This window comes from Neorhizobium sp. 05N33 (assembly GCF_056397445.1).
Window position 1 is genome coordinate 1 of sequence record NZ_JBFTNK010000017.1, and the last position, 102534, is coordinate 102534.

The 102534-nt window shown below is 61.7% G+C and carries 106 protein-coding genes; 43 read left to right on the forward strand and 63 right to left on the reverse strand.

Annotation, left to right across the window (positions count from 1 at the left end; translation table 11 throughout):
- Positions 1 to 229 precede the first annotated feature (229 nt).
- Positions 230 to 1105 (reverse strand): DUF2076 domain-containing protein, encoded by an 876-nt coding sequence (locus AC1DLT_RS26820; protein WP_477488765.1) that lies wholly within the window; start codon positions 1103 to 1105, stop codon positions 230 to 232.
- Between the two features lie 108 nt (positions 1106 to 1213).
- Positions 1214 to 1798 carry a HupE/UreJ family protein gene (locus AC1DLT_RS26825; RefSeq protein WP_477488766.1) on the reverse strand — a complete coding sequence of 195 codons (585 nt, stop codon included), beginning with the start codon at positions 1796 to 1798 and terminating at the stop codon, positions 1214 to 1216.
- 214 nt (positions 1799 to 2012) lie between these two features.
- Here AC1DLT_RS26825 and AC1DLT_RS26830 point away from each other — a divergent pair, with 214 nt between their 5' ends.
- A complete protein-coding gene (locus tag AC1DLT_RS26830; RefSeq protein ID WP_244446555.1) occupies positions 2013 to 2603 on the forward strand; it encodes an ATP-dependent Clp protease proteolytic subunit in 591 nt (196 codons plus the stop codon).
- A 99-nt stretch (positions 2604 to 2702) separates the two neighbouring features.
- Here the strand turns inward: AC1DLT_RS26830 and AC1DLT_RS26835 are convergent, their stop codons facing one another.
- The 3 genes from AC1DLT_RS26835 to AC1DLT_RS26845 all read right to left on the reverse strand — a co-directional run bounded on the left by AC1DLT_RS26835 (position 2703) and on the right by AC1DLT_RS26845 (position 7623).
- Positions 2703 to 3737: a MerR family transcriptional regulator gene (locus tag AC1DLT_RS26835; protein WP_477488767.1), complete on the reverse strand. Its 1035-nt coding sequence runs from the start codon at positions 3735 to 3737 to the stop codon at positions 2703 to 2705.
- A 108-nt stretch (positions 3738 to 3845) separates the two neighbouring features.
- Positions 3846 to 6542 carry a bifunctional diguanylate cyclase/phosphodiesterase gene (locus AC1DLT_RS26840; protein WP_477488768.1) on the reverse strand — a complete coding sequence of 899 codons (2697 nt, stop codon included), beginning with the start codon at positions 6540 to 6542 and terminating at the stop codon, positions 3846 to 3848.
- Positions 6543 to 6678: 136 nt separating this feature from the next.
- Positions 6679 to 7623: a GGDEF domain-containing protein gene (locus tag AC1DLT_RS26845; RefSeq protein WP_477488769.1), complete on the reverse strand. Its 945-nt coding sequence runs from the start codon at positions 7621 to 7623 to the stop codon at positions 6679 to 6681.
- A gap of 287 nt (positions 7624 to 7910) precedes the next feature.
- Here AC1DLT_RS26845 and AC1DLT_RS26850 point away from each other — a divergent pair, with 287 nt between their 5' ends.
- The 4 genes from AC1DLT_RS26850 to leuA all read left to right on the forward strand — a co-directional run bounded on the left by AC1DLT_RS26850 (position 7911) and on the right by leuA (position 11668).
- The gene (locus AC1DLT_RS26850) at positions 7911 to 9089 is read left to right on the forward strand and encodes a benzoate/H(+) symporter BenE family transporter (protein ID WP_477488770.1); all 1179 of its coding nucleotides are present in this window, start codon (positions 7911 to 7913) and stop codon (positions 9087 to 9089) included.
- A 38-nt stretch (positions 9090 to 9127) separates the two neighbouring features.
- A complete protein-coding gene (locus AC1DLT_RS26855; protein WP_477488771.1) occupies positions 9128 to 9397 on the forward strand; it encodes a BrnT family toxin in 270 nt (89 codons plus the stop codon).
- The gene (gene brnA / locus AC1DLT_RS26860; RefSeq protein WP_477488772.1) at positions 9378 to 9620 is read left to right on the forward strand and encodes a type II toxin-antitoxin system BrnA family antitoxin; all 243 of its coding nucleotides are present in this window, start codon (positions 9378 to 9380) and stop codon (positions 9618 to 9620) included. Before AC1DLT_RS26855 ends, brnA begins: the two co-directional genes overlap by 20 nt.
- A gap of 326 nt (positions 9621 to 9946) precedes the next feature.
- A complete protein-coding gene (gene leuA / locus AC1DLT_RS26865) occupies positions 9947 to 11668 on the forward strand; it encodes a 2-isopropylmalate synthase (protein WP_477488773.1) in 1722 nt (573 codons plus the stop codon).
- Positions 11669 to 12066: 398 nt separating this feature from the next.
- On the opposite strand, the gene AC1DLT_RS26870 is transcribed toward leuA, so the two are convergent.
- The 3 genes from AC1DLT_RS26870 to AC1DLT_RS26880 form a co-directional block, all read right to left on the reverse strand.
- Positions 12067 to 12912, reverse strand: a complete 846-nt coding sequence (locus AC1DLT_RS26870) for an anti-sigma factor family protein (RefSeq protein ID WP_038544288.1) — start codon at positions 12910 to 12912, stop codon at positions 12067 to 12069.
- A gap of 2 nt (positions 12913 to 12914) precedes the next feature.
- Positions 12915 to 13394 (reverse strand): RNA polymerase sigma factor, encoded by a 480-nt coding sequence (locus AC1DLT_RS26875; RefSeq protein ID WP_247038730.1) that lies wholly within the window; start codon positions 13392 to 13394, stop codon positions 12915 to 12917.
- An 85-nt stretch (positions 13395 to 13479) separates the two neighbouring features.
- Positions 13480 to 14433, reverse strand: a complete 954-nt coding sequence (locus AC1DLT_RS26880) for a metallophosphoesterase family protein (RefSeq protein ID WP_477488774.1) — start codon at positions 14431 to 14433, stop codon at positions 13480 to 13482.
- A gap of 65 nt (positions 14434 to 14498) precedes the next feature.
- Between AC1DLT_RS26880 and AC1DLT_RS26885 the strand changes: the two genes are divergently transcribed.
- Complete coding sequence (locus AC1DLT_RS26885) at positions 14499 to 14987, forward strand: NUDIX domain-containing protein (protein WP_247038732.1); 489 nt, start codon at positions 14499 to 14501, stop codon at positions 14985 to 14987.
- A 196-nt stretch (positions 14988 to 15183) separates the two neighbouring features.
- Here the strand turns inward: AC1DLT_RS26885 and AC1DLT_RS26890 are convergent, their stop codons facing one another.
- A complete protein-coding gene (locus AC1DLT_RS26890) occupies positions 15184 to 16173 on the reverse strand; it encodes a glutathione S-transferase family protein (RefSeq protein ID WP_477488775.1) in 990 nt (329 codons plus the stop codon).
- 262 nt (positions 16174 to 16435) lie between these two features.
- Between AC1DLT_RS26890 and AC1DLT_RS26895 the strand changes: the two genes are divergently transcribed.
- Together AC1DLT_RS26895 and AC1DLT_RS26900 are read left to right on the forward strand one after the other, a co-directional pair.
- The gene (locus AC1DLT_RS26895; protein WP_477488776.1) at positions 16436 to 16954 is read left to right on the forward strand and encodes a GNAT family N-acetyltransferase; all 519 of its coding nucleotides are present in this window, start codon (positions 16436 to 16438) and stop codon (positions 16952 to 16954) included.
- A 76-nt stretch (positions 16955 to 17030) separates the two neighbouring features.
- Positions 17031 to 18344 (forward strand): MFS transporter, encoded by a 1314-nt coding sequence (locus AC1DLT_RS26900; protein WP_477488777.1) that lies wholly within the window; start codon positions 17031 to 17033, stop codon positions 18342 to 18344.
- Between the two features lie 13 nt (positions 18345 to 18357).
- Here AC1DLT_RS26900 and AC1DLT_RS26905 read toward each other — a convergent pair whose 3' ends face one another.
- From AC1DLT_RS26905 to AC1DLT_RS26930, 6 genes are all read right to left on the reverse strand, one after another.
- Positions 18358 to 18777, reverse strand: a complete 420-nt coding sequence (locus AC1DLT_RS26905) for a GNAT family N-acetyltransferase (RefSeq protein ID WP_080719186.1) — start codon at positions 18775 to 18777, stop codon at positions 18358 to 18360.
- Positions 18778 to 18819: 42 nt separating this feature from the next.
- Positions 18820 to 19236 carry a GNAT family N-acetyltransferase gene (locus tag AC1DLT_RS26910; RefSeq protein ID WP_477482973.1) on the reverse strand — a complete coding sequence of 139 codons (417 nt, stop codon included), beginning with the start codon at positions 19234 to 19236 and terminating at the stop codon, positions 18820 to 18822.
- Positions 19237 to 19239: 3 nt separating this feature from the next.
- Positions 19240 to 21306: a hypothetical protein gene (locus AC1DLT_RS26915; RefSeq protein ID WP_477488778.1), complete on the reverse strand. Its 2067-nt coding sequence runs from the start codon at positions 21304 to 21306 to the stop codon at positions 19240 to 19242.
- 196 nt (positions 21307 to 21502) lie between these two features.
- Positions 21503 to 24343 carry a DUF4159 domain-containing protein gene (locus tag AC1DLT_RS26920; RefSeq protein ID WP_477488779.1) on the reverse strand — a complete coding sequence of 947 codons (2841 nt, stop codon included), beginning with the start codon at positions 24341 to 24343 and terminating at the stop codon, positions 21503 to 21505.
- A complete protein-coding gene (locus tag AC1DLT_RS26925) occupies positions 24340 to 25263 on the reverse strand; it encodes a DUF58 domain-containing protein (protein WP_477488780.1) in 924 nt (307 codons plus the stop codon). The genes AC1DLT_RS26920 and AC1DLT_RS26925 overlap by 4 nt, the downstream gene beginning before the upstream one ends.
- A gap of 25 nt (positions 25264 to 25288) precedes the next feature.
- Positions 25289 to 26302 carry an AAA family ATPase gene (locus AC1DLT_RS26930; protein ID WP_038544267.1) on the reverse strand — a complete coding sequence of 338 codons (1014 nt, stop codon included), beginning with the start codon at positions 26300 to 26302 and terminating at the stop codon, positions 25289 to 25291.
- Between the two features lie 250 nt (positions 26303 to 26552).
- On the opposite strand from AC1DLT_RS26930, the gene AC1DLT_RS26935 reads away from it, so the two are divergent.
- From AC1DLT_RS26935 to AC1DLT_RS26945, 3 genes are read left to right on the forward strand one after another with little or no spacing between them, the layout of a single operon-like run.
- A complete protein-coding gene (locus tag AC1DLT_RS26935) occupies positions 26553 to 27176 on the forward strand; it encodes a DUF1285 domain-containing protein (RefSeq protein WP_477488781.1) in 624 nt (207 codons plus the stop codon).
- On the forward strand, positions 27173 to 27808 hold the full coding sequence (locus AC1DLT_RS26940; protein WP_247136928.1) for a CoA pyrophosphatase: 636 nt from the start codon (positions 27173 to 27175) through the stop codon (positions 27806 to 27808). Before AC1DLT_RS26935 ends, AC1DLT_RS26940 begins: the two co-directional genes overlap by 4 nt.
- Entirely contained in the window at positions 27805 to 29067 is a 1263-nt protein-coding gene (locus tag AC1DLT_RS26945) for a CCA tRNA nucleotidyltransferase (RefSeq protein WP_477488782.1), read from the forward strand. Before AC1DLT_RS26940 ends, AC1DLT_RS26945 begins: the two co-directional genes overlap by 4 nt.
- Positions 29068 to 29157: 90 nt before the next feature.
- Here AC1DLT_RS26945 and AC1DLT_RS26950 read toward each other — a convergent pair whose 3' ends face one another.
- The 3 genes from AC1DLT_RS26950 to hemF all read right to left on the reverse strand — a co-directional run bounded on the left by AC1DLT_RS26950 (position 29158) and on the right by hemF (position 30762).
- Positions 29158 to 29349, reverse strand: a complete 192-nt coding sequence (locus AC1DLT_RS26950; RefSeq protein ID WP_037076377.1) for a DUF1059 domain-containing protein — start codon at positions 29347 to 29349, stop codon at positions 29158 to 29160.
- A 104-nt stretch (positions 29350 to 29453) separates the two neighbouring features.
- Positions 29454 to 29720: a hypothetical protein gene (locus tag AC1DLT_RS26955; RefSeq protein WP_247036642.1), complete on the reverse strand. Its 267-nt coding sequence runs from the start codon at positions 29718 to 29720 to the stop codon at positions 29454 to 29456.
- Positions 29721 to 29847: 127 nt separating this feature from the next.
- A complete protein-coding gene (hemF, locus tag AC1DLT_RS26960; protein ID WP_477488783.1) occupies positions 29848 to 30762 on the reverse strand; it encodes an oxygen-dependent coproporphyrinogen oxidase in 915 nt (304 codons plus the stop codon).
- 175 nt (positions 30763 to 30937) lie between these two features.
- On the opposite strand from hemF, the gene AC1DLT_RS26965 reads away from it, so the two are divergent.
- Positions 30938 to 31195: a hypothetical protein gene (locus AC1DLT_RS26965; protein ID WP_037076370.1), complete on the forward strand. Its 258-nt coding sequence runs from the start codon at positions 30938 to 30940 to the stop codon at positions 31193 to 31195.
- 9 nt (positions 31196 to 31204) lie between these two features.
- Here AC1DLT_RS26965 and AC1DLT_RS26970 read toward each other — a convergent pair whose 3' ends face one another.
- The 4 genes from AC1DLT_RS26970 to AC1DLT_RS26985 all read right to left on the reverse strand — a co-directional run bounded on the left by AC1DLT_RS26970 (position 31205) and on the right by AC1DLT_RS26985 (position 33200).
- The gene (locus AC1DLT_RS26970; protein WP_477488784.1) at positions 31205 to 31633 is read right to left on the reverse strand and encodes a hypothetical protein; all 429 of its coding nucleotides are present in this window, start codon (positions 31631 to 31633) and stop codon (positions 31205 to 31207) included.
- A 157-nt stretch (positions 31634 to 31790) separates the two neighbouring features.
- On the reverse strand, positions 31791 to 32093 hold the full coding sequence (locus AC1DLT_RS26975) for an addiction module antidote protein (protein ID WP_477488785.1): 303 nt from the start codon (positions 32091 to 32093) through the stop codon (positions 31791 to 31793).
- Positions 32094 to 32168: 75 nt separating this feature from the next.
- Positions 32169 to 32648: a redox-sensitive transcriptional activator SoxR gene (soxR, locus tag AC1DLT_RS26980; RefSeq protein ID WP_477488820.1), complete on the reverse strand. Its 480-nt coding sequence runs from the start codon at positions 32646 to 32648 to the stop codon at positions 32169 to 32171.
- 66 nt (positions 32649 to 32714) lie between these two features.
- Positions 32715 to 33200 (reverse strand): tRNA (cytidine(34)-2'-O)-methyltransferase, encoded by a 486-nt coding sequence (locus tag AC1DLT_RS26985; protein WP_477488786.1) that lies wholly within the window; start codon positions 33198 to 33200, stop codon positions 32715 to 32717.
- 387 nt (positions 33201 to 33587) lie between these two features.
- Here AC1DLT_RS26985 and AC1DLT_RS26990 point away from each other — a divergent pair, with 387 nt between their 5' ends.
- The gene (locus AC1DLT_RS26990; RefSeq protein WP_477488787.1) at positions 33588 to 35444 is read left to right on the forward strand and encodes an ABC transporter ATP-binding protein; all 1857 of its coding nucleotides are present in this window, start codon (positions 33588 to 33590) and stop codon (positions 35442 to 35444) included.
- 59 nt (positions 35445 to 35503) lie between these two features.
- Here AC1DLT_RS26990 and AC1DLT_RS26995 read toward each other — a convergent pair whose 3' ends face one another.
- Positions 35504 to 35782, reverse strand: coding sequence for a type II toxin-antitoxin system RelE/ParE family toxin (locus AC1DLT_RS26995; RefSeq protein WP_247036628.1), 279 nt, complete (start codon positions 35780 to 35782; stop codon positions 35504 to 35506).
- Positions 35782 to 36042 (reverse strand): CopG family ribbon-helix-helix protein, encoded by a 261-nt coding sequence (locus tag AC1DLT_RS27000; RefSeq protein WP_247036626.1) that lies wholly within the window; start codon positions 36040 to 36042, stop codon positions 35782 to 35784. Before AC1DLT_RS27000 ends, AC1DLT_RS26995 begins: the two co-directional genes overlap by 1 nt.
- A gap of 154 nt (positions 36043 to 36196) precedes the next feature.
- Here AC1DLT_RS27000 and AC1DLT_RS27005 point away from each other — a divergent pair, with 154 nt between their 5' ends.
- Positions 36197 to 38059 (forward strand): ABC transporter ATP-binding protein, encoded by a 1863-nt coding sequence (locus tag AC1DLT_RS27005; RefSeq protein WP_477488788.1) that lies wholly within the window; start codon positions 36197 to 36199, stop codon positions 38057 to 38059.
- Between the two features lie 5 nt (positions 38060 to 38064).
- Here the strand turns inward: AC1DLT_RS27005 and AC1DLT_RS27010 are convergent, their stop codons facing one another.
- Positions 38065 to 39003, reverse strand: coding sequence for an endonuclease/exonuclease/phosphatase family protein (locus AC1DLT_RS27010; protein WP_477488789.1), 939 nt, complete (start codon positions 39001 to 39003; stop codon positions 38065 to 38067).
- Positions 39004 to 39394: 391 nt separating this feature from the next.
- Here AC1DLT_RS27010 and petA point away from each other — a divergent pair, with 391 nt between their 5' ends.
- The 4 genes from petA (at position 39395) to AC1DLT_RS27030 (ending at position 42815) form a co-directional block, all read left to right on the forward strand.
- Positions 39395 to 39973: a ubiquinol-cytochrome c reductase iron-sulfur subunit gene (petA, locus tag AC1DLT_RS27015; RefSeq protein WP_038544239.1), complete on the forward strand. Its 579-nt coding sequence runs from the start codon at positions 39395 to 39397 to the stop codon at positions 39971 to 39973.
- Between the two features lie 14 nt (positions 39974 to 39987).
- Positions 39988 to 41259, forward strand: a complete 1272-nt coding sequence (locus AC1DLT_RS27020; protein ID WP_038544238.1) for a cytochrome b — start codon at positions 39988 to 39990, stop codon at positions 41257 to 41259.
- A gap of 27 nt (positions 41260 to 41286) precedes the next feature.
- A complete protein-coding gene (locus AC1DLT_RS27025; RefSeq protein ID WP_038544236.1) occupies positions 41287 to 42162 on the forward strand; it encodes a cytochrome c1 in 876 nt (291 codons plus the stop codon).
- A gap of 113 nt (positions 42163 to 42275) precedes the next feature.
- On the forward strand, positions 42276 to 42815 hold the full coding sequence (locus tag AC1DLT_RS27030; RefSeq protein ID WP_477488790.1) for an adenine phosphoribosyltransferase: 540 nt from the start codon (positions 42276 to 42278) through the stop codon (positions 42813 to 42815).
- A gap of 84 nt (positions 42816 to 42899) precedes the next feature.
- Here the strand turns inward: AC1DLT_RS27030 and AC1DLT_RS27035 are convergent, their stop codons facing one another.
- Both AC1DLT_RS27035 and AC1DLT_RS27040 read right to left on the reverse strand, forming a co-directional pair.
- Positions 42900 to 43367, reverse strand: coding sequence for a MaoC family dehydratase (locus AC1DLT_RS27035; RefSeq protein WP_477488791.1), 468 nt, complete (start codon positions 43365 to 43367; stop codon positions 42900 to 42902).
- Positions 43364 to 43822: a MaoC family dehydratase gene (locus AC1DLT_RS27040; RefSeq protein WP_247136917.1), complete on the reverse strand. Its 459-nt coding sequence runs from the start codon at positions 43820 to 43822 to the stop codon at positions 43364 to 43366. The genes AC1DLT_RS27035 and AC1DLT_RS27040 overlap by 4 nt, the downstream gene beginning before the upstream one ends.
- Before the next feature lie 173 nt (positions 43823 to 43995).
- On the opposite strand from AC1DLT_RS27040, the gene AC1DLT_RS27045 reads away from it, so the two are divergent.
- On the forward strand, positions 43996 to 45087 hold the full coding sequence (locus tag AC1DLT_RS27045) for a hypothetical protein (RefSeq protein ID WP_477488792.1): 1092 nt from the start codon (positions 43996 to 43998) through the stop codon (positions 45085 to 45087).
- Positions 45088 to 45124: 37 nt separating this feature from the next.
- Here AC1DLT_RS27045 and ychF read toward each other — a convergent pair whose 3' ends face one another.
- On the reverse strand, positions 45125 to 46228 hold the full coding sequence (ychF, locus tag AC1DLT_RS27050) for a redox-regulated ATPase YchF (RefSeq protein ID WP_038544226.1): 1104 nt from the start codon (positions 46226 to 46228) through the stop codon (positions 45125 to 45127).
- A 146-nt stretch (positions 46229 to 46374) separates the two neighbouring features.
- Between ychF and AC1DLT_RS27055 the strand changes: the two genes are divergently transcribed.
- The 3 genes from AC1DLT_RS27055 to clpS all read left to right on the forward strand — a co-directional run bounded on the left by AC1DLT_RS27055 (position 46375) and on the right by clpS (position 47439).
- The gene (locus tag AC1DLT_RS27055; protein ID WP_247036614.1) at positions 46375 to 46641 is read left to right on the forward strand and encodes an AbrB/MazE/SpoVT family DNA-binding domain-containing protein; all 267 of its coding nucleotides are present in this window, start codon (positions 46375 to 46377) and stop codon (positions 46639 to 46641) included.
- A complete protein-coding gene (locus tag AC1DLT_RS27060) occupies positions 46631 to 47029 on the forward strand; it encodes a type II toxin-antitoxin system VapC family toxin (RefSeq protein WP_247036612.1) in 399 nt (132 codons plus the stop codon). The genes AC1DLT_RS27055 and AC1DLT_RS27060 overlap by 11 nt, the downstream gene beginning before the upstream one ends.
- Positions 47030 to 47130: 101 nt before the next feature.
- Positions 47131 to 47439 carry an ATP-dependent Clp protease adapter ClpS gene (clpS, locus tag AC1DLT_RS27065; RefSeq protein ID WP_247136914.1) on the forward strand — a complete coding sequence of 103 codons (309 nt, stop codon included), beginning with the start codon at positions 47131 to 47133 and terminating at the stop codon, positions 47437 to 47439.
- Positions 47440 to 47445: 6 nt separating this feature from the next.
- Here clpS and prmB read toward each other — a convergent pair whose 3' ends face one another.
- The 6 genes from prmB to AC1DLT_RS27095 all read right to left on the reverse strand — a co-directional run bounded on the left by prmB (position 47446) and on the right by AC1DLT_RS27095 (position 53726).
- Positions 47446 to 48390 (reverse strand): 50S ribosomal protein L3 N(5)-glutamine methyltransferase, encoded by a 945-nt coding sequence (gene prmB, locus AC1DLT_RS27070; protein WP_477488793.1) that lies wholly within the window; start codon positions 48388 to 48390, stop codon positions 47446 to 47448.
- A gap of 81 nt (positions 48391 to 48471) precedes the next feature.
- The gene (locus AC1DLT_RS27075) at positions 48472 to 48921 is read right to left on the reverse strand and encodes an N-acetyltransferase family protein (RefSeq protein ID WP_477488794.1); all 450 of its coding nucleotides are present in this window, start codon (positions 48919 to 48921) and stop codon (positions 48472 to 48474) included.
- Positions 48922 to 48926: 5 nt separating this feature from the next.
- Positions 48927 to 49655 (reverse strand): aminoacyl-tRNA hydrolase, encoded by a 729-nt coding sequence (gene pth / locus AC1DLT_RS27080; RefSeq protein WP_477488795.1) that lies wholly within the window; start codon positions 49653 to 49655, stop codon positions 48927 to 48929.
- Between the two features lie 79 nt (positions 49656 to 49734).
- On the reverse strand, positions 49735 to 50460 hold the full coding sequence (locus AC1DLT_RS27085) for a substrate-binding periplasmic protein (protein ID WP_477488796.1): 726 nt from the start codon (positions 50458 to 50460) through the stop codon (positions 49735 to 49737).
- A gap of 67 nt (positions 50461 to 50527) precedes the next feature.
- A complete protein-coding gene (locus tag AC1DLT_RS27090; protein WP_247136909.1) occupies positions 50528 to 52906 on the reverse strand; it encodes an EAL domain-containing protein in 2379 nt (792 codons plus the stop codon).
- A gap of 214 nt (positions 52907 to 53120) precedes the next feature.
- On the reverse strand, positions 53121 to 53726 hold the full coding sequence (locus AC1DLT_RS27095; RefSeq protein ID WP_038544217.1) for a 50S ribosomal protein L25/general stress protein Ctc: 606 nt from the start codon (positions 53724 to 53726) through the stop codon (positions 53121 to 53123).
- Between the two features lie 245 nt (positions 53727 to 53971).
- Between AC1DLT_RS27095 and AC1DLT_RS27100 the strand changes: the two genes are divergently transcribed.
- Both AC1DLT_RS27100 and AC1DLT_RS27105 read left to right on the forward strand, forming a co-directional pair.
- A complete protein-coding gene (locus tag AC1DLT_RS27100; protein ID WP_477488797.1) occupies positions 53972 to 55417 on the forward strand; it encodes a hypothetical protein in 1446 nt (481 codons plus the stop codon).
- A 138-nt stretch (positions 55418 to 55555) separates the two neighbouring features.
- Positions 55556 to 57619 carry a putative bifunctional diguanylate cyclase/phosphodiesterase gene (locus AC1DLT_RS27105; protein ID WP_477488798.1) on the forward strand — a complete coding sequence of 688 codons (2064 nt, stop codon included), beginning with the start codon at positions 55556 to 55558 and terminating at the stop codon, positions 57617 to 57619.
- 6 nt (positions 57620 to 57625) lie between these two features.
- Here AC1DLT_RS27105 and AC1DLT_RS27110 read toward each other — a convergent pair whose 3' ends face one another.
- The 8 genes from AC1DLT_RS27110 to lgt form a co-directional block, all read right to left on the reverse strand.
- Positions 57626 to 57883 (reverse strand): hypothetical protein, encoded by a 258-nt coding sequence (locus AC1DLT_RS27110; protein ID WP_247136906.1) that lies wholly within the window; start codon positions 57881 to 57883, stop codon positions 57626 to 57628.
- 115 nt (positions 57884 to 57998) lie between these two features.
- The gene (locus tag AC1DLT_RS27115; protein ID WP_080719184.1) at positions 57999 to 58427 is read right to left on the reverse strand and encodes a Kazal-type serine protease inhibitor family protein; all 429 of its coding nucleotides are present in this window, start codon (positions 58425 to 58427) and stop codon (positions 57999 to 58001) included.
- Between the two features lie 63 nt (positions 58428 to 58490).
- Positions 58491 to 59423, reverse strand: coding sequence for a ribose-phosphate pyrophosphokinase (locus AC1DLT_RS27120; RefSeq protein WP_038544209.1), 933 nt, complete (start codon positions 59421 to 59423; stop codon positions 58491 to 58493).
- Between the two features lie 174 nt (positions 59424 to 59597).
- Complete coding sequence (locus tag AC1DLT_RS27125; protein ID WP_477488799.1) at positions 59598 to 60377, reverse strand: hypothetical protein; 780 nt, start codon at positions 60375 to 60377, stop codon at positions 59598 to 59600.
- An 81-nt stretch (positions 60378 to 60458) separates the two neighbouring features.
- A complete protein-coding gene (locus AC1DLT_RS27130) occupies positions 60459 to 61610 on the reverse strand; it encodes a M24 family metallopeptidase (protein WP_477488800.1) in 1152 nt (383 codons plus the stop codon).
- A 1-nt stretch (position 61611) separates the two neighbouring features.
- The gene (pgeF, locus tag AC1DLT_RS27135) at positions 61612 to 62406 is read right to left on the reverse strand and encodes a peptidoglycan editing factor PgeF (RefSeq protein WP_477488801.1); all 795 of its coding nucleotides are present in this window, start codon (positions 62404 to 62406) and stop codon (positions 61612 to 61614) included.
- Between the two features lie 131 nt (positions 62407 to 62537).
- Positions 62538 to 63638: a class I SAM-dependent methyltransferase gene (locus AC1DLT_RS27140; RefSeq protein ID WP_038544202.1), complete on the reverse strand. Its 1101-nt coding sequence runs from the start codon at positions 63636 to 63638 to the stop codon at positions 62538 to 62540.
- Between the two features lie 14 nt (positions 63639 to 63652).
- Positions 63653 to 64510 carry a prolipoprotein diacylglyceryl transferase gene (lgt, locus tag AC1DLT_RS27145; RefSeq protein WP_477488821.1) on the reverse strand — a complete coding sequence of 286 codons (858 nt, stop codon included), beginning with the start codon at positions 64508 to 64510 and terminating at the stop codon, positions 63653 to 63655.
- Between the two features lie 219 nt (positions 64511 to 64729).
- Between lgt and AC1DLT_RS27150 the strand changes: the two genes are divergently transcribed.
- The 4 genes from AC1DLT_RS27150 to AC1DLT_RS27165 all read left to right on the forward strand — a co-directional run bounded on the left by AC1DLT_RS27150 (position 64730) and on the right by AC1DLT_RS27165 (position 67520).
- On the forward strand, positions 64730 to 64984 hold the full coding sequence (locus tag AC1DLT_RS27150; protein ID WP_007758074.1) for an accessory factor UbiK family protein: 255 nt from the start codon (positions 64730 to 64732) through the stop codon (positions 64982 to 64984).
- A gap of 865 nt (positions 64985 to 65849) precedes the next feature.
- Complete coding sequence (locus AC1DLT_RS27155; RefSeq protein ID WP_038544200.1) at positions 65850 to 66350, forward strand: type III secretion system chaperone family protein; 501 nt, start codon at positions 65850 to 65852, stop codon at positions 66348 to 66350.
- Complete coding sequence (proC, locus tag AC1DLT_RS27160) at positions 66350 to 67168, forward strand: pyrroline-5-carboxylate reductase (protein WP_477488802.1); 819 nt, start codon at positions 66350 to 66352, stop codon at positions 67166 to 67168. Before AC1DLT_RS27155 ends, proC begins: the two co-directional genes overlap by 1 nt.
- Positions 67169 to 67178: 10 nt before the next feature.
- Complete coding sequence (locus AC1DLT_RS27165) at positions 67179 to 67520, forward strand: tRNA-binding protein (RefSeq protein WP_477488803.1); 342 nt, start codon at positions 67179 to 67181, stop codon at positions 67518 to 67520.
- Between the two features lie 28 nt (positions 67521 to 67548).
- Here the strand turns inward: AC1DLT_RS27165 and AC1DLT_RS27170 are convergent, their stop codons facing one another.
- From AC1DLT_RS27170 to AC1DLT_RS27190, 5 genes are all read right to left on the reverse strand, one after another.
- Positions 67549 to 68130, reverse strand: a complete 582-nt coding sequence (locus AC1DLT_RS27170) for a DUF1349 domain-containing protein (protein ID WP_477488804.1) — start codon at positions 68128 to 68130, stop codon at positions 67549 to 67551.
- A 17-nt stretch (positions 68131 to 68147) separates the two neighbouring features.
- Entirely contained in the window at positions 68148 to 69527 is a 1380-nt protein-coding gene (locus AC1DLT_RS27175) for an ATP-binding protein (protein ID WP_477488805.1), read from the reverse strand.
- A gap of 31 nt (positions 69528 to 69558) precedes the next feature.
- Positions 69559 to 70257, reverse strand: coding sequence for a response regulator (locus AC1DLT_RS27180; RefSeq protein WP_247036380.1), 699 nt, complete (start codon positions 70255 to 70257; stop codon positions 69559 to 69561).
- Positions 70258 to 70271: 14 nt separating this feature from the next.
- Positions 70272 to 70739 carry a MarR family winged helix-turn-helix transcriptional regulator gene (locus tag AC1DLT_RS27185; RefSeq protein ID WP_157885245.1) on the reverse strand — a complete coding sequence of 156 codons (468 nt, stop codon included), beginning with the start codon at positions 70737 to 70739 and terminating at the stop codon, positions 70272 to 70274.
- Between the two features lie 255 nt (positions 70740 to 70994).
- Positions 70995 to 71666 carry a DUF1236 domain-containing protein gene (locus AC1DLT_RS27190; protein ID WP_477488806.1) on the reverse strand — a complete coding sequence of 224 codons (672 nt, stop codon included), beginning with the start codon at positions 71664 to 71666 and terminating at the stop codon, positions 70995 to 70997.
- A 169-nt stretch (positions 71667 to 71835) separates the two neighbouring features.
- Here AC1DLT_RS27190 and AC1DLT_RS27195 point away from each other — a divergent pair, with 169 nt between their 5' ends.
- Positions 71836 to 72042 carry a hypothetical protein gene (locus AC1DLT_RS27195; protein WP_247036384.1) on the forward strand — a complete coding sequence of 69 codons (207 nt, stop codon included), beginning with the start codon at positions 71836 to 71838 and terminating at the stop codon, positions 72040 to 72042.
- 72 nt (positions 72043 to 72114) lie between these two features.
- On the forward strand, positions 72115 to 72792 hold the full coding sequence (locus AC1DLT_RS27200) for an MBL fold metallo-hydrolase (protein WP_038544184.1): 678 nt from the start codon (positions 72115 to 72117) through the stop codon (positions 72790 to 72792).
- 56 nt (positions 72793 to 72848) lie between these two features.
- Here the strand turns inward: AC1DLT_RS27200 and AC1DLT_RS27205 are convergent, their stop codons facing one another.
- Both AC1DLT_RS27205 and AC1DLT_RS27210 read right to left on the reverse strand, forming a co-directional pair.
- Positions 72849 to 73064 (reverse strand): cold-shock protein, encoded by a 216-nt coding sequence (locus AC1DLT_RS27205; RefSeq protein WP_003494703.1) that lies wholly within the window; start codon positions 73062 to 73064, stop codon positions 72849 to 72851.
- Between the two features lie 529 nt (positions 73065 to 73593).
- Positions 73594 to 74544 carry an EAL domain-containing protein gene (locus AC1DLT_RS27210; RefSeq protein ID WP_477488807.1) on the reverse strand — a complete coding sequence of 317 codons (951 nt, stop codon included), beginning with the start codon at positions 74542 to 74544 and terminating at the stop codon, positions 73594 to 73596.
- A 217-nt stretch (positions 74545 to 74761) separates the two neighbouring features.
- Between AC1DLT_RS27210 and AC1DLT_RS27215 the strand changes: the two genes are divergently transcribed.
- From AC1DLT_RS27215 to AC1DLT_RS27225, 3 genes are all read left to right on the forward strand, one after another.
- Positions 74762 to 75964 carry a pyridoxal phosphate-dependent aminotransferase gene (locus AC1DLT_RS27215; protein WP_247138082.1) on the forward strand — a complete coding sequence of 401 codons (1203 nt, stop codon included), beginning with the start codon at positions 74762 to 74764 and terminating at the stop codon, positions 75962 to 75964.
- 98 nt (positions 75965 to 76062) lie between these two features.
- The gene (locus tag AC1DLT_RS27220) at positions 76063 to 76341 is read left to right on the forward strand and encodes a type II toxin-antitoxin system Phd/YefM family antitoxin (protein ID WP_477488808.1); all 279 of its coding nucleotides are present in this window, start codon (positions 76063 to 76065) and stop codon (positions 76339 to 76341) included.
- On the forward strand, positions 76338 to 76724 hold the full coding sequence (locus AC1DLT_RS27225; protein ID WP_477488809.1) for a type II toxin-antitoxin system VapC family toxin: 387 nt from the start codon (positions 76338 to 76340) through the stop codon (positions 76722 to 76724). Before AC1DLT_RS27220 ends, AC1DLT_RS27225 begins: the two co-directional genes overlap by 4 nt.
- A gap of 42 nt (positions 76725 to 76766) precedes the next feature.
- On the opposite strand, the gene AC1DLT_RS27230 is transcribed toward AC1DLT_RS27225, so the two are convergent.
- The 4 genes from AC1DLT_RS27230 to AC1DLT_RS27245 all read right to left on the reverse strand — a co-directional run bounded on the left by AC1DLT_RS27230 (position 76767) and on the right by AC1DLT_RS27245 (position 81133).
- The gene (locus AC1DLT_RS27230) at positions 76767 to 77993 is read right to left on the reverse strand and encodes a PQQ-dependent sugar dehydrogenase (RefSeq protein WP_477488810.1); all 1227 of its coding nucleotides are present in this window, start codon (positions 77991 to 77993) and stop codon (positions 76767 to 76769) included.
- A 205-nt stretch (positions 77994 to 78198) separates the two neighbouring features.
- Positions 78199 to 78633 carry a DUF3597 domain-containing protein gene (locus tag AC1DLT_RS27235; protein ID WP_038544173.1) on the reverse strand — a complete coding sequence of 145 codons (435 nt, stop codon included), beginning with the start codon at positions 78631 to 78633 and terminating at the stop codon, positions 78199 to 78201.
- 105 nt (positions 78634 to 78738) lie between these two features.
- Positions 78739 to 79857: a 5-methyltetrahydropteroyltriglutamate--homocysteine S-methyltransferase gene (locus tag AC1DLT_RS27240; protein ID WP_247036399.1), complete on the reverse strand. Its 1119-nt coding sequence runs from the start codon at positions 79855 to 79857 to the stop codon at positions 78739 to 78741.
- A gap of 169 nt (positions 79858 to 80026) precedes the next feature.
- Complete coding sequence (locus AC1DLT_RS27245; protein WP_038544169.1) at positions 80027 to 81133, reverse strand: calcium:cation antiporter; 1107 nt, start codon at positions 81131 to 81133, stop codon at positions 80027 to 80029.
- Between the two features lie 232 nt (positions 81134 to 81365).
- Here AC1DLT_RS27245 and AC1DLT_RS27250 point away from each other — a divergent pair, with 232 nt between their 5' ends.
- Positions 81366 to 81629 carry a DUF2188 domain-containing protein gene (locus tag AC1DLT_RS27250; protein ID WP_038544166.1) on the forward strand — a complete coding sequence of 88 codons (264 nt, stop codon included), beginning with the start codon at positions 81366 to 81368 and terminating at the stop codon, positions 81627 to 81629.
- A 5-nt stretch (positions 81630 to 81634) separates the two neighbouring features.
- On the opposite strand, the gene AC1DLT_RS27255 is transcribed toward AC1DLT_RS27250, so the two are convergent.
- On the reverse strand, positions 81635 to 82543 hold the full coding sequence (locus tag AC1DLT_RS27255) for a LysR family transcriptional regulator (protein WP_477488811.1): 909 nt from the start codon (positions 82541 to 82543) through the stop codon (positions 81635 to 81637).
- 99 nt (positions 82544 to 82642) lie between these two features.
- Here AC1DLT_RS27255 and AC1DLT_RS27260 point away from each other — a divergent pair, with 99 nt between their 5' ends.
- On the forward strand, positions 82643 to 83662 hold the full coding sequence (locus AC1DLT_RS27260) for an SDR family oxidoreductase (RefSeq protein ID WP_477488812.1): 1020 nt from the start codon (positions 82643 to 82645) through the stop codon (positions 83660 to 83662).
- A gap of 54 nt (positions 83663 to 83716) precedes the next feature.
- On the opposite strand, the gene AC1DLT_RS27265 is transcribed toward AC1DLT_RS27260, so the two are convergent.
- The 4 genes from AC1DLT_RS27265 to trxB form a co-directional block, all read right to left on the reverse strand.
- Complete coding sequence (locus AC1DLT_RS27265) at positions 83717 to 84838, reverse strand: alkene reductase (protein WP_477488813.1); 1122 nt, start codon at positions 84836 to 84838, stop codon at positions 83717 to 83719.
- A 39-nt stretch (positions 84839 to 84877) separates the two neighbouring features.
- On the reverse strand, positions 84878 to 85174 hold the full coding sequence (locus AC1DLT_RS27270; protein ID WP_038588257.1) for an ArsR/SmtB family transcription factor: 297 nt from the start codon (positions 85172 to 85174) through the stop codon (positions 84878 to 84880).
- Positions 85175 to 85792: 618 nt separating this feature from the next.
- The gene (locus AC1DLT_RS27275) at positions 85793 to 86689 is read right to left on the reverse strand and encodes a LysR family transcriptional regulator VtlR (protein WP_038549439.1); all 897 of its coding nucleotides are present in this window, start codon (positions 86687 to 86689) and stop codon (positions 85793 to 85795) included.
- 15 nt (positions 86690 to 86704) lie between these two features.
- Entirely contained in the window at positions 86705 to 87679 is a 975-nt protein-coding gene (gene trxB, locus AC1DLT_RS27280) for a thioredoxin-disulfide reductase (RefSeq protein ID WP_247137114.1), read from the reverse strand.
- A 235-nt stretch (positions 87680 to 87914) separates the two neighbouring features.
- Between trxB and AC1DLT_RS27285 the strand changes: the two genes are divergently transcribed.
- A complete protein-coding gene (locus AC1DLT_RS27285) occupies positions 87915 to 88382 on the forward strand; it encodes an Lrp/AsnC family transcriptional regulator (RefSeq protein WP_038544156.1) in 468 nt (155 codons plus the stop codon).
- Positions 88383 to 88409: 27 nt separating this feature from the next.
- Here the strand turns inward: AC1DLT_RS27285 and AC1DLT_RS27290 are convergent, their stop codons facing one another.
- A complete protein-coding gene (locus AC1DLT_RS27290; RefSeq protein WP_477488814.1) occupies positions 88410 to 89189 on the reverse strand; it encodes a glycosyltransferase family 25 protein in 780 nt (259 codons plus the stop codon).
- Positions 89190 to 89534: 345 nt separating this feature from the next.
- Between AC1DLT_RS27290 and AC1DLT_RS27295 the strand changes: the two genes are divergently transcribed.
- The gene (locus AC1DLT_RS27295; RefSeq protein ID WP_477488815.1) at positions 89535 to 90560 is read left to right on the forward strand and encodes a glycosyltransferase; all 1026 of its coding nucleotides are present in this window, start codon (positions 89535 to 89537) and stop codon (positions 90558 to 90560) included.
- On the opposite strand, the gene AC1DLT_RS27300 is transcribed toward AC1DLT_RS27295, so the two are convergent.
- Both AC1DLT_RS27300 and greA read right to left on the reverse strand, forming a co-directional pair.
- Positions 90544 to 91602, reverse strand: a complete 1059-nt coding sequence (locus AC1DLT_RS27300) for a glycosyltransferase family 4 protein (RefSeq protein WP_477488822.1) — start codon at positions 91600 to 91602, stop codon at positions 90544 to 90546. The genes AC1DLT_RS27295 and AC1DLT_RS27300 overlap by 17 nt on opposite strands.
- A gap of 31 nt (positions 91603 to 91633) precedes the next feature.
- Positions 91634 to 92110, reverse strand: coding sequence for a transcription elongation factor GreA (greA, locus tag AC1DLT_RS27305; RefSeq protein WP_038544152.1), 477 nt, complete (start codon positions 92108 to 92110; stop codon positions 91634 to 91636).
- A gap of 318 nt (positions 92111 to 92428) precedes the next feature.
- Here greA and AC1DLT_RS27310 point away from each other — a divergent pair, with 318 nt between their 5' ends.
- Entirely contained in the window at positions 92429 to 92554 is a 126-nt protein-coding gene (locus tag AC1DLT_RS27310) for a hypothetical protein (RefSeq protein WP_258718898.1), read from the forward strand.
- A gap of 147 nt (positions 92555 to 92701) precedes the next feature.
- Positions 92702 to 93736, forward strand: coding sequence for an alpha/beta hydrolase (locus AC1DLT_RS27315; RefSeq protein ID WP_247137117.1), 1035 nt, complete (start codon positions 92702 to 92704; stop codon positions 93734 to 93736).
- A 6-nt stretch (positions 93737 to 93742) separates the two neighbouring features.
- Here the strand turns inward: AC1DLT_RS27315 and carB are convergent, their stop codons facing one another.
- Positions 93743 to 97228, reverse strand: coding sequence for a carbamoyl-phosphate synthase large subunit (carB, locus tag AC1DLT_RS27320; RefSeq protein WP_477488816.1), 3486 nt, complete (start codon positions 97226 to 97228; stop codon positions 93743 to 93745).
- A gap of 280 nt (positions 97229 to 97508) precedes the next feature.
- On the opposite strand from carB, the gene AC1DLT_RS27325 reads away from it, so the two are divergent.
- A complete protein-coding gene (locus tag AC1DLT_RS27325) occupies positions 97509 to 98582 on the forward strand; it encodes a phosphatase PAP2 family protein (protein ID WP_477488817.1) in 1074 nt (357 codons plus the stop codon).
- Positions 98583 to 98597: 15 nt separating this feature from the next.
- Here the strand turns inward: AC1DLT_RS27325 and AC1DLT_RS27330 are convergent, their stop codons facing one another.
- Positions 98598 to 99398: a LytTR family DNA-binding domain-containing protein gene (locus AC1DLT_RS27330; RefSeq protein ID WP_038544147.1), complete on the reverse strand. Its 801-nt coding sequence runs from the start codon at positions 99396 to 99398 to the stop codon at positions 98598 to 98600.
- Positions 99399 to 99509: 111 nt separating this feature from the next.
- Between AC1DLT_RS27330 and AC1DLT_RS27335 the strand changes: the two genes are divergently transcribed.
- From AC1DLT_RS27335 to ypfJ, 3 genes are all read left to right on the forward strand, one after another.
- Entirely contained in the window at positions 99510 to 99992 is a 483-nt protein-coding gene (locus AC1DLT_RS27335; RefSeq protein WP_477488818.1) for a DUF2306 domain-containing protein, read from the forward strand.
- 145 nt (positions 99993 to 100137) lie between these two features.
- Complete coding sequence (locus AC1DLT_RS27340) at positions 100138 to 101349, forward strand: MFS transporter (protein ID WP_477488819.1); 1212 nt, start codon at positions 100138 to 100140, stop codon at positions 101347 to 101349.
- A 94-nt stretch (positions 101350 to 101443) separates the two neighbouring features.
- Positions 101444 to 102352 carry a KPN_02809 family neutral zinc metallopeptidase gene (gene ypfJ / locus AC1DLT_RS27345; protein WP_151043290.1) on the forward strand — a complete coding sequence of 303 codons (909 nt, stop codon included), beginning with the start codon at positions 101444 to 101446 and terminating at the stop codon, positions 102350 to 102352.
- Positions 102353 to 102534 lie beyond the last annotated feature (182 nt).

Here is a 102534-nt window from a genome sequence, read left to right on the forward strand (position 1 = left end):
TGGCGACTGTTCGGGTTCGATGGAACGGCGGATGAAGACCCAGGCTCTGCCACGGGCTTGGTGTCCCAAGGGAGGTTCGGTCTCCCATCCGCCACCGCATCTGGCAGTAAATCGCCAAAAGCGGATAAAGGGAAGTTACAAGGGGGGCGGACGCACTCCAACGTCGAAGGTAGGCCTTCCGTCCTTACATCAAGGGACCCGGCGCTTCAGCCACCGCAGAGCCTCTCACTCACACATCCATCGAATCGTCGCTGCCCATGTCGCTGTTGTCGAAATCGGCCTGGTCGTCGGAAAAGTCGTCGTTGCCGTAATCGGCCTGCTGGAAGCCGGCATTCGAGCCGGAATTGTCGGCCACGTCGTTGGTGTTGGCGGCAGTGCCGTCGTTGCCCGAGGCCTGGCGGACCGCGTCATCCCCGAAATAGTTGTTGTTGATAACGGTTTCCTCGACGGGACCGTTGCCGCCGCCGAACGGGTTGCTGCCGGCGAGCGGCGAGCCCCAGCCGAGGGAGTTCATGTGGCTGCCGAAGATGCCGGAGAGCGAATTGGCGAGCAGCATGCCGCCCGCGACGCCGGCTGCGGTGCCGAGCGCGCCGCGCAGGAAGCTGCCACCGGCTGAGGGAACCGATGTCTGGCCGCTCCAGGGTGCGGCAGGCGGAGGCGCACGATAACCGTCATCATAGTCGCTGCCGGTGCGGTAGTTCTGGCGTGGGGTGCTGCCCCATGGGCCCGACTGAGGGCCTGCCTGGGGCGCTTGCAGCGGACCGGGGCCGGTTCGAAGACCGGGCTGCGGGGCAGGGGACTGCTGGGCCTGGCCGGTGCCGAAGATCGAGCTCAAGAACCCGCCGCTCTGTTCGGCACGGTGATGATCGCTCGTCTCCGCTTCGAGCTGGCGGACGCGGTCTTCCAGTTCCTTGATGTGGTTGGCGGCGGCTTCGAGGCCCTTTTCCTGCACGATCACGGCCTGTGCCAGGTAGTAGGTGGCGTAGGGTTGTTCGCGGGTGGCCTGGTCGATGAGGGTTTCGGCGTCGCGGTCGCGCGGGGTGGCTGCGGCGGTGCGGACGCGGTCGAAAAGGGCGGTGAGGAGCTGGCGTTCTTCGGGTGACATGCTTGCCTCCTTGGGGGCGTTTGCCGTGGACAACAAGGTAGGCAGGGATTCCGGCATTTCAAAGCCGGGATCCCTTACATTTCGGTAATCTTGGCTCGTGACCGGGGGTCAGGCGAAGGCCAGCGACAGGCCGAGAAGCGCGGTCGCGGCGCCGAGGATACGGGCGATGTAAGGGCTGAGCCGGGCAATGCCGAGGCCGAGCGCGATGCCGGCGGCATGCAGGAGGGCGGTGGCGATCATGAAGCCGATGCCGAACTGCAAGGCACCCGCCGAGCCGAGTTCGCCGCCATGGGCGTGACCGTGGAACAGCGCGAAGATGCCGACGACGGCAGCTGCCGCCGGAACCGGCAGTTTCACCGCCGTTGCGACAAGCAGCCCAAGCCCGATGACCGAGGCGAGGATCGCCGGTTCGACGAAGGGGAGGCCGATGCCGCCGAGTGCGAGCAGGAAGCCGGCAGCCATGGTGCCGACGAAAGCTGCGGGGACGATCCACAGCGCATTGCGGTTGCTGCCGGTTCCGATCTGCGCCGCCCAGAGGCCGACTGCGACCATGACCAGGATATGGTCGGCGCCGAACAGCGGATGGGAGAAACCGGCGAGGAGCGATCCGTGTTCTGCGGGGTTGAGATGCGCGAAGGCAGGTGCGGTGGCGGCGGCAAGAATGGCAGCGGCGAGCGAAAGGCGTTTCAGCATTTGGGTCCCCTGGAAATTATGTGCATGCGGAATGACTGCGAAGATAGGCAAGCGCTTTGTGACTGTCCATCGGCAATTGCCGCGGCGGAAGGCTCGGTACTACGTCATTCACCTTAGTCCGTGGAAGGTGCCGTCTTAGACTCTACGCTCCATTGTTTTACGGCGGCGAACACATTATGTCCGGTATATGAATCTGATGCAGGAGACTCTCAGCGTGCTCGACGACGAAGACGACAAGGACGACAAGACCAAGGAACTGCCGCTCGGCAAGGAAACGGAAGCGAATCTTTTCAAGTCGCGTTCGATCTTCATCTATGGAACGATTACCCAGGAACTGGCGCAGAAGGTCAACACGCAGCTCGTGGCGCTTGCCGCCGCCAGCGACGAAGACATCCGCGTCTATGTGAGCTCGCCCGGCGGCCACGTGGAATCGGGCGATTCGATCCATGACATGATCAAGTTCATCAAGCCGAAGGTCTGGATGATCGGTACGGGCTGGGTCGCATCGGCCGGCGCGCTGATCTATGTGTCCGTTCCGAAGGAGCGCCGCATCTGCTTGCCGAACACCCGCTTCCTGCTTCATCAACCGTCCGGCGGCACCCGCGGCATGGCATCCGATATCGAGATCCAGGCCCGCGAAATCATCAAGATGAACGAGCGGCTGAACAGGATCATGGCCGAAGCCACTGGCCAGTCGGTCGAGAAGATCGCCGCCGACACGGACCGCGATTATTGGCTGTCAGCCGAAGAGGCCAAGGTCTACGGCCTGGTTTCGAGGATCGTGACGTCGCAGAGCGAAATCTGATCGCTCTCTGCCATTTGAATTTGAAAAGCCCCGCCGGCTGCCGCCGCGGGGCTTTTTGTTGTTTGCGGCTCGCATTGCCCGCGGATGGGCCCATGCGGTTCAGGCGACCTGCGGACGCCAGGCAATGACGCCTTCGGTGCGGGCGCGGACGTCGGGCGTGGCAAGGCAGGTGGCGACGGCCTCGTAACCCGGCGCGCCCGGAATGGGTGCAACGCGGCTCGGCGGGCTGTGGTTGGCGGGGCAAAGGATGATTGCCTCGTCCGGTCCGACGGCGCCGAGATCGAGGATCGCCGAGGAACGGGTCATGATGAAGAGCGGGCAGACGCCGGGACCGCGGTTGCGCAGATAGACGGAGACTGCTTCCTGCGATGTCTGGTCCAGACCCTGCTCGATCATGTCGATGACCGGGATGCGGGCCGCGTCGGCTTCGATCGCGACAAGGAGGGCGGTGAGGGCAGGCGTCACGGCTGCACCTTCCTCCTCAAGCCAGGCGAGCGCCTGCTCTACGCGCTGCTTCAGCGCTGGATCGGTTTCCATCCGTGCCCGGGCCTCGGCGGCATCGTTGGCGGCGCGATCGAGGTCGACAAAGACCGCGCCCGGCAGATGTCCGGCGATCGCCTTGGCGAACCGGGTCTTGCCGCTGCCGAGCGGGCCGATGATGTAGTTGAGCGGTCTTATATCTCTGAGTTCGAAGCGTTCGCCGCCCCAGGGCCAGGGAAGGTCGAAAGCAGTGACGATCTCGGCCGCCGGCCGCGCTAGCCGCGTCAACTCGTGCAGCCCCGGCGGTTCGCCGCCGGCAAGGCCCGCGCGCAGATTGCGGACTTTTTCGACCGTTTCGGCGATCCTTCGGGCCTCCGCTTCGAGCTTCGCCTGATGGGCGGCAAGTGCTGGAGCGAGTTCCTGTGCCTCGCCTTTCAGCACGCGCGCCACCTGCGCGAGGCTGAGGCCGAGGGCTCGCAATGCGGCGATCTCGCCGGCGCGGGCCATTTCAGCCGGGCCGTAGGTCCGCCATCCGGCGGCGGTGCGGACAGGGGCGATCAGGCCCCGCTGTTCATAAAGGCGCAGCGCCTTTGGCGATATGCCGAGCCGTTCGGCGGCGTCGGACGGGCTCAGGTAATGTGCGGAAGAACTCAAGGAATCACCTCGTCGGTTGTTGACCGCTCCTCCTATCGGGGCAGCCCCAGGGGCCGGGTCAACAGGTGTTTTGCGAGGTTTCGATTTTTTTTCCGGCGGCCGCCCCGCTCAGTCGACCAGCGCCGTCGATGACGCGAACCGTGAATGGTTGCCGGCCTCCCAATCGATCGCGAATGTGATGAACTCGTTGGCCGGCATCGGCTTTGCGAAGACGTATCCCTGCAGGGTCTGGCAGCCGAGGCTGCGCAGGATGTCCACATGGGCTGCCGTCTCCACCCCTTCGGCAACGATCTCAATGCCCTGTGAGCGACCTATCTCGATAATCGAGGCGACCAGCCGGCGTTGAGAGCCGGCAGCTTCGAGCGGGGCAATCAGCTTGCGGTCGATTTTCAGCCGCTTGGGCCCGAGTTCGATAAGGCTGACGATCGAAGCGTGGCCGGTGCCGAAATCGTCGATCTCGATATCGATGCCGAGCGCCTTGAGGCTGAGGATCGCGGACCTCAGTTCCTTGTCCTGATCTTCGAAGGAAATCGATTCGAGAAGTTCGAACGACAGGGTCCCGGGGAGGATCGGCAGTTCAGCCAGTCGTTTGAACAGCCTTTCGTCTTTCAGGCGCTGCGCCGAGATGTTGACGGAGAGATGCGGGATGTCGAGCCCGAGTGCACGCCATCTCACCGACTGGAAGAGCGCCTTTTCAAGGATGATCGCATCGATATCGGCCGACCGGTGCAAGCTCTCGGCGATCGCCAGGAAACTGTCCGGCGCCAGCAGGCCGCGTTTGGGATGCTGCCAGCGCGCCAGCGCCTCGACACCGACGATAGCGAGCGAATGCGCGTCGAATTGCGGCTGGAAGAAAGGGATGATCTGGTCGCCTTCGAGCGCCGTCAAGAATTCGTCGGACATGCGCTTGCGCAGCACCACTGCCGAGCGCAGTTCCTTGGAGAACAGCTCGACGCGGTTGCGGCCGCGCTTCTTGGCCTCATAGAGCGCGATATCGGCATTGATCAGCAATTGGCTCAGTTCTTCGCCGGCTGCGGTCTGGCAGGCGATGCCGGCGCTGCAGCCGATGCGACATTGATGCCCGTCGATATCGATGGGGCGGGCAAGCGTGCTGACGATCGACTGAGCGAGATATTCGGCCCGGCGTTGCGGCTCAGCGCCCCCGGTTACGACGACGAATTCGTCACCGCCGATGCGCGAGGCGAACTCGTCGTGGTCAATCAGTTCGAGCAGGCGGGACGTGGTGGCCTTCAGGACCGCGTCGCCCGCCGCATGGCCGAGCGTATCGTTGACTTCCTTGAAGCGATCGAGATCGATGTGGATGAATGCCAGCCGGTGACCTGCAGCCTGTTTCTCCCCGGCAGTCATGAACTGGTCGAGGAAGCGCCGGTTCGGCAGGCCCGTCAAGGCGTCGTGCAGCGACTGATGTTCGAGCGTGCGCCTTGCCGAACGCAATTCGTCGTTCTGCAGCTCGGCCTTCGTTTGCGCCTGCCGCAGTTCGGAATGCAGCGTGACGTCCCTGGTAACGTCCCAATTGGCGCCGACGACCCGCTTGACGCCGCTCGCAGTCCGGTAGGTGGCGCCGTGTGCACGGATGTGACGGATCTCGCCGTTGCCGGACACGACGCGGAACTCGGTGCGGTAGCTCGTTTCGTTCTTAAGCGCATCGCGGAAGTATGCTTCGGCGGCTTCCACGTCGTCGGGATGCAGCGCATTGCGCCAGTCCGCGTATTCGCGAACCGTGCGGTCCGGGGAAGAGTCGTAGAGCTCGCGCATACGCCGATCCCAGATCAGCGTATCGGTCGAAGGTTCATATTCCCAGACGCCGACGCCCGAGGCCTGGAGCGCTAGTTCGAGGCGCTGGGACAGCGTTTCCAGCTGTTCCTCGCGCTGCTGCAGGGTGAGGATGTTGCCGTGGCGTTGCTTCATCAAGAGGCCCGCCCAGAGGAGCGGCGCGGCGATGCAGAAGGCGATTAGAAGGGCGGTGACCCGGAAGCCGAACATGTCCAGCGGCGCGCCCTCCCATCCGCCCTTCGGGACTGCTGCGAGATACCAGGTGTCGTAACCGAGCTCGATCCTTGATTTGACCGGATCTTGCGAAAATATCGCACCGTTTCCGAGGAAGATGTCGCGCTCGGCGGGGATGGGCCGCTGCGAGATTGCGATGTTCAGCGTCTGCCGCTGGGTATTGACGTTGCTGTCCGTATAGAGCCGATCGAGATCGATGACCGCCGAAACGACACCCCAGAACCGGCCGTTGGCAAGCGAGAAGACCGGATAGCGCGCAATCAGCCCCTGGCCGCCCTGCACCAGATTGACCGGGCCGGTGATGACGAGCGTCCGCCGCTCGACCGCTCTCATCACGGCATCCCGCTGCAGCTCGTTGGTGCGGTAGTCGAGGCCGAGGGCCTTCTTGTTCGCCTCTTCGGGATAGACCAGGCCGACTACCAGGTCCTTGGCGGCGACAACATTGCGCAGCTGTGACGGAACGTCGAAAACCCGCTCCGAAAGCGCCGTGAATTGGGGTTGGTTGATGTTCGGATTGGCGGCAATGGCGGCGACCAGTCCGTAGATCAGATTGACGTTGCCATGAATATTGGTCTCGAGACTTGCGGCCACTCTGGCGAGCTGTTCAGCCGCCTTGACCTGCTGTGCCACATGGTACTGCTCGCGCTTCTCGATATCGGCGCGGACCACGCCGACCAGCAGGCCGGCGACCGCAAGGATGGCCGGGAAAAAATAGCCGAGGCCGAAGAACTGAAGACGAGACGATTTCGATTTCGAGAGAAATGGCAGCGAGGTCATGGAGATTTCCGATGGTGTCCCCCACTGTCGCCGACAAAATTTAAGATTGTCTAATTTACCTGCGTATCAACTACGCAACTATGTGCGGAAGAGGCACAAATTTTTCGTTTGTACGGAAATGGGACCTCGGCCGTGCCTATGCGGGGCTGATCCGGTTCCTGCCGGCACGCTTGGAACGGTAGAGGCCATCGTCGGCCCGCTTCAGAATGTCCTCGGAGGAGGCATCCGCCGACAGAAATTCGCTCAAGCCGCCGCTGATCGTGGCGTGGTGGCCGAGCGTCTCCCGGACCTCGGTTGCGACGCGCTGGCACAGCCGGTTGGCGATGACGATGCCATGCTCCTGCCGGGTGGCGGGCATGACCACGACGAACTCGTCGCCGCCGAGGCGGGCGAGAAAGTCGGTCTTGCGCAATTCCAGACGACAGACGCCGGCAATTGCTTTCAGAACCGCATCGCCCATCGCATGTCCAAGCTCGTCGTTGACGGTCTTGAAGTGGTCGATGTCGAACATGAAAACGGATGTCGGGATATGCTCGTCCCGGAAAAGCTCGAACTTCAAGGCGAGCACGTCCATCAGCTTGCGGCGGTTGAAGAAACCGGTCAGCGCGTCGGTCTCGCTCTGATGACGCAACTGGTTTTCGACGGCGTTCTTTTCCGTGATGTTGCTGGCGACCCAGACGATCGCATCCTCGCCGTCGACCTGGAAATCAAGCGCCTGCAGGCGCCCCTCGAACCAGATCGGATGTTCGGGACCGTCGTTCTGCAGCCCCTTCACGTCGCTGCCGGAGAGGCTGTATTCGATGATATGCAGGGCGCGCGAGGCCAGCGCCTTTTCGATCTCCCGCACAAACCGTTCCGCCTTCTCGAAGGCGAGGACGTCATAGAGGCTCTTGCCAACGAGATAGCTGCCCTCATGATAATAGCGCGTGTCCTTGCCGCCGAAGAGCGCGGCATAACGGCCGCTGCGGGTGAGGACGAAACAGGGGTCCGGGAGCGCCGACAGAATGAAATACAGCTGATCGCGGGAAAAGGCGGTTTCCCGTCCGATCTCGATCTCTGGCGCAAGGTGAGCTGCCGTCATTGCTTTTCCCGGGGCGTTGATGCAATCCGGGCTGCATGGCCGGACCGACCGGAAGCAACGGGCGCACGGTCCGGAGACTACCGCCAAACTCCTTCCAAATTATCAACAGATGCGAATATTCGCAGACACGAACAAAGGGCGGTTGCTCGCGACCCGGCAAAGCCGAATGGCTGGCTGCAGCCATGGCTTTCCATCTCGGCCGTACCCTTTTGCGGCAAACGCACCTTGCCTTTGCCGGCGGGCCTATGTTCGATTGCGGACTTTCAAATTCATGAGTCCCCGCCCGCATGTTCAAGGATTTTTCCGTTTCAGCCCTGATGATGGGGTTGCTCACTGCCTTTGTCGGGTTCATCAGCTCGTTTGCGGTCATCATGCAGGGGCTGCAGACGATGGGTGCGACCGCACCGGAAATCGCCTCGGCGCTCTTGGCGCAATCGATCTCGATGGGCTTGCTGGCGATCGTGTTCTCGAGCTGGTACCGGATGCCGATCAGCATCGCCTGGTCGACACCGGGGGCGGCGCTTCTATCCGGCATCAGCGTGATCGAAGGCGGATTTCCGGCCGTTGTCGGCGCCTTCGTGGTCTGCGGCGTACTGATCATTCTCTCCGGCCTGTTCCGGCCGCTCAGCCGGGCGATCCGGCTGATCCCGGCGCCGCTCGCCAATGCCATGCTGGCCGGCATTCTCCTCAGCCTTTGCCTCGCGCCGGTGAAAGCTGTCGCCTTCAATGCGGCGCTCGGCCTGCCGATCGTGCTGACCTGGATGGTCGTGGTTTCGAGATGGCGTCTCTGGGCGGTGCCGGCCTCGCTCGGCGCGCTGATCCTGGTGCTGATCTTCGGTGTCGACCTTCCCTCGGACGCGATGGCGCAGATCGGTCAGGCGATCCATCCGAGTCTCACCTTCGTCACGCCGGTCTTCACCCTGCATGGGGTGATCTCGGTGGCGCTGCCTCTGTTCATCGTCACCATGGCCTCGCAGAACATTCCCGGCATGGCGATCCTGAAAGTGCATCACTACGAGCCACCGGCGGGCGTGATGTTTGTCGGCACCGGCATCTTCTCAATCCTCGGCGGGCTGGTCGGCGGCGTGCCGGTCAACATGGCGGCGATCACGGCGGCGATGTGCGCCAGCGAGGATGCCCACCCCGACCCCGCCAAACGCTACTGGGCGGCGATCCTTGCCGGCTTCGGTTACATCGTGTTCGGCCTGATCGCCGGCGGCATCATCGCCTTCGTGTCGCTGGCGCCGCCGATCCTGCTGCAGGCGGTGGCAGGTCTCGGACTGATCGGCGCCTTTGCCAATGCGGCCTTTGCGGCCTATCGCGACCCGGAAACGCGCGAAGCCGCGGCGATCACCTTCCTCGTGACGGCGTCGGGTCTTTCGTTTGCGGGGATTTCCGGGCCTTTCTGGGGGCTCGTCGCCGGCGGCGTGATGATGGGATTGCAGAGCCTCGTCAAGCGTGCTTGAATGACTGGAAATGGTATAATTTCTATATTATATTGGTCATGAAGTTCGAATTCGATCCTGACAAGAGCGCCACGAACAAGGATAAGCACGGAATCGATTTCGTGGAGGCGCAGGCGTTGTGGGCAGATGAGAGGCGGACCGTCGCTCCGGTCCTGTCGGATACGGAGTCGCGATATATCCTTACGGGAAAGATTGCGGAGAAGCATTGGACCGCGGTCTATACATGGCGAGGAGACTGGCTACAAATTATATCGGTCAGGCGCGCACGTGACAAAGAGAAGCAGACCTATGAAGACAATAACCGCTGAAGAGTTTGACAAGAAATTCGACGATGGCGAGGACATCAGCGAATATGTGGACTGGTCTAAGGTCACACGCCCCAATCTCGAACCCAAGCGCGTCAATATCGATTTTCCGACCTGGGTCGTGAACGGGCTGGATCAGGAGGCGCAGCGTCTTGGTGTTACGCGGCAGTCGCTGGTGAAACTCTGGATCGCCGAACGGCTTGAGGCAAGACGCCAAGGCAAGTGAAAGCCCACTTGCCTCTCTTCCACTCTGAGGTTATACACTTCGCCCATGACCATGACAGGCGCAATCATGTCCGACCGTTCGTCTACCCGCCGCATCGCGGCCGGGACGACGGTATTTGCGCTTTCCTCGCTTCTTAGCCTCGACCTTACGCGCTGTTGCCGGGTCCGTTGAGGAGCGCCCGGCGGCCGAAGGCCCGCCCGGCATAAGAGCTCCTCTCACGAACATTCAAGACCGAGCCACAAAAGACCGCTAAAGGTCCGCATCGACGACGGCCAATTCCCCAGACGGATGCCGAGCGACGCGTGAAGCGAGAAGAGACGACGACAATGGACGCCAAGACCAATTCCCCTGTTTCCGGCCCGAAATCCGGCATGCCCGACGCGGCAGTGAAATATCGCGCCTACCCGACCATCAACATTCCCGACCGCACCTGGCCTTCGAAGGTCATCGACAAGGCGCCAATCTGGTGTTCGGTCGACCTGCGCGATGGCAACCAGTCGCTGGTCAACCCGATGGGCCATGACCGCAAGGCCCGCATGTTCCGCATGCTGCTCGACATGGGCTTCAAGGAAATCGAGATCGGCTTCCCGTCCGCCTCGCAGACCGATTTCGATTTTGCCCGCTGGTGCGTGGAAGAGGCCGGCGTGCCGGAAGATGTGTCCATGCAGGTGCTGGTCCAGTGCCGGCCGGAGCTGATCACCCGCACCTTCGAATCTCTGGAGGGCGCCCACAAACCGATCATCCACTTCTACAACTCGACCTCCGAACTGCAGCGCCGCGTGGTGTTCGCCAAGGACGTCGCCGGTATCAAGCAGATCGCCGTCGATGCGGCGAAGATGATCACCGACATGGCAGCGAAGGCGGGTGGCGGTTTTCGTTTCCAGTATTCGCCGGAAAGCTTTACCGGCACCGAACTGGAAGTGGCGCTGGAAATCTGCAATGCGGTTACCGAGGTGATCAGGCCGACCGCCGAAGACAAGCTGATCCTCAACCTGCCCTCGACGGTCGAGATGGCGACCCCGAACATCTATGCGGACCAGATCGAATGGATGTGCCGAAATCTCGACAACCGCGAGAACATCATCATCTCGCTGCACCCGCATAACGACCGCGGCACCGGCATTGCCGCGACCGAACTCGGCCTGATGGCGGGCGCGGACCGTGTTGAAGGCACGTTGTTCGGCAATGGCGAACGCACCGGCAATGTCGACGTGGTGACGCTCGCCCTGAACATGTACACGCAGGGTATCGATCCGGAACTCGATTGCTCCGATATCGAGCGGATCAAGGCGGTCTACGAATATTCCAACCAGATGGTCATTCCCGAAAGGCATCCTTATGTCGGCGAATTGGTCTACACGGCCTTTTCCGGCTCGCACCAGGATGCGATCAACAAGGGCATGAAGGCGATCAAGGTCGCCAATCACCCCGTCTGGGAAGTGCCCTACCTGCCGATCGACCCGCGCGATGTCGGCCGTTCCTACGAGGCGATCATTCGCATCAACTCGCAATCGGGCAAGGGCGGCATCGCCTATATCCTCTCGGAGGATTACGGCTTGAACCTGCCGCGCAACCTGCAGGTCGAGTTTCGCGAGGAAATCCAGCGGATCACCGACGAAGAGGGCGTGGAGCTTCCCGCCAAGCGCATCTACGAGAGCTTCATCGAGCGCTACGTGGAACAACCCGGCGCGCGGCTGAAATTCGTCGACCACCACACCTATCCGGCAGGCACCGACCATAAAGGCATCCGCGTCGTCGCAGCCGAGATCATCGACGGCGGCGAGGTGAAGCGGATCGAAGGCAAGGGCACGGGGCCGATCGACGGGTTCATCAACGCACTCTCGACCTATCTCGGCATCGAGTTGTCGGTCGCCGACTATTCCGAACATTCGCTGCAGCACGGCTCGAATGCGTCCGCTATCGCCTATGTGGAGATGGAACATCCGAACGGAAAACTGTTCGGCGCCGGCATCAACAAGAACATCGTCGCGGCTTCGCTGGAGGCGATCGTCTCGGCGGCGAATAGGGTGCTGGCGGCCAGGGGGTGATACGTCAAACTCGCTGAATGCCGAATAGCATGAAAAGCCGCCCGGAATTTCGGGCGGCTTTTTCGATCGTGCGAGACGGTGGATGGCGCGCAGCAAAAGGCCGCAGGACCGCTTGATGGCCGTTTTGGTTCAGATTGTTCTGTTGCAGTTTACTTGCCGGACGTCGCGCTTGCGAAGGCGAGAGCGACCGCAAATACGCCGAAGGCTGCGACGACAAGGCTGACGACGATGATGGTATCGGTTGGCATGATGAACCTCCGTTGGTTTGATGGGAGGTTACGTCGCATCCATCCACTTGCGTTTGAGCAATATCAACCCGTTACCCGCCTACGCAGGTCTGCACGGCAAATTCTGTCGTAGGAGGCCTGACGATCCGCGACAGGATTTAGGCTACGCCCCTAAATCAGCCCCGCCGCCTTTGCCGCGATATCATCCAGATCCGCTGCAGACGAGGGGCCGACGACCATGTAGGTGGCGAGTGGCGTGACCCAGGAGACGAGGCCGGTGTCGTTGCGGATTTCCTCGATCGAGCGGTTGCCCTCGGGCCGGGCCTTGGTGAAGGAAATGGCGATCACGTCGCCGTCACCATCGCCGTCGGTGCGCCGGTAGAGAAGCTGGCCGACCGGCGCGCCGCCGGCAGCAAACAGGCGGGCACCCTGGAAGGTCAGGCCGCTGTCGCTGAGATCGGGGATACGAAAACCGACGCCGGTGTTGGTGGTCAGCCATTCGAGGATATCGGCTGGCCTTTCGGCGGGGATTTCGGCGAGATGATTGGTCTGGCGCGCATAGAGGCGGTAGTGGGCGATGATATCGTCCAGCCAGTCGCGGCTGCTGGTGCCGGGAATGGAAATCATCGAAAACTGCGGAGCCGCCGGGTTGCCGCCGATCATATAGCCGATACCGCCGCCGAGCACGAAAAGCAGGGCACAGGCGGCGACCGCCTGCAGGCCGGACGGCTTGAAGGAAAGCGTCGGGCGCGGCCCCTGCGGCAGGCGTATGGCCCGGCGCGGCAACGGCGCATTCTTGATGGTGCGCACCAGATTGAGCGGCACCGGTTCTTTCAGCATGTCGTCAAACGCGCGCCGGCCGAGATCGGCGCCGCGCTTCAGGGCATCTTGCAGGGACCGTGCCTGCGGATCGTTGACCAGCAGTTCCTCGACATCGTGCCGGTCCTGCTCGTCGATCTGGCCATCGATATGGGCGGAAAGCCGCAGTTCGAGCGACGACGGATGGGGGATGTTCATCCTCACGCTCTCCGCTCGCTCGTCTGGGCGGCGGCGGTGGCCAGGCTGAGACGTGCAGCGCAAAGACGGGCGGCGAAGAGATCCGGCTGGATGCCGAGGATGGCGGCCGCCTCGGCATAGGCGAACCCCTCCACGTCGGCGAGCAGGAAAACGCTTGCCAAGCCGTCCGGCAGGCAGACGAGGGCAGTCGACGGACGGGAGTTTTCGGCCGGGGAGGCATCGTCGGCAGCATGGATATCGGCGCGCCGGCGCTTCTTGGCCTCGTCGACGAAGGTGCTGCGGATCATGCTGAAAAGCCAGCTTTCCAGCCGGCCTTCGCCCTTCCAGTGATGGCTTTTCTGGATCGCCCGGCCAGCCGCTTCGCGCACCAGGTCATCGGCCTCGACAGCACTTCCCGTCAGCGTCAGCGCAAAACGGCGCAGGCGCGGCAGGAGCGCTACGAGATCGCGCCGAATGTCGGTCGATGGGCTCGGTTGGGTCATGGATAGGAGCGGCTTACCTGTAATCTACTGCAATAAATAGCTATGACGAGATTGTGGCGATTCCGCAACAATCGCGCCATTGATTCTACAACATTCTCGCGACTTGCGGAATCGACATCGTCGCCGGCTCTTCGCCATAGAGGAGGCGGCTGTTGTCGAGCGCGACGCCGTCGCCCCATTCCGTCAGGCCGTAACGTTCGCAGAGCAGGTTCCAGGCGCCGGCTTCACCGGAAAGCGTGAAGAGGTTGTAGGCGGCGCGCGGCTTATGTCCGCCGGGGCCTTGGGATGCCGATGCGATGCCGACCACCGGCACGTTGCCGCTATGGCTTCGCAGCCAGTAGAGCGTGTTGAGATGCGTATGCCCGTGCAGTACCAGTTCGGCGCCGCCGGTGGAGATCGCTGCCGCGAAACGGCGGATGCCGAGCATGCGTTTGTGCGAAGAGGCGGCGCCGCGGATCGGGGGGTGGTGGATCAGCACGACCCTGAAGAGACCCTCGTCTCCCGCTTTCTTCAACAGGTTGACCGTTTCGCGCGCCTGCCGCGAGCCGTAATAACCGGACGCCGAAAAGGGCAGGGTGGCATTGGAGGTCGAGCAGCCGATGATGGCAAGCGGACCGCGCCGGCGCAGCGTCGGGAAGATATGATCCTCCTCCGGCCATTCGGCCGGGTCGTCGTCGCTCTTGATGAACGGATACCATTCGTTGACCGACTTGTCGTGCGCGCCGGGTACATAGGCGTCGTGGTTGCCGGGCACCACAGTCGTATCATGGGGGTCGCCGATGGTGCGCAGCCACTCGCCGGCAAGCCGCGTCTCGATCTTCGTCGCCAGGTTGACGAGATCGCCGGTGATGACCAACTGGTCCGGTTCGCGCGTCTTCAAATCGCTCAAAAGCAGGTCGAGCGTGTTGACGAAAAGGTGCTTGCGCCGATTGCGGTGCCAGTTCACAAAACCGGTGATCCGCTTCGAGAAAAGCTCGCGAAGCGTCAGGTTTGGAAGCGGCCCCAGATGGATGTCGGAAATATGCGCGAATTTGAACATGGCGCACACATAACGCATGAGCGCAGAAATCGTTATCGATTTTCTGGGCGCTCCCGGAGTTATGAATGAGCAGCGAAGGGGTGCCGGAAATCCGCAGTTGGCGCACCCGGATCGTGGTCTGGCTGCTGCACCGCGTCTTCATGCTGACGCGCGGCATGACGCTCGGCGTACGCGCCGCCTGTTTCGACGCAGAAGGCCGTATATTCCTCGTCCGTCATACCTATGTGCCCGGCTGGTACATGCCGGGCGGCGGCGTCGAGCGCGGAGAGACGGTGCTCGATGCGCTGCGCAAGGAGTTGCGCGAGGAGGGCAATCTGGAAATCCGCGGAGAGATCACGCTTTTCCACGCCTACTACAACCGCAATGCCAGCAGGCGCGACCATGTGCTGTTCTATCGGGTGACCGTGGAGCAGACGAAGCCGCGTGCGCCGGATCGGGAGATTGCCGAGAGCGGCTTCTTTACGCTCGATGCGCTGCCGGAGGAGACGACCGCCGCGACACTGCGGCGGTTGCGGGAATTGAAGGGCGAGGTGGAGCGGGCGGATTATTGGTGAGGTATCCCAGTTTGCCCCTCATCCGCCTGCCGGCACCTTCTCCCCGTTCTGACGGGGAGAAGGACAGATGCCGCACCGTCTCGCCCTATCCGCAACGCGTTGGTTTAAAGAGGAACGGAAGCTTACCGCTTGCGTCCTTCGCCCCGCTTGCGGGGAGAAGGTTTCGGCAGGCGGATGAGGGGCGGGTGCGTCTCGATCAAGCCGCCCGCGTCACCTTCTCCCGCCCATGCGGCGCGTCGAGGTCCACTACCGGGCCGACGGGGACGATGCCGGTCGGGTTGATGGTCTTGTGGCTCTCATAATAGTGGTGCTTGATGTGGAACAGGTTGCAGGTCTCGGCGATGCCCGGTTGCTGATAGAGATCAGCGAGATAGCCGGACAGGTTCGGGTAGTCCGCGATGCGGCGGATGTTGCACTTGAAGTGCCCGACATAGACCGGATCGAAGCGTAAGAGCGTGGTGAACAGGCGCCAATCGGCTTCGGTCGTCGTCTCGCCGAACAGGTAACGGCTGCCCGAGAGGCGCTTTTCCAGCATGTCGAGCGTCTCGAACAGGCGGGTGACGGCACCCTCATAGGCGTCCTGGGCAGTTGCGAAACCGGCCTTGTAGACACCGTTGTTGACGGTGTCGTAGATGACCGCATTGAGTTCATCGATCTCGCCGCGCAGCGCCTGCGGATAGAAATCCGCCGTCGAGCCGGTCAGGCCGTCGAAGGCGCCGTTGAACATGCGGATGATTTCCGAACTCTCGTTCGAGACGATGGTGTTCTCAAGCTTGTCCCAGAGGACGGGCACGGTGACGCGGCCGGAATAGTTCGGATCGGCCTTCAGGTAGACCTGGTAGAGATAGTCCGAGCCGAACAGGTCGTCGCCGGTGGCGCCATCGCGTTTCTTGAACTCCCAGCCGTTCTCCAGCATCAGGTAGTCGACGACCGAGACCGAGATCAGGTCTTCGAGCTTCTTCAGCTTGCGGAAGATCAGGGTGCGGTGCGCCCAGGGACAGGCATAGGAGACGTATAGGTGATAGCGCCCGGCTTCAGCCTTGAAGCCTTGCTTGCCGGTAGGGCCGGCGGAACCATCGGCGGTCACCCAGTTGCGGAACTGCGATTCGGCGCGCTTGAAATGGCCCTTGTTTTCCTTGGTGTCGTACCAGACGTCCTGCCATTTTCCTTCGACGAGCCTGCCCATGATTATCTCCTTGGATTTTCCTTGAGGTGATAGATACGGCACCGGCTGCCGAATACGAGACAGGATTTTATGAACGGTGTGTTTTTGCGTTGGACGCGGGAAATTTTTCCTGCTAATTCGCTTTCCGGATTTTAAGGATACTTTCCTCTATGACCGAAGTGCGGACACTGCGACGACGCTGATCATCGACCATGACGCTTGAACAAGCGTCATCGATATCCCTTGTCCTGTCCGCTCTTTATCCTACGGCTTCGGTCCATCCATGTCTCAGCATAACGTTCTCTACAAGCACGACCTCGTTTACCTCACGGAAGATACGTCTCACGATGAGGTCATCGAACTCATCAACGCGGAAGCCTTCGGCCCCGGCCGGCATACCCGCGCCGCCGCCCGCATCCGCGAGCAGGGGCCGCATGACCGGACCCTCTCCTTCGTTTGCGCCGACGACGGTGAAACGATCGCTTCGGTCAGGATGACGCCGGTCCATGCGGGTTCGGTGAAGGGCCACCTGCTCGGGCCGCTCGCGGTCCGGCCGTCGCACAAGAACCGGGGCATCGGCCGCGAGCTGGTGCGGATCGCCATCGAGGCGGCGAAACGCAAGGGTTCGGAGGCGGTGATCCTGGTCGGCGACCCGCCCTATTACGGTCCGCTCGGGTTCGAGAAGGTCGCCTGTGGCGCGTTGGAATTCCCGGGACCTGTCGATCCCGGCCGGGTTCTGGTCGTGCCGATCGCAGCCGACGTGCATGCCCGGCTCAAGGGCGTCATCGGCTGGCGCGGATAGGCCATTTCCTTTAAGCAGATGATGGATCGGTCGGTGAAAGCCGGCTGGAGGTGTCGTCGAAGCGAGGGACAGGCGGATGGCTGCAATCACCATGGACGAGGCGCTCGACCGCGCCGGAGCGGGGACCTATCAGCGGCGATTGATGGGCATTTTCGGGCTCGTCTGGGCGGCCGATGCCATGCAGGTTCTGGCGGTCGGTTTCACCGCTGCCTCGATCGCGGCAAGTTTCGGGCTGACCGTGCCGCAGGCGCTGCAGACCGGTACCGCCTTCTTCCTCGGCATGCTGCTCGGCGCGCTCGGTTTCGGCAGGCTCGCCGACCGGATCGGCCGCCGCCGGGTGCTGATCGTCACGGTTGGCTGCGACGCGCTGTTCGGCACGCTCTCCATCTTTGCCCCGGATTTCACCATCCTGCTTCTGCTGCGCTTCCTGACCGGCGCTGCCGTCGGCGGCACGCTGCCGGTCGACTACGCGATGATGGCGGAATTCTTGCCTGCCAGGAACCGCGGTCGCTGGCTGGTCCTGCTCGAAGGGTTCTGGGCGATTGGAACGCTGATCGTGGCGCTGGCTGCCTGGGCCGCAAGCCTTGCCGGCGTCGCGGATGCCTGGCGCTACATATTCGCGGTCACCGCCATTCCGGCGATCGCCGGCATCGGCCTGCGCTTCCTGGTGCCGGAATCGCCGCTCTATCTGATGCGCTCCGGGCGCCACGACGAAGCGAGGGTAATCGTCGACCGGATGCTCGCTGTCAACGGACACACGCCCCTCGGGGCAGGCACCAGCCTGGTCTCGCCGCCGCCGGTCAAGACGACCGGCATCTTTTCCGGCGAGCTTCGCCAGCGCAGCGTCATGATCCTGGCGATCTGGTTCCTTGTCTCCGTCTCCTATTACGGCGTCTTCACCTGGATGCCCGCGAAGCTTGCCGGCGAGGGTTTCGGTTTCGTGCGCGGTTACGGCTTTCTGGTACTGGTCGCACTTGCCCAGCTTCCGGGTTATGCGCTTGCCGCCTATGGTGTGGAAAAATGGGGCCGCAAGCCGACGCTGATCGGCTTCTGCCTGCTCTCGGCGATTGGCTGCCTGATGTTTGTCGTCGCACCAAGTGCCCTCCTGGTCGGGGCCGCGCTGCTGATCATGAGCTTTGCGCTGCTTGGCACCTGGGGTGCGCTCTACGCCTATACGCCGGAACTTTACCCGACCGCGTCGCGGGCGACCGGCATGGGGGCAGCCGGTGCCATGGCGCGTCTCGGTGGCCTGCTGGCGCCGTCGCTGGTGGGTTATGTCGTGGTCCAGGGTCTCGGCCTGACGATCGGTATTTTCGCCGGCCTGCTGGTGATCGCGGCGATTGCCGCCACGATGATCAATGCGGAGACGCGACAGGCCTCTCTCGCCTGAACACAGGGAAAGCTCAGAACCGCTTTTGCAGCCACGTCACCGAATGGCCTCCTTCGAGGCCTTTCAGCGTGCCGATCTCGGTATAACCCTGTTTCAGGTATAGCTTGAGCGCTTCCGGGTTCATCGTGTCGATATAGGCGCCGATCGCGCCGCGAGCTTTGGCTTCGGCTTCGGCCATGTCGAGCATGCGGGCGCCGAGGCCCTGGCCGCGCAACTCGTCCGGCACATAGAGCATCGAGATATAAAGCCAGCCGCGGCCGGTATAACCTGTCAGCCCGCCGATCAGATTGCCGTCCCCGTCATGCAGCGGCACCGCCAGTTCGCGGCGGTTGCTGGGGCCGAACGTTGCGGCATTGTGGGTCATCAGCCGTTCGAGGATGAAATCCTCCTCGTCGGCGTTCATGCCTTCGGTGAGTTTCAGGTCGATATCCATGCGGCGCTTCTTCGTCCCCATTTTTCGGAGCGAATGGATAACCTACAGAGCTTTCCTGAGGAAGGTGCGGGTGCGGCCCTTCGGAAATTCCGGCAGTTCCCCGAAGACTTCGTAGCCCTGGCGCATATAGGCCTTGCGGGCGAGCGGGCTGAACGTGTCGATCCAAGCGCCGTGGCAACCGCGGGCGCGGGCTTCCTCTTCGGCTTGGCTCAGCAGCTTGCCGGCCATGCCTTCACCCCGCAATGTTTCCGGGACGAAAAGCCATTGGGTGAAGAGCCAGCCCCAGGCGGTGTAACCGGAAAGCCCGCCGATCACCTTTTCCTCCACATCGCGGATCAGCACGGCGAGCGGCTTGCGCTCGGATGGGCCGACATCGGCGTCGTTGAAGGCGGTCAGTCCTTCGCCGATCACGGCCAGTTCCTCGGGCGAGGGCGAGGCGGTCACATCAAGCTGCGTCATATGTCAGCGACCCTCGCGCCACCACATCGCCGCGACCGCGAAGAGCAGGGCGGAGAGGCCCGCGAAACCTGCAAACAGCGGCAGCGTGTTGATGCCGCGCAGCACCGTCTCGTCGGTCATGCGGATGACCATGCGGTTGGGATCGTTGACGCGCACTTCGCCGCGAACCGGAAGGATGTCCGGCAGCGAGATGCCATCGCCTGAGGCGACGCGGGTCACGAGGCCACGGGTCTTGTCGGCATAGGGTTTCAGCGTGCTCTCGGTCGAGATCATCGCCTTGAATTCCGGCGCATCCACCGTGCCGACATGCACGAGCGTCGAGAACTGGCCGTTGGTGACCTCGAACAGGCCGGTCTCTTCCATGCGGCGTTCCAGCCGGTACTGGCCGGGCCCGGCGGCCGTCATCGGCACGGTCTCGGTGCGGCCGGATGGATATTTGATCGTTGCGGGGCCTGGATCGTCGCCGATCGTCTGGCGGGTCGCCTCGAGCGTGCGGCCGACGGCGCGGGCGGTCAACGCTTCTTCTTCCAGCTCCGGTTCCTTCATCAGCCAATGGGCGATGCGGCGATAGAGCGACACATGCGGGCCACCGCCTTCGAAACCGCGAGCCCAGAGCCAGCCCTGGTCGGAGAGCAGCATGGCGACGCGGCCTTCGCCCTGGCGGTTGAGGACGAGCAACGGGCGGTCGCCGTCGCCTTCCATGACGGTCTGGCCGTGCGGCGTGTCGACGTCGATGGTGCGGAACCAGCGGCCCCAGGCAGGCGGGTTCGAGTTGGAGCCGTCGAGGCCGCGGGTCACGGGGTGCTTTTCACCCTCCGGCGACAGATGCGGATAGAAGGCGGCGCTGTGGATTTCGCCGGTCGGGGCCGCCGGCAGGACCTGTTCGAGCGGCGTGGACGCGATCGAATCCTCGCCGGCATGTTCGGGGCCAGCGGCGATCAGCAGCGCGCCACCATTGTTCACGTACTGGGCGATGTAATCGTAATAGAGGATCGGCAGCACGCCGCGATGCTTGTAGCGGTCGAAGATGATCAGGTCGAAATCCTTGATCTTCTCGACGAACAGTTCGCGGGTCGGGAAGGCGATCAGTGACAATTCGTTGATCGGCGTGCCGTCCTGCTTTTCCGGCGGGCGCAGAATAGTGAAGTGGACGAGGTCGACCGAGGCATCGGACTTCAACAGGTTACGCCAAGCGCGCTCGCCGGCGTGCGGTTCGCCGGAGACGAGCAGGACGCGAAGGTTCTGGCGGATACCGTCGATCACGTGGACGGCGCGGTTGTTGGCGGTCGTCACCTCGCCCGGAAGCTCGGCGACCGAAAATTCCATGACGTTGTTGCCGCCGCGCGGAACCGTGAAGGAGAAGGGCGTCTCCTGGCCGGGCGTGGCGCGCAGCGTCGCCGTCTGCTGGCCGTTCATGCGCACGGTCACCTGCGCCGGTCCGCCGCCGGTGCGACCGTCGTCGAAGACCCGCAGCGTCAGTTCCTGTTCCTCGCCCACAATGCCGAAGCGCGGCGCGCGGACCACCTCGACGCGACGGTCGAACTCGTCCGGCTTGCCGGTGATCAGGCCGTGGACGGGGGCGTTGAAGCCGAGGTCCTGGTTGATGCCCGGCAGGTCATGGATCTGGCCATCGGTCAGGAAAACCGCCCCGCCGATACGGGCCGGCGGCACGTCTGATATCGCCGAACGCAGGGCAGTGAAGAGCTTTGTCGAGGGCGTGTCGGTATCGCCGTCGTCGTCGACCTCGACGATACGCGTCTCGATGCGCGGGTAACGGGAGAAGCGGTCCTTGAGGCTTGCGAGCGCCTCGTCGGTCTGTTGCTTGCGCTGGGCGGTATCCTGGCTCTGCGAGCGGTCGACGATGACTGGCACGACGGTCGAAAGCTGGTCGCGGTCCTCCTGCAGCAGCGTCGGGTTGGCGAGCGCCAGGAGCAGGGCGGCGAGCGCCAGCGTGCGCAAGGCGGCGCCGCGAATGCCGCGCCAGAAGGAGAGGCCCGCGAGGATCAGCGCGAAGACGCCGAGTGCGGCCAGGATCGGCCAGGAGAAGAAGGGGGCGAATTCGATGGTCATGAGGATTTCCCTCTATGGGCCAGAAGCGTTGCGCAAGGTTCGCCCCTCACCCCGCCTCCGCTTCGCTCGGCGCACCCTCTCCCCGCAGGCGGGGCGAGGGGGAACGGCGACCGTGCGGCATATCCCTTCTCCCCGCATGCGGGGAGAAGGTGGCGGCAGCCGGATGAGGGGCTAAGGACCATGGCGACGTTTTCCCTCACTGCCCAAGCCGCTCAAGCAGCGCCGGGACATGCACCTGGTCGGCTTTGTAATTGCCGGTCAGCATGTACATCATGATGTTGACGCCGGAGCGATAGGCATATTCGCGCTGCATCTCGTCCGGGGGCACTGTCGGCAGAACCGGCGCACCCTGGCTGTCGACAGCCCAGGCGCCGGCGAAATCATTTCCGGTGATCAGCAACGGGGTCACGCCGTCGCCGCTGGAGGAGAGCTGGGCGCCGGTGTTTTTCGCTTCCTGCCTTGCCTCGACCCAAAGCGGGCTGCCGGTATAACGGCCGGGGAAGTTGGTGAGCAGGTAGAAGGAGCGGGTCAGCACGTGATCGGTCGGCGTCGGCTCCAGCGGCGGGATGTCGATATTGGCGAGGATCGCCTGCAGGCGCTCGCCATTCGGCGTGGTACCACCTCCGCCGAGCGACGAATATTGATCGCGGGTGTCGAAGAGGACAGTGCCGCCATTGCGCATATAGGCGTCGATGCGGGAGATCGCCGCTTGGCTTGGCATCGGTGCCGTGGCGGAGATCGGCCAGTAGATGATCGGGTAGAAGGCAAGCTCGTCCTTGGTGATATCAAGGCCGACCGGGGCGCCGGGTTCCAGCGTCGTGCGGTAGGTGAGGAACTGGCTGAGACCTTCGAGACCCTGTTCGGAAATGCTGTCGACATCCCGTTCGCCTGTCACGACATAGGCGAGGTGGGTCGTGTCGAGCCGTTCGAGGATCTGCTCGTCACCGGGCTTGGCGCCGGCACCGGGTTCCATTTTCTGTGCCTGCGATTGACCGGGCGTTAAGGCGAAGAGGCCGAAAGCGAGGGCGGCGATCGCTGCTGCGGCAGCACCGCTCGGCCTGCGGCGTCCGCCGGAACCACGCGAGAAGGCGCCGTTCATGAAGAGTACCACAAGGCTGTCGAGGATCAGCAGCGCGAAGGCGGCGGCGAAAAGGGCGGGGCGCAGCGACACGGCTTCGCCGCCAGCCAAGCCTTCGCGTACCAGCGGCCTGCCTGCCGTGGTCGGGTCGAAGCGGGCGATGACGGTTTTCGGCGCCAGCAGGTTGACGGCGGTGAAACCGTCCTCGGTACCGTAAAGGCCCGGTGGATGGTCGAAACTCGCGACCGGCACCTGGTTCGCGGCGATCGCGATCGGACGGGCCGTGCCGGTTTCGGTGGTGAGGACGCCGTCCGCGGTCAAAAGCCGGTAGGGAGCAAGTGTCGCAGCGGCTCCCTCTGCTGCCGCGCCGGACGCGGCACCTCCTGCGCGGGCGAGTTGGACCAGGCGGCGGAGCATCTCGACGAAATTGCCTGACAGCGGCAGGTTCGACCAGGTCGCCTCGGCGCTCGTATGGAACAGCACGATGCGGCCGGCCTCGACTTCCTTTTCGGTGACGAGAGGCGTGCCGTCTGAGAGGCTTGCCCAGGTGCGTTCGGCAAGGTCCGGCGTCGGTTCGGCAAGAACCTGGCGGGTGACGGTGATGTCTGTGGCGCGCGGCATACCGGCGAAGGGGCCGAAGCTCGGGAAATCGGCGAGCGACTGCGGCTCCGACCAGGACATGGCGCCGCCGAGCGCGCGTTCACCCTGGCGCAGGATCACCGGCACCAGCGGATCGTCGGCGGGGGCGGCGGCAAGCCGCGGGCCGGCGAAGCGGATCAGCGTCCCGCCTTGAGCGATCCATCGCTGCAGCGGTGCGTAGGTCTCGGCCGGCAGGCGGCCGACATCGGCAAGGATGATTGCGGAGGGGTTGCCCTGCAGGATCTGCGGGATGGCAACCGAAAGATCGGCGGTGTTCGGCTGGATGACGTCGGCATAAGGCAGGAGCGCGCGGCTGATGTAATAGAGCGGCTGCAGCAGCGGCTGGAAGTCGCTGCCGCTTTCGCCGGCGAGAAGCGCGATGCGGCGGCGCTTGAAGCCATCGTCGAGCAGGTGTGCCGCGCCGGCGGTGGCCAGCCCGTCGATGCTGAGGCGCGCGAAATCGTTGCGAAGCTCGAACGGCGAGGTGATCTCGGCCGTGGCCGTCGCAGCACCGGCTGCAAACTGCAGCGTGCCGGAGGCGAGTGCGCGGCCCTGTGCGTCGAGCGCGTTGACGTTCATCTGCTGTGCCGCCGCGGTCGAAAGGCGTGTCGCGGTCACCGACATGGCGGCGGCGTTATTGACCGCGTCGGTCAGCGCCACGGCGCTATGGCCGTCGCCTTCGATCAGGCGCATTTCTGCGGGCGACAGGGCGGCGAATGTCGACATGGCCTCGTTGTCGCTGGCGGCCGCCATGCCGTCGGAAAGGATGGCGAGCGTGCCGGGACGGGTGGTGTTCATGGCCTCCCTGACCGCCTGGGCAGCGCGGGCGCGATCGGGAACCAGCGGCTTGGGGTTGGCCGCCGTCAGCTTGTCGCGGGCGGCGGCGGCGGTTCCGGGTACTGCCTCATGGCTGGCATCGGCGGTAAACGTGATTGAGACCGGCACGTCGGCGCTTTCGGCGTCGTCGATCAAAAGGTTGGCGGTCTGGACGCGGCGTTCCCAGTCGGCAGCGGTCGCCCAGCCGTTGTCGACGACGAGCACCAGCGGGCCGCCTGCATTCAGGGAATTGGCGCGCGGGTTCATCACCGGATCGGCGATCGCCAGGATCACGGCGGCGGCGAGAAGCATGCGCAGCAGCGTCAGCCACCAGGGGCTCTTCGAGGGCGTTTCCTCGCGCTTCAGGACCGTCGCAAGGATCCGGAGCGGCGGAAAGACTTCCGCCTTCGGGCGCGGCGGGGTGAGCCGCAGCAGCCACCAGATAACCGGCAACGCGATCAGACCGAAGAGAATGGCGGGATTGGCGAAAATCAGCGCGCTCATGACCTGTCTCCGACCGGTTTCGGTGACGGCATGCCGGAAAGATAGCTATGCACGGCGACCAGCGCCTCGGAGGCGAGATGATCGGTCCGATGGAAAACGAAGCTCCAGCCGAGGCGGCGCAGTGATTCACCCAGCGCATCGCGACGGGCGAAATAGGCGCGCTGATAATCCTCGCGGATCATCTCGGCGCGGCCGGAGACGAGCTTTTCGCCGGTTTCGGGATCGGTAAACTCGGTGCGGCCGGTATAGGGAAAAATTTCCTCGGCCGGATCGGCGATCTCGACCACGTGGCCGCGCAGGCCGCGGCGGCCGAGCGGGGCGATGCGCTCCATCACCCGATCGGCGTCGTCGAGGAAATCGCCGATCAGCACGATGTCGCTATGGCCGCGGATCATCGCGGTTTCCGGCAAGCCAGTTGTCAGCGGCGCGTGCATGATCGCGGCGGCGAGCCGCTCGGCGGCGTTGCGGGCCGATACCGGTTCCATGATGCCGGGGCAGCCGATGCGCTCGCCGGACCGGGCAAGGATTTCGGCCAGCGCCAGCATCAGCACCAGCGCCCGGCTTTCCTTGGAAGCGATGGCAAGCGTCGACTTGTACATCATCGACGGCGACATGTCGGCCCAGAGCCAGACGGTGTGGGCGGCTTCCCATTCGCGCTCGCGGACATAGGTATGGTCGTCGCGGGCGGAGCGGCGCCAGTCGATGCGAGACAGGCTTTCACCCTCGGCATAAGGGCGGAACTGCCAGAAATTTTCGCCGACGCCGCGCTTGCGGCGACCATGCCAACCGGCGATCACCGTGTTGGCGATGCGCTTTGCTTCCACCATGCAATCCGGCACAAGCGTCGCGCGGGCCTGGGCTCGGGAGAGGAGTTCGCTACTCGGTGTCTGCTCTACGATCTGGCCAATGGTGGAAGCCACGCATTATCCTTTCTAGCCGGCGGACTTAGCCGCGGGCCTGCTTCACCAGGCCGGCGATGACGTCGCGCACCGACATGCCTTCGGCGCGGGCCGCAAACGTCAGCGCCATGCGGTGTTCAAGCACCGGTTCGGCAAGCGCGTAAACGTCGTCGAGCGACGGGGCCAGACGGCCTTCGTAAAGGGCGCGGGCGCGGGCCGTCAGCATCAGCGACTGGCCGGCGCGCGGGCCGGGACCCCAGGCGACGTGTTTGTCCGTATGAGCATTACCGTGGCCGGGGCGGGCGGAGCGCACCAGCGACAGGATCGCATCGACCACCTTGTCGCTGACCGGCATTTGGCGGATCAGCACCTGGATTTCCTGGAGCCGCGCAGCATCAATGACGCCCCGCGCCTTGGCTTCCGAAAGGCCAGTGGTTTCGAGCAGGATCTGCCGCTCGGCGGCGAGTTCCGGATAAAGCACGTCGACCTGCAGCAGGAAGCGGTCGAGCTGGGCTTCCGGCAGCGGATAGGTGCCTTCCTGCTCCAGCGGGTTCTGGGTCGCGAGCACGTGGAAGGGGGCGGGCAGATCGTAGCGCTGGCCGGCCACCGTGATGTGGTATTCCTGCATGGACTGCAGCAGTGCTGACTGGGTGCGCGGCGAGGCGCGGTTGATTTCGTCAGCCATCAGCAGCTGAGCGAACACCGGCCCCTTGATGAAGCGGAAGGAGCGGCGGCCGCTATCGTCGGTATCCATGACTTCGGAGCCGAGAATATCCGAAGGCATCAGGTCGGGCGTGAACTGGATGCGGTTGCCGCCGAGGCCGAGCACGGTGCCGAGTGTGGTGACGAGCTTGGTCTTGGCGAGGCCAGGGACGCCGACGAGCAGCGCATGGCCGCCGGACAGGACCGCCAGCAGCGTGTTCTCGACCACCTTTTCCTGACCGAAGATCACCTTGGCGACTTCGGCGCGAATGGCGGCGATGTCGGAAAGGGCCATTTCCGCGGAGGCGATGATGGCTTTCTCATCGAGGACGGTATCGGTGGAATTCATCAGGCCCATGTCGCTCTCCATCATCCAAACTGGCGGCATCCAAACTGGCTGGCATCCAGAACCTGCTGGCACTTAGAAACCGGCTGGCTTTTCCAGGCCGGGCTCATCGATATCCCGGCGGCGAATCGCTGCGTCGCAGCATCCGGCTTATCCGATCAAACTTATTCCCCGAAATATGGCTGACAAGCACGTATTGAATGACTATCTCGTGAGGAACAATTGCTTTGATGGATGCTTACGGTCGAACCGGGACTGAAAGATGGCAGCGCAAACGATAAATTCGGCATCCGATGCCGCAGGGCTTGCGGCGCTGATCTCGCGTGCTTCCGAGCAGAGCGGCGACGGAAAGCGTGGTTTACCGCCTGTCGAGCGGTGGAATCCGCCCTTTTGCGGCGACATCGACATGGAAATCCGTGCCGACGGGACATGGTTCTATATGGGCACACCGATCGGCCGCGCACCGCTCGTGAGGCTGTTTTCGACGGTGCTGCGCAAGGATGAGGACGGTCGGACCTATCTCGTAACACCTGTGGAAAAGGTCGGCATCCGCATCGCCGACGCTCCCTTCCTTGCGGTCGAGATGCAGGTCACGCAGCGTGAGGGCCAACAGGTGCTCACGTTCAGGACAAATGTCGGTGATGTGGTGGAGGCGGGGTCGGAACATCCCTTGCGCTTCGAGATTTCGGGCGAAAACCGCGAGCTTAAACCCTATCTCCTGGTGCGCGGCCGGTTGGAGGCCCTGGTCTCCCGTGCTGTCATGTACGATCTCGTGGAACTCGGCGAGGCGATCGTGATAGACGGAGTGCCGATGTTCTCCGTCCGCTCCGGAACGGAAATCTTTCCCGTGATGCCCGAGGCCGAATTGGACGCCTTATCCCAATGAGTGAATTTCCCCTTTTTTCGGCCGGCGATTTTCGCCGCCGGGCACTGAACCAGAATGGCGGGCCGGTCGATCACGCCTGGCGCGACCATGGCGATCATCTGCTCAATCCGACGCTCGTCGATCTCGCCGCGGGACTGAAGCTCAAGGATGCGGCCGTGCTGGTGCCTGTGGTCGACGACGGCGACGAAGCCAAGGTAATCCTGACGCAGCGGACATCGACGATGCGAAAACATTCCGGCCAGATCGCCTTCCCGGGCGGCGGGATCGATCCGGAGGACCGCTCGCCGGAACAGGCGGCGTTGCGCGAGGCGGAAGAGGAAATCGGCCTCGACCGTTCCTTCGTCGAAACGCTGTCGCGACTGCCGACCTATTATGCCGCGACCGGTTTTCGGATCACGCCGGTGCTCTCGGTGGTCAGGCGCGGCTTCGAGATCACGCCCAATCCGGCCGAGGTGGACGACGTCTTCGAGGTGCCGCTGTCCTTCCTGATGAACGCGGCCAACCACCAGCGCGGCAGCAGGGAATGGGACGGCACGGAGCGGCATTTCTATGTGATGCCCTACGAGGAACGAAACATCTGGGGCATTACCGCGGGCATCCTGCGCACGCTCTACGAAAGGCTTTATGCATGACGAGTGTAGCCGACGAGGCCTGGTTCCGGGACCCGGCGCTGCAGCGCATCCTGACCCTGCTCAATGCCGACGGCGGTGAGGCGCGGGTGGCGGGCGGCGCGGTGCGTAATGCACTGATGGGGCTTCCCGTCGCCGATGTCGACGTCGCCACCACGCTTGTCCCGGAAAAGGTGGTCGAGCGGGCGGTGACGGCCGGTATCAAAGCCGTGCCGACCGGTTTCGAGCACGGCACGGTGACGCTGGTCATCGGAGGCCACGGGTTCGAGGTCACCACGTTGCGCCGCGACGTCGAGACTGACGGCCGGCGGGCCAAGGTCGCCTTCGGCACCGATTGGCAGACGGATGCCGAACGACGGGACCTGACGATCAACGCACTTTATGCGGACGCTCAAGGTGCGGTGATCGACCTCGTGAAGGGGCTGCCGGATATCGAGACCCGCACCGTGCGCTTCATCGGCGATGCGGCCGAACGGATCGCCGAGGACTATTTGCGCATCCTGCGCTTCTTCCGCTTCTTCGCCCATTACGGTTCCGGCCGGCCGGATGCGGATGGCCTGAGGGCCTGCGCCCGCGCCAAGGACAAGCTTTCGACGCTTTCGGCCGAGCGCATCTGGGCGGAAACCAAGAAGCTGCTGTCGGCTGCCGATCCTTCCCGCGCGTTGCTGTGGATGCGGCAGGCGGGCGTGCTCACCGAAATCCTGCCGGAGACGGAAAAGTGGGGTATCGACGGCATCCACGGCCTCGTGGCGGCCGAGAAGTCGCTCGGCTGGACGGCCGATCCGATCCTGCGGCTGGCGGCGATCGTGCCGCCGGATGCCGAGAGGCTGGATGCGCTTGCTAAGCGGCTGAAGATGTCGAATGCAGAGGCTGCCAAGCTTGCGGCCTGGGCAAATGCGCCGGTGCTGCCGGACGAAGTGACGGATGTCGGGTTTGACCGGCTGCTCTACCGCCATGGTGCGGAGGGGCTGGTCATCCGGCTGAGGCTGGCCCTGGCGTCGGCGCGAACTGCGGCCGAAGGCGATCCGGCGGCGATGCGCAGATCCGCGCGGCTGTCGGTCTTGCTGAAGAGGGCTGAGGACTACGAGAAGCCGGTCTTTCCGCTCAGTGGTGCCGATATCGTCGCAGCCGGCGTGCCGGCCGGAAAACGGGTCGGCGAAATCCTGAAGGAATTGGAAGATTTCTGGGTCGAGCGCAATTTCGCTCCCGACCGGGCGGCGCTGACCGCCCGGCTGGAGGATATGATCCGCAGATCACTCTGACATCAGGCGTATCGCCGCTCTGACATCGGGTGTTTCGAAATCAGATACAGCCACTCCGATGCGGATGACCGACTTTGGTCGCGCCGGGCGTCAGGCCGCCGCCGCTCCGTTTTCGTCGCGAATGCGTGCCTTGATGTTCTCGACCATGTTTTCGCGGATGATCTCTTCGCCATGGACAGTGCGAAGATGTTCCACGGCGCGGCGAACCACTTCGGCGTCTTCATCGGCCCGGGTATGCCATTGGCAACCGGGGACGAGCGTACCGCATTCGAACAGTCGCATGATACTTCCTCCTATTGTCGTCGGACTGGAGGCGGGCGGACAGCTCCTCATATCCGCCGGCCCCAATCCCGATAACTCGAAAGCGACGACGCTGTTCCCGATGCTTATTCGGAAAACGCCCAGGCGTGGAAAACGGAAGCCTCTTCCTTACCCTTTTCCCGCGCCGTCTCGGTGTTGGCGGCCGACATGGCAACCGACTTGCCGGCAAGCTGGCGCCTTACCTGGTCCACATAAAAGGAATGGGGGAGTTCTCCGCCAGTTCTCGCGCGCATTTCCGTCGCGAGGCGGTCGATCATTTCAGCGGTATCAAGGGAACGGGAGTCCCTGTCCTTAGACGCTTCCGGCATGGGCATGCTATTCGGTGCCATCATGGCGATCCTCCTCCGGTACAACCAAAGGGACGCTACCACCATCGCACTGATTCCGATATCGCATTTGTTAAGGATGAGATATTAGGGCCGGTTTATACCCGATATCGTTAACTTTGTGGTTCTCGATCTAAGGCCACCTTACAACCGGAGGCAGTGACGAGAGGATGGACTCGACATTGCCGCCGGTCTTCAACCCGAAAATAGTGCCACGGTCGTAGAGCAGGTTGAACTCGACATAGCGGCCGCGACGGATCAGCTGTTCGTCGCGATCATGTTCCGTCCAGGGCTTGTTGAAGTTGGCCCGGACGATCCGCGGATAGACGAGGTTGAAGGCGCGTCCGACATCCTGCACAAACGCGAAATCCGCCTCCCAGCCGCCTTTTTCCGCGACCGGATGCAGCCAGTCGAAGAAAATGCCGCCGACGCCGCGCGGTTCATTGCGATGCTTCAGGAAAAAATAATCGTCGCACCAAGCCTTGTAGCGATCGTAGTCGGCGACCGCCTCGTGGCGTTTGCAGGTGATTTCCATGACCCGGTGGAAGAGGGTGGTGTCCGGATCTTCCTGGGTGCGGCGCCGGTCGAGGACCGGGGTAAGATCCGCGCCGCCGCCGAACCACTGGCTCGACGTCACCACCATGCGGGTATTCATGTGGACGGTCGGCACGTTGGGATTGACCGGATGGGCGATCAGCGAAATGCCCGACGCCCAGAAGCGTGGGTCTTCCTCGGCACCCGGCATCTGGCTGCGGAAATCGGCGGAAAACTCGCCGTGGACGGTCGATGTGTGGACGCCGACCTTCTCGAAGACGCGGCCTTCCATCATCGACATTCGTCCGCCTCCGCCCGCGCCACCATCGCGCAGCCAGTCCTTGGGTTTGAAGCGGCCGGGCTCCTGATCGGAGAGGGGGCCGGTCAGCTCGGCCTCGAGGCCTTCCAACGACGCGCAGATCGTGTCGCGCAGGCTCTCGAACCAGGTCCTCGCAGCCACCTTCTTGTCTTCGATGTCCTCGGGCAGCCCCTTGGGCAGTACCGGCCGTTCCATATCTCTATTCCTCTCGCCATCCCCTTGGCGCGACTCGCATTTTTCCGATCGGGAATTAGCATTTCTGGCTTTCGCGAACCATTCCATCGATTGTCGCGGGTGGAAAATGAGACTCGCAAAGCGTGTCGCCTGGCACTATCTTTAGCGCATAAACAGGTGCTGATCAGGGGCTTTCATGGCAAAGTTCACACCCCCGCCGCTCGACGGGCTGAAGCGCAGGATCGACCGCCACCGGCAGGAAAAAGCCGGCGAGCGCCAGGGCATGTTCGTGCGGCAGACATTTCAGCTCTCACGTGAAGAAGCGCGCGAGAAGGCGCGCGAGTGGTTTCACGAATTTCCGAAGGCCGCCTATTGGACCGAAGTGGAAAGCTGGCGCCAGCTCGAAGGCGACCAGATCGAATTCACGATGCGACGGCTGCCGACCGCGGATTGATCCGATCCATTATTGCGGATCTTCGTAGGTGTAGAGCGCGCACATTTCGGCGCTGCTCTTCGGTGGATTTCGCCCCGTAAACACGGCGATCGCCGACATTCCCTTGCCGGACGCCCAGTTGGCGACATAGGTGACGTCGCCCGATCCGCAGAGCTGATTACCGTTTTCAAGTTCCGGATCGGCCGGTTTCGCGACGCGATAGACCGATGCCGGCACACGTCTGCCATCCACCCGGAAATTATCGGCAACGAGGTCGGAGAATTCGAGGGATTCTTCGTTCTCGAAGGTGATGCTGAAATCGTCCAGCCAGACATCGCCGGTGACGCTCATCGCCGTCTTGCTGACCGCGGTATAATGCTCGGCTTCCTGGGCGTGGACGGACGAAGCCATCAGGACAAGGGCAGCAATGGTCATCTTGTAGCAAAGCAGATTGCGCATCTCGGTCCTTGATGGCTTGGGCTGGGAAGAAGAAGCTCGATTGCGGAAACATATGCGATCCCCGATGTTTGGCCCATGGGCTTCGATCGATTTGACATGTGTTTTTCAAAAGATGCTAAACGGGGGGGGCGGACCATCCGTCAGATGCCGATAGCGCTTAGGCGGCATCCTCCGCCTTGACGAGAACCGGGGTGAGTTCGAGGCCGAGGGCTTTCATCACCTTCAGGATCGTCGCGAATTCCGGATTTCCTTCGCCGCTCAGGGCAGTATAGAGCGCCTTTCGGTTCACTCCGACATTGCGGGCGAGTTTGGTCATGCCCCGCGCCCGCGCGACGATGCCGAGAGATCTCGCGATGAAGGCGGCGTCGCCCTCTTCGAATGCTGCCTTCATGAACTCTTCGATGCCCTCTTCGGTATCCAAATGTTCAGCGATGTCGAACGGATGCGTTTCCAAAGCCATCGGTCGTCCTTCCATTTCCGGAGGCGTTGTTCAGCAGGGTGTGACCCTCAGTTTAGAATAGGCCTATACGTGCAATCAATCCGTATCCACCTGCTCTTCCGCCTCCAGCAAAATCGGTCCCGCACCCTTTTCGCCAAGCATGTCGAGCGGATTCCTGAGCGGGCAGTCCTCCATCGACAGGCAGCCGCAGCCGATGCAGCCGGTCAGGTGGTCGCGGAGCGCCGTGAGGCTGGCGATCCTGTCGTCGAGCTGGCGTTTCCAGGTTTCCGATAGACGCTGCCAGTCCTTTGCCGTCAGCGGCCGGTCGTGCGGCAGGACAGAGAGCGCTTCGGCGATATCGGCAAGCGGTATGCCGGTCTTCTGGGCCACCTTGATGACTGCGACCCGGCGCAGCACGACGCGTGGATAACGGCGCTGGTTGCCACGGTTGCGGCGGCTCTGGATCAGTCCCTTGGTCTCGTAGAAATGCAGGGTCGAGACCGCCACGCCGCTGCGTGTCGCCACTTCGCCCACCGTCAGTTCCAGCTCCAGCCTGGCGCCCGGATTTTTCTTCATCATTGCTGTTGACCTCAATATTACTTGAGGTTTTATAGCAGAGGCTTCCTGAAAGAAAACCGGAGCCTAGGTCAATGAAGAAGAAAAACCCGTCTGCCGCAGCGCCTCGCCTGATATCATCGCCGCCGACATGGCGACGTTGATGGAGCGCTGGCCTTCGACCATGGGGATGAGGATACGGGCGTCGGCCGCCTCATGCACATGATCAGGCACGCCGGCGCTTTCGCGGCCGAAGAGCAGGATGTCGTCCGGCCGGAATTCGAAGCGGGTATAGGGCAGGGCGGCCTTGGTGGAAGCAAGCACGACACGCCGGCCGTTCTCCCTGCGCCATTCGTCGAAGCGCTGCCAGTTGACGTGGCGGGCAAGCGTGACGTCCGCCAGATAGTCCATGCCGGAGCGCTTCAGGTTCCGGTCGGAAATGTCGAAGCCGGCCGGCTCGATGATATCGACCGACAGGCCGAGGCAGGCGGCGAGCCGGAGGATCGTGCCGGTATTGCCGGGGATGTCCGGCTGGTAAAGGGCGATGCGAAGGCCAGGGAAGATGTCGCTCATATATCGTCCTTAAGCGAAGCCGGTGCCTGATCTCAAGCCCCATTCGGTGCAAGGCAGGGCTGTGACGATCTCGCAACAGGAAATTCCGGGATGAGTGGCCGGCATCGATTTGCCCTTTTCAATTCCTGCGCGAGCGGCTAAAAGGCGAGCGTAACTCAACGCCAACACAAGGAGGCCCACATGGATATGACCGTGCTCACGCGCCTCCGCTGCCGGATTTCCATTTTTCTGGCCTAGGCGTTTCGCGGTTTCACGCAAACCTTTCCCTCTCTGATCCGTTACGCGGCCGGCATGCGGCCGCGCCATACTGAATTTTCGCCGTCAGGCCCTTGGCTCGCACCATGCGCGGCAAAGGGGACGGCAAATCCGACTTGCGGAGCTATTTTCATGTTCTCGTGGTTCGAACGGCGTGTTGATCCTTATCCGGACGAAGCGCCCTCACTGCCGCCCGCCGGCCTTGCGGCCTTCCTGTGGCACTATACCAAGCCGGTCTGGCCGTGGGTCGTCATCATGTCGACCTGCACGATGCTGATTGCCGTCGGCGAAGTGGCGCTGTTCCAGTTCCTCGGTGATATCGTCGATTGGCTGACCAATGCCGATCGGGCGACCTTCCTTGAAAGCGAGGGGCCGAAACTGTTCTTCATGGCCTTCGTGGTGCTGATCGGATTGCCGGCGGTCGCGACGCTCAATTCGCTGATCATGCATCAGATCCTGATGGGTAATTTCCCGATGATCGCCCGCTGGCAGATGCATCGGTTCCTGCTCAGGCACTCGATGACGTTCTTCGCCAACGAGTTTGCCGGCCGCGTCTCGACCAAGGTGATGCAGACCTCGCTCGCCATCCGTGAAACGGTGATGAAGGTGCTCGACGTGTTCGTCTACGTCTTCACCTATTTCATCTCGATGATCGCCATCGTCGCGGCGGCGGATCTGCGCCTTGCGGTGCCGCTCGTCCTCTGGATCGTCTGCTACTCGATGACAGTCGCCTATTACGTGCCGCGTCTGAGGAAGATTTCGGCGGAACAGGCGGATGCGCGTTCGATGATGACCGGTCGCGTGGTGGACAGCTATACGAACATCGCTACCGTCAAGCTTTTCTCGCATGCGGGAAGGGAAGAGGCCTATGCGCAGGACGCGATGGATATCTTCCTGAAAACCGTCCATGCGCAGATGCGCAAGGTGACGGGTTTCCAGGCGCTGGTCTATTTCTACAACTGTGCCGCCCTCTTTACCGTCGGCACGTTGTCGATCTGGTTCTGGCTGGACAGCGCTATCTCGATCGGGGCGATCGCGATCGCCATCGGCCTTGCGATGCGTATCAACGGCATGTCGCAATGGGTGATGTGGGAAGTCTCTGCGCTCTTTGAAAACATCGGCACGGTCTATGACGGCATGTCGATGATGACAAAGGCGCATGACGTGGTGGACCGGAATGGCGCTTCGGCGCTGACGGCGAAAAAAGGCCATATCCGCTACGACAACGTCCACTTCCACTATGGCAAGGGCAAGGGCGTTATCGAAGGCCTGACGCTCGATATCCCGGCCGGGCAGAAGATCGGTCTGGTCGGCCGCTCCGGCGCCGGCAAGACGACGCTGATGAACCTGCTGTTGCGCTTCTACGATCTGGAGGGCGGCCGCATCACCATCGATGGCCAGGACATATCGACCGTGACGCAGGACAGCCTGCGTTCGCTGATCGGCGTGGTCACCCAGGATACCTCGCTGCTGCACCGCTCGATCCGCGACAACATCGCCTACGGCAAGCCGGACGCGACCGATGCGGACATCATCGAGGCGGCAAAGCGGGCAAACGCCTGGGAGTTCATCGACGGACTTGCCGACATGCAGGGACGCAAGGGTCTCGACGCGCATGTGGGCGAACGCGGCGTGAAGCTTTCCGGCGGGCAGCGGCAGCGCATCGCGATCGCCCGCGTCTTCCTGAAGGACGCGCCGATCCTGGTGCTCGACGAGGCGACTTCGGCGCTCGATAGTGAAGTCGAAGCGGCGATCCAGGAGAACCTGTTCGCGCTGATGGAGGGCAAGACAGTGATTGCGATTGCGCACCGCCTGTCGACGCTCACCGAAATGGACCGGCTGATCGTGCTCGATCGCGGCCGGATCGTCGAGGCCGGCACCCATCGCGAACTCGCCCGGAGCGGCGGCATCTATGCCGACCTCTGGAACCGCCAGTCCGGCGGCTTCATCGGCCATGACGACGTGATCGAGGAAGAGGCGGCGGAGTAATCTCCGCCGTCGCCCCTTCTCGCTCTAAGGTCGTATTCCAGGGCATGCTTCCGCAGAATTCAGATTCGGTTTTCGCGGGTGTGCCAGATACGGAGGAGAAAGATCGTCTCGCCCTGGATCTCGTATCTCAACTCGTAACCACCAATCAAAAGTCGTCGGATTTCACGCGGTGCGAACTCATCCAGCTTTTCACCTAGCCGCGGATGCTGGATGAGTTTCTTGGGTGCTGCAGCCAGGTTTTGAGCCGTGCGCGCCGCCGCGGGTGCGTTCACCGCAGCCAGAAAATCATGAAGGCGGTTGAGATCGGACACCGCTTTTGACGACCACTTCAGTTCCATTAAAGGGGACGGGGCAGGGGCTTGTCAGCACCCAGGCTGGCAACCCACTTTTCGACCTCTTCCTGATCGACCACGTTTCCCGCATCGACGTCCGCCATTGCCTCCAGCGTCAGCCGCCGCCGCTCCTCTTCGAGCTCGATCCAGCTGGCGAGTGCCTGCTTGACGATCCAGCCCCTTGAACGTTCCAGGCGGGTTGCCAGTTCGTCCACTTTCTCAGCCAGCTGAACCGGCACATGTGTCGTCAGAACGCGGGTTTCCATAGGAACTCCTTTGGGACAAATCATAATGATTGATTCTGATTATGTCCAATGGGCGCGAAGGTCCGCCCGGCAGGCCTTCCACATTAAGAAAATGTAAGCCGCGGCCCGGCCGCTTTCGCTTTGCCGGCGATCAGAATCCGCCTATATCCGGTCCATGTTGAAACCGGTCTTCCGCATCTTCGAAAGCTTTATCAAGCCGTTTGCGAGGCGGGACGACCTGAAACCGCCTGTGGGCCTGATCGGCTTCGTCTGGTTCTATGTCAGCCAGGCCAAGCTTCCCTTCTTCGCCATGCTGGTGCTTGGCGGTCTTGCCGCCGGCGTCGAGGCGGCGATGTTCTGGTATGTCGGTCGCCTGGTCGATATCCTCGACACGACGAAGCCCGCCGACGGATGGTCGGGACTTTTGGCCAACCATGGCACCGAACTGGTGGTCATGGCGCTGGTGGTCGGCATCGGCCGCTTCCTGATCGGGCTGATGACGGCGCTGGTCGACCAGCAGATCATCACGCCCGGTTTCTACAACCTGGTGCGCTGGCAGTCGTACATCCATGTGTCGCGCCAGTCGCTATCCTTTTTCCAGAACGATTTCTCCGGCCGTATCGTTACGAAAGTCTGGTCGGCGGGGCAGGCGACTGGTGACGTGCTGACTTCCTTCATGGAAAGCGTCTGGTTCGTCGGCATCTATTCCGTCTCGACCATTGCGCTGGTCGCGGGGCTCGACTGGCGGCTCGCCGTCGTTGTCGTCGCATGGCTTGCAATCTTCGCGCTGCTCGCCCGCCATTACGTGCCGCGCATCCGCGAGCACTCCAAGGCCTCGGCGGAGGCCGGGTCGATGATCAGTGGCCGCATGGTCGACGCCTATTCGAACATCCAGACGCTCCGGCTGTTCGGCCGCGACGAGGCCAACGACCGCTATATGCTCTCCGGTTTCGAGAGCTTCCAGGCGACGATCATCGCGTTCACCCGACTGCTCACCAGCGTGCGCGCCTCGATGGCCTTCCTCTCCGGCACGATGATCGTCACCATGGCGGCGATGAGCGTGCATCTCTGGCTCTCCGGCCTGATCTCATCGGGTGCGGTCGCCTTCACCATGGCGCTGATGCTGCGGCTGAATTTCCTGCTCGGCAGGCTGATGACGCAGCTCAACGGTATCATGCGCAATATCGGCACGATCCAGAATTCGGCCGAGCTGATCTCGCAGCCGATCGGGCTGGTGGATACGCCGGATGCAACACAGCTGGTGGTAAAACGCCCGGAAATCCGTTTCGAGAATGTCAGCTTCCATTATGGCAAGGCGAAGGGCGTCATCGACAACCTGTCGCTCACCATCCGGCCGGGCGAGAAGCTTGGCATCGTCGGGCGCTCCGGCGCCGGCAAGTCAACCCTCGTCAACCTGCTCCTGCGGTTTTACGATCTCGAAGGCGGCCGGATCCTGATCGATGGGCAGGATATCGCCAAGGCGACGCAGGAATCATTGCGGGGCCAGATCGGCATGGTGACCCAGGATACCTCGCTGCTGCACCGGTCGATCCGCGACAATATCCTGTTCGGCCGGCCGGATGCGACCGAGGCACAGCTTGTCGAGGCGGCGCGCAAGGCTGAAGCCGACATGTTCATCGCGGCTCTCGAAGACCAGCGCGGCCGCAAGGGTTTCGACGCGCATGTGGGTGAACGCGGCGTCAAGCTTTCCGGCGGCCAGCGCCAGCGTGTCGCGATCGCCCGCGTGATGATCAAGGATGCGCCGATCCTGGTGCTCGACGAGGCGACCTCGGCGCTTGATTCTGAGGTCGAAGCGGCGATCCAGTCGAACCTGGAGCGGCTGATGCAGGGCAAGACCGTGCTCGCCATCGCCCACCGGCTTTCGACCATCGCAGCCCTCGACCGCCTCATCGTCATGGACCAGGGCCGGATCATCGAGGACGGCACGCACAACGAACTGATCGCGCGGCGAGGGCTCTATTCGGAGCTCTGGGCGCGCCAATCCGGCGGTTTCCTGGCGGCGGATGCTGCCCAGTAACAGGCTCACTGTCCGGTGATGGCGATCTCGGCGATCAGTCCGTAGTGGTTCGAGCCGTGTGCATCGGCAATGCGGGTCAGGGACTTTATCTTGAGCGGCGCCCGCGCATAGACATGGTCGATCGGCAGGCCGAATGCGCCCGCCCGGATCGGCCAGGTGGCGGGCTCGAATGGGGCGGTGGCCAGATCGGTATTGTTCAGGAACCGGCGCATGTTGGGCGCCAGACTCGAGGCATTGAAATCGCCGGAGAGGAGCAGGGGGCCGCTCGTTTCTGAGATCGCCAGTGCGGCGCGGTCGAGTTCCAGCGAGTGGAAATTGTCGAAATAGGGCTTGGTCGTATGCATGCCGACGAAATTGATCGGCCGGCCGGCGACGGTCACTTTCGCAAGGATGAAGCGATCCGGGAAGATGTCGCTCAGAGACTGGACCATCGGCGCCTCGATCGGCACCTTGGAAAGCATCAGCTGGTCGCAATCTTCGATCAGCACCCCACAGCCGACCCGGTAGGGATAGGTCTTCGCGAGCTCGTCCATATAGACCCTGAGCGGTGCTGCTTCCATGATGTTGACGAGGTCGGCGCCGGAAGATCGGACGGTCTCGACAATGTCTTCGGCTTGGTCGAAGTTGTCGTTGAGGATGTTGAAGGACATCAGCTTGAAGGTCGGCGCATTGGCATCCGCCGACGTCATCGGGGCCGCGAAACCGCGGCTCATCAGCACGGCGTGGCCGGTGAAGAGCAGCGAGACTGCGAACAGCAGCCAAACGACGAAATGGCGCTTGATGAGCAGCGCAACGGCCACGGCCGCCACGCAGACCGCCGCCGCGTGCAGCTGCAGGCTGTAAAGCGTTCCCAAAATCCAGTGAGGGTGTACGTAACGCGTCCCGATCGCCATCAGTACGAGCGACACGATGACGCAGATGGCAACCGATAGTGTTTGTCTCATTCGGGTATGTCCGGGACGGCCGCCTTCTGTCGTGCGGTTGGACTAACATGAGGCCGGTTTTGTTGCAATGCGGCACGCGGCAAGGGAGTTAACGGGAAGCGCGCATCTTCCGCCATTCTCTTGAAAAAGGCCTGATTTTTCCGGGCCGAGCAGGCCTTGCCGCGCCATGTTCGGCGGCCCTGTGTTCTGCCCGACACGCCGCCCCGGAACCCTTCGGGTTTTCCCGCGACAAACTGGTCGCAGCCCCTTGCCAAGGCTGGACATATTTTGCGATCAAGCATAGAACGCGCCGGATTGCTGGGGAATCTATGGTCGAATTGTGTTCAACCGAGATTCGCCGGGACGGGGGCAGGGCGGTTTCCGCGAATTGCGTGAGAAGGATGATTGAGCCGTGAGCGAGCACGACACACATAGCGAAATACCGGGCGAGCCCACTCGCCGTGATTTCCTTTACCTGACGACCGGTATGGCCGGCGCCGTCGGCGCTGTTTCCGTTGCATGGCCCTTCATCGACCAGATGCGTCCGGATGCTTCGACGCTGGCGCTCGCCTCGATCGAGGTCAATGTCGCCGCTCTCCAGCCGGGCATGTCGCTGACCGTCAAGTGGCGCGGCAAGCCGGTGTTCATCCGCAACCGCACCCCGGAAGAAATCAAGGCTGCCGCAGACGTGCCGATGGCCGCGCTCAAGGATCCGGTCGCCCGCAACGCCAACCTGGCGCCAGATGCGAAGGCGACCGGCATCGACCGCTCGGGCGGCGCCGGCAAGGAAAACTGGATCGTGATGATCGGCTCCTGCACCCATCTCGGCTGCGTGCCGCTCGGCCAGTCCGGCGAATACAATGGATGGTTCTGTCCGTGCCACGGGTCGGTCTACGATACGGCTGGCCGTATCCGCAAAGGTCCGGCTCCGGAGAACCTCGCCATTCCGACTTTCAGTTTTAAGTCCGATACAGTTATCCAGATCGGGTGAGGGGATAAATACCTATGAGCGGTCATTCCACATACCAGCCATCGACCGGCATCGAGAAGTGGATCGATTCGCGGCTTCCGCTGCCGCGCATGATCCATGACAGCTTCATCTCCTACCCCGTTCCGCGCAATCTGAACTATGCCTATACCTTCGGCGCCATGCTGGCGGTGATGCTGATCGTCCAGATCATCACCGGCGTCGTGCTCGCCATGCACTATGTGGCGTCGACCGGCGCTGCCTTCGACTCGGTCGAAAAGATCATGCGCGACGTCAACCACGGCTGGCTGCTGCGCTACATGCATGCCAACGGCGCGTCGTTCTTCTTCGTTGCCGTCTATCTCCACATCGCGCGCGGCCTCTATTACGGGTCGTACAAGGCGCCCCGCGAAATCCTCTGGATCCTCGGCGTGGTGATCTACCTCCTGATGATGGCGACCGGCTTCATGGGCTACGTCCTGCCCTGGGGTCAGATGTCCTTCTGGGGCGCGACCGTCATCACCGGCTTCTTCTCGGCCTTCCCGCTGGTCGGCGAATGGATCCAGCAGTTCCTGCTCGGTGGTTTTGCCGTCGATCAGCCGACGCTGAACCGCTTCTTCTCGCTGCACTACCTGCTGCCCTTCATGATCGCCGGCGTCGTCGTGCTGCACATCTGGGCGCTGCATGTCACCGGCCAGACCAATCCGACCGGCGTCGAAGTCAAGACCAAGACCGATACCGTCGCCTTCACGCCCTATGCGACGATGAAGGATGCGCTCGGCGTTTCCGTGTTCCTGATCGTCTACGCATGGTTCATCTTCTACATGCCGAACTTCCTCGGCCATCCGGACAACTACATTCCGGCTGACGCCCTGAAGACGCCGGCTCACATCGTTCCGGAATGGTATTATCTGCCCTTCTACGCAATGCTGCGCGCCATCACCTTCAATGTCGGTCCGATCGACTCCAAGCTCGGCGGCGTTCTGGTGATGTTCGGTTCGATCATCATCCTGTTCTTCCTGCCCTGGCTCGACACCTCGAAGGTTCGCTCCGCCGTCTACCGTCCCTGGTACCAGGTGTTCTTCTGGCTGTTCGTCGCCAATGCCATCATGCTCGGCTGGCTTGGCTCGCAGCCGGCGGAAGGCATCTTCACGACGCTCTCGCAGCTCGGCACGGTCTACTACTTCGGCTTCTTCCTCGTGATCATGCCGCTGCTCGGCCTGTTCGAAACGCCGAGGCGCATTCCGAACTCCATCACGGAAGCAGTTCTTGAAAAAAAGAACGGCAAATCCGCCGAAGCCCGCGCCTGACGCCTGCGACCGAGAGGGATTAGAATTATGAAAAAGCTTGTTACGAGCCTCGTCTCGCTGGCCTTCCTGGCGGGAATGGGCGTTGCCTCGGCCGTGGCGCAGGAAAATCACGCTGCGGCCCCGGCCGCAGAACATTCGGAAACGCCGCATTTTCCGATCAACCATCCCAAGGAAACCGATTGGAGCTTTGCCGGTCCTTTCGGTCACTACGACAAGGGCCAGTTGCAGCGCGGCCTGAAGATCTACACGGAAGTCTGTTCCGCCTGCCATTCGATGCGCCTCGTTTCCTTCCGCACGCTGGAAGGTCTCGGTTACTCGGAAGCGCAGGTGAAGGCGTTCGCGGCCAACTACAAGGTCCAGGACGGCCCGAACGACGAGGGCGAGATGTTCGAACGCACCGCCGTTCCGTCCGACTACTTTCCGTCGCCATTCCCGAACACCCAGGCTGCTGCTGCCGCCAACAACGGCGCCGCACCGCCGGACATGTCGCTGCTCGCCAAGGCGCGCGGCGTGACCCGCGGCTTCCCGCAGTTCATCTGGGACATGTTCACTCAGTACCAGCAGGGCGGCCCTGACTATATCCATTCGCTGCTGACCGGTTACCAGGAGCCGCCGGCCGGCGTCCAGGTTCCTCCGGGCGGCCACTACAATCCGTATTTCTCCGCCGCGGCTTCGCTCGCCATGGCGCCGCCGCTCAGCGCCGACCAGGTGACCTACGAGGACGGTACGCCGCAGACGGTCGACCAGTATGCCAAGGATGTCGCCGCCTTCCTGATGTGGGCCGCCGAGCCGCACCTCGAAGAGCGCAAGCGCACCGGCTTCATGGTGATGATCTTCCTTCTGATCTTCACCGGCCTGATCTACCTGACCAAGAAGTCGGTCTATGCCAGCAAGGAACACTGAGGTTTTCACCTCGTGATCTGAAAAAAGGCGGCCTCCGGGCTGCCTTTTTTGTTGGGAGGAGAGCCATCCGTTGATAGGCTCGTCCTCCTCCTGCCGCCAAACATGTGGGTCATATGTCCTCCAAAAACGCTCTCTCCGCTGCCATCCGCTCCATCCCGGATTATCCGAAACCGGGCATCATCTTCCGCGACATCACCACGCTGCTCGGCGATGCCGTCGCCTTCAGGCAGGCAGTGGATGAGCTGGTGGCGCCCTATACGGGCCTTGGCATCGACAAGATCGCCGGCATCGAGGCCCGCGGCTTCATCCTCGGCGGCGCGCTGGCGCATCAGCTGAAGGCCGGTTTCGTGCCGATCCGCAAGAAGGGCAAGCTGCCGCACCAGACGGTGCGCATGGCCTACAGCCTCGAATACGGCACCGACGAGATGGAGATCCACGTGGATGCGGTAAAGGCCGGCGAGAAAGTGATCCTCACCGACGACCTGATTGCGACAGGCGGCACCGCGGAAGGTGCCGTGAAGCTGCTGCGCCAGCTTGGGGCAGAGATCGTCTCGGCCTGCTTCGTTATCGACCTGCCGGATCTCGGCGGACGCAGGAAGCTTGAAGAACTCGGTGTGGAAGTCAGAACGCTGGTGGAATTCGCCGGGCATTGAGAGGAGCCGCCTCTGTCTCCACCTCATCCCTGTAACAAGCAGGGGGATGAGGGGTGCAAGGACACAGCGCCAGCATTCGATCCCTCACGCGAATTCCAGCACCGTGCCTTCGTAGCGCATGACCACCTGGCCATGCTGGTTCACGCCGTCACAGACGGTCATGTTGATCCAGGTGCCGGGACGCGAGGCGAGCGAGCGGCTCTCGGTCAGCGCGACGGAATAGGTGATGCTGTCGCCGGCATAGACCGGTTTCAGCCATTGCAGCTTCCTGAAGCCGGCCGAAGGCCCGAGCTTCGGGGCTGTGATGCCCTCGCTTTCGAGCCGCGCTACTTCCGCTTTCCAATAGGCGACATAAGTCTTCATCCAGCCGGCGCAGGTGTGCCAGCCGGAAGCGCAGAGAGCGCCGAAAACGTAGTTCTTGGCGGCCTCCGCATCCACGTGAAATGGCTGCGGATCGAATTTACGGGCGTAGCGGACGATGTCCTCGGCGGTGAAGAGAAGCGTTCCGGTGATGACCTTCCTGCCGGGCGGGGAAAGTTCGATCAGCCTCATGCGGCATTCTCCTCGGCGTCGCGCAGCCGCATCATGATCGGGTTCTCGCCGCGCATGACGATCTCGCCGCGCTGGTTCTCCACCTCGTGCAGGAATTTCACCATGCCGATGCCCGGGCGGGAGCGAAGGGTGCGGGATTCGAGCACGGTCGAGCGGCCGGACAGCATGTCGCCGGCCAGAACCGGCCGTTTCCATTCCATGAACTCGATGCCGGGTGAACCCTCCGACGACGAGCTTGACAGCCAGCCGTCGTACATCATCCGCATGAACATGCTCGCCGTATGCCAGCCTGACGCAGACAAGCCGCCGAGGATGCTCGCCTTGCCGGCTTCTTCGTCGATATGCATTGGCTGCGGATCGAACTCCGCGGCGAATTCGACGATCTCGTCAGCCGTCACCAGCTTGGAGGCCAGGGGCAAGGATCGGCCCGGAGGAAAGTCCTCGAAATAAAGCATTGGCACTGCCTTTGGTCGTTCTGAAAGCGGCGCCACATTAGAAAATGATGGGCGGTGTAACAATCTCTTTTCAGCATGATTTTTAAGGCCGGCAAAACGGCGAAACGCTACTGTGTTTTCAGGGAAATCATGCTCATGTGCCGGAGTGATGGACGCTTAATCGGGACGGATGCATGGCCACTCTCAGGCAGATATTGGACAAGGCCGCCGCCGCGGGCCTGATCGCGGCGAGCCAGGTGCGCGGCCTCGAGGCTCATCTCGCGCAGCATGGCGTGCGGGCGGATATCGCTGTCCCGGAGCCACAAGGTGTCATCGAGAGCGATATCGTCGATACGGAGGTGCCGCGTTTCATCCGCGGTTTTCACGACGTGCTGATCACCATCGGCGTGCTGATCGTCATGGCCGGCATCTGGGGGATCGGCTCGGTCCTCGCGCTGCTGCCGCTGATCATCGTGCTGGCGGAAATCCTGGTGGTGCGCCAGCGGCTGGCGCTGCCGGCGGTGGTGCTGAGCCTTGCCACAGTTGTCTGGACCGTGTTCACGACGATGGCGGTGCTCGACGGGCTGGATATTCACCCGACCGGCGTCGGCTCGATCCTGCTGGTCCTGTTGCCCCTTCCGGCGGTCATGGGCCTGTTCTACTGGCGCTACCGCATTCCGATCGCCCTTGCGGCTCTGCTGCTTTCGGCCTTTGCCCTCGCTCTGACTGTTGTCATCTATCTTCTCGGCCGGGCCTCCGGCACCGGCGACTTTGTCGAGAGCTTCCCGCTGCTATCGTCGGCCATCTTCTTCCTGTCGGCGGTCGGGCTGTTTTCGGTGGCGATGGGCTACGACCTTTCCGATCCGTTGCGGGTGACGCGGCGGTCGGATATCGCGTTCTGGATCCATCTCGCCGCGGCGCCGGCGCTGCTTTACGCGATGCTCTCCTTCGTTTTTCTGCGGAAGGGAACCGGGCTTCTATCGCCCGACCGCTTCGGCGGCTATGACAATGCCGGGCAGGTTCTGGTGATCGTCATCTTGCTGATGACGATCGGTCTGATCATCGACCGCCGCGCTTTCGTGACCTCGGGTCTGGTCTCGCTGATCGCCGCGGTTGTCAGCATTCTTGCAAAGGGCGATCTCGGCGGCGGCAGCGCCGTCTTCGTCGCGCTGCTGGTGGTCGGCTCGGTGGTGCTGGTGATCGGTGTCGGCTGGCCGCAATTGCGGCGGCTGGCGGTCGGCATTCTTCCGGACACGCTGAAAACAAAACTGCCGCCACTCAGGTGAGGGCGGCAGCTAAAGGTTCCGCAAGCGGGCGCTGCGATCAGGTGTTGAAGCGGAAGTGGATCACGTCGCCGTCCTGGACGACATATTCCTTGCCTTCGTCGCGGCCCTTGCCGGCTTCCTTGGCGCCGACTTCGCCCTTGAAGGCGATGTAGTCGTCATAGGCGATGGTGAAGGCACGGATGAAGCCGCGCTCGAAATCCGTATGGATGACGCCGGCGGCTGCCGGTGCCTTGGTGCCGCGCACGATCGTCCAGGCGCGGGTTTCCTTCGGGCCGACGGTGAAATAGGTGATCAGGTCGAGGAGGTGGTAACCGGCGCGGATCAACCGGTCGAGACCGGCTTCCTCTAGGCCGAGGGCCGACAGGAATTCCTTGGACTCTTCCTCGGGAAGCTGCGCCACTTCGGACTCGATCGCGGCCGAGATGATCACGCATTCGGCGCCTTGTTCCTTGGCCATGGCGGCGACGGCTTTTGTGTGCTCGTTGCCGGTCGAGGCATCGGCTTCCGCGACGTTGCAGACATAAAGAACCGGGTGCGACGTCAGAAGGTTGAGGTCCTTCAGGATTTCGATCTCTTCGGGCGCCAGCGTCTTCAGGAGCAGACGTGCCGGCTTGCCGTCGTTCAGGAGCTTGATGACGGCATCCATGACCGGCAGCTGCGCTACGGAATCCTTGTCCTTGCTGGCGGCGCGCTTGCGGGTCTGCTCGACACGGCGCTCCAGGCTTTCGAGGTCGGCGAGCATCAGCTCGGTCTCGATCGTGTCGGCGTCGCCGACCGGATTGATGCGGCCTTCGACATGGGTGATATCGTCGTCCTCGAAGCAGCGCAGCACATGCACCACCGCATCGACTTCGCGGATATTGGCGAGGAACTTGTTGCCGAGGCCTTCACCCTTCGAGGCGCCGCGCACCAGGCCGGCGATATCGACGAAGGAAATGCGGGTCGGGATGATTTCCTTGGAGCCGGCGACCGCGGCCAGCTTCTGCATGCGCGGATCGGGCACGGCCACTTCGCCGGTATTCGGTTCGATCGTGCAGAACGGATAGTTGGCCGCCTGGGCGGCAGCCGTCTTGGTGAGTGCATTGAAGAGAGTAGACTTGCCGACATTCGGCAGGCCCACGATACCGCATTTGAAACCCATGGGTCCGGACCCTGTATCTGAAGAAATTTCGTTGCTGTGGCTATGGGGGAAAGTGCCGGGGCGGTCAAGGCTTGGTCGGGATATCGCATTCACACATCTTGTAAGTAAGGTAAAATTGCCTTACTTACTCGCTAAGGAGTAATGCGATGGTTAGGTTGAAGGTTACGGCCAAAGGACAAATCACCTTGAAAAAGGAGGTTCTCGATCATCTCGGGATAAAACCCGGTGACGAAGTTGACGTCGATCTGCTTCCGAAAAAAGGAGCTCATCTTCGGAGTGTACCAACCGGGAATATAGAGGATTTTTTTAGCAGCTTCGGGAATCCTCACAATATTCATGCGACACTGGAGGAAATCCAAGACGCTATAGAGGCCGGTTGGGCCGGTGAAGTGCGGTTCGACGATGATCCCTGATACCAATGTCATTATCCGCGCCTGGGCCGGGGATGACGAGGCGCAGGCTGCGGAGGCGCGCCATCATATCAGGGAGGCGGAAGGGCTTTTTATCTCCACCGTCGCATTGTGCGAGTTTGTATGGGTCGCGCGTCAGATCTATCGCCGGACGCGACCTGAGATCGCCCAGGCTATCAGGCTTCTGATTGCAGATGAGCGCATTGTTGTCGATCGTGCTGTGGCGGATGCTGGCCTTGCATTCCTCGACGCCGGAGGCGATTTCGCCGATGGGGTGATCGAATTTGAGGGAAGGAGGTTAGGGGGCGAGACCTTCGTGACTTTCGACAAACGCGCGGCCTCGATCGTCCGGGCACAAGGCCGGAATTGCGTTCTCCTGGATGCCGATTGACCCGCATTCCACTCCGATCAACTGCTTGAAAAATTCCGGTTGCGGTGCGATATAAGCCGGAATGCCTAGTGTCGGACGCCGTCATCAGGAGGCGAGACGCCATGAGCGAAGATACCACCCTAAAACCAAGGACGAAAACCAAGACCAAGCTGGAGCGGCCGAAGCTCTACAAGGTCCTGCTCGTCAACGACGACTACACGCCGCGCGAATTCGTCACCATGGTGCTGAAAGCCGTGTTCCGGATGAGCGAGGAAACCGGCTACCGGGTGATGCTGACCGCGCACCGGATGGGGTTGGCGGTCGTCGTCGTCTGTACCAAGGACATAGCCGAGACCAAGGCGAAGGAAGCGGTCGACCTTGCCAAGGAGGCAGGTTTTCCGCTGATGTTCATCACCGAGCCCGAGGAATAGAGAGGGTTACCTCTTTTTTCCGGCCTTCACGCCGAGTGCTTCGGCGCTGATCCAGAAGACCGCGTCCTGCGATTCCGCCGTTTCCAGCCACAGGAAGTCGAGGTCGGGGAATTCCTCTTCGAGGATTTCGCGGCCCGAGCCGATTTCGCAGATCATCCCGCCGCCGACGTTGAGATGCGCCGGGGCTTCCGCCAGCAGCCGGCGGACGAGGTCGAGACCGTCTACGCCGCCGTCGAAGGCCATTGCCGGTTCGGAGCGGAATTCGGCCGGAAAACCGTCCATCGCTTCGTGATCCACATAGGGCGGGTTGGTGATGATCAGGTCGTATTTCTTGTTTCCGAGCGGCGCGAAGAGGTCGCCGTTGAAAAGCGTGAGCTGATTTTCGACGGCGTGTTCTGCAACGTTCAGCTTGGCCACTTCGAGTGCATCGGCCGAGAGGTCCACTGCATCGACCTCCGCATTCGGGAAGAATTTTGCCGCGAGGATCGCAAGGCAGCCGGAACCGGTGCAGATATCGACGGCGCTTTCGACGCTCAGCGGGTCGGGCAGGAAGGTGGAGCCGTTTTCGCTCAGATATTCGCTGAACAGGATTTCGCCGATATGGGAGCGGGGAACGATCACCCGCTCGTCGACGAGAAAGCGCACGCCCTGGATATACGCGTGGCCGGTCAGATAGGGCGTGGGCTTGCGGGTGGTGACGCGGGCGTCGATCCGCTCGGCCAGCAGCAGCCGTTCGGCCGGCAGAAGGCGGGCGTCGAGGAAGGGATCGAGCACGTCGATCGGCAGGTCGAGTGAGTCGAGGATCAGGAACGCAGCGTCGTCGCTTGCCGTCGTCGTGCCGTGGCCGTAGCTGAGGTTTGCGGCGCTGAAGCGGGAGATGGCATAACGCCAGTAGTCGCGAAGGGTGACGAGTTCGCCGGTGATGTCATCCATGTTTGGGACCTGGTTCATGTTAGCTTCCGTTTTCGATCGGCCCTCCCTTAGCCGCTCCGAAAGCGGCGCGCCACCCCTTTGAACGAGTGCTACGGCTCCTTATGGGCGGCGAATCTGGAAGCCGGTCTTGTTCTGCAGAAAGCCGCAGTTTTCATAAAAGCGCAGCGTTGCCGGGTCCTGCGAACCCGTCAGCAACATCACTTTGTAGCAGCCGTCACTCCAGGCCTGATCGATGGCCCTGCGGATGAGGGCGCCGGCATAACCGCGCTTGCGGTGGTCGGCATGAGTGACGACGTTTTCGATCAGCGCGTAGGGCGCACCTTTGCGGGTGAGGTTCGGCACGACGATCAGTGTCACCGTGGCCGCCGCGCGCCCGTCTGCGAAGCCGATCAACACCGTCATGCCGGGCTGGGCGAGAATGGCGGCGAAACGCTGCTCGGCCAGCGCCGGCTCCGGGTCCGGTTCGTGGTTCAGGTGGTGATAGAGTTCGATCAGGTCGGCAAGATCGCCGTCGCGGGCCGGGCGAATGACGAAGTCGGCAGGGGGCATCGACACTATTCGCCCTTGCCGCCGAACATCTTCTTCAGCATCTCGGCCATCGGGCCCGAGGTCGGCAGGCTCGGTTTGCCGCCGCTGCGGGCCTGATGGATATGCGATTGCCCGGTCGGCTTGGCGACCGGCTTTTTTTCCGGCTTAGGCTTTTCCTCGTCCGGCTTGCCGCCGACGGCGATCGCCAGCTTGTTCATCAGCTGCGAATCCTCTCCCTTTACCAGCATTTCGGCGTTGTCGGCGAGGGCGTCGAGGAGAGGGGAGAGCCAGGTCTGGTCGACCTTGGCGAAATCGCCGAGCACGTGGTTGTGGACGAGCTCCTTTGCTCCCGGATGACCGATGCCGAGGCGAAGCCTGCGGTATTCGCGGCCGCAATGGGCATCGAGGGATTTGACGCCATTGTGGCCGCCATGGCCGCCGCCGGTCTTGATGCGGGCCTTGGCCGCCGGCAGGTCGAGTTCGTCATAGATGGCGATGAGGTTTTCCGGCCCGAGCTTGTAAAAGCGCATGGCCTCGCCGACCGCTTCGCCCGAGAGGTTCATGAAGGTCTGCGGCTTGATCAGCAGCACCTTTTCGCCGGCGAGTTCACCTTCAGAGATCAGCGCCTTGAACTTCTTCGACCAGGGCGAAAAACCGGGACGACGCTGGATCGCGTCCACCGCCATGAAGCCGATATTGTGGCGGTTGCCCGCATATTGGGAACCGGGGTTGCCGAGGCCGGCGATGATGAGCATGGAGACGTCCATCCTTGACTGCTGGCTTTTCACCACCGCGAAACGCCGTCAAAGTCAACCGGTTTCGACACTTGAGCCCTTATTGAAGCTCATCAATGCCGTAGCGCTTCAGAATTGCATTCTGGACGCCGTCCTTGATGAGGCGGTCGAGGCCTGCCTGCATCCTGACGATCAGTTCGTCGGGCACATCGAGGTTGCAGGCAATGCCGAGATGCTGCTCGGAAAACAGCATGACCTTTTCGATCGGTGTTCCATCCGCCTTCAGCTTTTGATAGACGCCTTCAGACATGGGCATCATGTCGATACGGTCCTGGAGCAGCTTTCTGAGCGTCGTGTCGACGTCGGCGCTGAGATCGATCTTCGGGAACCCCAAACTCTTCAGAAGCGCCTCGGTATAGTCGGCGCGATGGGTACCGGTCGTATATTGCTTGGCCTCGTCCAGGGTGGCCGCCTTGACCTTCGAACCTGCATGGCGGACGAGGATGCTGCGGTCGATGAAAAGAGGCACGACCCATTTGAAACGCGGCTCGCGTTCGGGCGTGCGGGCGGCGGCGAAGACGCAGTGCATGGGTTGGGTCTCGGCCACCGCAATGGCGCGAGCCCAGGGCATGATCTCCAGGGTGTAAGGCGTGCCCACGTCGCGCATGATGATCTCGACCTGGTCGATACCGACGCCGCGATAGCTGCCGCCCGGCTCCTGGTAGCTGAAGGGCGGATAGGACTCCGTCGAAAAGACGATCGGCTGCTGGGCATGGGCGCCCGCCGTGAGGCAGAGGCTGGCAAGAAGCGGCACTGCGATTTTCATCTGTCCACCTTCCAAACGCGCATGTTGTCATTTCTGACCCAGCATCTGGTCCGGTGGTGAGGGCTTGTCAGCTCGCCATGGACTCGATTTCGGCCTGCCGGGCGGATAGGGCCGAGAGCAGTTCGGAGATTTCGCGGGGCTTCGAGAAGAGGTAGCCCTGGGCGTAGTCGATGCCCATTTGCTGCAGCAATAAGCGCTGCTCTTCCGTCTCGACGCCTTCGGCGACGACCTTGCAGTTCATCTTGTGAGAAATAGCACTGATGCCTTCGACAAGCATCCTGTTCTTACTGCCTATGTCACCCGTCTGTTCGGTGAGCGAACGGATGAAGGACTGGTCGATCTTGACGATATCGACGGGGAAACGGCTCATGTAGCTCAGCGACGAATAGCCGGTACCGAAATCGTCAAGCGCAATACGGCAGCCGAAGCGATGGATCTCGTTGAGGATGGTGCGGATTTCAGGGTTGTCGTGCATCAGCACGGCTTCGGTGATTTCCACCACCAGGCGCGACGGATCGATGCCGTAGCGGCCGAGCAGACCGGCAAGGCGGGCCGGCAGTCCAGGCTCGAATTGCAGCGGCGAGAAATTGACCGCGACATAGGCCTCGCCCATGCCCGGCAGGCGTGAGACGCGGGCAAGGTTCGCCATCGCGTCTTCCAGGATGAGGTTGCCGATCTGGCCGATCGTGCCGGTCTCCTCGGCAACGCTGATAATGCCGGCCGGCGACATCAGCCCCTTGCGGGGGTGGCGCATGCGCATCAGGGCTTCGAAGCCCGACGGAACGCCGGTCTCGATGTCGACGATCGGCTGGAAATGCGCCTCGAACCAGCTTGCGGCAATGGCGACTTCGATGTCGCTCTCGATCTCGGCCCGTTCCCGCGTCTGGTCGAGAATGGCGGGATCGTAGACCTGCGCACCGTTCTTGCCGTCGCGTTTGCGGGCATACATCGCCATGTCCGACTTCTGCAGCAGCTCGGCCGCACTGGCGGCATGGCTCGGATAGAAGGCGAGCCCGATACTGGCGCTCAACCGCACGCCGGTGCCCTGGATTCGGAAGGGAACCTCGAACATGTCGACGATCTTTTGGCTGAGTTCGGTGGCGCGGCGCTCGGCACCTTCCCCGGTGATCAGGATGGCGAACTCGTCGCCGCCGAGGCGGGAGGCGGTGTCGCCGTCGTTGAGCATCGGCTTGGTCCGTTCGACGAACTGGCAGAGCACGGCGTCGCCGGCGGCATGGCCGAGATTGTCGTTGATCGCCTTGAAGCGGTCGAGATCGACGAACAGGCAGGCGACCTCCGTCCGTGTCCTGTCGGCCTCGGCAATCTTCTGGTCGAGCGTCGCTTCAAAGCCCTGGCGGTTGAGAAGCCCGGTCAGGTGGTCGGAGATGGCCTGCTGATGGTTGCGCAGTTCTGACTGCCTCAGTTCCGTGACGTCCGTCATGACGCTCAACGAGCCGGGAATGCCGCCGCCGGCCGTGCCGAGTTCGATTTCGACGATCAGCACATCCATCAGGCGGCTGTCGGCGCAGAGGAAGCGGACGGTGGCTTCGATCGCCAGGCCGGTCGATTTCGCCTGCTGCTTGCGCCTTGCATAGATCTGCCGGTCCGCCGGCGCGACAAGCTCGGAAAAGGGATGGCCGATGACGTCCTCACGGCGATAGCCCGTCGCGAGCAGCCAATAGTCGCTGACGGCGGCGATCTGGTCGCCCGAGGTCAGCGAAAACAGCATGGCCGGCGTCAGGTTGTAGATTTCCGTGGTCTGCTGGTGGGCACGCTTCAGTTCGCGCTCCTCGCGCTCCAGCAGCGTCTGCATTTCGTTGAAGCTCTTCGCCAGCCGCCCCATTTCGTCGTTCGACCGCCAGTCGACATGGTGGCGCGAACCCAGCCTGCGGGTTGCCTCGATGGCTGCGGTCAGCCGCATCAGCGGCTTGATGACCATGACGCGGTTGCCGAGGATCGCCGCGCCGAAGACCGTCAGGATGGTGATGATGAAGATGGAGATGAAGGCCATTTCCATCTGGTGCAAGGCGGAGAACCAACCGAGCTTCGGGACATAGACGGTAATGCTGCCGACATTGCGGGTACCCTGCTGCGATTTGTAGAAGATCGGCTCGGAGATGGCTTCAAGCCCGCGGAAATCGGCCGGATTGACGTCGACTTCGGAAATATTCAGCTTGCCCGTATTGTCGCTGATCTGCACGCCGCTGATGGCCGGGTCGGCGACGAGCATCGACGCGACCTGGTGGATGCTGTCGGTGTCGAGATCCCAAAGCGGCTTTCCGAGCGCCTGGGAGTTGGTCACCAGCACGACATTGACGTGTTCGCTGAGGTTCTTGGCGGCCTGCTGGGAGGAAAGCGCCAGAAACAGCGTGAACAGGGGCGCGACGACGACCAGAAGGGCGCCCGAAATAATCGCAATAAAACGACTCTCAACGGAATGAGTCATCCGTCTCCCCGCATTCATCGTCTGGCTGACGCCGGACTTTCCCCGTCATGCTGAAGTAGCGTGCATCGTTTCACCTATTCATTAAACTTCACTGAAACGACAATGCCAAGATTCGAACGAATTACGGAAGCAGCGTTACTAAACTGTATTCGGTGGACAATAAAAAACCCGCTTTCTTGCGAAAGCGGGTCCCATTTCAAGAATTTCGGCCTGGTTATTCAGCAGAAGCCGGTTCTTCCTCGGTAACGCCTGCAGCCGGGGCGACGATCGTCGCGATGGTGAAGTCGCGGTCGGAGATGACCGGACGTACGCCAGCCGGCAGCTTGACGGCGGAGATGTGGAGGCTGTCGCCGATCTTCGCGCCCGTCAGGTCGAGGGTCAGGAATTCCGGAATGTCGTTGGCCGGGCAAAGCAGCTCGACTTCATGACGGACGATGTTGAGAACGCCGCCGATCTTGATGCCCGGGGACTTCTCTTCGTTGACGAAGTGAACCGGAACTTCAACGGAAACTTCCGTGTTGCCCGAGACGCGCAGGAAGTCCACGTGCATGGTGAAGTCGCGGACCGGATCGAGCTGATAGTCCTTCGGGAGGACCTGGATCTTCTCGCCGTTGACGTCGATCGTGGCAACCGTGGTCATGAAACCGCCGGCATGGATGCGCTTCGTCACTTCGTTGGTCGACAGAGCGATCGCGATGGGGGACTGCTTGTCACCATAGATGACAGCAGGAATGAAACCGTTGCGGCGAAGTTCACGGGAGGACCCCTTACCTACCCGTTCGCGCGCCTCGGCCTTGAGCTCGTATGATGCGTGGCTCATGGCATATCCTTTCGAGGTTGTTTGGAGAGTTTTCCGCAAGCGTTGTCGGCTCGCGTCAAACTGAAGGGCATCATCCGATGCGCTTCATCCGCGTTGCCTCCAAGGGTGTCTACGCGGACCGGCGGGCTATAATACAACGATCGAGGATGTGCAAGCTTTTCGGCCTGGAAACAAAGGGCTTGCGCTTGACTTCGGCGGGCCGTCTTCCAAATTGGTGCCCGTTGAATGAGGGAAGGGTTTGATTCATGAAACGTACTTTGATCGCGACCGGACTGATGGCTGCGTCCTGCGTATATCCGGTTGCGGCGGCTGAGATCAACGACAAGGGTGCCCGCACCCTCAAGGAAAGCCTCATCCACTTCCTGCCGGATACGGTCAAGTCCACGGGTTTCCTGACCGTCAAGCCGGCCGGCGAACGCTACGAGATCAGCTACGATTTCGCCAAGCTGCTGAAATCCATCAACAAGAAAGACTTCACTGTTTCCGGCCTGAAGCCGTATTCGGTCTTCGCCGCGCCCCTCGACAACGGCCAGTGGAAGTTCAACAGCGACAGCGACATGAATTTCACCGTCAAGGGCAAGAGGCCCGACGGCAAGCCGACGAACCTCAACTACTCCGTCACCGACATGGTGTTTTCCGGCATTTTCGATCCGGCGATCAGTTACTTCCGCTCAGGCGAGGTGACGTCAGGCCCGCTCCGAATGGTCTCGAAGAGTGGTCCGGAGGAGGTCGAGGCGAGTGTCGCCGGCATGAACTATTCACTGGCGTCCGCGGCGAGTGCGGCTGCCGGGGGCATCGATTTCACCGGCAAGGGCTCGTTCTCGCGCTTCTACGAACGGATTGCGACGCCGGAAACCCCAGCCATACAGGTCCGCGCCGAAAGCCTCGATTTCGACGTCGGTGTCCAGGGCGTAATGGCCGAAAAGATCCGCAATCTCGTCGCCTTCATGCTCGAACTAGTCAAGGATGAAAAGCCGTCGCAGGCCGAGATCACCAGGCTCAAGGATCTCATCCGCGGCGCGATGCCGTTCTTCACGGCGCTTTCCGAAAAGTTCAGCTTCAACCAGTTCACCGTAGCAAGCCCGATCGGCGATTTTGGTATTAACAAGCTCGATTATACGTTCACGATGAGCGAGCCCGCCGCGGCAACCCGGATCGGCTTCGGTGCGCGCATCGAGAACATCTCTACGCCGGACGGCATCATTCCCCCGCTCTACGCCCAGCTGGTGCCGGACATGGCGGAAATGGAGGTCGGTGTCGCCGACCTCAACTTCCAGCGGTTCATCGACACCTTCATGGAAATCGACTTTTCCAAGCCCGGTCAGCTACCGGATGCGGAGGGCGAGCGTCTCGGCAAAGCTTTCCTCGACAACGGCCAGTTGACCGTCGATTTCCCACGGGTCGCTGCGAAATCCGCACTCTACGACGTCGAAGCCTCCGGCAAGGTCAAGGGTTATCCGGACGAGAAGGACCGCTACACGCTGGAAACCTCGATCCTTGCCCGCGACATCGACAAGCTGATCCAGTATTTCCAGGCCGCCGCCAAGAGCGACCCCGAATTCAACCAGGTTTCATTCGCGATAATGATGGCGAAGGGCATGGCGAAGACTGAACCGGACGGCCGCCTGCGCTGGGACGTCAAGTTCGAGGACGGCAAGAGCTTCAGCGTCAACGGGCAGCCGATCCAATGATCTGACGACCTGTTCAGGCCTTTTGATGCCGGCTTTGCTTTTGCCAGTCAGCCGGCATTTACCATTCAAAGGAACGGTTCAGACATGTTTCAATGCTAAAGCTTCTCGACAAAACCCGTTGAAAAGTAACAGGCATTCATGTTTCGCGTTCTCTCCTGCATCTTCATTGAGCACGATCTTCGGTATATCGCTTCCGCGGTGTTGATCTGCGTGATCGGCTCCTTCCTGACCATCCGGCTTTTTTCCCGCGCCCGGAGGGGGAGCGGGATCGAGAAGGTCATCTGGCTTTTCCTCGCAGGCTTCATGGGCGGATCGACCACCTGGACGACGCATTTTCTGGCCATGCTCGGTTATCTATCCGGCGGGCAGGCGGGATATGAACCGGCTCAAACGCTTCTTTCGTTCATGATCGCGGTCGCCACGGCCACGATCGGGTTGAGTGTCGCAAGTAACGGCGGCCGGTCCCTGCTTGCCGAGGCCGGCGGGATGGTGATGGGGCTCGGCATCGCTGCGATGCATTATACGGGCATGGCCGCTTATGAGGTGCAGGGCAGCATCGACTGGGATCGCCGTTACGTCATTGCATCGCTGATCTTTGCAGGTCTATTCGGGGTGTTGACGACCAATCGCGTCGTGCGTCCGGTGACGCATTTCTGCAAATACAGTTCCGTTCTGGCGATGATCCTGGCGATCGCCACGACCCATTTCACCGCCATGGGCGCGATTGATGTCGTCCTCGACCCCCGCGCCGTGATGCAGAACGAGGTCGTTCCGCCGGTCGTGCTCGGCTTCGGCGTATTGTCGCTGATGCTGATCCTGCTGGCGCTGACGGCGGCCACCTACCTGATCGACGCCCGCACGACCCAGGCCGCCGTCGAACAGTATCGCCGCCTTTCCCTGCACGATGCGCTGACGGGGCTTGCCAATCGCGCCGCTTTCAACGAGCAACTCGCCGAGATCGCCATGCGTCCGACCGACCTCGCGTCCCGCATCGCGGTGCTTTCCTTCGATCTCAATCGCTTCAAGGAGGTCAACGACGTCCATGGCCATGCAGCCGGCGACGAGGTCTTGCGCAGGATCGGCAGCAGGCTTGCCCAGGCGGTCGGCGAGGGCGAATTCATCGCCCGTGTCGGCGGCGACGAATTCGTTGCGCTGAAGCACCTGTACTATAAGCGCTCCGACGCGATGACGCTTGCCAATCGGCTACTTGCCGAAATCTGCAAGCCGATCGAATGGAACGGGAATACGCTCACAGTCGGCTCGAGCGTCGGTATCGCGCTCTATCCTGGAGAAGCAAAGACGATCGACGATCTCGTGGCGCAGGCGGATGTGGCGATGTATCGCGCCAAGCAATCCGGCGACAGCATGGTCTGCTTCTACGATTCGTCGATGGACCAGGCCGCCCGCGAACGCAATGCGCTTGCCATGGACATGCGCTCCGGTCTAGTGGCCGGGCAGTTCGAACTCTATTATCAGCGGCAAAACGATACGTTCTCCGAAGAGGTGGTCGGTTTCGAGGTCCTGCTGCGTTGGAACCATCCGGCGCGCGGCCTGGTCAATCCCGGCGAATTCATCCCGATCGCAGAGCGCACTGGCTTCATCGTCGAGCTTGGCGAATGGGTGCTCCGGAGCGCCTGCCTGGAGGCGGCGACGTGGAAAAATCCGTTCGGCATTGCCGTCAACGTCGCTGCTCAGCAGCTCGCCGATCCGAGATTTCCGACCAAGGTTCGCGATATCCTCAACGAGACGGGGCTTAGTGCCGACCGGCTGGAGCTTGAGATCACCGAATCCGGCATCATCGGCGACCATCAGCGGGCGCTTCAGATCGTTCGCCATCTGAAGAGCCTCGGCGTCAAGATCGCCATGGACGACTACGGCACCGGTTATTCGTCGCTTTCGACGCTGATGTCCTTCCCGTTCGACAAGATCAAGATCGACCGAACCTTCGTTGACGGGCTTTCCAACAACGAACAGTCGGCGGCGATCGTGCGCTCGACGTTGATCCTTGCCTCCAGCCTCCACATCCCGGTGCTGGCCGAAGGGGTGGAGACCGATGCGCATATCGCCTTCCTGCGCAAAGAAGGCTGCATGCAGGTCCAGGGCTATCTGTTCGGCAAGCCCGGTCCGCGGGCTGGGATCGAACATATCGTCAATGGTGAAGCCGGGGACGAGAGCACGCCGGTGGTTGCCAAGGTCGCCTGACTTGCGTCAGCGTCGGGGTTCGCCCCCCGGTGCATAAACCGTCTTCTGCTCGAAACGGAACTTGTGGCCGCATTGGCCACAACGGATCATGTATTTGCGCGGATCGGTCGACGCGAATTCGGTCATGAAGCCTTTCGGCAGTTCATCGATGCGGAAATCGCGATTGCCCTGTCGCCTGTCGTCGGTCTCGGAAACCTCGGCGAAACCGACATTGCCGCATTGGGAACATTCGAGTTTTCGGGAATAGCGGTCGCGTGCGGCCATGCTTGTCTCCATCTTCGGAGGGCCTTCTAACCGAAGCCTTGGCACAAAGCAAAACGCCGGAACCCTGGTCCCGGCGTTTTTCGTCGATGATTTTTGGAGGCTTCAAGCAGACCCCTTAGCGGCGGCACTCACCGGAAGCCACGACGCTGAAGCCGGCATTGGCCGCCTCGCAGGCGTTCGGGAAGGTCTGGGTGCGTCCGCCCTGCTGGCCGCAGACGGGACGGTATTCGCGTGTGCAGAAGCCGGGCTGCTCGGGCCTTCCGGGGCGATCCGGGCGACCAGGACGGCCTGGCTGGTTCCAGTCCGGGCGATCCGGGCGGTCCGGACGACCGGGCCTGCCGGGTTGGTTCCAATCCGGACGGTCGGGCCGCTGCGGACGATCCCAGTCGGGACGATCAGGCCTCTGAGGACGGTTCCAGTCCGGCCGTGGCCGTTCCGGCGGGTAGTAGCCGCCCGGCCTGCTGCCGCCGTCGACGCAGGCCGACAGCAACGGAATTAGAAGGAAAATGGCCAGCCTTTTCGAGAGGCCAATAAAGGAAAACATCGCGACTCACCCTCTGTTTGCGTTCGAAGGCGAGTCTATCCAAATACTTGTGACAGAAGAAGGTCAGTCGAACAGGCTGGAGACGGAGGATTCCATTGCCGTGCGGTTGATCGCCTCGCCGAGCAGGTTGGCGGTGGTGATGACCCGGATGTTGTGCGCCGACTGGACCGCCGTGGTCGGCTGGATCGAGTCGGTGATCACCAGTTCCTTGAGCTTGGAGGCGCCGATACGCGCGACCGCGCCGCCCGACAGCACGCCGTGGGTGATGTAGGCGGTCACACTGGTGGCGCCGTTCTTGAGAAGCGCTTCAGCCGCGTTGCAGAGCGTGCCGCCGGAATCGACGATATCGTCGATCAGCAGGCAGTCCTTGCCGTCGACTTCGCCGATGACGTTCATCACCTCGGATTCGCCAGCCCGTTCGCGGCGCTTGTCGACGATTGCCAGCTGACAGTCGATGCGCTTGGCGAGCGCCCGGGCGCGAACCACGCCGCCGACATCGGGCGAGACGACCATGACGTTGTTGAGGTCGTAATGTTCCTTGACGTCGCGTGCGAGCACCGGCACCGCGAAGAGATTGTCGGTCGGGATGTCGAAAAAGCCCTGGATCTGCCCGGCATGCAGGTCGAGCGTCAGGACACGGTCGGCGCCGGCCTCGGTGATCAGGTTGGCGACCAGCTTTGCCGAGATCGGGGTGCGCGGGCCGGCCTTGCGGTCCTGACGGGCGTAACCGAAATACGGCAGGACCGCCGTGATGCGCTTGGCCGACGACCGGCGGAACGCATCGATCATGATCAGCAGTTCCATCAGGTGATCGTTGGTCGGGAAGGACGTGGACTGGATGATGAAGACATCTTCGCCACGCACGTTTTCCTGAATTTCAACGAAGATTTCCTGGTCTGCAAATCGCCTTACGCTGGCTTTTCCGACTGGAACATTAAGATAGCTGCAGATCGCGTCGGCGAGATGCCGGTTCGAATTGCCTGCGAAAACCTTCATTGCGGTCCGCCTGTTTTGAAGCTGGATGCGGGCCTTTTACCGCCGCCGCCTTCGAATGCAAGTGCGTTTCGCGCCCGCTCACCCTTTTTTATGAAGAAACTGTGACCAGTGGCTTTTGAGGTTCAGTAAGAATCGCTCGCCGCGATTGCCCCAAGATAGCCAAAGCCGGATCGATCAGCCTTGGGATTGGCGCCAGGCCACATAGTCCTGGATCGTCTTGGCGGCGATGGTCTCCATGGTCGAAGCCGGAACCGCGGCCCAGGGATCCTGGCCGCTGCCGGGCACGCTCTCCTGGCCCTGCATGCGGTGCAGCCGGGCGCCGGAACTGTCAAGAATGTCCCAGACATAAACGATGGTGACCTTGCCGCTGTCGGAAAAGGCGGAGAAATAACCTTTCAGGATATGCTCGGTACTGTTGTCGCTCGACGGCCGGATCGTCAGTCCGTTGGCGCGGGCCTGAGCGCCGAGCTGGCGGGACAGCGGGGTGACCGCCTGGACCGGAGCGCCGATGATCGGCAGGAAGCGGACCGTCGGACCGGATGCGGGCGGCAATGAGGCGCTCTGCTGCTGACGGGATTGTTGTTGCTGGGGTGCCGCGGTCGGCTGCTGCGCCTGAGGCTGCTGCATGGTCTGCTGCTGGCCCTGGCTCCCCTGGCCCTCCCATTGCGGCGGCTGGCCGGAGGAGGAGGGCGAGACGGCGCTGCCGGATTCCAGCGCCCGGGCCTGCGCTTCCAGCGTGCTCTGGGGTCCGGATTGATAGCCGCCGCTGCTGTTATAGGTTTCCGGCTGTGCCGAGCGGGCCATGCGGTCGGTTTCGGCCTGGGTGACGGGCGAGGAGGTTCGGGCTCCCGCGCCGCCGACATTCGTCTGTGGCGTCAATGCTTCCGTGGTGTTGCAGGAGGCAAGCGCAACCGCCAGCAGGGCAGCGGACAGCAGTGTTCCGAAAGGCCGCATACCCGTCTCCCGCCACAGATTCCTCGGCAGGAGCTTAGAGTTTGCTTTCCCAAACTGTCAATTGCCTGATTTTTTGAGCATTCAGCGCTGGATGAGCTCCAAAGCATGGCGGGAAAGTGGCTGCGGATCGCCTTCGGTCGTCAGGTAGGTGTGGCCGAGGGTCATCGCCGCGCCGCTGTCGGAATCCATGATGATCATGTGCACGAACAGCGTCATGTCCGGCAAAATCTCCTGAGGATTGCCGAAATGGAACATCTGGTGCTCCATCCAGGAGGGCGAGAAACGCGCGCCGAGCGAATAACCGCAGGCGTTGAGGCGGTGGCGCGACAGGCCGCGTTCGTCGAGGATGCGGGCATGGGTGTCGAAGACGTCGCCGAATGTCTGACCGGGGCGCAGCACCTCCTCGATCGCCTTGATGGTTTCGAGGCAGGCCTTGTAGAGCTCGCGGTGGCGAGGCGACGGTTCGCCGACGATGACCGTGCGCATCATCGCCGCATGGTAATGCGCAGCGGTTCCCGCCCATTCGAGCGTCAGCTGGTCGGTCGCGTCGAGCTTGCGGCGGCCGGCCTTGTAGCGGCAGAGCAGGGCATCGGCGCCGGAGCCGATGATGAACTCGTTGGCGGGGTAGTCGCCGCCGCCGAGAAAGACGGCGCCCTGCATCGCGGCGAGGATTTCCGCCTCGTCGCCGCCGGCCCTGATCAGCGGCAGCGCCGCATCGAGCGCATCGTCGGCAAGCTCGGCAGCGCGCCGCGCAAAAGCGATTTCCGCCGGGCTTTTGACCAGGCGCAGAGCGCTGACCAGGTAGGAGGCGTCGCTGATCTGGCCGAAGGTGGCGAGCTGGTTGTCGAGGAGGCGGGCGATGCGGCCGGTCATGCCGTGGGTATCGTATTCGACGCCGATCCTGGCGCCGAGCAGGTCCATGTCGCTTAACAGGTTCTTGAGGTCTAGGGTCGGATCCGCATTCACCCGGTCGACCCAGACGACGATGTTTTCGACGATCGAGGTGTGGCGGGCCTGGCGCAGATCGGCGGAGCGGGTGAGCAACGTCATCGCGCCGTCCGCCTTGACGATCAGGGTCTGGAAAAAGCAGTAGCCAAACGTGTCGTAGCCGGTCAGCCAGTACATGCTTTCCTGGGCGAAGATCAAAAGCGCATCCAGCTTGTCGGCGCGCATCTTCTCCGTCAGCCGCGACAGCCGGTCGCCGTATTCGCTCCTCTCGAAATGCAGGGCCATATCAATTCTCCCGAAGTGCGATTGCTGAAATCTGACGGCCGTAATCCGGCTCTTTGGCATGGGTGGTGCGGCGGTAGGAATAGAACCGTTCCGCATCCGGATAGGTATCGAGGCCGAGGCTTCCTGCCCGCACCCCGGCAGCCCTCAGCCGCCTTATGGTCAGCGACGGCAGGTCGAACATAGAATGCCCCGTATTCGATGACGATGTGAAGAAGGCCTCATAGGACGGGTCGTAGCCCAGGAACCGCTCGACAAATTCCGGGCCGACCTCGTAGCTCGCCGGGCCGATCGAGGGGCCGAGGACCGCGGTGATGTTTTCCCGCGCGGCGCCCAGCGAGATCATTGCCTCGATAGTGTTTTCGAGCACGCCGGTCAGCGCACCCTTCCAGCCGGCATGGGCGGCACCGATCACGCCGTTCTCGCCGTCGGCAAACAGGATCGGGCCGCAGTCGGCAGCAAGCACGCCGAGTGCCACGCCCGGCACACTCGTCACCATCGCGTCGACCTTCGGCCGTTCGCCGGCATAGGTCTCGTCGACGACGAAGACGTCGGGCGAATGGACCTGGTGGACGGTCGCCAGCTTTTCGACGGGCAGGCCGAACCAGGCAGCGACGCGGGTGCGGTTCTCGATCACTTTTTCGCGGTCGTCGTCCGAGCCGATGCCGACGTTGAGACCGGCGTACAAACCTTCGGAAACGCCGCCCTTGCGGGTGAAGAAGCCGTGACGAACACGGGCGCCGGCCCTGTCGTTCAACAGGGGGCTCTCGATCGGCTCCGGCAAGGGTCTGTCCTGCATCGGCGTTGTTATCCGGTTGATTTCAAGGGGTTTTGGGCTTCTCTCAAGGCATGCCCGCTGCTTCGATTTAGGGCGAGAGTGGCGCAAGAAAAGGGCGAATGTCAATCGGTTGATGAATTGACGGCCGCTGTTCACTCCACCGCGCGGAACGGCATCAGCTTCAATGCCGGGCTCGATACCGCGATGACTTTGAAGAGTTCGCCCATCTTGCCGGCACCTTCGCCGGCAAGCCGATCGACGGCGGCGGCGATCAGGCGCTGTTCGGTCGGCTCCTTGTCCTTGGCAAGCGCGGTCGCCCGCTCGGCAAGGCCGAGGCCGAACAGGAAATCACCCTGGTGCAAGCCACCGTTCAAGTGCACGCCCGTGGAAACGGCAATGCGTGCGAGGTCCTCGAAGTCGACATGGCTGGTGAGATCCGCTTCGCCGGGATTTTCGAGCGGCGGATCGTAGTCATGGTGGCGGATGGCTTGCAGCGTATCGCCGAAACCGGTGACCAGATGGCCGTAGTCGATGATCAGAGCCGTGCCACCGAAGGTCCTCAAGCGTTCGCACAGCGTCAGCATCACCGCCTGGCGGGCCGGCGACAGTTCGAAGATCGTGCCGTCGGGAATGCCGGCGAGGGGCGAGGGAAGGAGCTGCGGGTCGAGCGTCGCGACGCCGGCGGCAAAGCCGAGTTCATCTTCGGCGTTGAGGCCGACGAGACGTTCGCGAAAACCGGTCGGCGTCTTGACGAACTGGCGGATCGGGATCGCGTCGAACAATTCGTTGGCGGCGATCAGCGTGAAACCTTCGGGGACTTCCTCGAAACTGTCATGCCAGGAAATCTTGGTCGAGAAAGCCTCGAGCGTGATGCGCTGGACGCCGCGCAAACGCTCGCTGGTCTCGACCAGATGCACGTGCAGGTCTTCGAAAAAGCGCGGCGCGATGCGTTTGATCACCCGCAGCATGTCGGTCATCATCGTGCCGCGGCCGGGGCCGATCTCCACCAGCCGGACGCCGGTCGGCGTGCCGTGCTGCTGCCAGGCATGCACCATGAAGACGCCGATCATCTCGCCGAACAACTGGCTGATCTCCGGCGCTGTGATGAAGTCGCCGTGACGGCCGAAAGGCTCGCGGGTGCGATAATAGCCGTATTCCGGATCGGCGAGGCACAGCGCGAAATAGTCGGTGACGCTGATCGGGCCGTTGGTGCGGATCAGGGTCTTGATCTTCTCTGTGAGGGGAGTGCTCACCGGGTGTGCCTCCCTCAAGCTTTCGCCGCGGACGTTGCCGCCGTGCGGGCCCGGACAATGGCCCAAAGGCCTGCTGCGATCATCGGCAGCGACAGAACCATGCCCATGGTCAGCCAATTGGTGCCGAGCAGATAACCGAGCTGCGCGTCCGGCTCGCGGAAGAATTCCACGAAGATGCGGCAGAGCGCGTAACCGACGACGAAAGTGCCGGCGATGGTGCCAGGGACTTTCAGCGCTCGGAAGACGTAGATCATCAGCGCCAGCACGAGAACCATGACGATGCCCTCCAGCCCTGCCTCATAGAGCTGGCTCGGATGGCGCGGAACTTCTTCCGCCGGGCAGAACATGTGAAGCTGCCGCAGGCGATCGTTGCAGAACACGACGCCCCATGGCATGTCGGTCTTGGCACCCCAGAGTTCGCCGTTGATGAAATTGGCGATGCGGCCGAAGAACAGGCCGAAGGGTACGACGGCTGCGACCGTGTCGAACATGCTCCAGACCGGAATGGTATTGCGGCGGGCGAAGATGATCATCGCGATCGTTGCGCCGATGAAGCCGCCATGGAAGGACATGCCGCCGTTCCAGATCTCGATCGCGCGGATGGGATTCGCGGCCACCGCCGCCATGTCGTAGAAGAGGATATAACCGATGCGGCCGCCAAGCACGATGCCGGCCGCGACCCAGACGAGAAAGTCGTCGAGCTGGGCAGCCGTAATCGGCGACTGGCCGTCTCTCCACAGGGAAGCGTTGGCAGCCAGCCGACGCGCATAAAACCAGCCGAGCATGATGCCGGCGACATAGGCGAGCCCATACCAATGGATGGCGAGCGGGCCGATGGAGAAGGCCACCGGATCGATGTTCGGGAACGGCATCAGAGCAAAAAGATGAAGCGCTTCGTACAAATTACAGGGTCCAACCTAACGGCATTGCGCGGAACATGGCGTTGCGGCCATCGACGGTCAAGGTGAATCTAAGCGAGTGCTCATGCGAACGGTGGATGATGCTTGCAAGCGGCCCGCGCAGGCCCTACTTGAACCCTATGGACATTCGCCGGCCGGATTGCCGGCCAGACGATATGGGAGTTCAGAACCATGGCAACCGGTACGAACCGCATTCTCGACGATTTCGCGCGGCTGATGACCGATGCCGCCGGCGCCGCCCAAGGGGTGCGCAAGGAGGTCGAAACCGCATTTCACGCCCAGGCCGAGCGGTTCCTCAACAGCATGGATATCGTCAAGCGCGAGGAATTCGAGGCAGTCCGCGAAATGGCAGCCCGCGCCCGCGACGAAAACGAAGCGCTGAAGGCGCGGATCGAGGCGCTGGAAGCCAAGCTTTCGGGGCAGTGATCTGCGTTTCCCGGGGACGATCTGCCTCTCTTGCGTAAAATCTAGCACTTAGCTCGTCAGCTAAGATGCTGTTTTTCTTTTCTCCTCCCATGGGGAGAGGAAAAGGGCGTACCCAATACCTTCCCCGCCCCTCCAAGCCCTGCCTACAATCCGCTTGCTTCCGTCGCCGGAGTGTTTCGCGAGACGTTCGCGGGCAGGCGGAGGCCGGCGCTTTCATCAAAACCGTAACGTGCGGGGATGGTGAAAGAGGTGAAAGCCATGGAGTGCTCGTCGCAAGACGGCCATTCCTATCAAGCCTCCCCCGGACAGCCATGTCCGGTTCGGTTGAGCCGTGCAAGTGGCAAGCCTGTCCCGAAAGGATGGGCGCGAATAAAGCCACGCAGCGAGGCGAGATGATCACCTGTAGGGGCCGGAAGCCTCGAAAGAACGCCGAAGGCCACGCGAATGCGGAGCCACTATTCATAAATCATTCGAGGTTCCGCATTCGCGTGGGCTCTCCGATCGAACCGTGCCGAACAGATTTTCGGCGCGGGCGCAGGTGTTGAAACAAAAAAGTGACACCCTGTGGACACATTCAAAAAAGCCAGTGTCCAGAGTCGCTTATGACTCCGTTCTGATCCCCGTTGCGAACATGTTTCAAGTTTTGCCCATGTAAAAACCGGTGGAGGGGCTGGCAGCCGGACTCCGTCTAGGTACACTGATTTTAAAGGATGATTCGAAACGGCTTGGTAAGCTCCAGACAGGGTGACTGCGTTATTCTGGAAGCGTCGGACGATCATCGACAGTGTTGTTCCCGGTTACTGTTCGCGTGTTTTTGGCGTTTTACCGCACGAATTCGCATTCATTCCGGTCAAGAAGGTGCCGCATGACGCTTATGGAAATGGAAATCGAACGCCAGTCGAATCCGGTCGATATGATCGAATTCGTTGCTGCCTCGAACGACTGGACGTTCGAACGGTCGGGTGAAGACGAGATCGCCATGACCGTGGAAGGCCGCTGGACGGACTACCATGTTTCCTTCTCCTGGATGGAGGAGTTCGAAGCGCTGCATCTCGCCTGCGCTTTCGACATCAAGATCCCCGACGCTCGCGTCAACGAGGTCATCCGCCTGCTGAGCCACGTCAACGGCCAGGTGCTGATGGGCCATTTCGACGTATGGCGCCAGGAAGACGTGGTCATCTTCCGGCAGTCGCTGCTGTTGGCAGGCGGCGCCGAACCCAACAACCAGCAGGTCGAAGTGCTGCTTTCGAGTGCGCTCGATGCCTGCGAATCCTATTATCAGGCGTTCCAGTTTGTCGTATGGTCGGGCATGGAGGCGAAGGCCGCCATGGAAGCCGTTCTGTTCGAAACCGTGGGCGAGTGCTGATGGCCTCTGGTCAGTTGGGATCCATCATCCTGGTCGGCGCCGGCAATATGGGCGGCGCCATGCTATCGGGTTGGCTGAAAAAGGGCGTGCCCGGCGCGTCCGTGACGGTCATCGACCCATCGCCTTCCGATGCGATGAAAACGATGATGTCCGAGGCCGGTGCGCATCACTTTACCGCGCTTCCCGGCGATACGTCCGCTGATATCCTGTTTCTCGCGGTCAAACCGCAGCTGATGGATGCCGTCCTGCCGCCCCTGAAGCCGATCGTCGGTTCCGGCACGGTCGTCGTTTCGGTTGCGGCCGGCAAGACGCTCGCTTATCTCGAAAAGCATCTCGGCGAAGCCGCCATGGTGCGTGCCATGCCGAATACACCTGCCATGATCGGCCGCGGCGTCACCGGCGCCTATGCCAATCCCAAGGTCACTGAAGCCCAGCGCGAAGCGGTGCAATCGCTGCTCAAGGTCAGCGGGCCGGTGGAATGGGTTTCCAGCGAAGCGGATATCGATGCGGTGACCGCCGTTTCAGGCAGCGGCCCGGCCTATGTGTTCTATCTCGTGGAGTGCATGGCGGAAGCGGGCCGAAAAGCAGGCCTGCCGGCGGACCTCGCCATGCGGCTTGCGCGGGAAACTGTCTCGGGGGCTGGCGAGCTCCTCCACCAGTCCCCGGACGACGCTTCCAGACTTCGCCAGAACGTCACCTCGCCGAACGGCACGACGGCCGCGGCACTTGCCGTGCTGATGGCCGACGACGGCATGCAGCCGCTGTTCGACAAGGCGATCGCGGCTGCCCGCGACAGAGCCGAAGAACTCGGCGCCTGAGTGAGTTCGAATGGCTGAGGACATCACCTATTCCGACTTCGAAAAGGTGGACATCCGCGTCGGCACGATCGTCGAGGCCGAGGTTTTTCCGGAAGCCCGCAAGCCGGCCTTCAAGCTGAAGATCGATTTTGGCCCGGAGATCGGCATCAAGAAATCGTCGGCGCAGATCACCGTGCATTATACGCCGGAAACGCTGGTCGGACGGCAGGTGCTCGGTGTCGTCAATTTCCCGCCGCGGCAGATCGGGCCGTTCCGCTCGGAAGTGCTGACCCTCGGCTTCGAGGACGAGAACGGCGCGATCGTGCTTGCCGCCGTCGTGCAGCCGGTGCCGAACGGGCGCAAGCTGATGTAACCGAGCGCTGATGCGCAGGGCCATATCGTCAGTGGATATCGCGGCTCTCGACATCGCCGAGGCTGAACGACCGGAACTCCACCTCGAAACCTTCACGTTGCGGCGAGCAGAAGGTCATGCCGACGGAGAGTTCTGCGTGCTCGGGTGGGAAATAAGCAAGCCGCGCCATGCGCCAGTCCGGCTGCGTGTCGGTTCGGTACTGGACAAAGAGGGCGTCGCCCATGCGGGTGACGCGGACGGAAATTTCCTCGAAATCGTCGGTGAGCCGGAAGGCGGACCAGTCGGAGTGGCCGTTGGTCACCACGACGCTGAAATGGCGGGCGCCATCGGTGAATTCGATGCCGCATTTCATCCAGTGTTTTTCGTCATGACGGATCATCAGCCCGGCCTGATCGTAGAGCGCCTCGTACCTCCCGACGAAGGAGGTTTCGGCGGTGAAGTCGCCCTTTTGCGTCCGGTGGAGGAAGTGACCGCTGTCGCGATGAAAGCCGTAATAGGTGCCCTGCCAGAAATCGGTTTCCAGGCCGGAGCGGGCGATCAGTCGACCATCCTGCTTGCGGCTTTCGGGCGGCGGGTTCAGCCAGGACATCTCGGAAAGGTCGATCGGCATCGGTTCCTCGTCAACGATCAGGCAGGAACGCGCACGACGGCGCGCAAGCCGCCGCGGGGGCTGTCGGCGAGGGTGACGTTGCCGCCATGGGCGCGGGCGATGTCGCGGGCGATCGCCAGGCCGAGGCCGGTGCCGGACGCGTTGAGGTTGCGGGCTTCGTCGAGGCGGTAGAACGGCTTGAAGACGTCCTCGCGCGACCCTGCCGGAATACCGGGGCCGTCATCGTCGAGTGTCAGCGTCAGCCACTTGGCGCTGTGCCGCGCGTCCACATGCAGCGATTTGGCGTAACGCTCGCTGTTGGACACGAGGTTGGCGACCAGCCGGGTGAAGGCGTTGGGGCGCACGGCGATCTCGTCCTCGCCGTCGATCTCGTAGGTCATGGTCTTGCCATGCAGGGTAAATTCCAGGCACAGCTTTTGCAGCAGCTCGCTCAGGCGCAACTCGCCGAAGTCCTCTTCAGCTTCGCCCTTGGCGAAGGCGAGATAACCTTCCAGCATCGACTGCATATCGTCGACGTCCTGGCCCATGCCGGCCAGTTCCGGCTTGTTGCCGGCGAGCGCCAGCTGCAGCTTGAAGCGGGTGAGGATGGTCCTCAAGTCGTGGCTGATGCCGGCGAGCATAGCGGTGCGCTGTTCCATCTGCCGCTCGATGCGTTCGCGCATCTGGATGAAGGCAAGCCCGGCGCGGCGGATTTCTTCAGCGCCGCGCGGGGAGAAGCCGTCGGTCCTCTGCCCCTTGCCGAAGCTCTCGGCAGCGCTGGCAAGCGTCAGGATCGGCCGGATCTGGCCGCGCAGGAAAAGGATCGAGATGATGACCAGAACGAAAGCGGCGCCGATCATCCAGACGAGGAAGATATGTGTGTTCGAGGCATAGGTTGAGCCGCGGCGGACGAAAACGCGCAGCACCCTGGTATCGAACTTGATGCGGATCTCGACGAGCCGGCTGTCGCCCACCGTATCGATCCAGAAGGGCATCTGGATCTGGCGGGTGATCTGCTCGGCGAGGATGTCGTCGAGGATGGCGAAGAAGGGGCGGGAGCGGGGCGGCGGTAGCTGGCCGTTTTCCTCGACCGCGATGGTGAGGTTCAGCGCGTCGCTGGCGATGCGGCTGATGGCATCGTAGTTGCTATCCTGGGGATAGGCCTGGATCACCTCGATAATGCCGGCGATATCGCGGACGGTGCTTTCCGACAGGCGTTCGGTGACCATGCGCCAGTGCCGTTCCATGAAGACGGAGGCGACGACGCCCTGCAGGAGCAGCATCGGCAGGATGACGATCAAAAGCGAGCGGGTGTAGAGCCCGGTCGGCAGGCGGCGGCGCAGCCAGCGGGTCATCGGCCGCCAGCCCGGCAAAGTGAGCCGGTCCATGTCGCGCTTCAGAGAGTCGAAAAATGCCATCCTGCCTTCAGCCTGTGCCGGGTCTCTTCGGCTAATCGATACTCAGCCTGTATCCGATGCCGCGCACCGTCTGGAGATAGACGGGGTTGGCCGGATCCTCCTCGATCTTACGCCGCAAACGATTGATCTGCACGTCGATCGTGCGCTCGCCGACCTCCGCGTCATCGCCGATCAGCTCGTGGCGGGGAATGGTATCGCCGGCGCGCAGCGCGAAAAGAAGCATGATCTCCTGTTCGCGATCGGTCAGCCGGATGGTTTCGGCGGCCCTGCGCAATTCCTTGCGCGGGATCGAGAAGGTGAAGGGGCCGAACATGATCTGCTCGATCTTCGGCGTATCAGGTGAAGTGCTGCGGCGCAGGATATTGTTGATGCGCAGGACCAGTTCGCGCGGATCGAAGGGTTTCGACAGGTAATCGTCGGCGCCCGCTTCGAGACCGGCGATGCGGGATTCCGATTCGGCGCGGGCCGTCAGCAGGATCACCGGCACCGTCTTCTTCTGGTAGAGCGATTGGGTGAGCGAAATGCCGGATTCGCCGGGCATCATCACGTCGAGGATGATCAGGTCGAAATGCAGGCCTTCGAGCTTGCGGCGGGCCTCGGCTGCATCGCCGGCGACGGTGATGCGAAATCCCTGTTCCATCAGGTAGCGGTTCAGGAGATCGCGGATACGCGTGTCGTCGTCGACCACGAGAAGATGAGGCGCATCGTCGGAAGGCTGCAGTTTCGTCATCTCAAAGGTCCCACTTAATCCATATCGCTGTCGACAGGCTCGAGGCTTTCGTCGCGGCCGCGCATGCGGCGCAGGAATTCCTTGACCGAGGCCCGCGTGTCCGGGGTCAGTTCCTCCATGGCGCGAGCGATACGGCGCGATTGCGGCTCGGAAAGGGCGAGCGCCAGTTCACGGCCTGCAAGGGTCGGGTAGAGCCTGCGCTGGCGGCGATCCTTGGCGCCGGCCATCTGGCGAATATAACCCGATTCGATCAATTGCTTGAGCACGCGCGCGAGGCTCTGCTTGGTGATCTGCAGCGTATCGAGAAGGTCGGTGACCATCATGCCCGGTTGGCGGGATACGAAATAGACGACGCGGTGGTGGGCGCGGCCCATGCCGATCTTGGCGAGGATCGCATCCGGATCGGACACGAAATCACGGTAGGCGAAGAAAAGCAGTTCGATGGTCTCGAAGTCGATCTGGGCTTCGTCGACTGCCGGCATTGTCGGCAGGACCTTCTTGACGGCTTTTCCCGTCGATGCGCGCGACACTCGCGTTTCCTTTCCCTTTATGGCTCTTGTGCCCCACGCTCAGATGCCCGTGGAGCCGAAGCTCTTATTTGCTGATTTCACAGTGTAGCCTGACGCATGTCATAAAGCGCGAACAGGCTGAACAATCAACAGCATTTGTTGGGGAAGGCGAGTGGCCGCGGGCCATGGGACAAGGGCGCTGCCAGACAGCGCCCCTTGCGATAAAGCTCACTCATAGATGTGGACGATGCGGCGGGTGCCGGGATCGACAAGAACCGGGCGGTCGTTGACCACGACATAATCATAGTCGTAATCGGGCACTTGCTGGACCACGACGCCGGGCGGCAACGTCGCGCCGATCGCCACTTCGTTGCGGACATAGACCGGCTCGGCCGGGTGCTCTTCTATATAGCTGATCACGGTTTCCGGCGGGTCGACAGGCTCGACGGCGCCGACTGGGCCGAGCAGGATATCGCCCGGACCGGGGACGGGGGCCGGCGGAGCGACGCTTGCGGTCGTCTCATGAGCGACGCCTGCAGTCGTCTCATAGGTGACGGACGGCACTTCGTACTGGGTGCGATATTCCTCAACCGCGACCGCCGAGCCGTTGTGGCGGATTGTCAGGTATTCCGCGTAGACCCAGCCGCGCATGCCGTTGACGTCGATGCGGCACCATTTGCTACCCTTGAGGCAACCGTCCATCATCGCCGGGCTGCCGCGGGTGGCCATCCCGATTTCGGGATAGTTCTGGCCGGGACCGGAGCGGACAATGATGTCCGAGGCGGTCGTGGTGGTCATCTGCGCCTGGGCGGGCAGGGCAAGCGCCGAAAGGACGGCGCCGAGGCCCAGCCATGTCAGGTCCCGCCACTTCAATTCCGGGCATTTCAACCAAGTCGTCATGGATTTTCTCCTCATGTTGACTGGCAGGGTAACACCCCGCGTGTCCCGGTGGTTCCGCCGAATGCGGGTGGATTCTGCAAGCTGTGGCGGGGGTGCCACAGCTATAAAGAGGCACGGAACCTTTATGCCGCCAGTCCATTGATCCCGCCATAAACACCGGAGAGACCTCATGACGACCCAGACGATGACCGCCCAGACCTTTGCCGCGCTGCCCCCGATCCGCATGGAAACATTGAGCCCCTCCCATCCGCTCAAGAGCTTGCTGATGACTGTTTTCGTGCTGAAGATCTTGGTTGCGGCTTTCCTGATCGCCACCGTATCGCTCGCGCCGCCGGTTTCCCCTGACGCGCATTACACGACCCTTGCCTCGAATTGATCTTTTCGGCTGAAATGCCCTGCGTTTATCGGTATACCCCCGGGCAAGCATCATCGTTTAGGCCGAGGCATCATGGGCAAGTTACAAGCCGGTATCATTCCGGTTACGCCATTCCAGCAGAACTGCACGATCCTCTTCGACGACGAGACTAAAGAGGGCGTGGTCGTCGATCCGGGCGGCGATGTACCGACCATTCTTCAGGTCATCGAGGAAAATGGCGTCACCCTCAAGGAGATCTGGTTGACGCACGGGCATATCGACCATGCGGGCGGCGCGGACGAATTGCGCGAAGCGCTCGGCATCCAGGTGATCGGTCCCCACGAGGCGGACCTGCCGTTGCTGCAGCGCCTTGAGACGCAGGCGGAAAAATTCGGGGTGAAGATGGCGGTGCGCAACGTCGTGCCGGACCGCTGGCTGAACGAAGGAGACAAGGTTTCGTTCGGCGAGCATGTGTTCGAGATCTTCCATTGCCCCGGACATGCGCCCGGGCACGTGATCTACTACAACCGAGCCCAGGGTTTTGCACATCTCGGCGACGTGTTGTTCAACGGCTCGATCGGGCGCACGGATCTGCCGGGCGGAGACCACGATACGCTACTCGCCTCGATCCGCGACAAGGTTCTGCCGCTCGGCGACGAGGTCGGGTTCATCTGCGGCCACGGGCCGGGCAGCAGGATCGGCGACGAACGGCGCACCAATCCATTCCTGCGCGGCCTCGGTGGACCGAAGCCGCAACACACGTCGGTTTAAAAAAAACCCGGCATCTTCTGCCGGGCTTCAACTCGAAATGGCAAGCCTCGGAAGGCTTAGCCGGCGATCTGCAGATTGACGGCCTTGGGGCCTTTGCCGCGACGATCCGGTTCCGTGTCGAAGCTTACTTTCTGGTTTTCCGACAATCCGGACAGGCCGGAAGCCTGTACGGCAGAGATATGAACAAAGATATCGGCGCCACCATTGTCAGGCTTGATAAAGCCGAAGCCTTTGTCGGTATTGAAGAATTTTACAGTGCCAGTCTCGGCCATGCAGCAGGTCCTTTTCTCTCTGTCCGTGTTCAGCGGCGGACAGCATCACAGTGTAGCCCCGAAGGGCGGCGGCAGGCAGCTTTAAGAAAGGGTCCCTGTCTTTACCGCGATGACCGGAAGGAATTGCTTTGAAATCTCCGCCCCCGGTCTACCGCCCGAAGTCTTAGCGCCTTCGGAGCGCGTCATTATAGGTCTTCCCATGCTCGTAAATTGCCCGAACTTGCACAGAGTGCTGTGTTTATCGAAAATTGGCAAGAAAAAGTTTTTTGAACTGTTGCCACAATGAGAAATTGCAGATCGCCAGAACCCCTGAAAATGCGGGCTTTGCGCGTTTCTTTGCGCCCCGGGAACGCAAATCCATCGCCGGCAATGCTTCCTTAACCCTGTTCTGTGCCATTTTGGCGCTAAGGGCGCGAAAAGAAAAAATTTCGCCATTCAAAGGTTTCAGGCGGCGCGAAGGCTGCTTAGGTATCGATGATCGCCGCCACGGCGGCAGCCGTCCAGGGCGTGAAAATTGCCGTTTGCCGCATCATTCGCCGCTGGATTGCCGGCGGCCGAAGGCGCGGGCAGGTCTTGCGAATACCGGCTTTGCGAGAACCGGAGGAGGGGCAACGACTGCGGCCCGGCTGATGCCGAGCGTGATGTCGTTGCCGCCTGCCCGGGGCGGCGCGAAGTCGGCAAAACTTTCCGGAAAGTTCTCGTTGAATGTCGTCGGTGCCAGTTCGGGCCGGGCAAGGGCATAACCCTGCATCAGCGGCACGCCCAGTTCCTCGCACAGATCCACCTGCCAGAGCTCTTCGAGCCCTTCGAAGATGGGGTCGATACCATCGTCGAGCATCTGCCGGACGATGACGCGCAGCAGCGCGTAACCGGCGGAATTGTCGAGGAAGTCGCGCACCCAGGCGGCCTCGAATTTCACGTAGTCCGGCTTGATGCGCTTCAGACGGTCGAGATCGGAATCGCGGGCGCCGTAGTCGTCGATGGCGATGCGAAAGCCGACCGCCTGCATGTGCTCGGTGAAGGCGACGACAATGTCGTCCGACGCACCGGATCTTTCGGAGATCTCGCAGACGATCCGTTCGGGCGCGAGGCCAGCCTCGTGGCTGGCGACCTTGATGCGATCGACTTCCTGGCGCATTTCCTGGGACGTGCGGAAGAGGCCGGGATGGAACTTGACGAAGATCCCGGCGCGAGACCGGTTCAGCCGGCCGGTGTTCAAGATGTGAATGGTGCGCAGGATGCTGTCGACATCGGCCATGTCGACCGGGGACACGAGCGGAAAGAACTCGGCCGGCGACACCGGTTCGTTGTCGCGGGAGGCGCGCAGCAGACCCTCGAAAGCTTCGATTTCAAGGCCGGTTTCCGGACCGGAGCGAAGGATCGGCTGCAGCGCGGATTGCAGCAGGAAAGGGCCGTAGACGGTGGAAAACGACCCGTTGTCGCTGCGAACCAGATTGGCGAAGATGCTTCTCGGCGTCATGCCCGTGCCCGTCGATTTCCGTTATCCATCCCTTCTGGTTGTAGCAGCCAAGGGTTACGCGGCTGTAAACAAGGTTTCGAAGGTTTTAATCAGCTTCTTTCATGGTTCTCATTCAAGCTTTGTGCTTGAAACGGCGTCATAGTTTAGACATAGAGCGTACGGGCGGTTTTCGGCGCGCGATGCCGCCTTGTTCCAACAGCTCTTCAGGACGAAGATTATGGCCTTTCTTGCCGACGCACTTTCCCGCGTAAAGCCCTCTGCCACCATCGCCGTTTCCCAGAAAGCCCGTGACCTGAAAGCAAAGGGCCGCGACGTAATCGGGCTCGGCGCAGGCGAGCCGGATTTCGATACGCCGGAAAACATCAAGAAAGCCGCCATCGACGCGATCAATCGCGGCGAGACCAAATATCCGCCGGTCTCCGGCATTCCGCAGCTTCGCGAGGCGATCGCCAAGAAGTTCAAGCGCGAAAACAATCTCGACTACACGCCGGCCCAGACGATCGTCGGCACTGGCGGAAAGCAGATTCTTTTCAACGCCTTCATGGCGACCTTGAACCCTGGCGATGAAGTCATCATCACCGCACCCTACTGGGTTTCCTATCCGGAGATGGTTGCCATCTGCGGTGGTACCTCGGTGATCATCAAGGCGAGCCAGGAAAACAACTTCAAGGTGACAGCCGCCGATCTTGAAAAGGCGATCACGCCGAAGACCAAGTGGTTCCTGTTCAATTCGCCGTCCAACCCGTCGGGCGCGGCCTATAGCCATGACGAACTCAAGGCGTTGACCGACGTGCTCCTCAAGCACGAGCATGTCTGGGTGCTGACCGACGACATGTACGAGCACCTGACCTACGGCGACTTCAAGTTCGTCTCGCCGGCGGAAGTGGAGCCGAAGCTCTACAACCGCACGCTGACGATGAACGGCGTTTCCAAGGCCTATGCGATGACCGGCTGGCGTATCGGTTATGCGGCCGGCCCGCTCGAACTGATCAAGGCGATGGATATGATCCAAGGCCAGCAGACATCAGGCGCCTGCACGATCGCCCAGTGGGCTTCCGTCGAGGCGCTCAACGGTCCGCAGGATTTCATCCCGCAGAACAAGAAGATCTTCGAAGGCCGCCGCGACCTGGTGGTATCGATGCTGAACCAGGCGAAGGGCATCGTCTGCCCGTCTCCGGAAGGCGCCTTCTACGTCTACCCGTCCTGCGCCGGTCTGATCGGCAAGACTTCGCCGTCGGGCAAGGTCATGGAGACCGACGAGGATTTCGTCACCGAGCTTCTGGAAACCGAAGGCGTGGCCGTCGTCCACGGTTCGGCCTTCGGCCTCGGCCCCAATTTCCGCATTTCCTATGCGGCTTCGGAAGAACAGCTCGAAGAAGCCTGCAAGCGGATCCAGCGCTTCTGCGCAAACTGCAAGTAAGCTCTGGCGATTTCTGCACGAAGCCCGCCGGCGACGGCGGGCTTCGTTGCTTTCAGGCGTCCGTTGACCACGGGGGCGACCGGACATACATTTCGGTTATGAAAACCGTTTCTCTTCGCGAAGCTCAGGACCGCCTCGACGAACTTGCCCAGGATGTGGAGCAGGGCGAGACCGTGACGGTGACGCGGGACGGCAAGCCGGTGTTCGATATCGTGCCGCATCAAGAGTCGCCGGAGAAGAAAGGCGGCATCGACTGGGAAGCAGGTCAGGCCTATCTGCGGTCGAAGGGCATCATCAACCCGGTGCCGTATATCGCTGTGGATTTCGACGATCCTTTGCCGGAAGATTTCCTGATCACCCCTCTGCCTAAATCATGAAACTTCTGCTCGATACTCATATCGTGCTCGCATTCTTGCGACGGGAATTCGACAGCCAGTTTCCGGCGTTTCATAAGTTCTTTTCCGGCGCGACGATATCGGGGTTTGTCAGCGTGGCGAGCCTCTGGGAAATCGCCATCAAGTCGAGACTGGGCAAGCTCGATCCGGGCATGCCTTTAGATCAGATGCCGGTGATGTTGCAGGCTTCCGATCTTAAAATACTCCCTATAGACATACCGCATGTCATCACTGCCGCCGAACCGGAGCCAGAGACACGTGATCCCTTTGACCGACTTCCGCTGGCTCAGTGCCAGGCGGAAGGACTATTGCTGGTGACGGTCGATCGGGCGCTCGTGCACCATCCACTGGCATTGAAATTTTGAGCAAGAGGCGCCGTAAAGCGCCGCCGCACCCAAATTGGCCCATCAGCTCTTGGTCAACTTCACGATCGTCGATTCCCCGCCGCCGCGCTGTTCGGTCACCGCATAAACGGCGCCGTCGGCCCCGACCTTGACGTCGCGGATGCGGGCGCCGAGCGGTACGCGTTCCTCATAGGCCACCTTGTCGCCGTCCATGTGGACGACCACGATGCCCTGGGCGACGAGGCCGCCGATCAGGAAGGAATTTTTCCATTCCGGGATGGCGTCGCCGTCATAATAGGCCATGCCGGACGGAGCGATCACCGGGTCCCAGAAATAGACTGGCTGTTCCGTCTCCTTCATGGCGGTGATGCCCTTGCCGATCGGCCTGCCGCTATAGTCGATGCCGTAGGTGACTTCCGGCCAGCCGTAATTCTTGCCGGCTTCCGGGCGGTTCAGTTCGTCGCCGCCGCGTGGACCGTGTTCTACTGTCCAGAGACGGCCCTGCCCGTCGAGGGTGGCGGACTGCAGGTTGCGGTGCCCGAGCGACCAGATTTCCGGCCGGGCGCCCTGGCGGTCGACGAACGGATTGTCGGGCAGCGCCTTGCCGTTCATGTCGATGCGAAAGATCTTGCCGAGGCCGCTCGCGATATCCTGGGCCTGTACGCGCGGTTGCGGATCGGAACGCTCGCCGACCGTCACGTAGAGCTCGTTCTTGGGCCCGAAGACGAGGCGTGAGCCGAAATGCTTGTTGCCGTCGTAGCTCGGCATCTGGCGGAAGATGACTCTGAGATTTTCCAGCCTGCCGCCGCCGCGATCGTCAGGAACGAGCTTGGCCGAGGCGACCGACGTGCCGTTGCCGTCGTCGCGCTGTTCGGAGAAGGAGAAGAAGATCGTGCCGGAGGTCGGAAAGTCCGGGGCAAGCGCCACGTCGAGCAGACCGCCCTGGCCGCCGGAAAGCACTTTCGGCACACCTTCGATCTTCGGTCCCGCTTCGCCTTCCTCCGAGATGATGTGCATGGCACCCTGCTTGGCGGTTACCAGCATGCGGCCGTCGGGCAGGAATTCCATCGCCCAGAGATGCGGCAGGCCGTCGGCGATCACTTCCTGGGTGATCTTCGGCATCCGGGCCGGCTGCGGAGCACGCGTCTGGTTGGCGAAGGCGGGTTTCTGGTCGCGAGCGTTTGGCGCTTTGGTTTCCGCGGGCTGGCCGGCGTTTTGAGCAAAAACGGGGCCGGCGACCAAGGCAAGCGAGAGGGCCGAACCGGTCAGGAGAAGACTGAGGCGTTTCATTATAGACTCCCTTTCAATGGGCGGATTACCGCCGAGGCCTGCAATGACACCCCGCACGCGGCGAAGGAGCATCGGCAATGGCCTTCATCTAGGGCGTTCATCGGCAAGCGCCGAACACAGTTCGTTCAAGATTATTTTATTGACGTGCCGTGAACAAAAGCCCGCCGGTGAAAGCGGGCTCGATGCGTTCGGGGGAGGTCGAGGATCAGTCGGCGAGTTCAGCCGGGACCTTGCCACCGTTTTCGGCGAGTTTTTTCATCAGCGCCTTGTGGAGCCAGACGTTCATTGTCGCGGAGTCGTTGGTGTCGCCGGTATAGTGCAGCTCGGCGGCCAGTTCCTTGCGGGCGGTGAGGCTGGAGTCCAGATCGAGGGCCTTCATCAGGTCGACGATCGACTTGCGCCAATCGAGCTTCTGGCCGCTCTTCTTGACGGCGGCGTCGAGTATGGGCGTGATGTCGACCGGAGCCGACGAGGAGGGGGCTGCGGGCGCTGCCGATGGGATCGGCGTCGGATTGGCCATCGGTGCAGCGGATGCGGAAACCGGAGCGGCGGGTTTCAGAGGTTCGGCGGGCGTGGCGGACTGCGCCGCTTCGGCATGACCGCCCCAAATCGCGTTCTTGATCTTGTCGAATATACCCATTTTAAAAGTCTCCCTGAGTTTATTTGTCAGGAGAACGTCGGGCGGTGACGCGAATTCTCAAGAGCCGGCCGCAGTTAAATCGATACCTGCGGCCGGAGGAGTGGATCAGGCCGTGCCCCAGATGGCTTCGGCGGTCTGGACGACGAGTTCCAGCTTGCGCTTCTGGTCGTCCTCGGTGATCGAATTGCCCTCCTCGGTCGAGGCGAAACCGCATTGCGGCGCAATGCCGAGCTGGTCGATGTCGACGAACTTGGAGGCTTCGTCGAAGTGGCGGCGCAGCGAGTCGAGCGTTTCCAGTTCACCGGTCTTGGTGGTGATGAAGCCAGGATAGACGCGCTGCTTGGAACCCTTCTGGAGCAGGCTCAGCGGCTGCAGGCCGCCGGCGCGCTCGGTGTCGTATTCCATGAAGAACATGTCGACGCCGGTCTTGTTGAAGATCGCGTCGGCCGCTGCATCGTAGCCGCCTTCGGCAGCCCAGGTGGAGCGGAAGTTGCCGCGGCACATATGCATGCCGATCAGCATGTCCTTCGGGCGATCCTTGATCGCTTCATGCATGGTCAATGCGTATTTCTCGATCAGCCAGTCCGGATCGTAGCCTTCCTCACGCTTCATGGCGCGCTGCTTCTCGTCGCCGAGATAGGCGAAGTAGATGTCGTCCATCTGCAGATAACGGCAGCCGGCGTCGTAGAACTTCTGCACGGCCTTGGCATAGGTGCGGGCGAGAGCTGCGAACAGCGCTTCCTGATCCTGGTATTCCGGATAGGTGACGTCAGCACGAGCGGTGCGGTAATGGGCGACGCTCGGGCCGGGGATGGAGATTTTCGGCGTCACCTTGGTGTTGGCGGCGAGGAACTTGAAGTGTTCCAGATGCGGGTGATCGTCCGGAAAGTCGAGCTTGCCGTTGATGGTCGGGAAGGTCGGCGGCAGTTTGACGCCGTGGAAGGTGACGCCCTTGTGGGCTTCGCGGGTGACGAACTCCATGCCGTCGAGCAGGCCGAGGAAGTCGTAGTGCCAGAAGTGGCGACGGGCTTCGCCGTCGGTCACGACCTTCAGGCCGACGCTTTCCTGCAGCTTGACGAGTTCCCGGATGCCTTCGTCTTCGACGGCCTTCAACTCGTCCGCGGAAATGCTCTTGTCTTCGTAGAACTTCTTGCGGGCGTCCTTGACGGACGCGGGACGCAGCAGCGAACCGACGTGGTCGGCTCTGTAGGGAGGTGTAGACATTTGAAATCTCCTTCATGCGCAACATGGTGATCGCGCCCATTGCTGGACAACCGGCTGTGAAGCCGGCCTTCGCCGCGGCGGACACGACCATATTTCAGACATTGATTCAACCTCTTCACGACCCGATTCCGTTCCCGCGCGCAAGCCTTTGACGCGGAATCTTTTTCGCTTAGAGGCCCAGTGCCGTCAGCATCACGAATGTCGCAAAGAGAACGAAGTGGGTCATGCCCTCGATGGCGTTCGTCTGCCCGTCGTTGAGGTTGATCGCGGCGGCGATCAGGGTGACGGTGACCATGACGGTCTGGACCGGCGTCATCGCCATGACGAACGGCTGGCCACTGTAGAGCGCGATGCTCTCCATGACAGGCACGGTGAGGATGACGGTCGACAGCGACGCGCCCATGGCGATGTTGACGACCGACTGCATGCGGTTGCGCAGTGCCGCGCGCAGTGCGGTCAGAATTTCGGGCGCTGCGGAAATCGCCGCAACCACGACAGCCATCAATGTCAGCGGCGCGCCGCTGCCCTCCAGCCCGGCATTCATGAGCGTAGACATGAATTCGGCAAGGAAGCCGATGATCAGGACGCCGACAAGAATGACGCCGATGGAGATCGCCGCGGATTCGTGCTCGGTTTCCGCCCGCGGCGTCCGGGTGCTGGTTGCCGGCTTCGCAGCGCGCGGATAGGTGTAGCTGAAGAAATAGCTGTGCGGCCCGACCTGCATCTTCAGGAAGACCGCATAGAGTGCGATCATCGCGCAGATCGTGAAGGCGGAATAATAGTGCCAGCGGTCGCCGGGGATGAATTCCGGGACGATCATGGAAATGCCCATGGCCGTCAGGATCATCACGCTGTAGGTGCGGCTGGAATCGTCGTTATAGGGCTGCTCGCCATGGCGCAGGCCGCCGAGCAGGGCGGCGAGGCCAAGGATGCCGTTGATGTCCAGCATGACGGCCGCATAGATCGTGTCGCGCACCAGGGTAGGGGAACTGGTGTTTCCCATCATGATGGCGAGGATCAGCACCTCGACCGCCACCGCCGACAGCGTCAGGATCATCGTGCCATAGGGATCGCCGACCTTGTGGGCGAGTATTTCGGCATGGTGGGCGACACGGGTGGAGGCGAGGATGATGATGCCGATCAGGACGGCTGCGGTGATCAACGACGCCGTTTTGCCGGCCTCGAGCACGGAATGCTCAATGGAATAAGCGACGAAACCAGCCGCCAGCGCGACGATGAGAAACCTTTCCTGCTTCAGCAGGGACAACAAACCCACATTCCGCTCCTGACCTTGGCCGATGACAATCTAATGCGGCAACCTGCGGCATCAAGCACGGTTCCGCTTTCGCCTCGAAGATTTGCGGTCGGCGGTCTTTGATGCCATAATTTATGACGTGATTTGCGATGTGGCTTGGAACTTCGTGGCACCTTTTCAATTTTTCACGCCGATGCCGCGACAGGACAAGGATCCGAATGGATCAAGGCAGCCATGAAAGACAGGAGGGAGTATGACCAAGGTTACCTATAAAGTCGTGCCGCATGATGGCGGCTGGGCCTATCGGCAAGGCGACGTCTATTCGGAAACCTTTCCTAGCCATTCAGACGCTTTGCAGGCGGCCCGCATCGTAGCGGCCGAACAGCAGGTCGGCGGAGAGCCGGAAGAAATCAGCTGGCAGGACGAAAAGGGCATCTGGCACACCGAATATAGCGAGGGTGGCGACCGGCCCGAGGCCGAGGTCATGGATGGCGACGAGGCGCCGACCACCCACTGAAAACGTCAGCCGCGGACATAGTCCAGCAAGCCTTTGGTCAGCGCGTCGAAGGTGACGCGCCAGCGGGGCGACGATTTCAGGTTTTCGTGCATGGCGACCCAGGTATCGAGCGGCAGTTCGAAGATGCCGGGCAACACCCGGATCAGATCCGGGTCACGCCGGGCGATGCCGACCTGACAGATGCCGATGCCGACACCGCCGCGGATCGCCGCCAGTTGCGCGAGATTGTTGTCCGCCCGGTAGCTCCAGCGGATATTCTCGATATCGGGAAAGGCCGGAGAGGTCATGCGGATACGGTCCGCAGCGGCGCGAACGAAGGCGGTGCGGCGATCGAAGCCGATCAGTCGGTGGGTGGCCAGGTCTTCGGTGCTTTGCGGAACCCCGTGTCGATCCATATAACGCCGATGGGCATAAAGCCCGAGCGGGATTTCGCCGATATGGCGGGTGACAAGGGCATCCTGGGCCGGGCTGGTCATACGCACGGCAATATCAGACTCGCGCCTTAAAAGGTCCTCCAGCTCGTCCGACAATGACAGTTCCAGCTCCAGCCCGGGATATTCGTCCTGAAGTGCGGCCAGGATCGGCGGCAGCACTTCTACGCCAATCACCTCGCTGGCGCTGATCCTCACCGTTCCCTTGACGGTGCCGATCTCGCCCGAGGCCAGCCGCTGCATGGCGGCGGCCGTGATGGCAAGGTTTTCCGCATAGGGTTTCATCGCCAGCGCCGGCTCGGTCGGCAGCAGGCCTTGCTGCGACCGGGTGAAGAGCTGGAAGCCCACAGCCTCTTCCAACGCATCGATGTGGCGGCCGACGGTCGGCTGGGTCAGACCGAGTTCGCGCGCGGCGGCAGACAGCGAGCCGAGCCGCAGGACAGCGAGGAAGGTGCGGTAGAAGTCCCAGCTGATGTTATTCATTTTTGTATGGATGCCAAAGAAATTCTGTCAATTCCGTATATGGGCGAATGGCGCGATAGTCCAGCCGACGAAACGCATGCAGCTGGAAGGATTGCCGCCATGTCGGAACAATCGAACTCAAACCCCGTAAGGCCTATCGCCCTCGTTCTCGGCGCCACCGGCGGGATTGGCGGCCATATGGCGCGCGGCCTTGCCGCACGTGGCTGGACCGTCCGCGCCCTCAACCGCAAGGCCGGGGGAGCGGCGAAGCGCGAACCTCGCTTTCACTGGCTCCAGGGCGACGCGATGAATGCCGCCGATGTCCGCCGCGCCGCCCAGGATGCCAAGCTGATCGTCCACGCGGTCAATCCGCCCGGCTACAAGGATTGGGAAAAGCTGGTCCTGCCGATGCTAGACAACACGATCGCAGCGGCCCGCGCCGTCGGCGCCCGCATCCTGCTGCCCGGCACGGTCTATAATTACGGGCAGGATGCCTTTCCTGAGATCACCGAGGAGAGCCCGCAGAACCCGGTAACGCGCAAGGGCGCGATCCGGGTCGAGCTGGAACGCCGGCTGGAGGTTGCGTCGAGCGAGGGTGTGCCGGTGCTGATCGTGCGGGCTGGTGATTATTTCGGCCCCGGTGCAGCAAACAGCTGGTTCGCCCAAGGCCTGGTGAAACCCGGCAAGCCGGTGACCTCGGTCAGCCGGCCGAATGCCCAGGGCATCGGGCATCAATGGGCCTATTTGCCGGATGTCGCCGAAACCATGCTGCGGCTGATCGACCGGGAGGGTGAACTACCGCGTTTCGCGCGTTTCCAGATGCGCGGCTTCTGGGACCGGGATGGGCGCGAGATGATCGCGGCGATCGGCCGGGTCGTCGGGCATCCGATTAAGGTGAGGGCGTTCCCGTGGTGGTTGTTGAAGCTCGGCTCGCCCTTCGTGCCGATCTTCCGCGAGCTGGGCGAGATGCGCTACCTCTGGAAGGTGCCGGTGCGGATGAGCAATGACAAACTGCGGGCTTTCCTCGGCGAGGAGCCTTCGACGCCGATCGATGAAGCAGTTCGGACGACGCTTGTCGATCTCGGCTGTATCGAGTCCAAGCCGACCAAGGCTGCAAAGCCGGTGGCGCTTTTAGCCTGAGCGGTATTCTCAAAAGGAAAGGCGCCGCTTTTGGGCGGCGCCTTCTCAGTCAGATCACGCGACGGCTTCGAGCACCGGATAGTCGGTATAGCCCTTGGCGCCGCCACCATAGAAGGTGGACTTGTCGGCCTCGTTGAGCGGCGCATTGTCCTTGAAGCGCTGCACGAGGTCCGGGTTGGCGAGGAAGAGCTTGCCGAAGGCGACGGCGTCCGCATAACCGCTTTCGACGGCCTTGGAGGCGCTTTCGCCGTCATAACCGTTGTTGACCAGCCAGCCGCCCTTGCCGCCGGCCTTGCGGTAGATATCCTTGAGTTCCTGGTAATCGAAGGGCTTGTCGCCCTGGAAGAATGCGCGGTCGCCGCCGGTCGCGCCTTCGATCAGGTGGATGAAGGAGAGGCCGCGCGGACCGAGCTGCTCGACGACATAGTTGAAGACGGCCTGCGGATCAGGATCGCTGACGCCATTGGCCGGTGTCACCGGCGACAGGCGGATGCCGACGCGGCCGGCGCCGATTTCCTTGGTCACCGCATCGACGACTTCGAGCAGGAACCGTGCCCGGTTCTCGATCGAGCCGCCATATTCGTCGGTGCGCTGGTTGGCGCCCGACTTCAGGAACTGGTCGATCAGGTAGCCGTTGGCGCCATGCAATTCAACGCCGTCGAAGCCGGCGTCGATCGCGGCGCGGGCGCCCTTGGCGAAATCAGCGACGATGCCGGCGATTTCCGCATGTTCCAGCGCGCGGGGAGCGGAGGTATCGACAAAGGCGCCGTTGCCATCCGGATTGATGATGTAGGTCTTGCCGCCGGCGGGAATAGCCGAGGGGGCAACGGGAGCGCCGCCGTTCGGCTGCAGGGAGGTGTGCGAGACACGGCCGACATGCCAGATCTGGGTGACGATCTTGCCGCCCCTGCGGTGGACGGCATCGGTCACCTTCTTCCAGCCTTCGATCGCCTGCGGCAGATAAAGGCCCGGCACGTCCGCATAACCCTGGCCCTGCTGGCTGACCGGAGTGCCTTCGGTGACGATCAGGCCCGCGCTGGCGCGTTGTTCGTAATAGGTGACGTTGAGGTTGTTGGGGATCGCTTTCGGCGAACGGTTGCGCGTCAGGGGAGCCATGACGACGCGATTGGCGAGTTCGATATCGCCGAACCTGGTCGGATCAAAAATGCTTGTCATCGGAAATTCCTTATGCGGTTGGGAGGAGGGGCGGAGGGATCAGAGGGTCGATCTGAGATCGTCGAGGAAGGCCGCGATGGTTTTTTCGTCGCGGTGGTAGAATGCCCATTGGCCGACCCGGTCGATTTTCACCAGGCGAGCTTTCTCGAGCGTCGAAAGATGCGCCGAGACCGTAGATTGGGAGAGGCCGCAGCGTTTTTCGAACTGGCTGGCGCAGATGCCCATTTCGAGCGGATGCGCCTGATCGCAAAAATGACGTTCCGGCTCCTTCATCCATTCCAGGAATTCGACCCGGGTCGGATGCGCCAGCGCTTTCAGAATTTCCGTCTTGTCCATCGTCAGGATCCAACATCGGAGTTTTCCGATATATAGATCGTCTTGAGCCGATTTAAAGGAAGCGATTTGCGGAGAAGCGAAGGATTGTAAAAAAAATGGGCCGCCGGATCGCTCCGAGGCCCAATAATTGTGAAGGTCAAAACCTCCAGAGGGGAACAGCCAGCACAAACAACCAGGAGGTCGTCATAGCGCGCCGGCTCAACTCAATATGGGGAGCCGAGTTTCGCTCGACAAGGGTGCGGATGGGATATTGAACAGAAGTTTTTGGCAAGGATGGTTATGAGTAACCAGCGGGATGAGCCAATTCAGGATTTTTGGCAAAAAAAGAGGGCCACTGGATCGCTCCAGGGCCCTATAAGTGTGAAGGTCAAAAAAAACCTCCAGAGGGGAACAGCTGCTGCGGCGGAACTGGGAGGAAAAGCCGCCATATGCATCAGCTATGTGCGATATGGTGGTTTTTTGTGCAGTGAACAATAGTCTTTTGTGCAGGCCAGCCATGCGCAAGCTGCAATGCTTTTATTTCACGCGCTCAATGGTTACATATCAGGCGGCCGCAGAAGCGGGAAACTCTCTGGATTTTCAGGGATTTTTTCGCCGAACGCAGCTCACGCGCGAGCCTCAGAAATTCCAGTTGCGAGCCTTGCCAACCACGAAGTCGCGGAAGACTTTCAGCTTCGCGGCGTTCTTCATTTCATCCGGATAGCAGAAATAGGTATCGAAGGACGGGATGTCGGCATTGATCGCCAGCTGAATAAGGCCCGGGTCGCGGCCGACGATATAATCCGGCAGGCAGGCGATTCCTATCCCCAGCAGGCAGGCGCGCTTGATCGACGTCTGACTGTTGATCTGCAGGTGCGGGGTGCGGGTATTGTCCGACGACCGGCCGGCATATTCCAGCCAGTTGACGTCGAGCAGGTAGTTCGGCGCCGGTTCCCCGAAGGTGATGATGCGATGGTGGTCGAGATCCTCGACGGATTGCGGCTCGCCATAACGGTTGATGTAGGAGGGCGCTGCATAGACGTGCATGTGCACGGTGAAGAGCTTTCGCTGGATCAGGTCGGACTGCACCGGCTGGCGAAGCCTAATGGCGCAGTCCGCATGGCGCATGTTGACGTCGACTTCCTCGTTGTCGAGGATCAGCTGGATCGACATTTCCGGATAGAGCTGCAGGAATTCCTGCACCTTGTCGGTGAGCCAGCCCTGGCCGAGACCGACGGTCGTTGTCACGCGCAGCTTGCCGGACGGCTTTTCCGTCGTCTCGGTGAGCTGCATCTTCACCGTTTCGAGCTTCAGCAGCACATCGTGGGCGGTGCGGTAGAGCAGTTCGCCCTGCTCGGTGAGAATCAGGCCGCGCGCATGGCGGTGGAAGAGCTTTACGCCGACATCCTGTTCCAGCGCACTGACCTGGCGGCTGATTGCCGACTGGGAAAGATGCAGCTTGTCGGCCGCATGGGTGAAGGACCCTGCCTCCGCCGCCGCGTGGAAAATGCGCAGTTTATCCCAGTCGAGCGGCACACCCATCGTTCAACGTCACTCCGCGGCTATGGCGACCGGCTGGATGCCGGAGAGGTAGCGTTCGGCCTCGAGCGCTGCCATGCAGCCCATGCCGGCGGCGGTGATCGCCTGACGGAAAGTGTCGTCCGTCACGTCGCCGGCGGCAAATACGCCGGGCACGTCGGTGGCGGTCGAATCGGGAGCCGTCCAGAGATAGCCGTTCGGCTTCATCTTCAATTTGCCCTTGAAGAGTTCGGTCGCCGGCGCATGGCCGATCGCCACGAAGACGCCGTGGATCGGGAAGTCCGTGACGGCACCCGTCTGGGTATTGCGCAGCTTGACGCCCTCGACGGAGGGCGGCATCGGCGCCTTGGCTGGCTTGCCGGTGATTTCGGCGATTTCGGTGTTCCACAGCACGTTGACATTGGCCCGCTGGGACAGGCGTTCGGTCAGAATCTTTTCCGAACGGAAACTGTCGCGGCGATGCACCACGGTCACCGACTTGGCGATATTCGACAGGTAAAGCGCTTCCTCGACGGCGGAATTGCCGCCGCCGACCACGATCACATCCTTGTTGCGATAGAAGAAGCCGTCGCAGGTGGCGCAAGCGGAGACGCCGAAACCCTGGAACTGCTGTTCGGTTTCAATGCCGAGCCATTTTGCCTTGGCGCCGGTCGAGATGATGATCGTCTCGGCGGTCCAGACCTGGCCGGAATCGGTGCGCACCGTGAATGGGCGATGGTTGAGCTCGACTTCGGTGACGAGGTCGTTGACGATCTCGGCGCCCACATGGGTCGCCTGCTTCAGCATCTGCTCCATCAGCCAGGGACCTTGGATCGGATCGCCGAAACCGGGATAGTTTTCGACATCCGTGGTGATCATCAGCTGGCCGCCCTGTTCCATGCCGGCGATCAGAACCGGTTTCAGCATGGCGCGCGCTGCATAGATGGCGGCCGTATAGCCAGCCGGGCCGGAGCCGATGATCAGGACCTCGGTATGACGGGAGGACATGGATTATTTCCTTTCAAAGACCGGTCGACGTTTCTTTGCCCCTCATATAGGTGGTCGATGTCCGGTCTGCCGCTGTAGAAGCGCCATGTAAGATCGATCCATGCAGCAATGCAAGGGCAGCCTTGCACTAACAACAGATCAGTTGGCATGGAACACGAATGCCAGGCGCCTCGAGACATATTCTTGCGTAAAATTCGTCTTGCGATAAAAGCACTGCAGAACGAAGGGGACTTCTGTGCTTCGCGCCGATCTTGATGCCATCGACATAAAAATCCTGCGGGAATTGCAACGCGACGGGCGTATGACCAATGTCGAGCTCGCCGAGCGCGTCGGCATTTCCGCGCCGCCCTGCCTGCGCCGCGTGCGCAAGCTCGAGGAAGCGGGTATCATCGAAGGCTATCACGCGCTTCTCAACGCCCCGAAACTCGGCGTCGATCTCGTCGCCTTCTGCATGGTCGGGCTGAAACGGCAGTCGGACGCGGACTTGAAGGCCTTCGCCGCGAAGGTGCAGCAATGGCCGATGGTGCGCGAGGCCTGGATGGTCAATGGCGACAGCGATTTTCTGCTGCGCTGCGCGGCCCAGAACCTCACCGTCTTCCAGGACTTCGTCATCGAGGTACTGACCGCCGACCAGCATGTCGACACGGTGCGCACCATGCTGACCATTCGGCAGGTGAAGCATCTGGGCCTGGTCGAGATCTGAAGCGCACCGGCACGGCGAATCGCTTCGTCACTTGCTCCCGGCTGGCCGAAACCGCTTTTTGTGGATGAAGGCAATCAGCTTGTCTTCCATCAAGCGCCGCTGCTTGGCAAACGCGTAGAACCATTTCCGCTTGTTGGTTTTCCTGGCGCGCCCTGAGCTTGCCAGGATTTCGCTTGCGGCATCCGTGGTGGTGACGGGCGAGGGCCAGAAGGAATAACCGTGGCCGGTGCGGGTCAGCCAGTGGCGGAAATAATTGTCAACTGGGGCGAACATCTTGCCATGTTCCTCGATGAAGAGCCGGGCGCCTTCGCGCGACCAGACGATTGCACTCGTCGTCATCGGGAAGTAATGCGCCGCCACCAGTTCGCAGTCGTGGCCGCCGATGCCGTAGCGGGAAAGGGGAGTGGCGATCTTCAGCTTGTTGTTGCCGATATTGATCAGCCGCCAGTCGGGATCGACCTTTTCAAGATCCGGCAGGGCCGCTTCGAGCAGTTCGACTGGGTTGCACAGCGGCAGCGCATCGTCTTCCAGCACCAGCGCATAACGGGCGTCCGATTTCAGGAAATGTTCGGCAACCTTCAGGTGGCTGCGGTAGCAGCCGATCTCGCCGCCGACGAGGGTGCGGCCCATATAGCTCTCAGCGCGTTCCGCGTCATAATCCGGGATCGTCGCCAGATCGAACTTGCGGCCGTCGACGGCGGAGATCCGTTCGAAGGCGATGCCGAAGGTTGAAAGACGGTCGCTGATGGTCTGCAGGCGGTCATTGCTGCCATCCAGATTGATGACATAGGTCTCAAGCGATTGCATTTTTCCCTTTTCCGCCAAGGAGGCGCAGCGGCTTTTGGGTCCGCCACTTCCGCTTCCGTCGCCGGTAGACTTGTGATGATGTAACGATGTGGTCGAAACTGCTCAGACGTTGCTATATCGCGGCCGTATCGTTTTTGGAACAGCGGCGCGTTTATGCCTGATAACATCGTCGACTTGCGGGCTGAAGTCCTTCGGCAGCGCATACGCAGCAGGCCCAACATTTCAGGGACAACCATTCGCCTACCCCTTGCGCAGGTTTTTCAACCGTAACATATAGGCGGCGCTGCCTATAGATGCTGGTTTCCGGTACAAAGCGGCGGAAAACGGACAGGCGAGGCGACATCGATGCGGGTTCACCAGTATATTTTCGGCAAGGACGGCGGGGCGGAGAAGTTCTTCGTGCATCTGGTCGGCGCGCTTGCGCGGCGTGGCGTAGAGCAGACGGCCGTAATGCGCTGGAACCGCCGCTGGAAGCCAGATGTCGAGGCCCACGCCCGCGTTATCGAAAGCAATTTCCGCAATCTTTCCATTGATCGTATCCTTCTGCCGATGAAGGTGCTCTCCATGGCAAAGCGCGACAAGGCCGACGCAATCATTTCCTGGTCCACCCGCGGCGCCCGGCTGATGCCGGACTATAAGGGCGGTATCAAGCTCTCCCGTCTTGGCGACTATCCCACCCACCTCGGCTATTTCAAGAATTCCGACATTCTCGTCTGCAACACGCCGGGCATTGCCGACCATGTGCGCAATAATCTCGGCTGGACCCGCGGCGTCGAGGTGATCTCGAACTTCACGGACACGTCGGTCGTGGCGCCGATCGCGAGGTCGGTTGCCGATACGCCGGACGGTGTGCCGCTGATCATGACGATGGGCCGTTTCGTCAAACGCAAGCGGTTCCACCTGCTGATCGAGGCAATGACGGCGGTGCCGGGCGCCTATCTGTGGATCGCCGGCGACGGCGAGGAGCGGGAAGCTCTGGAAGCGGTCATGCGCGAGCACAAGATGGAGAACCGGGTGCGGTTCCTCGGCTGGCACAAGGATACGCGGCCGTATCTGGCCGCCGCCGACATCTTTATCATGCCCTCCAGCCATGAGCCGCTCGGCAATGTCATTTTCGAGGCATGGGCGCAGAGCAAGCCGGTGATTTCGTCGCGCTCGGAAGGTCCGTCCTGGTTCGTGCGCGATGGTGAAAACGGCCTGCTCGTCGATATCGATGACGTGGCCGGGTATTCGCGCGCCATCAACCAGGTGATCGCCGACCCGCAGTTGGCCGCGAGCCTTGGCGAACAGGGCAGGGCGACGCTGGTCGGGCAGTTTTCGGAAGAGGCTGTGGCGAACGCCTATATCGAGCTTTTCAAGCGGAAGCCGTGATCCGGTAGATATTGCCGAGCAGCTTTGCTTCGCCTTCGATGCTGAAATTTTCAAGCGCGTGGGCGCGGGAGCGGATCGAGGCAGCCTTGCGGCGGTGCTCGTCATCCATGAGGGCGGCGGTCGCTTCGGCCATCGCATCGACGCTGTCGCGGGCGATGATCAGGCCGGTTTCTTCCTCGCCGGTCACCAGCAGTTCCGGGAATGCACCGACATCGGTGGCGATTACCGGGACCGCGGTCGCCATGGCTTCCAGTGGCGTCAGCCCGAAACCTTCCCAGCGCTGCGGCGCGATGAAGAGGTCGAGGGCGCGATACCATTCGTTGATATCGCTATGCTCGCCGACAAACAGGATGCGGTCGGCAAGGCCGGCGGCGGCGACCTTCTTCTTCAACCCATCCTCGAAATCCATATGCGGGCCGGTGGCGCGGCCGGCGACGATCGCCGACCAGTCCTTGCGCTCGGCAAGCACTTTGATCATCGAATCGACGAAAAGATCGGTGCCCTTCTGGCGGCGCACGCGGCCGAAACAGCCGACAATCTTCTGTGCGGGATCGAGACCGCGGGCGCGCTTGGCCTCGGCCTTGTCCGATGGTGGTGAGAAGCGGTTGGTGTCGATGCCGTGCAGCACGACGGTGTTCCTGACCGTCAGATAATCGGCCGTCTTGCCGCTGGTGGCGATCACGCCGTCCATTTTCGAGACCAGCCATTTCGTCCAGCCGGTATGGCGGCGCTGCGAGGCTGAGGTGAAGACGATCTTCATCGGCATGCGCAACACGTCACGCATGAAAATTGCCGGCAGCATCTCGATATTACGGCGTGCATGCCAGATTCGGCACCGCCTGCCGCGCGGCGGCGACCAGAGGCGGAAGAGGTCGCGGTAGCGGATATGCGGCAGATCAGCGGGCAGGCCGGGGCCAAGCGCTGCGACCTTCTGGCCAAGCGATCTCTGGACGGGGACGAGCTGAATGATCGTCGACGTGACGCCGGAGAGGCGCCGCTTGAAATTCGGCGCGATGACTTCGACGTCACGGATATCGATGATGGCGGGATCGCCGTTTTTGCCCACGGGCGTATCAGCCCCAGGAAATGGCGAGGATGGCGTAGGCCTTGGAGCCGCCGGGAGCGACCACTTCGATGGAATCACCCTTTTCCTTGCCGATCAGCGCGCGCGCAATCGGCGAAGAGATGGAGATGCGGCCGGCCTTCACGTCGGCTTCCTGGTCGCCGACGATCTGGTAGATCTTTTCCTCGTCGGTGTCCTCGTCGACCAGCTTGACGGTGGCGCCGAACTTGATCTTCGAACCGGACATTTTCGACAGGTCGATGACTTCCGCACGCGCGGTCAGGTCTTCAAGCTCGGTGACGCGGCCTTCGTTATGGCTCTGGGCCTCCTTGGCGGCATGGTATTCTGCATTTTCCGAAAGGTCGCCATGGGCGCGCGCTTCCGCGATTGCCTCGATGATACGGGGGCGCTCCTCCTGCTGACGCCAGCGCAGCTCCTCCTGCAGCTTGGAAAAGCCACTCTGCGTCATCGGTACCTTTTCAACCATTTCCTTGTCCTTCAGGCGTATGCCCGCGGATGCCGCGGACACAAAAAGAAACAGGTTCCGGAGCGAAACTTCGGAACCATCGTAAAATCAGAATGTAGGTCACTATAACAGGATTTCGACAGCGAGCGCTAGGAATTTCGAAACCTTGTCCGTGTGCCCCTACGTCGGCATGTGGGTACAAGCGGCACCATTTGTCAATGACTTGACGGGCGAAAAAGGAACATTTGGCGAACGTTCCAATGAAGAAGTCGCCGAAAGAACGAAGGTCTTTTCCTTTCCTCTGGCATCATCCGCTCTTCCGACCACACGATGGAGGAGATGGTTCGGATCTTCGTTACGGTGCATCCGTCCTATCTGCTGCACATTCCCGACGAGGGCAGGAAGGCGGAGGAGCTTGCCCGATTCAGGCAGGACATGAGCCGGATCAAGCGCTTGGCGGCGTGAACGGAGAGACTGATTCAGGCGGGAATTCTGTGCAATCGAGGCTTGGACCCGTGCGGGTGTTTTTGGAAACATTAAATTAAAGGTTGTGTCTTTCGTGGATGTTGTTCTAACTTAACTGCGATGTGAGGGGTGGTTCCGGGGGCGACAATGACCAGCACATATATAATTTCTGCGAGAAAGCGTGAGGGCACCAACTTCACCGAAGAGCCAGGGCCGATAAGGTTTCTCAAGGTTCCGAGCGGCGTCAATCATTACGATGCCAGTCATGTCATTTCCAGCAGCAAGGATTGGGTCTCCGAAGTACAGGGGCTTGCGGATGGAGACGAGAATCCAAATTCGATTGGCCCGAGTGGCGACGTGCTCATATTCATTCATGGCTATAACAACGCCATTCCCAATGTGATCGAGCGTGTCAGGCAGCTAAAGGAAGATATGAAGGCTGAAGGTTGGCACGGTGAAATCGTCGCGTTCGACTGGCCTAGCGACAATCAGACACTGAACTATCTTGAGGACCGATGGGATGGTGCGGCCGTCGCTGCCGAGCTTGTCACCAAGGGCATCCTTTTGCTCAGCCAGGCACAGAAGGCCGGCTGTCAGACTAACGTGCACCTGATAGCCCATTCCGCAGGGTGCTATGTCACCCTTGAGGCTTTTGCGCAGGCCGAGAAGAAAGGTGAGCTCTTCAAGAGCGATTGGCGCATGGGTCAGGTAGCTTTTATCGCGGGTGACGTCTCCAGCGATAGTCTTGCTCTGTCAAGCGATTGGAGCCAGCCCATGTTTAGGCGGATCATGCGCTTTACTAATTATTCCAATCCGTTTGATTCAGTGCTCGCTGTCTCCAATGCGAAGAGGCTCGGCGTTGCTCCGCGCGCGGGGCGTGTTGGCTTGCCGGCCGTCGTCAATTCGAAAGCGGTGGACGTCGATTGTGGTGATTATTTCGAGGGTGTCGATCCGAAGTCGCAGCCGAGTCTCGGCTCCTGGACGCATTCCTGGCATATTGGCAATCGGCTGTTTGCCCGAGACCTCTCCATGACACTAGAAGGTGCAATTGACCGCCAGGCCATTCCAACCCGGAAAATGAAAAATGGCCGCTTGACCCTTCAAGAGGGAACACGGCCAAAGTTCCAGGGCGACTGGCATATCAAGGACGATGCGAAGACGGCGTCCGCTCGCATCGCCTGATATGGCTCAGAAATAGCTCTGCAGCGGCCGGACTTCCAGATTGCCGGCTTTCAGCGCCTTGATCGCGAGTGCCGCGGCTTCGGCGCCGGCCATGGTGGTGTAGTAAGGCACCTTCTGCATCAGCGTCGCGCGGCGCAGCGATTTGGAATCGGAGATCGCCTTGTTGCCGTCCGTGGTGTTGATGACGAGCTGGACCTGGCGGTTGCGGATCGCATCCTCGATGTGCGGGCGGCCTTCCAGCACCTTGTTGATGCGGGTGGAGGCAATGCCCTGTTCGGCAAGGAAGCGGGCGGTGCCGCCGGTTGCAAGCACCTTGAAGCCGATGTCGGTCAGGATGCGGATCGCCGGGAGCACGCGGATCTTGTCCTCGTCGCGAACCGAGACGAACACCGTGCCGTCGCGCGGCAGTTCGACGCTGGCGCCGAGCTGCGACTTGGCGAAGGCCAGTGCGAAATCCGTGTCGAGGCCGATGACCTCGCCGGTCGAGCGCATTTCCGGGCCAAGCAGCGTGTCGACGCCGGGGAAGCGGGCGAACGGGAAGACTGCTTCCTTGACGGCGATATGCTTCAGCGCGCGCGGATCCGGCTTGGTACCGTAGGCAGCAAAGGTCGCGTCGAGCTTTTCGCCGGCCATGACGCGGGCAGCGATCTTGGCGATCGGCGCGCCGATGGTCTTGGCCACGAACGGCACCGTGCGCGAGGCGCGGGGGTTGACTTCGAGAACGTAGACCGTGCCGTCCTTGATGGCGAACTGGACGTTCATCAGGCCGACGACATGCAGCGCCTTGGCCATGGCTTTCGCCTGGCGTTCCAGTTCGTCGATCATCTCGTTGGAAAGCGTACGCGGCGGCAGCGAGCAGGCGCTGTCACCCGAATGGATGCCGGCTTCCTCGATATGCTCCATGATGCCGGCGACATAAACGTCGGTGCCGTCACAGACACAATCGACGTCGACTTCGATGGCGTTGCTCAGATAGCTGTCGAACAGAAGCGGGTTCTTGCCGAGCAGGGTGTTGATCTGGCCGGTCTTGTCGTTCGGATAACGCTGCTTGATGTCTTCCGGTACCAGGCCCGGTACGGTGTCGAGCAGGTAGGTCTGCAGCATCGATTCCGAATGGATGATCTGCATGGCGCGGCCGCCGAGAACGTAGGACGGGCGCACGACCAGCGGGAAGCCGATTTCAGAGGCGACCAGGCGGGCCTGTTCGACGGAATAGGCGATGCCGTTGTTCGGCTGGTTCAAATCGAGCTTCATCAGAAGCTTCTGGAAACGGTCGCGGTCTTCGGCAAGGTCGATCATGTCGGGCGCGGTGCCGAGGATCGGGATGCCGTTCTTTTCGAGCGCCTCGGCAAGCTTCAGCGGCGTCTGGCCGCCGAACTGGACGATGACGCCGACCACTTCGCCCTTTTCCTGCTCGGCGCGCAGGATTTCGATCACGTCTTCGGCCGTCAGCGGCTCGAAATAGAGGCGGTCGGACGTGTCGTAGTCGGTCGACACGGTTTCCGGGTTGCAGTTGATCATGATCGCTTCGTAGCCCGCATCCTTCAGCGCGAAGGCGGCGTGGCAGCAGCAATAATCGAACTCGATGCCCTGGCCGATGCGGTTCGGACCACCGCCGAGGATGACGACCTTCTTGGCAGTCGACACTTCTGCTTCCGAGCGCAGCTCGCCGACGAAAGGCGTTTCATAGGTCGAGTACATGTAGGCGGTCGGCGAGGCGAATTCGGCAGCGCAGGTGTCGATGCGCTTGAAGACGGGGCGGACATTCAGGCTGTTGCGCAGTTCCGCCACTTCCTTCGGCCGCTTTTTGGTAAGGCTTGCGAGGCGAGCATCGGAGAAGCCCATGGCCTTCAGCATGCGCAGGTTCTCGGCATCGTCCGGCAGGCCGTGCTCGCGGACGCGGGCTTCCATGTCGGTGATGCCCTTGAGCTGGGCGATGAACCACGGGTCGATCTTGCAGGCCTCATGGACTTCGCCTTCGGTGAGGCCAAGGCGTAGCGCCTGGGCAACCATGCGCAGCCGATCCGGGGTCGGCGTGCCGATTGCGGCGCGAATGGCGTTCCTGGAGTTCTCACCGTCCTCGAAGCCGGGAATTTCGATCTCGTCGAGGCCGGTCAGGCCGGTTTCAAGGCCGCGCAGCGCCTTCTGCAGCGATTCGGCGAATGTGCGGCCGATCGCCATGACTTCGCCGACCGACTTCATCGCAGTCGTCAGGACCGGCGAGGCGCCCGGGAATTTTTCGAAGGCAAAACGGGGGATTTTCGTGACCACGTAGTCGATCGACGGTTCGAAGGAGGCAGGGGTGGCGCCGCCGGTGATGTCGTTGTCGAGTTCGTCGAGCGTGTAGCCGATCGCGAGCTTGGCGGCGACCTTGGCGATCGGGAAGCCGGTGGCCTTCGACGCGAGCGCCGAAGAGCGCGAGACGCGTGGGTTCATTTCAATGACGACGAGGCGGCCGTCCTTGGGGTTGACGGCGAACTGCACGTTCGAGCCGCCGGTCTCGACGCCGATCTCGCGCAGGACCGCGATCGAGGCGTTGCGCATCATCTGGTATTCCTTGTCGGTCAGCGTCAGCGCCGGCGCGACGGTGATCGAATCGCCCGTGTGGACGCCCATCGGGTCGATGTTCTCGATCGAGCAGATGATGATGCAGTTGTCCGCCTTGTCGCGGATCACCTCCATCTCGTATTCCTTCCAGCCGAGCACCGACTCCTCGATCAGCACTTCGGTGGTCGGCGAGGCATCGAGGCCACCGCCGACGATCTCGAAAAATTCCGAGCGGTTATAAGCGATGCCGCCGCCGGTGCCGCCCATGGTGAAGGAGGGACGGATGATGGCGGGCAAGCCGACCACGTCGATCGCCTGGGCGGCGATCGCCATGGCGTGGCTGATATAACGCTGCTTGCGGTCGGTCTCGCCGAGGTTCCACTGGTTTTCGAGCTCGTCGAGTGCCGTGTCGAGTTCGGCACCCGTCAGGCTTTCCTTGACCCGATTGCGCTCGATCTCATGGGTCTTGCGGTCGGCATCCTTGATGTCGGTGGCATTGGCCAGCATCGACTTCGGGGTTTCGAGCCCGATGCGGGACATGGCTTCCCGGAAGAGGGCACGGTCCTCGGCCATGTCGATGGCGGCCGGCTTGGCGCCGATCATCTCGACATTGTAGCGGTCGAGCACGCCCATCCGCTTCAGGGAGAGCGCGGTATTCAGCGCGGTCTGGCCGCCCATGGTCGGCAGCAGCGCATCCGGCCGCTCCTTGGCGATGATCTTGGCGACGACTTCGGGGGTGATCGGCTCGACATAGGTGGCATCCGCCAGTCCCGGGTCGGTCATGATCGTCGCCGGGTTGGAATTGACCAGGATGACCCGGTAACCTTCTTCCTTCAGCGCCTTGCAGGCCTGGGTGCCGGAATAGTCGAACTCGCATGCCTGGCCGATGACGATCGGACCCGCGCCGATGATGAGGATCGATTTCAAATCTTGGCGCTTGGGCATGGCGTATCTTTCCGCTTTTTGCCTGCGCAGAAAACCGGCACGGCGTGGAATACCACCGGTCGGGTCGCGCGAGCATGTCTTTTCAGGCTAGACGCGGCTTATAGGCAAATGTTCTAGCGAACGGAACCCCATAAATCGCCGAATTTACAGAAATCCAGGTCCGGTCTTGAGGTGTTCAGATAGCGAAACCTTAATCAGATTTGCATAGTGTCAAGAAATCGGGGGCCTCCTATCGAGACGTGAACAGATGCAGCAGCGCGTGGCATGCACAGAGCAGGCGGTGCGATTTTTGATATGTGTCGCCCGCGAATGCCGGGTTCGCCAGCGCAAGGATGCGCTGCTTTACGCACTTATCGGCTTCTATTCGCTCGGAGGCCTGATATTCCTCGGCCTTACCAGCACGACGGAGATGATTTCCTATCAATTTTACTTCGATAAATGGCCAGCAGTGTTTGCTGTTTTTCTGCCGCTGATGGCGGTCATTATCGATCTGTCCATGCTGATACTGCGTTTCGACAGGCGGCGGCCGCTTGCCTATCGCCGCGTTTTTTCCGCCCGGCGTGTCGCCTCTCTGGTCTCCGGCGTGCTGTTGATGATGGGCCTGATGGTTTTCCAGGGCACGTTCACCTCGATCAAAAACGCCTTGCCGACGCTGGAAGGTGGTTTCCGTTACGACAAGATACAGGCGGATATCGACGCCTGGATATATTTCGGCTTGGATCCATGGCGGCTGCTGCATGCGGTGGCCGGTTACGACGTGGTTCTTGCCATCGTCGAATTCAATTACAGCGTGGCGTGGTTCATCATCTGCTTCGGCGCGCTCTTCTTCGTCCTGACGTCACCAGCCGCCGATGGTATTCGCCAACGTTACATGCTGCTTTTTCTGTTTGTCTGGGTCATATGCGGCAATGTGCTTGCGGGTATGTTCCTGTCGGCTGGTCCGGCCTTTTACGGTGCCGTGACCGGCGACCACGCCCGGTTTGCTGCGCTGACGGCGTTTCTTGCTTTGAGCCAGTGGGCGAATTCCGCGGCGCATTACCAGTCCTATCTCTGGAGCCTCTACGAACAGGGCACCCCTGGTTTGGCAAGCGGTATTTCCGCCTTTCCGAGCGTCCATGTCGGCCTGATCACCCTCAATGCCTACTTTATGGCCGAACGTTCCCGCAGCCTCGGCATCCTAGGCTTTACCTATGTAGGCTTTGTCCAACTGAGCTCCGTCTATCTCGGCTGGCACTATGCCATCGACGGATATGTCTCGTTCATGATCGTGACGCTGGCCTATTTCTTCGCATCGGTGTTCTGGCGAGCGCCTTTCGTGTTCATCCGGCGTTCGGACGCAGCCGCAGCGTCATAGCCAACGGGTGGTAATCTAGTCGAACCGCGACCGCACCGCGTCCATATAGGTGCGGCTCACGGGGATTTCCGTGCCGTCCTTCATGATCAGCACGAGCTTGCCGCCGTCGCGTTTCAATGTCTCGACATGGGCATCCGCCACCCAGTGCGAGCGGTGCACCTGCAGGCCAGGCGTGACCCCAAGTTCCTTCAGGGCGTCGGCAAAACGCAGCAGGATCAGTTCGTGGCCGCGGCTGGTGACCACGTCGGTATAATGGTCTTCGACGGAAAGTCGCAGGAGCGCGCCGCGGTTCTGGGGTTTCAAGCGAGCGAGGATTTCAGGTTCCGATGCGGAGGAGGCCGCCGGCGCCGGTACAAGCGTGGGCGGGGCGGAAGCTTCGGCGATCTGCCGGTGCATCGCCGTATAGGTCAGAAGACAGAAGAGGGCGCAGAGCGGCAGCGCGAACAGCGCCCGGTGCAAACCATCACTCATCCCGGTCCAGTGGCCGAAGAAGGCGAAATCGATGGCGCCGAGTGCAAAGCCGATCGGCAGGGCTGCAACCAGCGAACCGATCATCATGCGGGCGAGCGCATGGTTGACGCGGTTGCGCAACAGGATTTCCGCGATGATCGACAGACAGATGGCGATCGTCCAGGTGACGGCATGGACGATCAGCCAGTAACCGAGCCGGACGCCGAGCGTCATCCGCTCCAGCGTGCCGTAGGGGCCGGTGACGACAAATATCAGGATGACGAGCGTAAAGGTCGTCCAGAAGCGCCAGGAGCGGGTGAAGATCTGCAATTCACGAAGCGTGGAGCTCAAAAACGGGTGATTCACGAAGTTTGTCCGTCGTTTGCGCCATTCCGATTGAGGGCAAGCCAGTCATGGCGGAAACAGGCGATCAATTCAATCGCCTCCCGTTCTCGCTGATTTCGACAGGGACTTCCCATGAACCTTCAACCGCTTCTTGACGCCCCGCTTGCCGTGCAGGTCCATGTCGCGGCCGTTCTGCCGGCATCGGTGCTCGGCGCCTATATCCTTCTCAATCGCAAAGGCACACCGGTCCACCGCCTGCTCGGCAAGATCTGGATGGCGCTGATGGTCATCACCTCGCTCTCCAGCTTCTTCATCCACCAGATCAACCTCGTCTACGGCTTCAGCCCGATCCATCTCCTGTCAGTCTTCGTGCTGGTCGGGGCGTGGCGGTCGATCAGCGCGGCACGCGCTCATAATATAAGAGCGCACAAGGCGACCGTTATCGGCATGTATTTCGGCGGCATCATCATCGCCGGCCTGTTCACGCTGATCCCGGGCCGGATCATGAACACCGTGGTGTTTTCCGGCGGACCGAGCTGGATTTTGCTTCTGACGCTCATCGCGATCGCCGGGACGCTCCTTCTTCAGCAGAGGCTGGCGTCGCGGCGAATTTAGGAGCTTGTATCAAGAATTTCCTCGAAGCGTACCGTTCGGCGCCTTCCTGTCATGGACAGGCCCGGCTTGCGGGATTAGAGCTGCAACCAAGACACTTGCAGCAACGGCCATCCGCGATGACGACCGCTTGCGCGGAGGAAATTCAATGGCCGATGCAACATCCAAACCCATTTCCGCAACTGCCGCCGAAGTGACGATCCTGCCGATCATCCTGGCGGTCAGCTTCTGCCATATGATCAACGACATCATGCAATCGATGATCTCAGCGATCTATCCGATGCTGAAGACGGATTATGCCCTCGATTTCTGGCAGATCGGCATATTGACGCTCGCCTTCCAGTGCACGGCCTCGCTGCTACAGCCGGTGATAGGCATCATCACCGACAAGAAGCCGTTCCCCTATTCGCTGCCGGTCGGCATGGGTTCGACCTTCATCGGCCTGTTCATGCTGGCGAACGCGCATTCCTATGGGGTGCTGGTGATCTCCGCCTCGCTGATCGGCATCGGCTCGGCCGTCTTCCATCCGGAATCCTCGCGTGTGGCGCGGCTCGCTTCCGGCGGTCGTTACGGCATGGCGCAGTCGGTCTTCCAGGTCGGCGGCAATTTCGGCCAGTCGATCGGCCCGCTGCTCGCAGCCTTCATCATCGTCCCGAACGGTCAGGGTAGCGTTGCCTGGTTCTCGGGAATCGCGCTGCTCGGCATTGTCGTCCTGTCGTGGGTGGCGCGCTGGTACAAGGCGCATATGCTCGCCAACCATGGCCGCAAGCGGGTGCTGAAGGCCCACAACCTTTCAAAGCGGACGGTGACCATCTCGCTCATCGTGCTGACCATCCTGACCTTCTCCAAGAACGCATACATGGCGTCGATCAGCAGTTATTATACATTCTTCGTCATCGAGCGCTTTCAGGTGACGGTGCAGCAGTCGCAGATCATGCTGTTCATCTTCCTCGGCGCCGTCGCGCTCGGCACTGTCATCGGCGGGCTGGTCGGCGACAAGTTCGGCTCCAAGGTGGTGATCTGGTTCTCGATCCTCGGCGTGCTGCCGTTCACGCTCGCTATGCCGTTTGCCAACCTGCCGGTGACGATCGCGCTTTCGGCGATCATCGGTTTCATCATGGCCTCGTCCTTCCCGGCGATCGTGGTGATGGCGCAGGAACTGGTGCCGGGCCGGGTGGGGATGATCGCCGGCATCTTTTTCGGGATCGCCTTCGGGATCGGCGGCATCGCCGCGGCGGTGCTCGGCATCTTTGCCGACCGTTACGGCATCACCTTCGTCTACAATGTCTGCGCTTTCCTGCCGGTATTCGGATTGCTGACGGTTTTCCTGCCGGGCAAAAAGGCTCTGCGGGTCGCCTGAAGACGAATCTTCGGCTATGTGATGCGGGGACGGATCGCTTTTGCGGCCGCCAGCGTTATATCGGCCAGGATTCGGTCGAACAGGAGAGCACGACATGGAATGGAGAGGGCGCCGGCAATCGGACAATGTCGAGGACCAGCGCGGCGCTTCCATGGACGGCAGTCCGCTGGGTCGCGGCGGCCTGCGCATCCCGATCGGTGGCGGTGGCCGCCGTGGCGGAGGGCTCGGCATCGGCGGGATCATCGTCATCCTGATCATCTGCTGGATTACCGGCATCAACCCGCTCTCGCTGCTGTCAGGCGAGCTCGGCATGGACGGTTCGGGTTTCGAACAGCAGCAGACGACCGGCAACCGCACGCCGGCCAATGACGACACGACAGCGTTCGTGCGCACCGTGCTGGCGGAGACGGAAGATACCTGGAACGGCATTTTCCAGGCCAACGGTCAGCAGTATCAGGAGCCGACATTGGTGCTGTTTTCCGGCAAGGTGAACTCCGCCTGCGGATTTGCGTCTTCCGCAACGGGACCCTTCTATTGCCCCGGCGACCATAAGCTTTATCTCGACACCAATTTCTTCAAGGAGCTCGAACAGCGCTTCGATGCTGCCGGCGATTTTGCCGAAGCCTATGTGATTGCCCACGAGGTCGGCCATCACGTACAGAACCTTCTCGGCATCCTGCCGAAATTCAACCAGGCCCGCCAGCGGATGAGCGAGGCCGATGCCAACCGCATGTCGGTGCGCGTCGAGCTGCAGGCCGACTGCTTTGCCGGCGTCTGGGGCAAGTTCACCCAGCAGAAGGGCATTCTCGATACCGGCGACCTCGAAGAGGCGCTGAACGCCGCCCAGCAGATCGGCGACGACACGTTGCAGAAGCGCAGCCAGGGCTATGTCGTGCCGGAAAGTTTCAACCACGGCACTTCGGCGCAGCGCGCGCGCTGGTTCAAGCGCGGGTTCGACACGGGCGACATGAAGGCCTGCGATACGTTCTCGGGGAATGTTTAGCTTCCAGACCCGTAGCAGAGGGCGGAGCCAGATCGCCCCCCTTGTAACTTCCCTTTATCCGCTTTTGGCGATTTACTGCCAGATGCGGTGGCGGATGGGAGACCGAACCTCCCTTGGGACACCAAGCCCGTGGCAGAGCCTGGGTCTTCATCCGCCGTTCCATCGAACCCGAACAGTCGCCA

Excerpts from the sequence above, each read along its gene's own strand:
- AC1DLT_RS26820 (WP_477488765.1), bottom strand. The coding sequence starts at position 1,105 with ATGTCACCCGAAGAACGCCAGCTCCTCACCGCCCTTTTCGACCGCGTC.
- AC1DLT_RS26825 (WP_477488766.1), bottom strand. The coding sequence starts at position 1,798 with ATGCTGAAACGCCTTTCGCTCGCCGCTGCCATTCTTGCCGCCGCCACC.
- AC1DLT_RS26840 (WP_477488768.1), bottom strand. The coding sequence starts at position 6,542 with ATGACCTCGCTGCCATTTCTCTCGAAATCGAAATCGTCTCGTCTTCAG.
- AC1DLT_RS26845 (WP_477488769.1), bottom strand. The coding sequence starts at position 7,623 with ATGACGGCAGCTCACCTTGCGCCAGAGATCGAGATCGGACGGGAAACC.
- AC1DLT_RS26850 (WP_477488770.1), top strand. The coding sequence starts at position 7,911 with ATGTTCAAGGATTTTTCCGTTTCAGCCCTGATGATGGGGTTGCTCACT.
- AC1DLT_RS26855 (WP_477488771.1), top strand. The coding sequence starts at position 9,128 with ATGAAGTTCGAATTCGATCCTGACAAGAGCGCCACGAACAAGGATAAG.
- brnA (WP_477488772.1), top strand. The coding sequence starts at position 9,378 with ATGAAGACAATAACCGCTGAAGAGTTTGACAAGAAATTCGACGATGGC.
- leuA (WP_477488773.1), top strand. The coding sequence starts at position 9,947 with ATGGACGCCAAGACCAATTCCCCTGTTTCCGGCCCGAAATCCGGCATG.
- AC1DLT_RS26870 (WP_038544288.1), bottom strand. The coding sequence starts at position 12,912 with ATGAACATCCCCCATCCGTCGTCGCTCGAACTGCGGCTTTCCGCCCAT.
- AC1DLT_RS26875 (WP_247038730.1), bottom strand. The coding sequence starts at position 13,394 with ATGACCCAACCGAGCCCATCGACCGACATTCGGCGCGATCTCGTAGCG.
- AC1DLT_RS26880 (WP_477488774.1), bottom strand. The coding sequence starts at position 14,433 with ATGTTCAAATTCGCGCATATTTCCGACATCCATCTGGGGCCGCTTCCA.
- AC1DLT_RS26885 (WP_247038732.1), top strand. The coding sequence starts at position 14,499 with ATGAGCAGCGAAGGGGTGCCGGAAATCCGCAGTTGGCGCACCCGGATC.
- AC1DLT_RS26890 (WP_477488775.1), bottom strand. The coding sequence starts at position 16,173 with ATGGGCAGGCTCGTCGAAGGAAAATGGCAGGACGTCTGGTACGACACC.
- AC1DLT_RS26895 (WP_477488776.1), top strand. The coding sequence starts at position 16,436 with ATGTCTCAGCATAACGTTCTCTACAAGCACGACCTCGTTTACCTCACG.
- AC1DLT_RS26900 (WP_477488777.1), top strand. The coding sequence starts at position 17,031 with ATGGCTGCAATCACCATGGACGAGGCGCTCGACCGCGCCGGAGCGGGG.
- AC1DLT_RS26905 (WP_080719186.1), bottom strand. The coding sequence starts at position 18,777 with ATGGATATCGACCTGAAACTCACCGAAGGCATGAACGCCGACGAGGAG.
- AC1DLT_RS26910 (WP_477482973.1), bottom strand. The coding sequence starts at position 19,236 with ATGACGCAGCTTGATGTGACCGCCTCGCCCTCGCCCGAGGAACTGGCC.
- AC1DLT_RS26915 (WP_477488778.1), bottom strand. The coding sequence starts at position 21,306 with ATGACCATCGAATTCGCCCCCTTCTTCTCCTGGCCGATCCTGGCCGCA.
- AC1DLT_RS26920 (WP_477488779.1), bottom strand. The coding sequence starts at position 24,343 with ATGAGCGCGCTGATTTTCGCCAATCCCGCCATTCTCTTCGGTCTGATC.
- AC1DLT_RS26930 (WP_038544267.1), bottom strand. The coding sequence starts at position 26,302 with ATGGGCCTGATGAATTCCACCGATACCGTCCTCGATGAGAAAGCCATC.
- AC1DLT_RS26935 (WP_477488781.1), top strand. The coding sequence starts at position 26,553 with ATGGCAGCGCAAACGATAAATTCGGCATCCGATGCCGCAGGGCTTGCG.
- AC1DLT_RS26940 (WP_247136928.1), top strand. The coding sequence starts at position 27,173 with ATGAGTGAATTTCCCCTTTTTTCGGCCGGCGATTTTCGCCGCCGGGCA.
- AC1DLT_RS26945 (WP_477488782.1), top strand. The coding sequence starts at position 27,805 with ATGACGAGTGTAGCCGACGAGGCCTGGTTCCGGGACCCGGCGCTGCAG.
- AC1DLT_RS26950 (WP_037076377.1), bottom strand. The coding sequence starts at position 29,349 with ATGCGACTGTTCGAATGCGGTACGCTCGTCCCCGGTTGCCAATGGCAT.
- AC1DLT_RS26955 (WP_247036642.1), bottom strand. The coding sequence starts at position 29,720 with ATGATGGCACCGAATAGCATGCCCATGCCGGAAGCGTCTAAGGACAGG.
- hemF (WP_477488783.1), bottom strand. The coding sequence starts at position 30,762 with ATGGAACGGCCGGTACTGCCCAAGGGGCTGCCCGAGGACATCGAAGAC.
- AC1DLT_RS26965 (WP_037076370.1), top strand. The coding sequence starts at position 30,938 with ATGGCAAAGTTCACACCCCCGCCGCTCGACGGGCTGAAGCGCAGGATC.
- AC1DLT_RS26970 (WP_477488784.1), bottom strand. The coding sequence starts at position 31,633 with ATGCGCAATCTGCTTTGCTACAAGATGACCATTGCTGCCCTTGTCCTG.
- AC1DLT_RS26975 (WP_477488785.1), bottom strand. The coding sequence starts at position 32,093 with ATGGCTTTGGAAACGCATCCGTTCGACATCGCTGAACATTTGGATACC.
- soxR (WP_477488820.1), bottom strand. The coding sequence starts at position 32,648 with ATGAAGAAAAATCCGGGCGCCAGGCTGGAGCTGGAACTGACGGTGGGC.
- AC1DLT_RS26985 (WP_477488786.1), bottom strand. The coding sequence starts at position 33,200 with ATGAGCGACATCTTCCCTGGCCTTCGCATCGCCCTTTACCAGCCGGAC.
- AC1DLT_RS26990 (WP_477488787.1), top strand. The coding sequence starts at position 33,588 with ATGTTCTCGTGGTTCGAACGGCGTGTTGATCCTTATCCGGACGAAGCG.
- AC1DLT_RS26995 (WP_247036628.1), bottom strand. The coding sequence starts at position 35,782 with ATGGAACTGAAGTGGTCGTCAAAAGCGGTGTCCGATCTCAACCGCCTT.
- AC1DLT_RS27000 (WP_247036626.1), bottom strand. The coding sequence starts at position 36,042 with ATGGAAACCCGCGTTCTGACGACACATGTGCCGGTTCAGCTGGCTGAG.
- AC1DLT_RS27005 (WP_477488788.1), top strand. The coding sequence starts at position 36,197 with ATGTTGAAACCGGTCTTCCGCATCTTCGAAAGCTTTATCAAGCCGTTT.
- AC1DLT_RS27010 (WP_477488789.1), bottom strand. The coding sequence starts at position 39,003 with ATGAGACAAACACTATCGGTTGCCATCTGCGTCATCGTGTCGCTCGTA.
- AC1DLT_RS27020 (WP_038544238.1), top strand. The coding sequence starts at position 39,988 with ATGAGCGGTCATTCCACATACCAGCCATCGACCGGCATCGAGAAGTGG.
- AC1DLT_RS27025 (WP_038544236.1), top strand. The coding sequence starts at position 41,287 with ATGAAAAAGCTTGTTACGAGCCTCGTCTCGCTGGCCTTCCTGGCGGGA.
- AC1DLT_RS27030 (WP_477488790.1), top strand. The coding sequence starts at position 42,276 with ATGTCCTCCAAAAACGCTCTCTCCGCTGCCATCCGCTCCATCCCGGAT.
- AC1DLT_RS27035 (WP_477488791.1), bottom strand. The coding sequence starts at position 43,367 with ATGAGGCTGATCGAACTTTCCCCGCCCGGCAGGAAGGTCATCACCGGA.
- AC1DLT_RS27040 (WP_247136917.1), bottom strand. The coding sequence starts at position 43,822 with ATGCTTTATTTCGAGGACTTTCCTCCGGGCCGATCCTTGCCCCTGGCC.
- AC1DLT_RS27045 (WP_477488792.1), top strand. The coding sequence starts at position 43,996 with ATGGCCACTCTCAGGCAGATATTGGACAAGGCCGCCGCCGCGGGCCTG.
- ychF (WP_038544226.1), bottom strand. The coding sequence starts at position 46,228 with ATGGGTTTCAAATGCGGTATCGTGGGCCTGCCGAATGTCGGCAAGTCT.
- AC1DLT_RS27055 (WP_247036614.1), top strand. The coding sequence starts at position 46,375 with ATGGTTAGGTTGAAGGTTACGGCCAAAGGACAAATCACCTTGAAAAAG.
- AC1DLT_RS27060 (WP_247036612.1), top strand. The coding sequence starts at position 46,631 with ATGATCCCTGATACCAATGTCATTATCCGCGCCTGGGCCGGGGATGAC.
- clpS (WP_247136914.1), top strand. The coding sequence starts at position 47,131 with ATGAGCGAAGATACCACCCTAAAACCAAGGACGAAAACCAAGACCAAG.
- prmB (WP_477488793.1), bottom strand. The coding sequence starts at position 48,390 with ATGAACCAGGTCCCAAACATGGATGACATCACCGGCGAACTCGTCACC.
- AC1DLT_RS27075 (WP_477488794.1), bottom strand. The coding sequence starts at position 48,921 with ATGCCCCCTGCCGACTTCGTCATTCGCCCGGCCCGCGACGGCGATCTT.
- pth (WP_477488795.1), bottom strand. The coding sequence starts at position 49,655 with ATGCTCATCATCGCCGGCCTCGGCAACCCCGGTTCCCAATATGCGGGC.
- AC1DLT_RS27085 (WP_477488796.1), bottom strand. The coding sequence starts at position 50,460 with ATGAAAATCGCAGTGCCGCTTCTTGCCAGCCTCTGCCTCACGGCGGGC.
- AC1DLT_RS27090 (WP_247136909.1), bottom strand. The coding sequence starts at position 52,906 with ATGACTCATTCCGTTGAGAGTCGTTTTATTGCGATTATTTCGGGCGCC.
- AC1DLT_RS27095 (WP_038544217.1), bottom strand. The coding sequence starts at position 53,726 with ATGAGCCACGCATCATACGAGCTCAAGGCCGAGGCGCGCGAACGGGTA.
- AC1DLT_RS27100 (WP_477488797.1), top strand. The coding sequence starts at position 53,972 with ATGAAACGTACTTTGATCGCGACCGGACTGATGGCTGCGTCCTGCGTA.
- AC1DLT_RS27105 (WP_477488798.1), top strand. The coding sequence starts at position 55,556 with ATGTTTCGCGTTCTCTCCTGCATCTTCATTGAGCACGATCTTCGGTAT.
- AC1DLT_RS27110 (WP_247136906.1), bottom strand. The coding sequence starts at position 57,883 with ATGGCCGCACGCGACCGCTATTCCCGAAAACTCGAATGTTCCCAATGC.
- AC1DLT_RS27115 (WP_080719184.1), bottom strand. The coding sequence starts at position 58,427 with ATGTTTTCCTTTATTGGCCTCTCGAAAAGGCTGGCCATTTTCCTTCTA.
- AC1DLT_RS27120 (WP_038544209.1), bottom strand. The coding sequence starts at position 59,423 with ATGAAGGTTTTCGCAGGCAATTCGAACCGGCATCTCGCCGACGCGATC.
- AC1DLT_RS27125 (WP_477488799.1), bottom strand. The coding sequence starts at position 60,377 with ATGCGGCCTTTCGGAACACTGCTGTCCGCTGCCCTGCTGGCGGTTGCG.
- AC1DLT_RS27130 (WP_477488800.1), bottom strand. The coding sequence starts at position 61,610 with ATGGCCCTGCATTTCGAGAGGAGCGAATACGGCGACCGGCTGTCGCGG.
- pgeF (WP_477488801.1), bottom strand. The coding sequence starts at position 62,406 with ATGCAGGACAGACCCTTGCCGGAGCCGATCGAGAGCCCCCTGTTGAAC.
- lgt (WP_477488821.1), bottom strand. The coding sequence starts at position 64,510 with ATGCCGTTCCCGAACATCGATCCGGTGGCCTTCTCCATCGGCCCGCTC.
- AC1DLT_RS27150 (WP_007758074.1), top strand. The coding sequence starts at position 64,730 with ATGGCAACCGGTACGAACCGCATTCTCGACGATTTCGCGCGGCTGATG.
- AC1DLT_RS27155 (WP_038544200.1), top strand. The coding sequence starts at position 65,850 with ATGACGCTTATGGAAATGGAAATCGAACGCCAGTCGAATCCGGTCGAT.
- proC (WP_477488802.1), top strand. The coding sequence starts at position 66,350 with ATGGCCTCTGGTCAGTTGGGATCCATCATCCTGGTCGGCGCCGGCAAT.
- AC1DLT_RS27165 (WP_477488803.1), top strand. The coding sequence starts at position 67,179 with ATGGCTGAGGACATCACCTATTCCGACTTCGAAAAGGTGGACATCCGC.
- AC1DLT_RS27170 (WP_477488804.1), bottom strand. The coding sequence starts at position 68,130 with ATGCCGATCGACCTTTCCGAGATGTCCTGGCTGAACCCGCCGCCCGAA.
- AC1DLT_RS27175 (WP_477488805.1), bottom strand. The coding sequence starts at position 69,527 with ATGGCATTTTTCGACTCTCTGAAGCGCGACATGGACCGGCTCACTTTG.
- AC1DLT_RS27180 (WP_247036380.1), bottom strand. The coding sequence starts at position 70,257 with ATGACGAAACTGCAGCCTTCCGACGATGCGCCTCATCTTCTCGTGGTC.
- AC1DLT_RS27185 (WP_157885245.1), bottom strand. The coding sequence starts at position 70,739 with ATGCCGGCAGTCGACGAAGCCCAGATCGACTTCGAGACCATCGAACTG.
- AC1DLT_RS27190 (WP_477488806.1), bottom strand. The coding sequence starts at position 71,666 with ATGACGACTTGGTTGAAATGCCCGGAATTGAAGTGGCGGGACCTGACA.
- AC1DLT_RS27195 (WP_247036384.1), top strand. The coding sequence starts at position 71,836 with ATGACGACCCAGACGATGACCGCCCAGACCTTTGCCGCGCTGCCCCCG.
- AC1DLT_RS27200 (WP_038544184.1), top strand. The coding sequence starts at position 72,115 with ATGGGCAAGTTACAAGCCGGTATCATTCCGGTTACGCCATTCCAGCAG.
- AC1DLT_RS27205 (WP_003494703.1), bottom strand. The coding sequence starts at position 73,064 with ATGGCCGAGACTGGCACTGTAAAATTCTTCAATACCGACAAAGGCTTC.
- AC1DLT_RS27210 (WP_477488807.1), bottom strand. The coding sequence starts at position 74,544 with ATGACGCCGAGAAGCATCTTCGCCAATCTGGTTCGCAGCGACAACGGG.
- AC1DLT_RS27215 (WP_247138082.1), top strand. The coding sequence starts at position 74,762 with ATGGCCTTTCTTGCCGACGCACTTTCCCGCGTAAAGCCCTCTGCCACC.
- AC1DLT_RS27220 (WP_477488808.1), top strand. The coding sequence starts at position 76,063 with ATGAAAACCGTTTCTCTTCGCGAAGCTCAGGACCGCCTCGACGAACTT.
- AC1DLT_RS27225 (WP_477488809.1), top strand. The coding sequence starts at position 76,338 with ATGAAACTTCTGCTCGATACTCATATCGTGCTCGCATTCTTGCGACGG.
- AC1DLT_RS27230 (WP_477488810.1), bottom strand. The coding sequence starts at position 77,993 with ATGAAACGCCTCAGTCTTCTCCTGACCGGTTCGGCCCTCTCGCTTGCC.
- AC1DLT_RS27235 (WP_038544173.1), bottom strand. The coding sequence starts at position 78,633 with ATGGGTATATTCGACAAGATCAAGAACGCGATTTGGGGCGGTCATGCC.
- AC1DLT_RS27240 (WP_247036399.1), bottom strand. The coding sequence starts at position 79,857 with ATGTCTACACCTCCCTACAGAGCCGACCACGTCGGTTCGCTGCTGCGT.
- AC1DLT_RS27250 (WP_038544166.1), top strand. The coding sequence starts at position 81,366 with ATGACCAAGGTTACCTATAAAGTCGTGCCGCATGATGGCGGCTGGGCC.
- AC1DLT_RS27255 (WP_477488811.1), bottom strand. The coding sequence starts at position 82,543 with ATGAATAACATCAGCTGGGACTTCTACCGCACCTTCCTCGCTGTCCTG.
- AC1DLT_RS27260 (WP_477488812.1), top strand. The coding sequence starts at position 82,643 with ATGTCGGAACAATCGAACTCAAACCCCGTAAGGCCTATCGCCCTCGTT.
- AC1DLT_RS27265 (WP_477488813.1), bottom strand. The coding sequence starts at position 84,838 with ATGACAAGCATTTTTGATCCGACCAGGTTCGGCGATATCGAACTCGCC.
- AC1DLT_RS27270 (WP_038588257.1), bottom strand. The coding sequence starts at position 85,174 with ATGGACAAGACGGAAATTCTGAAAGCGCTGGCGCATCCGACCCGGGTC.
- trxB (WP_247137114.1), bottom strand. The coding sequence starts at position 87,679 with ATGTCCTCCCGTCATACCGAGGTCCTGATCATCGGCTCCGGCCCGGCT.
- AC1DLT_RS27290 (WP_477488814.1), bottom strand. The coding sequence starts at position 89,189 with ATGCAATCGCTTGAGACCTATGTCATCAATCTGGATGGCAGCAATGAC.
- AC1DLT_RS27295 (WP_477488815.1), top strand. The coding sequence starts at position 89,535 with ATGCGGGTTCACCAGTATATTTTCGGCAAGGACGGCGGGGCGGAGAAG.
- greA (WP_038544152.1), bottom strand. The coding sequence starts at position 92,110 with ATGGTTGAAAAGGTACCGATGACGCAGAGTGGCTTTTCCAAGCTGCAG.
- AC1DLT_RS27310 (WP_258718898.1), top strand. The coding sequence starts at position 92,429 with ATGGTTCGGATCTTCGTTACGGTGCATCCGTCCTATCTGCTGCACATT.
- AC1DLT_RS27315 (WP_247137117.1), top strand. The coding sequence starts at position 92,702 with ATGACCAGCACATATATAATTTCTGCGAGAAAGCGTGAGGGCACCAAC.
- carB (WP_477488816.1), bottom strand. The coding sequence starts at position 97,228 with ATGCCCAAGCGCCAAGATTTGAAATCGATCCTCATCATCGGCGCGGGT.
- AC1DLT_RS27335 (WP_477488818.1), top strand. The coding sequence starts at position 99,510 with ATGAACCTTCAACCGCTTCTTGACGCCCCGCTTGCCGTGCAGGTCCAT.
- AC1DLT_RS27340 (WP_477488819.1), top strand. The coding sequence starts at position 100,138 with ATGGCCGATGCAACATCCAAACCCATTTCCGCAACTGCCGCCGAAGTG.
- ypfJ (WP_151043290.1), top strand. The coding sequence starts at position 101,444 with ATGGAATGGAGAGGGCGCCGGCAATCGGACAATGTCGAGGACCAGCGC.